The 114166-nt window shown below is 60.1% G+C and carries 103 protein-coding genes and 1 pseudogene (2 of these 104 only partly in view); 62 read left to right on the top strand and 42 right to left on the bottom strand.

What is annotated here, in order from left to right; translation table 11 throughout:
- From AB4N91_RS21725 to AB4N91_RS21700, 6 genes are all read left to right on the top strand, one after another.
- A protein-coding gene (locus AB4N91_RS21725) for a polysaccharide deacetylase family protein (protein ID WP_042932353.1) crosses the window boundary here: on the top strand, positions 1–607 show its 3' portion. 518 nt of this gene lie to the left of the window's left edge; the window shows 607 of its 1125 coding nt (coding positions 519–1125); its start codon lies beyond the left edge, outside the window; the stop codon is at positions 605–607.
- 347 nt (positions 608–954) lie between these two features.
- On the top strand, positions 955–2349 hold the full coding sequence (locus AB4N91_RS21720) for a PhoH family protein (protein ID WP_145306896.1): 1395 nt from the start codon (positions 955–957) through the stop codon (positions 2347–2349).
- Positions 2350–2587: 238 nt separating this feature from the next.
- The gene (moaC, locus tag AB4N91_RS21715) at positions 2588–3061 is read left to right on the top strand and encodes a cyclic pyranopterin monophosphate synthase MoaC (protein ID WP_010463102.1); all 474 of its coding nucleotides are present in this window, start codon (positions 2588–2590) and stop codon (positions 3059–3061) included.
- On the top strand, positions 3058–3300 hold the full coding sequence (gene moaD, locus AB4N91_RS21710; protein ID WP_010463101.1) for a molybdopterin converting factor subunit 1: 243 nt from the start codon (positions 3058–3060) through the stop codon (positions 3298–3300). Before moaC ends, moaD begins: the two co-directional genes overlap by 4 nt.
- A 1-nt stretch (position 3301) precedes the next feature.
- Positions 3302–3754: a molybdopterin synthase catalytic subunit MoaE gene (gene moaE, locus AB4N91_RS21705; RefSeq protein WP_010463100.1), complete on the top strand. Its 453-nt coding sequence runs from the start codon at positions 3302–3304 to the stop codon at positions 3752–3754.
- A gap of 307 nt (positions 3755–4061) precedes the next feature.
- Positions 4062–4838: an ABC transporter substrate-binding protein gene (locus AB4N91_RS21700; protein ID WP_010463099.1), complete on the top strand. Its 777-nt coding sequence runs from the start codon at positions 4062–4064 to the stop codon at positions 4836–4838.
- Between the two features lie 75 nt (positions 4839–4913).
- On the opposite strand, the gene AB4N91_RS21695 is transcribed toward AB4N91_RS21700, so the two are convergent.
- From AB4N91_RS21695 to AB4N91_RS21675, 5 genes are all read right to left on the bottom strand, one after another.
- Positions 4914–5540 carry a helix-turn-helix transcriptional regulator gene (locus tag AB4N91_RS21695; RefSeq protein WP_010463098.1) on the bottom strand — a complete coding sequence of 209 codons (627 nt, stop codon included), beginning with the start codon at positions 5538–5540 and terminating at the stop codon, positions 4914–4916.
- 90 nt (positions 5541–5630) lie between these two features.
- Positions 5631–6758: an NAD(P)/FAD-dependent oxidoreductase gene (locus AB4N91_RS21690; protein WP_460111769.1), complete on the bottom strand. Its 1128-nt coding sequence runs from the start codon at positions 6756–6758 to the stop codon at positions 5631–5633.
- A gap of 148 nt (positions 6759–6906) precedes the next feature.
- On the bottom strand, positions 6907–7854 hold the full coding sequence (locus AB4N91_RS21685; RefSeq protein ID WP_010463096.1) for an ornithine cyclodeaminase family protein: 948 nt from the start codon (positions 7852–7854) through the stop codon (positions 6907–6909).
- A gap of 127 nt (positions 7855–7981) precedes the next feature.
- Positions 7982–9469 carry an ATP-dependent RNA helicase RhlB gene (gene rhlB, locus AB4N91_RS21680; RefSeq protein ID WP_042932351.1) on the bottom strand — a complete coding sequence of 496 codons (1488 nt, stop codon included), beginning with the start codon at positions 9467–9469 and terminating at the stop codon, positions 7982–7984.
- 85 nt (positions 9470–9554) lie between these two features.
- Complete coding sequence (locus tag AB4N91_RS21675) at positions 9555–10211, bottom strand: alpha/beta hydrolase (protein ID WP_010463094.1); 657 nt, start codon at positions 10209–10211, stop codon at positions 9555–9557.
- Positions 10212–10679: 468 nt separating this feature from the next.
- Between AB4N91_RS21675 and AB4N91_RS21670 the strand changes: the two genes are divergently transcribed.
- The 6 genes from AB4N91_RS21670 to AB4N91_RS21645 all read left to right on the top strand — a co-directional run bounded on the left by AB4N91_RS21670 (position 10680) and on the right by AB4N91_RS21645 (position 17111).
- A complete protein-coding gene (locus AB4N91_RS21670; protein ID WP_010463093.1) occupies positions 10680–11711 on the top strand; it encodes an amino acid ABC transporter substrate-binding protein in 1032 nt (343 codons plus the stop codon).
- Between the two features lie 65 nt (positions 11712–11776).
- On the top strand, positions 11777–12958 hold the full coding sequence (locus AB4N91_RS21665) for an amino acid ABC transporter permease (protein ID WP_460111768.1): 1182 nt from the start codon (positions 11777–11779) through the stop codon (positions 12956–12958).
- A gap of 10 nt (positions 12959–12968) precedes the next feature.
- Complete coding sequence (locus tag AB4N91_RS21660; protein ID WP_083374957.1) at positions 12969–14066, top strand: amino acid ABC transporter permease; 1098 nt, start codon at positions 12969–12971, stop codon at positions 14064–14066.
- A 10-nt stretch (positions 14067–14076) separates the two neighbouring features.
- Positions 14077–14841, top strand: a complete 765-nt coding sequence (locus AB4N91_RS21655; protein WP_010463090.1) for an amino acid ABC transporter ATP-binding protein — start codon at positions 14077–14079, stop codon at positions 14839–14841.
- Between the two features lie 313 nt (positions 14842–15154).
- Positions 15155–15814: a FadR/GntR family transcriptional regulator gene (locus AB4N91_RS21650; protein WP_010463089.1), complete on the top strand. Its 660-nt coding sequence runs from the start codon at positions 15155–15157 to the stop codon at positions 15812–15814.
- On the top strand, positions 15804–17111 hold the full coding sequence (locus AB4N91_RS21645; protein ID WP_154911846.1) for a CynX/NimT family MFS transporter: 1308 nt from the start codon (positions 15804–15806) through the stop codon (positions 17109–17111). The genes AB4N91_RS21650 and AB4N91_RS21645 overlap by 11 nt, the downstream gene beginning before the upstream one ends.
- Position 17112: 1 nt before the next feature.
- Here AB4N91_RS21645 and AB4N91_RS21640 read toward each other — a convergent pair whose 3' ends face one another.
- From AB4N91_RS21640 to AB4N91_RS21610, 7 genes and pseudogenes are all read right to left on the bottom strand, one after another.
- Positions 17113–17763, bottom strand: coding sequence for a DUF1120 domain-containing protein (locus AB4N91_RS21640; protein WP_010463087.1), 651 nt, complete (start codon positions 17761–17763; stop codon positions 17113–17115).
- A gap of 74 nt (positions 17764–17837) precedes the next feature.
- Complete coding sequence (locus tag AB4N91_RS21635; protein ID WP_102593960.1) at positions 17838–18458, bottom strand: DUF1120 domain-containing protein; 621 nt, start codon at positions 18456–18458, stop codon at positions 17838–17840.
- A gap of 81 nt (positions 18459–18539) precedes the next feature.
- Complete coding sequence (locus tag AB4N91_RS21630) at positions 18540–19682, bottom strand: DUF1120 domain-containing protein (protein ID WP_077748271.1); 1143 nt, start codon at positions 19680–19682, stop codon at positions 18540–18542.
- A 10-nt stretch (positions 19683–19692) separates the two neighbouring features.
- Positions 19693–22158, bottom strand: coding sequence for a fimbria/pilus outer membrane usher protein (locus AB4N91_RS21625; RefSeq protein ID WP_460111767.1), 2466 nt, complete (start codon positions 22156–22158; stop codon positions 19693–19695).
- 117 nt (positions 22159–22275) lie between these two features.
- A pseudogene (locus AB4N91_RS21620) lies at positions 22276–22991 on the bottom strand (fimbria/pilus chaperone family protein).
- Positions 22992–23037: 46 nt separating this feature from the next.
- A complete protein-coding gene (locus AB4N91_RS21615) occupies positions 23038–23661 on the bottom strand; it encodes a DUF1120 domain-containing protein (protein WP_010463082.1) in 624 nt (207 codons plus the stop codon).
- A 66-nt stretch (positions 23662–23727) separates the two neighbouring features.
- Positions 23728–24357, bottom strand: a complete 630-nt coding sequence (locus AB4N91_RS21610) for a DUF1120 domain-containing protein (RefSeq protein WP_010463081.1) — start codon at positions 24355–24357, stop codon at positions 23728–23730.
- Between the two features lie 354 nt (positions 24358–24711).
- Here AB4N91_RS21610 and AB4N91_RS21605 point away from each other — a divergent pair, with 354 nt between their 5' ends.
- From AB4N91_RS21605 to AB4N91_RS21590, 4 genes are all read left to right on the top strand, one after another.
- Positions 24712–25344, top strand: a complete 633-nt coding sequence (locus tag AB4N91_RS21605; RefSeq protein ID WP_077748275.1) for a response regulator — start codon at positions 24712–24714, stop codon at positions 25342–25344.
- A gap of 102 nt (positions 25345–25446) precedes the next feature.
- Entirely contained in the window at positions 25447–25917 is a 471-nt protein-coding gene (locus AB4N91_RS21600) for a nuclear transport factor 2 family protein (protein ID WP_010463079.1), read from the top strand.
- A gap of 40 nt (positions 25918–25957) precedes the next feature.
- Positions 25958–26269, top strand: coding sequence for a GIY-YIG nuclease family protein (locus tag AB4N91_RS21595; protein WP_154911841.1), 312 nt, complete (start codon positions 25958–25960; stop codon positions 26267–26269).
- A gap of 88 nt (positions 26270–26357) precedes the next feature.
- A complete protein-coding gene (locus tag AB4N91_RS21590; protein WP_460111766.1) occupies positions 26358–27293 on the top strand; it encodes a glutathione S-transferase family protein in 936 nt (311 codons plus the stop codon).
- Positions 27294–27332: 39 nt separating this feature from the next.
- Here AB4N91_RS21590 and AB4N91_RS21585 read toward each other — a convergent pair whose 3' ends face one another.
- Positions 27333–27683 carry a glutaredoxin family protein gene (locus tag AB4N91_RS21585; RefSeq protein ID WP_010463076.1) on the bottom strand — a complete coding sequence of 117 codons (351 nt, stop codon included), beginning with the start codon at positions 27681–27683 and terminating at the stop codon, positions 27333–27335.
- A complete protein-coding gene (gene yejK, locus AB4N91_RS21580; RefSeq protein ID WP_010463075.1) occupies positions 27683–28687 on the bottom strand; it encodes a nucleoid-associated protein YejK in 1005 nt (334 codons plus the stop codon). The genes AB4N91_RS21585 and yejK overlap by 1 nt, the downstream gene beginning before the upstream one ends.
- A 394-nt stretch (positions 28688–29081) precedes the next feature.
- Between yejK and AB4N91_RS21575 the strand changes: the two genes are divergently transcribed.
- Entirely contained in the window at positions 29082–29363 is a 282-nt protein-coding gene (locus tag AB4N91_RS21575; RefSeq protein WP_007905514.1) for an HU family DNA-binding protein, read from the top strand.
- A 207-nt stretch (positions 29364–29570) separates the two neighbouring features.
- On the opposite strand, the gene rlmF is transcribed toward AB4N91_RS21575, so the two are convergent.
- The 5 genes from rlmF to AB4N91_RS21550 form a co-directional block, all read right to left on the bottom strand.
- Positions 29571–30593 carry a 23S rRNA (adenine(1618)-N(6))-methyltransferase RlmF gene (gene rlmF, locus AB4N91_RS21570; protein ID WP_010463074.1) on the bottom strand — a complete coding sequence of 341 codons (1023 nt, stop codon included), beginning with the start codon at positions 30591–30593 and terminating at the stop codon, positions 29571–29573.
- A 247-nt stretch (positions 30594–30840) separates the two neighbouring features.
- The gene (locus AB4N91_RS21565) at positions 30841–33687 is read right to left on the bottom strand and encodes a valine--tRNA ligase (protein WP_102593950.1); all 2847 of its coding nucleotides are present in this window, start codon (positions 33685–33687) and stop codon (positions 30841–30843) included.
- Positions 33688–33952: 265 nt separating this feature from the next.
- The gene (locus AB4N91_RS21560) at positions 33953–34339 is read right to left on the bottom strand and encodes a hypothetical protein (protein WP_010463070.1); all 387 of its coding nucleotides are present in this window, start codon (positions 34337–34339) and stop codon (positions 33953–33955) included.
- A gap of 8 nt (positions 34340–34347) precedes the next feature.
- Complete coding sequence (locus AB4N91_RS21555; protein WP_102593949.1) at positions 34348–34776, bottom strand: DNA polymerase III subunit chi; 429 nt, start codon at positions 34774–34776, stop codon at positions 34348–34350.
- A 60-nt stretch (positions 34777–34836) separates the two neighbouring features.
- Positions 34837–36327 (bottom strand): leucyl aminopeptidase, encoded by a 1491-nt coding sequence (locus AB4N91_RS21550; protein ID WP_460111765.1) that lies wholly within the window; start codon positions 36325–36327, stop codon positions 34837–34839.
- 307 nt (positions 36328–36634) lie between these two features.
- Here AB4N91_RS21550 and lptF point away from each other — a divergent pair, with 307 nt between their 5' ends.
- The 8 genes from lptF to pdxJ all read left to right on the top strand — a co-directional run bounded on the left by lptF (position 36635) and on the right by pdxJ (position 45051).
- Positions 36635–37753 carry an LPS export ABC transporter permease LptF gene (gene lptF / locus AB4N91_RS21545; protein ID WP_010463065.1) on the top strand — a complete coding sequence of 373 codons (1119 nt, stop codon included), beginning with the start codon at positions 36635–36637 and terminating at the stop codon, positions 37751–37753.
- On the top strand, positions 37746–38807 hold the full coding sequence (lptG, locus tag AB4N91_RS21540; RefSeq protein ID WP_077748280.1) for an LPS export ABC transporter permease LptG: 1062 nt from the start codon (positions 37746–37748) through the stop codon (positions 38805–38807). Before lptF ends, lptG begins: the two co-directional genes overlap by 8 nt.
- Before the next feature lie 171 nt (positions 38808–38978).
- Complete coding sequence (lepA, locus tag AB4N91_RS21535) at positions 38979–40778, top strand: translation elongation factor 4 (protein WP_042932348.1); 1800 nt, start codon at positions 38979–38981, stop codon at positions 40776–40778.
- A 5-nt stretch (positions 40779–40783) separates the two neighbouring features.
- The gene (lepB, locus tag AB4N91_RS21530; protein ID WP_010463058.1) at positions 40784–41638 is read left to right on the top strand and encodes a signal peptidase I; all 855 of its coding nucleotides are present in this window, start codon (positions 40784–40786) and stop codon (positions 41636–41638) included.
- 184 nt (positions 41639–41822) lie between these two features.
- Positions 41823–42512, top strand: a complete 690-nt coding sequence (gene rnc, locus AB4N91_RS21525; RefSeq protein ID WP_010463056.1) for a ribonuclease III — start codon at positions 41823–41825, stop codon at positions 42510–42512.
- On the top strand, positions 42505–43407 hold the full coding sequence (gene era / locus AB4N91_RS21520; protein ID WP_010463054.1) for a GTPase Era: 903 nt from the start codon (positions 42505–42507) through the stop codon (positions 43405–43407). The genes rnc and era overlap by 8 nt, the downstream gene beginning before the upstream one ends.
- A 166-nt stretch (positions 43408–43573) precedes the next feature.
- The gene (recO, locus tag AB4N91_RS21515; RefSeq protein ID WP_010463052.1) at positions 43574–44257 is read left to right on the top strand and encodes a DNA repair protein RecO; all 684 of its coding nucleotides are present in this window, start codon (positions 43574–43576) and stop codon (positions 44255–44257) included.
- A 47-nt stretch (positions 44258–44304) separates the two neighbouring features.
- Positions 44305–45051: a pyridoxine 5'-phosphate synthase gene (gene pdxJ, locus AB4N91_RS21510; protein WP_010463049.1), complete on the top strand. Its 747-nt coding sequence runs from the start codon at positions 44305–44307 to the stop codon at positions 45049–45051.
- A 129-nt stretch (positions 45052–45180) separates the two neighbouring features.
- Here pdxJ and mltF read toward each other — a convergent pair whose 3' ends face one another.
- The gene (gene mltF / locus AB4N91_RS21505; protein WP_010463047.1) at positions 45181–46641 is read right to left on the bottom strand and encodes a membrane-bound lytic murein transglycosylase MltF; all 1461 of its coding nucleotides are present in this window, start codon (positions 46639–46641) and stop codon (positions 45181–45183) included.
- Between the two features lie 274 nt (positions 46642–46915).
- Here mltF and purL point away from each other — a divergent pair, with 274 nt between their 5' ends.
- The 3 genes from purL (at position 46916) to AB4N91_RS21490 (ending at position 51714) form a co-directional block, all read left to right on the top strand.
- Complete coding sequence (purL, locus tag AB4N91_RS21500; protein WP_077748283.1) at positions 46916–50812, top strand: phosphoribosylformylglycinamidine synthase; 3897 nt, start codon at positions 46916–46918, stop codon at positions 50810–50812.
- A 5-nt stretch (positions 50813–50817) separates the two neighbouring features.
- A complete protein-coding gene (locus AB4N91_RS21495; RefSeq protein ID WP_102595436.1) occupies positions 50818–51129 on the top strand; it encodes a YqfO family protein in 312 nt (103 codons plus the stop codon).
- Between the two features lie 300 nt (positions 51130–51429).
- Complete coding sequence (locus AB4N91_RS21490) at positions 51430–51714, top strand: hypothetical protein (protein ID WP_200667772.1); 285 nt, start codon at positions 51430–51432, stop codon at positions 51712–51714.
- A 133-nt stretch (positions 51715–51847) separates the two neighbouring features.
- On the opposite strand, the gene nagE is transcribed toward AB4N91_RS21490, so the two are convergent.
- The 7 genes from nagE to AB4N91_RS21455 all read right to left on the bottom strand — a co-directional run bounded on the left by nagE (position 51848) and on the right by AB4N91_RS21455 (position 60600).
- Positions 51848–53563 (bottom strand): N-acetylglucosamine-specific PTS transporter subunit IIBC, encoded by a 1716-nt coding sequence (gene nagE / locus AB4N91_RS21485; protein ID WP_460111764.1) that lies wholly within the window; start codon positions 53561–53563, stop codon positions 51848–51850.
- Between the two features lie 46 nt (positions 53564–53609).
- On the bottom strand, positions 53610–56126 hold the full coding sequence (gene ptsP, locus AB4N91_RS21480; RefSeq protein WP_460111763.1) for a phosphoenolpyruvate--protein phosphotransferase: 2517 nt from the start codon (positions 56124–56126) through the stop codon (positions 53610–53612).
- Positions 56127–56161: 35 nt separating this feature from the next.
- Positions 56162–57172 carry an SIS domain-containing protein gene (locus AB4N91_RS21475; protein ID WP_010463037.1) on the bottom strand — a complete coding sequence of 337 codons (1011 nt, stop codon included), beginning with the start codon at positions 57170–57172 and terminating at the stop codon, positions 56162–56164.
- Positions 57165–58271: an N-acetylglucosamine-6-phosphate deacetylase gene (gene nagA / locus AB4N91_RS21470; RefSeq protein WP_460111762.1), complete on the bottom strand. Its 1107-nt coding sequence runs from the start codon at positions 58269–58271 to the stop codon at positions 57165–57167. The genes AB4N91_RS21475 and nagA overlap by 8 nt, the downstream gene beginning before the upstream one ends.
- A gap of 31 nt (positions 58272–58302) precedes the next feature.
- A complete protein-coding gene (locus tag AB4N91_RS21465; RefSeq protein ID WP_010463034.1) occupies positions 58303–59034 on the bottom strand; it encodes a GntR family transcriptional regulator in 732 nt (243 codons plus the stop codon).
- Between the two features lie 446 nt (positions 59035–59480).
- Positions 59481–59984 carry a L,D-transpeptidase family protein gene (locus tag AB4N91_RS21460; protein WP_083374948.1) on the bottom strand — a complete coding sequence of 168 codons (504 nt, stop codon included), beginning with the start codon at positions 59982–59984 and terminating at the stop codon, positions 59481–59483.
- A gap of 64 nt (positions 59985–60048) precedes the next feature.
- Positions 60049–60600, bottom strand: coding sequence for an NUDIX hydrolase (locus AB4N91_RS21455; protein ID WP_010463029.1), 552 nt, complete (start codon positions 60598–60600; stop codon positions 60049–60051).
- 218 nt (positions 60601–60818) lie between these two features.
- On the opposite strand from AB4N91_RS21455, the gene AB4N91_RS21450 reads away from it, so the two are divergent.
- From AB4N91_RS21450 to purT, 5 genes are all read left to right on the top strand, one after another.
- Entirely contained in the window at positions 60819–61418 is a 600-nt protein-coding gene (locus AB4N91_RS21450) for a CoA pyrophosphatase (RefSeq protein WP_010463027.1), read from the top strand.
- A 54-nt stretch (positions 61419–61472) separates the two neighbouring features.
- Complete coding sequence (locus AB4N91_RS21445) at positions 61473–61997, top strand: gamma carbonic anhydrase family protein (protein WP_007944857.1); 525 nt, start codon at positions 61473–61475, stop codon at positions 61995–61997.
- A complete protein-coding gene (locus AB4N91_RS21440) occupies positions 61994–62209 on the top strand; it encodes a DUF1289 domain-containing protein (protein WP_010463023.1) in 216 nt (71 codons plus the stop codon). Before AB4N91_RS21445 ends, AB4N91_RS21440 begins: the two co-directional genes overlap by 4 nt.
- A gap of 226 nt (positions 62210–62435) precedes the next feature.
- Entirely contained in the window at positions 62436–62903 is a 468-nt protein-coding gene (locus AB4N91_RS21435; RefSeq protein WP_010463021.1) for a preQ0 transporter, read from the top strand.
- 99 nt (positions 62904–63002) lie between these two features.
- The gene (gene purT, locus AB4N91_RS21430) at positions 63003–64184 is read left to right on the top strand and encodes a formate-dependent phosphoribosylglycinamide formyltransferase (protein WP_154911834.1); all 1182 of its coding nucleotides are present in this window, start codon (positions 63003–63005) and stop codon (positions 64182–64184) included.
- A gap of 104 nt (positions 64185–64288) precedes the next feature.
- Here purT and AB4N91_RS21425 read toward each other — a convergent pair whose 3' ends face one another.
- The 3 genes from AB4N91_RS21425 to AB4N91_RS21415 all read right to left on the bottom strand — a co-directional run bounded on the left by AB4N91_RS21425 (position 64289) and on the right by AB4N91_RS21415 (position 67968).
- Positions 64289–65602, bottom strand: a complete 1314-nt coding sequence (locus AB4N91_RS21425; protein ID WP_010463018.1) for an MFS transporter — start codon at positions 65600–65602, stop codon at positions 64289–64291.
- Positions 65603–65910: 308 nt separating this feature from the next.
- Positions 65911–67143 carry a transporter associated domain-containing protein gene (locus AB4N91_RS21420; RefSeq protein ID WP_460111761.1) on the bottom strand — a complete coding sequence of 411 codons (1233 nt, stop codon included), beginning with the start codon at positions 67141–67143 and terminating at the stop codon, positions 65911–65913.
- Positions 67144–67155: 12 nt separating this feature from the next.
- A complete protein-coding gene (locus AB4N91_RS21415; RefSeq protein WP_042932342.1) occupies positions 67156–67968 on the bottom strand; it encodes a cytochrome C assembly family protein in 813 nt (270 codons plus the stop codon).
- A 210-nt stretch (positions 67969–68178) separates the two neighbouring features.
- On the opposite strand from AB4N91_RS21415, the gene ffh reads away from it, so the two are divergent.
- The 11 genes from ffh to AB4N91_RS21360 all read left to right on the top strand — a co-directional run bounded on the left by ffh (position 68179) and on the right by AB4N91_RS21360 (position 78675).
- The gene (gene ffh / locus AB4N91_RS21410) at positions 68179–69555 is read left to right on the top strand and encodes a signal recognition particle protein (protein WP_145306854.1); all 1377 of its coding nucleotides are present in this window, start codon (positions 68179–68181) and stop codon (positions 69553–69555) included.
- 249 nt (positions 69556–69804) lie between these two features.
- Positions 69805–70056 carry a 30S ribosomal protein S16 gene (rpsP, locus tag AB4N91_RS21405; protein WP_010463010.1) on the top strand — a complete coding sequence of 84 codons (252 nt, stop codon included), beginning with the start codon at positions 69805–69807 and terminating at the stop codon, positions 70054–70056.
- A gap of 5 nt (positions 70057–70061) precedes the next feature.
- A complete protein-coding gene (gene rimM / locus AB4N91_RS21400; protein ID WP_010463008.1) occupies positions 70062–70598 on the top strand; it encodes a ribosome maturation factor RimM in 537 nt (178 codons plus the stop codon).
- Positions 70580–71353 (top strand): tRNA (guanosine(37)-N1)-methyltransferase TrmD, encoded by a 774-nt coding sequence (gene trmD, locus AB4N91_RS21395; RefSeq protein ID WP_154503229.1) that lies wholly within the window; start codon positions 70580–70582, stop codon positions 71351–71353. The genes rimM and trmD overlap by 19 nt, the downstream gene beginning before the upstream one ends.
- A 45-nt stretch (positions 71354–71398) precedes the next feature.
- Positions 71399–71749: a 50S ribosomal protein L19 gene (rplS, locus tag AB4N91_RS21390; protein WP_003175895.1), complete on the top strand. Its 351-nt coding sequence runs from the start codon at positions 71399–71401 to the stop codon at positions 71747–71749.
- A 99-nt stretch (positions 71750–71848) separates the two neighbouring features.
- Entirely contained in the window at positions 71849–72745 is an 897-nt protein-coding gene (gene xerD / locus AB4N91_RS21385) for a site-specific tyrosine recombinase XerD (RefSeq protein WP_154911832.1), read from the top strand.
- Between the two features lie 314 nt (positions 72746–73059).
- Positions 73060–73791 (top strand): bifunctional protein-disulfide isomerase/oxidoreductase DsbC, encoded by a 732-nt coding sequence (gene dsbC / locus AB4N91_RS21380; protein ID WP_010462985.1) that lies wholly within the window; start codon positions 73060–73062, stop codon positions 73789–73791.
- 133 nt (positions 73792–73924) lie between these two features.
- Positions 73925–75229 carry a homoserine dehydrogenase gene (locus AB4N91_RS21375; RefSeq protein ID WP_010462982.1) on the top strand — a complete coding sequence of 435 codons (1305 nt, stop codon included), beginning with the start codon at positions 73925–73927 and terminating at the stop codon, positions 75227–75229.
- A gap of 109 nt (positions 75230–75338) precedes the next feature.
- Complete coding sequence (gene thrC, locus AB4N91_RS21370; protein ID WP_010462981.1) at positions 75339–76748, top strand: threonine synthase; 1410 nt, start codon at positions 75339–75341, stop codon at positions 76746–76748.
- 121 nt (positions 76749–76869) lie between these two features.
- Positions 76870–78225 (top strand): transporter substrate-binding domain-containing protein, encoded by a 1356-nt coding sequence (locus tag AB4N91_RS21365; protein WP_154911831.1) that lies wholly within the window; start codon positions 76870–76872, stop codon positions 78223–78225.
- A 162-nt stretch (positions 78226–78387) separates the two neighbouring features.
- Positions 78388–78675, top strand: a complete 288-nt coding sequence (locus AB4N91_RS21360; protein WP_010462977.1) for a DUF3509 domain-containing protein — start codon at positions 78388–78390, stop codon at positions 78673–78675.
- Between the two features lie 169 nt (positions 78676–78844).
- On the opposite strand, the gene AB4N91_RS21355 is transcribed toward AB4N91_RS21360, so the two are convergent.
- Positions 78845–79804 carry a TIGR02285 family protein gene (locus tag AB4N91_RS21355; RefSeq protein WP_049870738.1) on the bottom strand — a complete coding sequence of 320 codons (960 nt, stop codon included), beginning with the start codon at positions 79802–79804 and terminating at the stop codon, positions 78845–78847.
- Positions 79752–80951 carry a CaiB/BaiF CoA transferase family protein gene (locus AB4N91_RS21350; protein WP_154911830.1) on the bottom strand — a complete coding sequence of 400 codons (1200 nt, stop codon included), beginning with the start codon at positions 80949–80951 and terminating at the stop codon, positions 79752–79754. Before AB4N91_RS21350 ends, AB4N91_RS21355 begins: the two co-directional genes overlap by 53 nt.
- A 147-nt stretch (positions 80952–81098) precedes the next feature.
- Between AB4N91_RS21350 and AB4N91_RS21345 the strand changes: the two genes are divergently transcribed.
- The 3 genes from AB4N91_RS21345 (at position 81099) to AB4N91_RS21335 (ending at position 84791) form a co-directional block, all read left to right on the top strand.
- Complete coding sequence (locus AB4N91_RS21345; RefSeq protein WP_010462971.1) at positions 81099–81641, top strand: YaeQ family protein; 543 nt, start codon at positions 81099–81101, stop codon at positions 81639–81641.
- 66 nt (positions 81642–81707) lie between these two features.
- On the top strand, positions 81708–83417 hold the full coding sequence (gene recJ / locus AB4N91_RS21340) for a single-stranded-DNA-specific exonuclease RecJ (RefSeq protein WP_077748292.1): 1710 nt from the start codon (positions 81708–81710) through the stop codon (positions 83415–83417).
- A 267-nt stretch (positions 83418–83684) separates the two neighbouring features.
- The gene (locus tag AB4N91_RS21335; RefSeq protein ID WP_083374943.1) at positions 83685–84791 is read left to right on the top strand and encodes an NADH:flavin oxidoreductase/NADH oxidase; all 1107 of its coding nucleotides are present in this window, start codon (positions 83685–83687) and stop codon (positions 84789–84791) included.
- A 181-nt stretch (positions 84792–84972) separates the two neighbouring features.
- Here the strand turns inward: AB4N91_RS21335 and AB4N91_RS21330 are convergent, their stop codons facing one another.
- The gene (locus AB4N91_RS21330; RefSeq protein WP_077748293.1) at positions 84973–86598 is read right to left on the bottom strand and encodes a glucan biosynthesis protein D; all 1626 of its coding nucleotides are present in this window, start codon (positions 86596–86598) and stop codon (positions 84973–84975) included.
- 391 nt (positions 86599–86989) lie between these two features.
- On the opposite strand from AB4N91_RS21330, the gene AB4N91_RS21325 reads away from it, so the two are divergent.
- Entirely contained in the window at positions 86990–87175 is a 186-nt protein-coding gene (locus AB4N91_RS21325; protein ID WP_010462962.1) for a hypothetical protein, read from the top strand.
- Between the two features lie 58 nt (positions 87176–87233).
- Here AB4N91_RS21325 and AB4N91_RS21320 read toward each other — a convergent pair whose 3' ends face one another.
- On the bottom strand, positions 87234–87743 hold the full coding sequence (locus tag AB4N91_RS21320; RefSeq protein ID WP_154911829.1) for a BRO-N domain-containing protein: 510 nt from the start codon (positions 87741–87743) through the stop codon (positions 87234–87236).
- 441 nt (positions 87744–88184) lie between these two features.
- Between AB4N91_RS21320 and AB4N91_RS21315 the strand changes: the two genes are divergently transcribed.
- Complete coding sequence (locus AB4N91_RS21315) at positions 88185–89435, top strand: AAA family ATPase (protein ID WP_460111760.1); 1251 nt, start codon at positions 88185–88187, stop codon at positions 89433–89435.
- 2 nt (positions 89436–89437) lie between these two features.
- Entirely contained in the window at positions 89438–90064 is a 627-nt protein-coding gene (locus tag AB4N91_RS21310) for an RloB family protein (protein ID WP_154911828.1), read from the top strand.
- A 50-nt stretch (positions 90065–90114) separates the two neighbouring features.
- On the opposite strand, the gene AB4N91_RS21305 is transcribed toward AB4N91_RS21310, so the two are convergent.
- The 8 genes from AB4N91_RS21305 to AB4N91_RS21270 form a co-directional block, all read right to left on the bottom strand.
- Positions 90115–91599 carry an APC family permease gene (locus tag AB4N91_RS21305; protein ID WP_460111759.1) on the bottom strand — a complete coding sequence of 495 codons (1485 nt, stop codon included), beginning with the start codon at positions 91597–91599 and terminating at the stop codon, positions 90115–90117.
- 228 nt (positions 91600–91827) lie between these two features.
- Positions 91828–93252 (bottom strand): gamma-aminobutyraldehyde dehydrogenase, encoded by a 1425-nt coding sequence (locus AB4N91_RS21300; RefSeq protein WP_154911827.1) that lies wholly within the window; start codon positions 93250–93252, stop codon positions 91828–91830.
- Positions 93253–93421: 169 nt separating this feature from the next.
- Positions 93422–94246, bottom strand: a complete 825-nt coding sequence (locus AB4N91_RS21295; RefSeq protein WP_042932340.1) for an ABC transporter permease — start codon at positions 94244–94246, stop codon at positions 93422–93424.
- Positions 94236–95183, bottom strand: coding sequence for an ABC transporter permease (locus tag AB4N91_RS21290; protein ID WP_077748299.1), 948 nt, complete (start codon positions 95181–95183; stop codon positions 94236–94238). Before AB4N91_RS21290 ends, AB4N91_RS21295 begins: the two co-directional genes overlap by 11 nt.
- Position 95184: 1 nt before the next feature.
- Positions 95185–96222, bottom strand: coding sequence for an ABC transporter ATP-binding protein (locus AB4N91_RS21285; protein ID WP_010462946.1), 1038 nt, complete (start codon positions 96220–96222; stop codon positions 95185–95187).
- A 235-nt stretch (positions 96223–96457) separates the two neighbouring features.
- Entirely contained in the window at positions 96458–97609 is a 1152-nt protein-coding gene (gene ydcS / locus AB4N91_RS21280; RefSeq protein ID WP_083374936.1) for a putative ABC transporter substrate-binding protein YdcS, read from the bottom strand.
- An 82-nt stretch (positions 97610–97691) separates the two neighbouring features.
- Positions 97692–99179, bottom strand: coding sequence for a gamma-aminobutyraldehyde dehydrogenase (locus AB4N91_RS21275; RefSeq protein ID WP_077748302.1), 1488 nt, complete (start codon positions 99177–99179; stop codon positions 97692–97694).
- A gap of 99 nt (positions 99180–99278) precedes the next feature.
- The gene (locus tag AB4N91_RS21270) at positions 99279–100193 is read right to left on the bottom strand and encodes a LysR family transcriptional regulator (protein ID WP_010462940.1); all 915 of its coding nucleotides are present in this window, start codon (positions 100191–100193) and stop codon (positions 99279–99281) included.
- Between the two features lie 176 nt (positions 100194–100369).
- On the opposite strand from AB4N91_RS21270, the gene AB4N91_RS21265 reads away from it, so the two are divergent.
- The 12 genes from AB4N91_RS21265 to AB4N91_RS21210 all read left to right on the top strand — a co-directional run.
- Positions 100370–101092, top strand: a complete 723-nt coding sequence (locus tag AB4N91_RS21265) for a tellurite resistance TerB family protein (protein WP_010462938.1) — start codon at positions 100370–100372, stop codon at positions 101090–101092.
- A gap of 263 nt (positions 101093–101355) precedes the next feature.
- On the top strand, positions 101356–102978 hold the full coding sequence (locus AB4N91_RS21260) for a methyl-accepting chemotaxis protein (RefSeq protein ID WP_010462936.1): 1623 nt from the start codon (positions 101356–101358) through the stop codon (positions 102976–102978).
- Entirely contained in the window at positions 102978–103514 is a 537-nt protein-coding gene (locus AB4N91_RS21255) for a chemotaxis protein CheW (protein WP_102593531.1), read from the top strand. Before AB4N91_RS21260 ends, AB4N91_RS21255 begins: the two co-directional genes overlap by 1 nt.
- Positions 103511–104770 carry a CheR family methyltransferase gene (locus AB4N91_RS21250; protein WP_154911826.1) on the top strand — a complete coding sequence of 420 codons (1260 nt, stop codon included), beginning with the start codon at positions 103511–103513 and terminating at the stop codon, positions 104768–104770. Before AB4N91_RS21255 ends, AB4N91_RS21250 begins: the two co-directional genes overlap by 4 nt.
- Positions 104767–105450, top strand: coding sequence for a chemotaxis protein CheW (locus AB4N91_RS21245; RefSeq protein ID WP_154911825.1), 684 nt, complete (start codon positions 104767–104769; stop codon positions 105448–105450). The genes AB4N91_RS21250 and AB4N91_RS21245 overlap by 4 nt, the downstream gene beginning before the upstream one ends.
- Positions 105447–107747: a hybrid sensor histidine kinase/response regulator gene (locus AB4N91_RS21240; protein WP_154911824.1), complete on the top strand. Its 2301-nt coding sequence runs from the start codon at positions 105447–105449 to the stop codon at positions 107745–107747. Before AB4N91_RS21245 ends, AB4N91_RS21240 begins: the two co-directional genes overlap by 4 nt.
- Complete coding sequence (cheB, locus tag AB4N91_RS21235; RefSeq protein ID WP_077748306.1) at positions 107744–108754, top strand: chemotaxis response regulator protein-glutamate methylesterase; 1011 nt, start codon at positions 107744–107746, stop codon at positions 108752–108754. The genes AB4N91_RS21240 and cheB overlap by 4 nt, the downstream gene beginning before the upstream one ends.
- Before the next feature lie 48 nt (positions 108755–108802).
- Entirely contained in the window at positions 108803–109804 is a 1002-nt protein-coding gene (locus tag AB4N91_RS21230) for a diguanylate cyclase domain-containing protein (RefSeq protein ID WP_010462924.1), read from the top strand.
- A gap of 271 nt (positions 109805–110075) precedes the next feature.
- Positions 110076–111171, top strand: a protein-coding gene (prfB, locus tag AB4N91_RS21225) for a peptide chain release factor 2 (protein ID WP_102593528.1) whose coding sequence is annotated in 2 segments (ribosomal slippage) — positions 110076–110147 and positions 110149–111171 — 1095 coding nt in all. Because the reading frame shifts where the segments join, the coding sequence is not laid out codon by codon here.
- A gap of 101 nt (positions 111172–111272) precedes the next feature.
- The gene (gene lysS / locus AB4N91_RS21220) at positions 111273–112775 is read left to right on the top strand and encodes a lysine--tRNA ligase (RefSeq protein ID WP_010462916.1); all 1503 of its coding nucleotides are present in this window, start codon (positions 111273–111275) and stop codon (positions 112773–112775) included.
- Between the two features lie 102 nt (positions 112776–112877).
- Positions 112878–113594, top strand: a complete 717-nt coding sequence (locus AB4N91_RS21215; protein WP_010462913.1) for a TetR/AcrR family transcriptional regulator — start codon at positions 112878–112880, stop codon at positions 113592–113594.
- A 157-nt stretch (positions 113595–113751) separates the two neighbouring features.
- Positions 113752–114166: the 5' portion of a hypothetical protein gene (locus AB4N91_RS21210; protein ID WP_010462911.1), read on the top strand. Its footprint extends 146 nt past the window's final position; only the first 415 of its 561 coding nucleotides appear in the window; its start codon is at positions 113752–113754; the stop codon falls past the right edge of the window.

Here is a 114166-nt window from a genome sequence, read left to right as displayed (position 1 = left end):
GCGCAACGGCGAAGAGATGCATGACCGGCTGTTTTTGCTGACGTTCGACAGCGCCGCCAATATCACGCCGGACAACACCGGCTGGGTCACCGAGTACCTGCGCAAGTCGAACATGAGTGGCACCTTCTTCGTCCTGGGCAAAGACATTCAGGCGCGTCTGGCCGAGCGCTCGGTGGCCAGTCTGCAAGCGACCTATTCAACGCAGTGCATTGGCGTGCAAGGCTGGGAGTTTCGCTCCCACAGCCACTGGCAGGACTGGCAGGACTCGGTGCGCCGCAGCGTCGAGCTGGTCAAAAGCAAACTGCCGGAGAATTACGTGCCGCTGTTCCGTCCGCCCGATGGCCAGCGTCGTTCTGACGCCGAAGGCTTCTTCAAGGCTCAGGGTTTGCAGGTGGCACTGTGGGACATCGATGCCCAGGATGGCGCCGGCAAGCTCAAGGGCAACCCGAGCGCCCAGCGCGTGTTGACGCTGATGCTGCTATGGCGACATGGGGTGATCAACTTCAATGTGAAGCAGGATGCGGTGAAAACGGCGATGCCCTGGCTCATCACGCAAACGGCGCAAAGCGGGATCGGTTGGGAGGACTGTCAGGACGCGTTTCGCTGAAACCGTAAAAAGCCCGGAATCATTGGGGAGGAGGGCGCGGCGGGGTGATTTTCGAGCAGATTTCGATGCAGGCGGACTTCCGACTTTAACGGGGTGATGGCCATCCGCCTAGTGCTATTGGTCACTCTGAAAAATAAACTTCAAAAAAACGTCAAAGTACTTTTTTCTGTCATGGGTTTTGGAGTATTACGAAGACAGACCGCCGAAACCTGCAACACAGGTGGCGTCTTCCAAGACCCTACTTGTTCGCAGTTCACTTGAATCCTCGCAGGTGAATTCGGTGGCCACTTCGAGGCGCAGCACTGTCACGGTATTGCGTCGAATGGCTCCCACAAAGGTGACCGAGTATGGATGATCACGGACGTAGTTCTTCCTCCAACCAGCCAATCCTTTATGTACTCGATACCAACGTATTGATTCACGATCCAAACGCCCTGCTTAATTTCGAAGAACACCACGTTGCCATCCCGATGACCGTGCTTGAGGAGCTGGACAAGCTCAAGAGCGGGCATCACAGCGTGGCCGCAGAATGCCGTCAGGCGATTCGCCTGATCGACAAGACCCTGGGCGATGCCAGCCCCGAAGACGTCGAGCTCGGTGTGCCGATCCAGCGCGGCAAGAGTGGGCCCAAGGGTTTGCTGTCAATTCTGATGAGCAAGCGTGCCGAACCGAACATCATTCTTCCCGAACACCTGAACGACAACATCATCATCAACCAGTTGATCGACCTGCACGCGCGCGAGCCGAAACTGCCCGTGGTGCTGGTCACCAAAGACATCAACATGCGCCTCAAGGCCCGGGCGTGCGGGATCGCGGCCGAGGACTACAGCACCGACCAACTGGTCGATGACGTTTCGTTGCTGCCCAACGGTTATCACAACATGGACGGCTCCTTCTGGGACAGGGTGAGGAATGTCGAAACCCGTCAGGATCACGGTCGCACCTGGCATCAGGTGCAATTGATCGACAACCTGCCGGCCGTCCACATCAACGAGTTCATCATTGACGAACAGGGCTTCGTCGGCTGGATCAAGGAGATAGAGGAAGACCGGCTGCTGATCCTTGACCTGCACCAGGAACCGCTGCTGCACCAGGAAGCGTGGGGCCTTAAACCCCGTGACATCTATCAGAGCCTGGCGCTATACGCCTTGCTTGACCCGGACATCCACCTGGTCAACCTGTCGGGTGCTGCCGGCTCCGGTAAAACCATCCTGGCCCTGGCGGCGGCGATCGAGCAGACCATGGTCAGCAAGCGCTACCGCCGGATCATCGCGACGCGCAGCGTGCAGGGCCTGGACCAGGAAATCGGTTTCCTGCCCGGCACCGAAGCGGAAAAAATGGAGCCTTGGCTGGGCGCCATCACCGACAACCTTGAAGCCTTGCACATGGATGACGAAAACACCCATGGCAGCGTCGATTACATCCTCAGCAAAGTGCCGTTGCAGTTCAAATCCCTCAACTACATTCGAGGCCGCAGCTTCCAGCAGAGTCTGATCCTGATTGATGAATGCCAGAACCTGACACCGCACCAGATGAAAACCATCATCACCCGTGCCGGCGCCGGTTCCAAAGTGGTGTGCCTGGGCAACCTGGCGCAGATCGACACCCCTTACCTGTCCGCGACCAGCTCCGGATTGACATACCTGACCGAACGCTTCAAGGATTTCCCCAACGGTGTACACATCACCCTGCAAGGGGTGCCACGTTCGATTCTGGCCGAATACGCCGAAACGCATTTGTAACTACGTCACCAGAACCGGGCGGCCCCAAAAGCCGCCCGGTTTTTTTATGCCCAACACAAATTCCCTTGCAGGAGCGAGGCTTGCCCGCGAAGACGACCGCACATTCAACATCAATCTATCTGACACGCCGCCTTCGCGGGCAAGCCTCTCTCCTGCAAGGGCCATTCATCCAATAATCAAACGTGCGGAAATTTGACCCACAGGTTTACAATCGACGCTCCTGATCAGGAGTAAACCTGTGCTGACTCATCTCGATTCCCAAGGTCGCGCCACTATGGTCGACGTCACCGAAAAAGCCGTGACGTTCCGTGAGGCAACCGCTCAAGCGCTGGTGCGCATGCTCCCCGAAACCCTGCAGATGATCGTCAGCGGCGGTCACCCCAAGGGTGATGTGTTCGCCGTGGCGCGCATCGCCGGCATTCAGGCTGCGAAGAAGACCAGCGATCTGATTCCCCTGTGCCATCCGCTGATGCTCACCGGCGTCAAGGTCGAGCTGAGTGCCGAAGGCGATGACACCGTGCGCATCGTCGCGCGCTGCAAGTTGTCCGGACAGACCGGCGTCGAGATGGAAGCCCTGACCGCCGCCAGTGTCGCCGCGCTGACGATCTACGACATGTGCAAGGCCGTGGACCGTGGCATGACCATCGAAAGCGTGCGGCTGCTGGAAAAACTCGGTGGCAAGAGCGGCCATTTCCAGGCAGATCAACCATGAACGTCACCGTGAAGTTTTTTGCCCGCTACCGCGAAGCGCTTGGCGTGGACTCAATCAAGGTTGAAGGCGATTTCGCCACGGTCGACGACGTCCGTGCATTGCTGGCTCAGCGTGACGGTGCCGAGGTGCTGAGCGAGCAGAACTTGATGTGCGCCCGCAACGAGGACCTCTGCCAGCTCGACGAACCGGTGACTGACGGTGACGAAGTGGCGTTCTTTCCGACCGTGACCGGGGGCTGACATGGCGATTCGCGTGCAGTCCACGGCCTTCGATCCGGGTGCGGAAGTCAATGCCATGCACGCCGCCAATGTCGGCGTCGGGGCGGTGGTGAGTTTTGTCGGCTATGTGCGCGACTTCAATGACGGGCTCGATGTGTCCGGGATGTTTCTCGAGCACTATCCGGGCATGACCGAAAAAGCCCTCGGCAAAATCGCCCTGGAGGCTGAACAGCGCTGGCCGCTGCTCAAGCTTGAAGTGCTGCACCGGATCGGCGCCCTTGAACCGGGCGAACCGATCGTCTTCGTCGGCGCCGCCAGCGCCCATCGCCAGGCGGCGTTCGACGCCTGCGCCTTTGTCATGGACTACCTGAAAACCCGTGCGCCGTTCTGGAAGAAGGAAAACACCCGAGACGGACCGCGTTGGGTGGAAGGGCGTGACAGCGATCATACGGCGGCGGATCGCTGGAAGCAGTGATTCCTGCGGTGTCTGCCAGTATGCCTTCGCGGGCAAGCCTCGCTCCTACAGGTTTTGTGTCGTGCGCACATTTTGTGAACAACACAAAACCTGTAGGAGCGAGGCTTGCCCGCGAAGAGGCCATCAGCAACACCAAAAATCCCAGTGACCCTCGCCCGACCACCGGCCGGCACATCTCCATTCTCCCCAATTGACGGCTAATACATAAAAGTCCAGTATGGAATTATAAGTACAAAAAAGGTATTTCCCCGTTTCCAGCTCTTTCTTCTGTCTTGCCAAACCAACAACAACCCGCGAGAGAACGAACATGAAGAAATTCCCCCTCATCACCGGTCTGGCGCTGAGCCTGTTCGCGTGCAGCACGCTGTTCGCCGCCGAAAAAACCCTGCGCATCGGCATCGAAGCCGCTTATCCGCCCTTCGCGTCGAAAACCGACAAGGGCGAGATCGTCGGTTTCGACTACGACATCGGCAATGCCCTGTGTGCGCAAATGAAGGTCAAGTGCGTGTGGGTCGAAGGCGAGTTCGACGGTCTGATTCCTTCCCTGAAAGTGAAAAAAATCGACATGGCGCTGTCGTCCATGACCATCAACGAAGACCGCAAGAAGTCGGTGGATTTCTCCCACAAGTACTACTTCACTTCATCGCGTCTGGTGATGAAGGAAGGCGCGTCCGTGGATGACCAATACGCCAGCCTCAAGGGCAAGACTGTCGGTGTACAGCGCGCCACCACCACCGACCGTTACGCCACCGAGGTGTTTGAACCGAAGGGCATCAACGTCAAGCGCTACGGCAACAACGAAGAAATCTACATGGACCTGGCAGCCGGTCGCCTCGACGCCATTTTTGCCGACACCATCCCGTTGAGTGACTTCCTGGCGATGCCGCGTGGCAAGGGCTATGCCTTTGTCGGGCCGGAGTTGAAGGATCCGAAGTACGTGGGCGAGGGTGCCGGGATTGCGGTGCGCAAGGGCAACACCGAGCTGGTGAGCCAGTTGAATACTGCCATTGATGGCATTCGTGCGAGTGGCGAGTATCAGAAGATTTCCGAGAAGTACTTCAAGGCTGACATCTACGGCGATTGATCAACCGCATCGCAGGAACGCCGCCGGGCGGCGTTCCTGCGATGGCGTCAGATCAGGCAACAAACACCTCAGGGCTCAGCCCTTCAATTCCTTCAAATGCTTGTAAACAGTCGCCCGCCCCATGTTCAGCACATTGGCCACATAGTTCGAAGCGCTTTTGCCCTTGAAGGCCCCTTCGGCGTGCAACGCCAGCACCAGTTCACGTTTGTGGTCGCGCGTCAGCAGGTTCAGGCTCAGCTGACGTTCGCGCAGCCAGGCGTGCAGGAAGGTATTGATGCGCTCCTGCCAGTCATCACGAAACAGAGAGTCCGGTTGCGGAATCAGTTTGCTTGGTGACAGGAACAGGTCGAGCGCGGCCTTGGCATTTTCGAACAACGAGATGTTCAGGTTGATGCACAGCACCGCCAGTGGGTGGCCATCGCTGTCGCGCAAGACACTGCTCAGGCTGCGAATCTTCTGGCCATCCCAATTGAGCTTTTCGTAGGGCCCGATGTTCCGTTCGCTGACATCGTCGCTGAGCATGTCCTCCAGTGCCGCGTCATCGCCCACTTCCCGCTTGGACAGATTGTTGGCGATGTAATCGATTTTTTGCGTGCGCAGATCGTGCAGCACCACCTCGGCATGAGGGAAGAACAACGTAGCGATCGCATCGGCGATCGCCCGGTAGTTGTCCATGGCCGGGTCTTTTTCAGGTGCGTTCATACGGTGGAACTCCAGGCAGCGTCAGCGCCCTGCAAAAAGGGCGCTGGAAGTTTGCCGCAATCGGGTCGACACGTCACCTGAGGACGAAAATCAACCCAGGCGGGCAGGGGAGAGCATCTCGGCGTCCAGGCCGAAACGGCTGAGCTGTTCGGGCAAGGCTTCACCGCGTATCAGCGCTGCGCTGGCCTGGCCCATGGCAGGTGATGTCTGGATGCCGTAGCCGCCTTGCGCCGCGACCCAGAACAGCCCTGGCACATGTTGATCGAAGCCGCAGATCAGGTCTCCGTCCGTTACGAAGCTGCGCAGACCGGCCCAGGTGCGGGTCGGACGGCGGATGGTCAGCGTGGTGGCTTCTTCTATCTGGTAGATGCCCATCGCGATGTCCAGCTCTTCGGGCTGCACGTCGTGCGGCTCCACCGGGTCGGCGTTGGCTGGCGAGCCGAGGAACATTCCGGCGTCGGGTTTCATGTAGAACGATTCGTCGAGGCTGACCAGCATCGGCCAATGGTGGATGTCCACGCCCTCGGGGCCGGCGAAGATGAACGCCGCGCGCCGCTTCGGTTGCAGGCCCAACGACTTGGCGCCAGCCAGCTCGCCGATCTTGTCGGCCCACGCGCCTGCCGCGTTGATGATGATCGGTGCGCTGAAAGTCTGGTTGTTGGTTTGAACCTGCCACATGCCTTCTGCATTGCGGGTCAGGCTCAGCACTTCGCTGTCGGTGTGGACTTCGCCTTTATTGCGACGGATACCGCGCAAGTAACCCTGGTGCAGGGCATCGGTGTCGATGTCGCTGGCAGTCGGGTCGTAGATCGCACCATGGACTTTTTCACGGCGCAGGATCGGCAGGCGCGCGCAGGCTTCGTCGGCACTGAGCAGTTGCATTTCCGCCACCGTGGCCTTGGCGCTCAGGTATTGATTGTTCAGCTCGGCCGGGTCGCCGGTGAAGTCCACGGTCATCTCGCCACGCGGGGTCAGCAGCGGGTGTTCGCAGAAACCGACTGGCGGGGCGTCGAAGAATTCGCGGCTGGCCTGGGTCAGCGCGCGAACCTGCGGTGTGCCATACGCGGCGGTGTAGAGCGCAGCGGAGCGTCCGGTGGAGTGATAAGCCGGATGGGATTCGCGTTCGAGTACAATCACCCGAGCATGCTGCGACAGCCAGAAACCGGTGGAAGCGCCGGCAATCCCGCCGCCGATGATGATGAAATCTGCCTGGCTCATGAACGTCTCCTGTCGAGCGCAAATGCCGAAATTGTGGAAGTCCCCTGTGGGAGCGAGCTTGCTCGCGATAGCGTTGGGTCAGTCGATACCAATGTTGACTGATTAACCGCTATCGCGAGCAGGCTCGCTCCCACAGGGGATTGTGGTGTCAGGGTTGTAGGCGGTAGATGGCATTGGCCAGTGCGATGTCTTCCAGGCCCAGGCCGATCGAACGAAAGAACACATGACGGTCGTAGTCGGGACGCGGGACCTTTTCGCTGAGCAAATCAGGCAGGTCGCCGACAATCAAGCACTTGTCCCAGCCATGTTGTTCCCCCGCAATCAGCATTTCGCCCGCCGAGCCCGGGGTAGTCAGACGATAGTCGCAGAACACCTGCATGTCATTGAGGCTCTGCGGCGGGACTTCATGGGCGCGCGGGGCGTTGGTGCTGATGGAGGTGATCAGCGCCGGTTTGCTCAGCTTCGAGGGATCGATCACCGGGCCGGCGGACGAGGTGCACAGCATGATCACGTCGGCATCTTCAATCGCCGCTTCGCGACTGTCGGCGATGGTCAGGCGTGGATCGAGGCGTTTTAGCTGTGCCAGCGTTTCAGGGTTTTTATCGCTCAGGCTCGGGGAATAGAGGCTGATGCTTTGCCAGTCACGCAGATCTTTAACGTAATGCAGGTGTGCCTGAGCCACCTTGCCGCTGCCGATAATCGCCAGGCGCTGCGCCTTCAGCGGAGCGAGGGCATCGACGGCGACGGCGGTGGTCGCGGCCGTGCGTGCGGTGGTCAGTTCGCCGGCATCGCACAGCAGTAACGGTTGGCCGGTCTGCATCGACATCAACAATGTCCAGGCCGTCACCAGCGGACCTTGTTCGCGCACGATGTACGGCGAAGTCTTGACCCCGTAGACGCCGTCTTCAGCCAGCACGCCCAGATAGTTGATGAAGTCGCCGGCACCCTGAGGGAACTCCACCAGCTGTTGCGCCGGTTGCACCGCTAGCCCGGCCGCCAGGTCGCGAAACAGCTTGCGCAGGATCTGCGGCACGTCGACCTGCGCCAGCAGTTCGCGGGCCTGGGGTTGGGTGATCACATAAGGCGTACTGGACATGGTCGGCTCCGGGTGCTGAAAGTAAACTAATTTGTCCATTATGGACTTTTAGTTGTGTCGAGCAACATCGGGACGAAAAAAAAGCGCAGTCCGTTTCCGGCTGCGCCTCTTTCAGTAAGGGGCCGAGTTACGGACGCTTGCGCTCAACCGCCCGCAGTAGATGCGTCGGCGGTGTTTCACAGCTGATTTTCCGACCCAGCAATGCCTCGATGGACGGTAGCTGGTAGGAGTCATCTTCACCGGCGAAGCTGATGGACACACCCTCTGCGCCAGCACGACCGGTACGGCCGATGCGGTGCACGTAGTCGTCCGGGACTTCCGGCAGGGTGAAGTTGATCACGTGGCTGATGCCGTCGATGTGGATGCCGCGACCGGCCACATCAGTGGCGACCAGTACGCGGATCTTGCCTTCGCGGAAACCTTCCAGGGTCTTGATGCGCTTGTGCTGCGGCACGTCGCCGGACAGTTGCGCGGCGTTGACGCCGTCACGGACCAGGCGCTCTTCAATGCGCCGCACTTCATCCTTGCGGTTGGCAAACACCATCACCCGCTCCCAGCCGTTGTCGTTGACCAGGTTGTAGAGCAGTTTGTATTTGTCGGCACCGGCGACGGCGTAGATGTGTTGCTCGACGTTTTCGCTGGCCACGTTCTGCGATTCGATCTCGACGATCGACGGGTCGGTGGTCCATTGCTTGGCGAGATTCATCACGTCTTCGGTGAAGGTTGCGGAGAACAGCAGCGTCTGACGTTCGTTCTTCGGCGGCGTCTGGCGAATGATCTGGCGCACTTGCGGGATGAAACCCATGTCGAGCATGCGGTCGGCTTCGTCCAGCACCATGACTTCGACCATGTCCAGATGCACGTCACCGCGCTGGTTGAAGTCGAGCAGGCGGCCCGGGGTGGCCACGAGGATGTCGCAGTGACGGGCTTCGAGGTGCTTGAGCTGCTTGTCGAAGTCCATGCCGCCGACAAACGTCATGACGTTGAGGCCGGTGTACTTGGTCAGGTCGGCGGCGTCCTTGGCGATCTGCACCACCAGCTCGCGGGTCGGCGCGATGATCAGCGCCCGCGGTTCACCCATGTAGCGTTCCTTGGGTGGCGGGGTTTCCAGCAGTTGCGTGATGATCGAAATCAGGAACGCGGCGGTTTTGCCGGTGCCGGTCTGGGCGCGACCGATGGCGTCTTTGCCCGCGAGGGTGAAGCCCAGCACTTGCGCCTGGATCGGCGTGCAGTACGGGAAGCCCAGGTCCTGGATGGCGTGCATCAATTCCGGGGCGAGTTTGAAATCGTGGAAACGGGTTTTGCCTTCCTGGGGTTCAACGGCGAAGTCTTCGAGTTTCCAGGGAATGACCGGCGCTTTCGGTTTCGGTTCGCGACGCGGTTTTGCCGGTTTCGGCGATTCGCTGCGCGGTGGCTCGGCGGCGACAATCTCGACAGGTGGGGCGGCCGGTGTGGTCACAGGCTCGTGTTTCGGTGCCGCTACGGTTGCGGTCCGGCCAGGCTGATTACCGTCGGTGCGGTGGCTGGGGATATGAGACGGAGCGCTGGGAACTGGCGCGAGCTGCTCAGTCTCGCTTTTACCGAACATTTTCTTGAGTGCTTTGAGCACGGTCATCTCATCAATTGGTTAAGGAATATACGCCGGCCAGTGTAATGCAAGAATCGGGCGCGGCGTAGTGGGATGGATCAATGGGTAGCTTTTAGCGTAAACGCTCGGCCAGCCAGACGCCGATGTCGCGAATTTCTTCGGGTAACACTTCGTGGCCCATTGGGTATTCCTGCCATGTCACGGTGACACCATGCTGCTTTAAAAACTCGTAGGCGGTGCGGCCCATCGAGTTTTGAACGACGTCATCGTACTGGCCATGCAACGACAGCACGGGAATGCGTTGCTGGCTGGCCGAAAGCTCCATTTCATCGCTGAAGGTCGGTGCGTAAGTCGAGAGGGCAAGTACGCCACCCAGCGGCCCCTGCCACTTCAGGAAAGCGGTGTGCAAGACCACGGCGCCACCCTGGGAAAAACCTGCCAGAAAGATACGCGAGGCGTCTATTCCGCTGGCGCGCTGCTCTTCAATCAAATCAAAGACTCTCTGCGCCGACGTTTCCAGCTGCTCACGACTGATCGCGCGCGCCGGGCTCATGGCCAATATGTCGTACCAGCTCGGCATCTCGTAACCGCCGTTGATGGTCACGGCGCGGGTCGGTGCCTGGGGCAGAACGAAGCGGGTGGTCAGCAGGGTTTCCTGCAAGGCTTCGGCAACCGGCAGAAAGTCGTAGCGGTCGGCGCCCAGGCCGTGCAGCCATATAACGCAGGCGTCTGCGGGCTTTACGGGTTGAAGAATCAAGGGCTCGGTCATGGCTGCTCCAATTTTGTGCGTGCGCTCTCATTAAGTGCGTGATGTGAGTGCGCGTCGGGTTGATCCGTTAAGAAGATGTCGCAAGGTTACAAGTTTTGCTATTGACCTGTCCCTTAACCGCATCGGCAAGCGGTCTGGTACGGGCTTTGCTATGTGAAAGCGGTGCAACCCATCTCGCGCCTTGCGGTAACACTATCAGTGTACTGCTGGCAGCGGGATAGCAAAGAATCCGGTGATGGATGTTCGCCAGTGGCCGCTACGGGCTTCGCGAACGTGAAAGGGCTACAGCCCGTTCGGCCGATTGGTGAGAAGTGAGTTGTCCATGATGTGGATTTTCTCTTACTAGACTCATAGCTAAGGTCTTTACGTCGGTTGACCCCAAAAAAAGCCAACACGGGTCGACTACGCCTCATAAGGGTGCGACTGGACTCACGCTCCGACACAACAAGAGCAAAACTGGAGGTTTGAATGAAGATGTTGAAATCCACCCTGGCCATCGTGACTGCAGCTGCAGTGCTCGGTGTCAGCGGGTTCGCTCAGGCGGGTGCAACCCTGGATGCAGTGCAGAAGAAAGGTTTCGTACAGTGCGGTGTCAGTGACGGTCTGCCGGGTTTCTCGGTTCCGGACTCCACTGGCAAGATCATCGGTATCGATGCTGACTTCTGCCGCGCTGTGGCCGCTGCCGTTTTCGGCGATGCGACCAAGGTCAAGTTCAGCCAGTTGAACGCCAAAGAGCGCTTCACCGCGCTGCAGTCCGGCGAAATTGACATTCTGTCGCGCAACACCACCATGACCAGCTCCCGTGACGCGGGCATGGGCCTGAAGTTCCCAGGCTTCATCACCTACTACGACGGCATTGGCTTCCTGGTAAATAGCAAGCTGGGCGTCAAGAGTGCCAAAGAGCTCGACGGTGCGACCATCTGCATCCAGGCCGGTACCACCACTGAGCTGAACGTTTCCGACTACTTCCGCGGCAACGGTCTGAAATACACCCCGATCACCTTCGACACCTCCGATGAAAGCGCCAAGTCGCTGGAATCCGGTCGTTGCGACGTACTGACCTCGGACAAGTCCCAACTGTTCGCTCAGCGCAGCAAGCTGGCTTCGCCGAAGGACTACGTGGTTCTGCCGGAAACCATTTCCAAGGAACCGCTGGGCCCGGTCGTGCGTAACGGCGACGACGAGTGGCTGGCCATTGTTCGCTGGGTAGGCTACGCCATGCTCAACGCTGAAGAGGCTGGTGTCACTTCGAAGAACGTCGAAGCCGAAGCCAAGTCCACCAAGAATCCGGACGTCGCACGTATGCTGGGTACCGACGGCGAGTACGGCAAAGACTTGAAAGTGAAGAAGGACTGGGTCGTCCAGATCGTCAAGCAAGTGGGCAACTATGGCGAAGTGTTCGAGAAAAACCTCGGCAAAGGCACTCCGCTGGAAATCGACCGCGGGCTGAACGCCTTGTGGAACGCTGGCGGCATTCAATACGCACCACCAGTGCGCTGATGGTTCTATCACCCGGTGGGCCAACCACCGGGTGATGTTCTGTTCCATTACATCCGGGGCACTTCATGCAAAATTCAATCGGCGCACCAAAGCAGAGGCTCAGCCTCAGCGATCCCAAAGTGCGTGCGTGGCTATTTCAGATCATCACCATTGTGGCGGTGGTCTCCATGGGCTGGTATCTGTTCGATAACACCCAGACCAACTTGCAACACCGGGGCATTACTTCCGGCTTCAGCTTTCTGGAGCGCAGTGCCGGTTTCGGCATCGCTCAAACCCTGATCGACTACACCGAATCGGACAGCTATGCCCGAGTGTTTGTCATCGGCCTGCTCAATACCCTGCTGGTGACCTTCATCGGGGTCATCCTGGCGACGCTCCTCGGTTTCATCGTCGGCGTTTCACGCCTGTCGAAGAACTGGATCATTGCCAAGCTGGCGACTGTTTATGTGGAAGTCTTCCGCAACATTCCGCCGCTGCTGCAAATCCTGTTCTGGTACTTCGCGGTGTTCCTGACCATGCCAGGGCCACGTAACAGCCATAACTTCGGCGACACCTTCTTCGTCAGCAGCCGCGGCCTGAACATGCCGGCCGCGTTGACGGCGGATGGTTTCTGGCCGTTTGTGGTCAGCATCGTCGTGGCCATTGTCGCCATCGTGCTGATGAGCCGCTGGGCGACCAAACGCTTCGAAGCGACCGGCGTACCGTTCCATAAATTCTGGGTCGGCCTGGCGCTGTTCCTGGTGGTCCCGGCGCTGTGCGCATTGATCTTCGGCGCGCCAGTGCACTGGGAAATGCCGAAGCTGCAAGGTTTCAACTTCGTTGGTGGCTGGGTGCTGATCCCGGAACTGCTGGCGCTGACCCTGGCCCTGACCGTGTACACCGCGGCGTTCATCGCCGAGATCGTGCGTTCGGGTATCAAGTCGGTCAGCCACGGCCAGACCGAAGCGGCGCACTCGTTGGGCCTGCGCAACGGTCCGACCCTGCGCAAGGTGATCATCCCGCAAGCCATGCGTGTGATCATTCCACCGCTGACCAGCCAATACCTGAACCTGGCGAAGAACTCCTCGCTGGCGGCCGGTATCGGTTATCCGGAAATGGTGTCCTTGTTTGCCGGTACGGTGCTGAACCAGACCGGGCAGGCGATCGAGGTGATTGCCATCACCATGAGCGTGTACCTGGCGATCAGTATCAGCATTTCCCTGCTGATGAACTGGTACAACAAGCGCATTGCGCTGATCGAGCGGTAAGGAAAAGCGCATGAGTACTCATACTTTCAAACCCGACATGCCACCACCGAGCAAAGTCTTCGGGCCGATGGCGTGGATGCGCGCGAACATGTTCTCCAGCTGGCTGAACACCGCGCTGACACTGTTCGCGTTCTACCTGATTTACCTGGTGGTGCCGCCGATCCTGCATTGGGCGATCCTGGACGCCAACTGGGTCGGCACGTCCCAGGCCGACTGCACCAAGGAAGGCGCCTGCTGGGTGTTCATCCAGCAGCGCTTCGGCCAGTTCATGTACGGCTATTACCCGCCGGTACTGCGTTGGCGCGTAGACCTGACCGTGTGGCTGGCAGTCATCGGCGTGGCACCGTTGTTCATCTCGCGCTTCCCGCGTAAAGCGGTTTACGGCCTGAGCTTCCTGGTGCTGTACCCGATCATTGCCTGGTGCCTGTTGCATGGCGGCGTTTTCGGCTTGACCCAGGTGGCGACCAGCCAATGGGGCGGCCTGATGCTGACCCTGGTGATCGCCACCGTCGGTATTGCCGGTGCGTTGCCGCTGGGGATCGTGCTGGCGCTGGGCCGTCGTTCGAACATGCCGGCGATTCGAGTGGTCTGCGTGACCTTCATCGAATTCTGGCGCGGCGTGCCGTTGATTACGGTGCTGTTCATGTCCTCGGTGATGCTGCCGTTGTTCCTGCCTGAAGGCATGAACTTCGACAAACTGCTGCGGGCGCTGATCGGCGTGATCCTGTTCCAGTCGGCCTATGTTGCCGAAGTGGTGCGTGGCGGTCTGCAAGCGATTCCCAAAGGTCAGTACGAAGCAGCCGCAGCGATGGGCCTCGGTTACTGGCGCAGCATGGGGCTGGTGATTCTGCCGCAAGCCCTGAAGTTGGTGATTCCTGGCATCGTCAACACCTTCATTGCGCTGTTCAAGGACACCAGCCTGGTGATCATCATCGGCCTGTTCGACCTGCTCAACAGCGTCAAACAAGCTGCCGCCGACCCGAAATGGTTGGGCATGGCCACCGAAGGCTATGTGTTCGCGGCCCTGGTGTTCTGGATTTTCTGTTTCGGTATGTCGCGCTATTCCATGCATCTGGAACGCAAGCTCGACACTGGCCACAAGCGTTAGGAGTTCTGTAATGAGCGAAGCAATCAAAAAGCCTGTGAGCCCTGAAGGCATTATTCAGATGCAGGGCGTGAACAAGTGGTACGGCCAGTTCCACGTGCTGAAAGATATCAACCTGAACGTCAAGCAGGGCGAGCGAATCGTCCTGTGCGGCCCGTCGGGTTCCGGCAAGTCGACCACCATCCGCTGCCTCAACCGTCTGGAAGAACACCAGCAGGGGCGCATCGTGGTCGATGGCGTGGAATTGACCAACGACCTCAAGCAGATCGAAACGGTCCGTCGTGAAGTCGGCATGGTGTTCCAGCACTTCAACCTGTTCCCGCACCTGACCATCCTGCAGAACTGCACGCTGGCACCGATGTGGGTGCGCAAGATGCCCAAGCGCCAGGCCGAAGAAATCGCCATGCATTACCTGGAGCGCGTCCGCATTCCGGAACAGGCGCATAAATTCCCGGGACAACTGTCCGGTGGTCAGCAGCAGCGTGTGGCGATTGCCCGTGCTTTGTGCATGAAACCGAAAATCATGCTGTTCGACGAACCGACTTCGGCACTCGACCCGGAAATGGTGAAAGAGGTGCTCGACACCATGATCGGCCTCGCCGAAGACGGCATGACCATGCTCTGCGTGACCCACGAAATGGGCTTCGCCCGCACCGTGGCCAATCGTGTGATCTTCATGGACAAGGGTGAAATCGTCGAGCAGGCTGCGCCGAACGACTTCTTCGACAACCCGCAGAACGATCGGACGAAGATGTTCCTGAGCCAGATTCTGCATTGATCGGCACTTGGCAGTGAAATAAACCCGGACAGTGTTCCGGGTTTATTTTTGTCTGCGGTTTGCAGTCAGGATGCGAGCGCGGAGGGGGGATGATCGATCGAGGTCCACCAATAGACGTTGCAAGTCTGCACCCTCTTGAAGTATTTGCACGTCGCCCAGTAATTCTGGATGCCGATCAAGCAAAGGGTAATTCTTACTAATCGAAAATCCCGCTTCCTCTCCTGCCCTTTGAACTTAGGCGGTTGCCGTCCTACGCGTAGCTGACTAACATGTCAGAAAATTCATCCTATGATTGGATGAAAGGGCGAATCCTATGTCAGACATTTCTCCACTCGTTAAGCGGTCCCTGGTCGACCAGGCTCTGGATCAACTGCGCCAACGCATCAACGCTGGCGCCTGGCAGGTCGGCCAGCGTTTACCCACAGAGCCAGAGCTGTCCGCCGAGTTGGGCATCAGCCGCAACACCGTGCGCGAAGCCATGCGTGTATTGGCGTTTTCCGGTTTGATCGAAATCCGTCAGGGCGACGGTAGCTATTTGCGGGCGGTGATCGATCCACTGGACACCATGAAAGCCTTGTCGCGCTGCTCCCATGAACAGGCCCGCGAGACCCGGCACATCCTTGAAGTCGAAGCCATCGGTCTCGCTGCTCTGCGCCGAACGGATGAGGATCTGGTGGCCTTGCGCGAAGCATTGGGTGTCAGCGGCAGCCACTATCACGGCGATCTCGACAGCTACATCGCCTGCGATCTGGTGTTCCACCGCCGTCTGGTGGACGCCGCGCACAACCCGACCCTCAGCGAGCTGTATCGCTATTTCTCCAGCATCGTCGGCGCGCATTTGCGCCAGACCCTGAACATCACCCCGCGACGCCAAGAGGTGTTCGACCTGCATATCGAACTGCTTGATGCCGTCGAGCAACGCGACCCGGAACGGGCCAAAGCCCTGTCTAGGCAGTTGATCAATGAACCTTGAAACCGAGAACTCCATGTCGAGCCGCAACAGCAACATCACTCAACCCAAGCGCACGGCAGAACTCGAAGAGCTGCTGATCGACGCCGAGGCCGATGACGAAGAGGTCCAGCAGCGTCATCCCGTCCTGCGTCGCCCATGGCTGTTGCTGCTGGGGCTGATCCTGGTGGCGCTGAACCTGCGTCCGGCGTTGTCGAGCATGGCGCCGATGCTCAGCGAAGTGTCGAAGACCCTCGGCCTGTCGGCGGCCCAGGCCGGGTTGCTGACGACGTTGCCGGTGCTCTGTCTCGGCTTGTTTGCTCCGCTAGCGCCCTTGCTGGCGCGACGTTTTGGCGCCGAGCGCGTGGTGTTGGGCATTCTGTTGATGCTGGCCGGCGGAATCATTCTGCGCAGTTCATTCGGTGAGATCGGCCTGTTCGCCGGCAGTGTGCTGGGCGGCGCGAGCATCGGTGTGATTGGCGTTTTGTTACCGGGCATCGTCAAGCGCGACTTCCCGAAACAGGCCGGCACCATGACCGGCGTGTACACCATGGCCCTGTGTCTGGGCGCGGCGATGGCGGCGGGGGCGACCGTGCCGCTGAGCGAGCATTTCGATAACAGCTGGGCCTTGGGCCTCGGCTTCTGGGTAGTGCCTGCGCTGGTCGCGGCGGTTTTCTGGTTGCCGCAAGTGGGGCAGAAACACGGCGCACATAACGTCGCGTATCGGGTTCGCGGCCTATTGCGTGATCCGCTGGCCTGGCAAGTCACGTTGTACATGGGCCTGCAATCATCCCTGGCGTACATCGTCTTTGGCTGGTTGCCCTCGATCCTGATCGGTCGCGGCCTGACCCCGACCCAGGCCGGTCTGGTGCTCTCGGGTTCGGTGATCGTCCAGTTGGCCAGTTCTCTGGCGGCGCCCTGGCTGGCGACGCGCGGCAAGGATCAGCGGCTGGCGATTGTGGTGGTCATGCTGCTGACCCTCGGCGGCCTGTTCGGCTGTCTCTATGCACCGATCGAAGGCCTGTGGGGCTGGGCGATCCTGCTCGGCCTGGGGCAGGGCGGTGCATTCAGTCTCGCATTGACCCTGATCGTGCTGCGCTCGCGTGATGCCCATGTGGCGGCCAACCTGTCGAGCATGGCCCAGGGCTTCGGTTACACCCTGGCGTCGATGGGGCCGTTCGCGGTCGGGATCGTGCACGACTGGTCGGGCGGCTGGACCGCGTTGGGCTGGATCTTTGGCGTGATCGGCCTCGGCGCCATCGTTGCCGGCCTCGGCGCCGGGCGTTCGTTGCACGTTCAGGTGGTCAGCGAAAAGGTCTGAACTACAGGTAAACAACGTCCAGGGTCGCCGAGCCGTCGAGTTGCACTTCGGCACTCAGGTCCAGTTCGGAGGTGGGCGCGATGACCGTTTCGACCGTCACCCGGCTGGTCAGGTTGCGGATGGCTATCGGGCCGGCGCTGCTGCCTGCGCTGTCGGTAAAGCCGAGATAGCTTCGGGAGCCCATCGGGATGGGCTGGCTGTTCGACGGGCTCCAGGCTTTGCCCCCCGTGGTCGAGTCGGTTCGATAGACCTGCGTCAGGTCGTCCACCACCGTGCTGGCAGGATCGAAGTTCAGCGAATACAAGCCGATTTTATTGTGGCTGTGGTCGTGGTTCAGGCCGTAGTAAATCTCGCTGTTGACGATGGCCGAGCCGTCGCGGTTGTCGCGCATCAGCAGAGCAAAACGCGTGAGCGCATTGCACTGAATGTTGAGGTCGAGTGTCTGGTCGCGCAGTCGAGTGCGTTTGTCGACGTTCAGGTCTTGCCGGGAGATTTTTCCGTAATCGACGAGGCCGCTGTTGGACAGCATCGGGGTGCAGGCAAGTGGGGTGATGAGGCCTGTGACCCTCAGGTCTGTCGATGAGGTGGCCAAGGTGAGCGGCGACGTCAGGACGAAGATCGCCATCGTCAGCGCGTGTGGAGTCTTTTTCATGGGACAGGTTTCGCTGTGTGTGGTGAGCGGAATCAGTCCTTGCCCGAAGCAGGACCTCGGGCAAGATGCACGGCTTACAGGTACTTCATTTCAAATGTGGCTGAACCGTCGATAGTGACATCGTCGGTTAAGGTGAGGCTATCGGCGCGGGCAATGAAGGTGTAGATCATCAGTTCCATCGTGAGGTCTTTCACGGAGATTGGCGTGAGAGTGCCGACAGCGCTTACCGATGTGAGGTTATCCTTCAGGATCTGATAGATGCGCGTCCAACTCGCACCGTTATCAGTTGATCTGATCGAGTGCACAGGTTGTCCGTCCGCAAGCGCGCTTTGGATCGATGGCGTGAAATAACCTATTTTTTCGTTATTGCTGGTCAGGCCCAATCCGAAATACAGGTTGGACGATGATGTTCCGGCTTTGTTATCAATACCGTTAAGTGCAAATGGCGTTGACGCGTCACACGCGACCGTCAGCTGTATCGGATGACTGCCTACTATCGTGTCACTTGTCAGGTTGAGGTCTTTGGCCTGCACCTGGCCGACGTCGACCGTTCCTCCATCGGACAACGAAGGAGTGCACGCTCTCGGCGTGATGAGACCTGTGACAGTCAGGTCAATGCTCGAAGCCGCCACTGCATAAGGCGCAACGCCGATCAGTGCTGTTGTGGAGAGTGCTGCCAAGTACTTTTTGATCATTATTTGCTCACTTCTAGGGTTGTGTCCTGACTGCCCGGGCCGCTCAAGTGCACCCCGAATCCAGCAGGATCGGGCTGGGTGTTACAGGTAAATAATCTCGATCGTCCCCGCGCCATCGAGCTCGATGGCGCGGCTCAGGTCCAGGCTGTGGGTGGGGGCGATAACGGCGTCGACGGTCACTGTGGTGCTGAGGTTCTGGATCAGCACCGGGCCGGCACTGCTGCCGTCGTTGTCGGTGAACGCCAGGTAACGGCTTTTGCCGATAGCGATCGGGTTGGCGCTGCCGGTGTTCCAGGCTGTGCCGGCGATGCTGGAGTGGGTTTGATAAAGGCGGGCGAAGCCGTCGGCATTGGCGTCGGCCGGGTCGACGTGCAGTGAAAAACGGCCAATCCTGTTGCCGCTGCCGTCCTTGCCCAGGCCGTAGTCGATCTCGCTGTCGAGCATCGCCGAGCCTGAGCGGTTGTCGTGCATGATCAAGGCGAAGGACGTCGGCGCGTCGCAGCCGACCCTCAGCGTCAAGGACTTGGGCGGCAGGCGTGTGTCCTGGTCTGCGTGCAGGTCTTTTTTCGACAGGGTGCCGAAGTCGACCACGCCGCCGTTGGACAGCACCGGCTCGCAGGCCGCCGGAGCGAAGCGGGCGCGCAAGGTCGCCTCGCGGGTGCGTCCGGCGGCGACGGCGTCGAACACCCCGAAGGCTTCCCAGGTCACCGCGTCACGCACCTGCATGCCTTGCTCTTGAACCCAGGCCGTCAGCTGAAGCTGGGCCGAGAAACTGCGCCCTTGCACCGCCACGCCGGCCTGCACCGGGACGATCCCGTGCTCCGGTCGCCAGATCAGGCTCGACGCCATTTCTGCCGGCGGCTGACCGACCCCGGCAATCAACCCGATCTCGACCGATTGGCCATCGAGCACGGCATCGCGAATACGCATCTGATAGCTGCCGCGTTCGGCAAAGTGAAAGCGTTCGGCGGTCGCGGCCATCGCCCGGTAGAACAGGCTCATGTCGATGGGCTGCGCACAGCTCAAGGTCAGGCTGAGCTGGCGTTCACCGAGGTTGCGCTCCGGTGCGGCATCAGGCCGTATCGCCCGGTTCATCAGCCCGTAATCGAGCACCGGCTGGCTCAGGTTGAACTGGCAGTCGTCCATGGACGCCGAGGCCACTGGCGTGAATCCACTCAGTGCCAGGAGCGCGAGGGTCAATAGCAGAAAGTGCAACAGGTTCATGAAGTCATCCTCAGAGGGCTCGGCACTTGGCGGGGGCGGTTTCGTAGTACGCGTCGGCGTCGGCGTCGGTGGGCAGCTCAAAGCGCAGTTCGCAGCGCTCCAGCTCCGGCGCGCTGATCCACAACGCACGGCGGTCGAGCGCGTTGGGCAAGAACACCAGGCCGCCGTCCTGCACCAGGGTCACGAACTCGCCATCCTCGGTGTTCACGGAGGCACCGCGCGGCAGGGGCGCGCCGTTGGCGGTGGTGGCCTTGAGTAAGGCCCGGCGGGTCATCGTGATGCCGAATTCAACGTTGTCGACGGCGCCGCGACCGGCCGAAATCACCGCCAGCCCGTTGTGAATGTCGGCGTTGCGCGGCAGGGTTTTGGTGTCGACTTCCACCGGGCTTTTGCCATAAGCCGTCACTTGCGGGATCACCGCCTGACCTTGCCAGTCGGTCCAGACCGGACCGCTGGGCGTCGACACTTTGATGGAACCCATGTCACCGACCGACAGCAACGCAAAGGTGTCGCTCACCGGGTACGGCGACAGCGTCACGCCACCGCCATGCAGCACGGCGCCACCGCGAGCGCTGGCTTGATAGCTGGAGCGCTCGGCATCGGCGCGGGTGTAATTGAGATCGAGCTGGGTGTAGCGCGGTAGCAGCGACACGCCGGCCGTGGATTGCACCTGTTTGTCGCGCGTGTCGTGTTCGACGCCAACCCGGTAACCCAGCTGATCGTTGACCCGTTCACTCAAGCCCACGCCGCTGCGGTATTCGCCGGCGGAACGGCGTACCCAGCTGCGTGCCCGGCGGTTCTCACCCAGCGGAATGCTGAGGTTCAGGTAGATGCTGTCATCGTTGCCGTTCGAACCGCTGAGCTGCCATTCGGCGGTCGCCGAGACGGATACGCCCGCGATGCTGGTGCCCCAGGATGCGAGGGCGCGGCTGCTGCTTTGGCCGTCGAACGAACTGGACCGGCTGAAGCCGCTGCTGAAGGCGCCGAGCCATGGATGCGACCATGACAGGGCCGCGCTTTGCTGATCGCGGTAACGTGACTGGCTGTTGTCGGACGTGTTGGCGAACACCGCCTCCTCCAGTTCCCGGTAGCCCAGGGTTCGGTAAGAACTGCCGGCACTGAGCGCCCACTGCTCGTTCAACCGATGCGAGACGTTCAGGTCGGCTTGAAGCCCCTGGCTGGCGTGTCTGCCGCTGGCGTCCGCGCCGGTCAGCGTGGCTTGCACCTGAGTGAACGGCGAGGGCAACAGGCCGACGCTGGCACCCGCCGCGCGATAGTCGGCGGCGCCGGTGAGGCCGGCGCTGAGCAATAGTTGCGGGGCGAGCGCACCGCTCCAGCCGCCGCTGATGACCCAGGGATCGCCTCCCTGAGCGTCACCGACACTGCGCACCTGACCGGCGCCCAGCGAATAACCGGGCGCTGGCAAACTGACCCCCAACATCGCGGCCGGCACGGTAAAACGGCGCTCGCTGCCATCGGTCTCCTTGATCGTGACTTCCACGTCGGAACGCGTGTTGAGCCGCCGCACGTTGGTGAGCACGAACGGGCCGGCGGGTACCACCGTGGAATGGATCAGCGAACCGTTTTGCCGGACCTCGACCTGGGCCTGACTGTTGGCGATCCCTTCAATGACCGCGCTTTGCCCTTCGACCTGCAGGGCTTGTTCATTCAGCACTTGCACGCCGGTGATCTGCGCACCGGCGAGCACCGGGTTGTAGAGGTTGATCTGACCCGCCTGCAACACCGCTTCCTGGCTGGCGAAAGTCCGCTGGGCGTAGGCCGCAATATGAGTCGTTGTGGACACGTCGTCCTGCCAGGTCTGCACCTGGCGGCTGCGCACGATCCAGTCACCGGCATTGAAGCCGAGTTCGGTGTTGGCCGAGGCGTAGCGGCTGGTGCTGTCGCCGGAACGGCTGTGCAAACCGGTGACGTCGTAGTTGATCAAGCCGGCGACACCACCGGTTTGATAGCCGGAAAAATCCCGGGCAGTGGGGCGTATCGCATCGGTGGGCACGATCAGCGACAGGGCCAGGCCAGCGGGGTTCGGTTCGATGACGGTCTGCGGCGCGCGGCCTAGAAAGTCATGGCATGGGCCATCGTCCAGCGTAAGCGCGGGCACCGTTAGGTTCGCCGCATCGAGCAGCGTGCGATCGAAGCACAACGCCCCTTCGCGATCGAACGTGACGTCGACCCGGCCATGACGCTGGCCGTTGACGGTGAGCGTGACAGGGTGGCGGCCGGCCGTGAACTGCGGCGCCTGCATCAGCAGCGTCGCCAGCGCCGGATCGATGCCGCGCTGCCGTAACGTGTCTTTGTCGAACGACGCTGGCATCGACACCTCACCGTAGGCATCGAGCATCATCAGCGCGTTGCTCAGCAGCACCGCCAATATGGTTCGCTGCCATGGATGAGGGCGAGCGCCGTCGCGAATAACGGGCACGGCTTCGCCATCACGGTAATTCGATACTGTGTTCATCAGGATCACTTGGGTTATTGCGGCGTGCGGTTACAGGCACGCCTGTGGCAACGGCCAAGGGGCCGTCGCCTTGAAACATGGGCGCTCATCGTTCCTTGATGACGCCGTCAGGGTGGTTCAGGACTGGATGGGCGCCTCGTAATGCGGCACGGCAAAGCCGTAGACCGTCGCCGGTTGAAAACGCACCTGCGTGGCGGCGCCTTCGGGCACCTTGATGCTGATGTGCTCACCGGGCAGCACGTAGGTTTTCGGCAGCATCGCGTTGCCCGCGGCCGGTAACAATTGCACTTCCTGGCCCAGACGCACCACGTAAGGCGTGTCGTTGCGCACGGTCAGTTGACCGTCTTTCAGCGACCATTGCAGGTCGGTCCACGGCGTGCGATTGGGCGCCAGGCCTTTGGGGTGCAGGATCACCGGCAAGTTCTGGCGCACCGTCACGCCGACTCGGGCCTGACCTGCCTCGGCAGGCGCTTTGCCTTGGGGGATGCCTTCGAAGATCACCCGCTTCAAGCGCTGAGTGAGCAGCGGTTTGTCCGTTTGCAGAATGAACCGCACCAATTGGGTTTTGCCCGCTTCGACGCGCGCCAGGGGGGCGTCACGAACACCAGCGATTCGCTGTCTTCGGCAATGTCTTCGAGGGTGACGTGCATCAACGCCAGGTTGGCATCGGTGTTGGTCACCGACACGGACGCTTCGCCGTCAGCCTCGTTGACGATGACCACCGAAGTGTTCGGCACCATGCCGTCGGCCTGGGCGTGTGCGGTCAGCAGCAGGGCGAATGCGCCGATGCCCGAATGGAACAGATGACGGGTGACACTGGAAAACATCGTCATGACGTGTCTCGTTGAATGGTTTTAAAAAGGAGCCTGGATTACCGGCCTATCGATAATTCAGCTGCACGGTGACATGCCCGTCGATGGGGATTTCGTCGGTCAGCGTCAGGTCGTTCGCGCGAACGATGGTGGTAAACGCCGTGAGCCGCGCGCGCAAATTCTTGATGGCGATCGGTGTACCCAGGTCGTTCAACGCCGCGAACGCGGTCCGGCCGGCGTGTCCCAGGTAGGAAGACACTCGCCAGGAGGCACCGTCGTTCAAGGACATGATGGTTTTCACCGCCGCCCCATCGGCCACCGTATCGAACAGACCGAACGCAACACTGCCCAGGTTTTGGTCGTCATTGACGACGCCCAGCCCGTGACTGTTAGGGTGAAAGACGGAAGAGCCTTCGCGGTTGTCGATCGTCGTCAGGGTAAACCGCGTGGCGGCATCACAATTCACCTCCAGATACAGCGTGCCGTTTTCCAGGGCCGTGGGCTGGTCAGGTCTCAGATCTTTCACCGTCACTTTGCCGTGGTCGACGATGCCGCCGCCGGACAGGCTGGGCGTGCAGGCGCCGGGTGTAATCAGGCCGGTAACGCTCAGCTCGGTGCTGCTGGCGGCCAGGGCTGCGGGGGCACAGATGAGCAACAGGGGCGCCAATCGAGCGAGGGAGCATCTTTCCATGATGGTTCGTCCTTTGAGTGAGCGGGCATTGCCGTGGGCCGGGCGTTGCTCGTTGATGACGGAGGGTTACAGGTACTTGATCTGTAGGGTTGCGGAGCCGTCGAGCGTCACTTCGTCGGTCAGGGTCAGGCCGTTGGTGGGGGCGATGCCGGTACGCACATACAGATCAAGGCTCAATTCCTTCATCGCGATGGGAGCAATGACGGTCCCCTGAGCACCGACACTCCAGATGTTGTTGACCCCCCAGAATGCTGTCGACCCTTCCTTAAGCCAGGTCTTGCCGCCATCAGTGGAGAGAATGGCTTGAGCTTGGGTGGCGTCCGCCATCACATTGCGCGGAGCAACGCGAAAGTGGCCCAGCTTTTCGTGGGTATTGATCAGCCCCAGACCAAAGTAATTGCCCGACGTGCCTGTGCCTGCACGGTTATCAATCGGGCTGATCGCAAACGGCGTAGCCGCATCGCAGTTCACTGTCATTTGCATGATTATTTCAGGCAAGTAAGTGTGCTTGTCGGGATTGAGGTCTTGTACGGAAAACTTGCCGTGATCGGCAATACCGCCGCCGGCCAGTGCTGGTGTGCATGCATTTGGCGTGATCAGACCCTTCACGGTCAGGTCCGTGCTGGAGGCAGCAATAACGGACGATGCGCCAGTCAGCAGCAAAGTAGCCGTCAGGAGGGTTATGTATTTGTTCATGCGTCGACGCTTCCTTGATGAAAGATGATTGAGGAGTTGCCCGGAGCGGGCAGGGCGCAATCTATCGGTCGAGGTCGCCGGACGAAATGCAACTAATACGAAAAAGGCGGGGCGAGTGTATGAAAGGTCAGGGCGGGCTACAGGTCGTCATCGTTCGACCTGTTGTCTGTAGTCTTTTGGTGTGAGCTGCGTAGCTTTAAAACGTAGGGCGGTTCCTTTTGTTTTATCAGAGAAAGGACAGGGGCCCGGATCCGTTGAGGACGGTGGTTGAGCGGTCGAGATTGGTCGTTGTGGTCGGAATAGGACGGCGTTACTTTTCGCGTATTCCAGTCACCACACAGGATAAATCCGACAATGCGCGTAATTATTGCTGACGACCATCCTGTCGTCCGCATCGGGTTACGGATGCTCATCGATCTAAGCCGGACGTGTGTGATCGTGGGTGAGGCCGATGGCCCGGACAGCCTGTTGAGCCTGCTCTCGACCACGCCATGCGATCTGTTGATCACGGACTTCTCCATGCCGGGCAACCAACAGGCCGACGGACTGAAGATGCTGAGCACGGTTCGACGTCACTACGCTTCGACGCCGATCATTCTGGTCACCATGTTTGCCAACGTTGCGACGCTCAGGGTGGCATTCGCGCAAGGCGTGATGGCGATCGTGGCCAAGGATGCCTCGGCGACGGAGCTCCCTCTGGCAATCAAATCAGTGGGTGAAGGGCGGCGTTTCATCAGCGAGTCCTTGCGTACCGCGCTGGCTCAGGCAGACGTCGAGGCTCATTCGCATTCCCCTTCGCTGTCGGCCAAAGAACATGAAGTGGTGAGAATGCTCGCCAGCGGCATGACCGTCAGTGAGATCGCGAGCTATTTCAAACGCAGTGTGTCGACCATCAGTAAACAAAAAAGCATGGCCATGCAGCGGCTGGGCATTTCCACGGATGTGGATCTCTTCGCTTATGCCCGGGACAACGGCATGGTGCACTAGGCGACAGCGCACCCCAGGGTATTCCCGCCACGAATGCCGATAGTGTTCCGCGCATTTGTTGACTATCGTGCAGGCAATCCTTCAAACGTCCGGAGCCTGCCCATGAGTGATGCCAACCGCGCATTGATCACCCAGTTCTACCAAGCCTTCCAGCGGCTGGATGCCGAGGCCATGAGCGCCTGCTATACCGATGATGTGCTGTTCAGCGATCCGGCATTCGGCGAATTGCGCGGACGCGATGCCGGGGACATGTGGCGCATGCTGACGACTCGGGCGAAGGATTTTTCCCTGACGTTCGACAACGTTCGCGCCGAGGACCGCACGGGCGGCGCGCATTGGGTCGCGACCTATCTGTTCAGCCAGACCGGCAACACGGTGGTCAATGATATTCAGGCGCAGTTCGTGTTTCGTGACGGCAAGATCTGCGAGCACCATGACAGCTTCGATATGTGGGCCTGGTCGCGCCAGGCGCTGGGTTTCAAAGGCCTGCTGCTGGGCTGGACTCCGGCGGTAAGAAATGCCGTTCGCGCTCAGGCGTTGAAGGGGCTGAAGGCATTCCAGGCCAGTCGCTGATAAGATCGCGGCTTGTTTCCTTTCAAGCCTTGATCGTGACGTGACTACCCTCAGCGAAATCCCCGCCGATGCCGACACACCGGTGAGTAAACCCTGGTTCGTCTACCTCGTTCGCGCGGCCAATGGTTCGCTGTACTGCGGGATCAGCGACGATCCTGTGCGCCGCTTCGCTACCCACCAAAGTGGCAAGGGCGCACGCTTCTTCCTCTCCAGCCCTGCCGTTGCCTTGGTCTACACAGAAGTCTGCCGCGACAAAAGCGAAGCCTTGCGACAGGAACGCTTGATCAAAAAACTCAGGAAAAGCGCCAAGGAATGTCTGGTCGCAAGCGCCGTCGCGGGCTTATCAACCTGACTGATAAGTGCCCATCAGGCAGACCTGTAGGCTGCTCCCGAATTGCGCGCTAAGCTGCGGATTCCTAATCCGTGCGGCGGAGCCGAGCATGTCCGAGTTGATTCTTCATCATTACCCGACGTCCCCTTTCGCCGAAAAGGCCCGCTTGCTGCTGGGTTTCAAGGGGTTGTCCTGGCGCTCGGTAAAGATCGCGCCGGTCATGCCAAAACCCGATCTGACCGCCCTGACCGGTGGCTACCGCAAGACGCCAGTGCTGCAGGTTGGCGCAGATATTTACTGCGACACATCGCTGATCGCCCGTCGACTGGAGCAGGAGAAAGCCTTGCCGGCCTTCTTCCCGGAAGGCCAGGAAATGATCGCCGCGACGTTCGCCGCCTGGGCCGATTCGGTGGTATTCCAGCATGCCGTGAGCCTGGTGTTTCAACCGGAATCGATCGCGGTGCGTTTCGGCAATCTGCCGCCGGAAGCGATCAAGGCGTTTCTCGCTGATCGCGCCGGACTCTTCAGTGGTGGCAGCGCGACAAAGTTGTCCGCCGAGCAAGCCCGGCATCAATGGCCGACAATCATGGCGCGCCTGGAGCAGCAGCTTGAGCGCGAGCAGGGCGACTTTCTGTTCGGCGAGCCATCGATTGCCGACTTCGCGCTGGCCCATCCGATGTGGTTCCTCAAGGCCACGCCCGTGACCTCGCCGTTGGTTGATGCATATCCGGCGGTGTCGGCGTGGTTGGGTCGCGTGATGGGGTTCGGGCATGGCGCGTTCAGCGAGATGACCTCCGAGGCCGCGCTGGAGGTTGCGCGTAATGCCACACCCGCCGCGCTACCGGACGAGCAGTTCGATGAGCCGAACGGGTTTGAGCCTGGCCAGCAGGTGGTCATCGCGGCAACGGATTACGGCGTTGATCCGGTGGCGGGTGAGTTGTTGTTTGTGGGCAGAGAGGAATTGATTCTGCGTCGTGAAGACGAGCGGGCCGGAGTGGTGCATGTGCACTTTCCGCGGTTCGGGTTCCGCCTCGAAAAACACTGATACACCGACCTGTGGCGAGGGGTTGAGTGAGCCAATGGGTTACTTCAGGGCGGCGAGGATTTCATCCGGGTCATACCCGCGAATCAACGTCCCGTTCACATCGATCAGCGGAATCCCGCGTCCACCCAGCGCCTCATATGCCTTGCGTGCCTCGGCATCCTTTTCGATATCGAATTCCTTGTACGGAATGCCTTTCTGATCGAGAAAGCGTCGGGTCAGCTTGCAGTAGCCACACCATTCGGTCGCGTAGAGCACGACGTTGGCCTTGGCCTGGGTCTGCTCGGACACCACTTGGCTGGGACTGAACACCCGCTCGATCTTGCCCCAGTTCTGGTAAACCACGACCACCAGCAGGATCAGCAGGAATTTCTTCAGCACGCCGTTCAGCATCAGTTGCGTCGCTTCAGCTGATCGGTCAGCTGCGTGGGCAGGCCCTTGATAATCAGTGTGCCGGCCTCTTCGTCGTATTCGATCTTCGAGCCCAGCAGGTGCGCTTCGAAGCTGATGGACAGGCCCTCGGCGCGGCCGGTGAAGCGGCGGAACTGGTTCAACGTGCGTTTATCCGCCGGGATCTCCGGAGACAAGCCGTAATCCTTGTTGCGGATGTGATCGTAGAAGGCTTTCGGGCGCTCTTCGTCGATCAGCTCGGAGAGTTCTTCCAGGCCCATCGGTTCGCCGAGCTTGGCCTGGCTGCTGGCGTAATCGACCAGGGTCTTGGTTTTCTCGCGGGCGGATTCTTCCGGCAAATCTTCGCTTTCAACGAAATCACTGAAGGCCTTGAGCAAGGTACGGGTTTCGCCGGGGCCGTCGACGCCTTCCTGGCAACCGATAAAGTCGCGGAAATACTCCGACACCTTTTTTCCGTTCTTGCCTTTGATGAATGAAATGTACTGCTTGGACTGCTTGTTGTTCTGCCACTCGGACACGTTGATCCGCGCGGCCAGGTGCAACTGGCCCAGATCCAGGTGACGGGACGGGGTCACGTCCAGCTGATCGGTCACTGCAACGCCTTCGCTGTGGTGCAACAGGGCGATCGCCAGGTAATCGGTCATGCCCTGCTGGTAATGCGCGAACAGCACGTGGCCGCCCACGGAGAGGTTCGACTCTTCCATCAGCTTTTGCAGGTGTTCCACCGCCACCCGGCTGAACGCCGTGAAATCCTTGCCGCCCTCGAGGTACTCCTTCAGCCAGCCGCTGAACGGATGCGCCCCGGACTCGGCATGGAAGAATCCCCAGGCCTTGCCTTGTTTGGCGTTGTAGCTCTCGTTGAGGTCGGCAAGCATGTTCTCGATGGCGCTCGATTCGGCCAGTTCCGAGTCGCGGGCGTGGAGAACTGCGGGTGTGCCGTCGGGTTTTTTGTCGATCAGGTGGACGATGCAATGACGGATCGGCATGGGCTTCTCGGCTGATTGAAGAGAGGAGGGCGTGCTCCCCCAAAAAGTGCCAAGTGTACCGCAACCACTGGTTTTGGCGCGGTTCGTAGGGTAATTCGCAGCCGTGCGACGACCCTTATGCAGTTTTTTCCCGTTTTAGAGCAATAAAGCTGACCAAATGGGTAGCTAGAGGCGGATATTTCCCCGTCTCTGTGCTAGTTTTGCCCCGTCTTACGCGAAGTCACTGCGTTAAGCGTGCATTCAGCATTTGTCAGGTCGAACCAAACCCTGATTTCGGTATCTATAACCCCGATCCAGTGGTTATTGGCCGAGGGTGCCAGATCCAGAAGATCGGGCTCGATGGCTGACACTGCACTCTGCAATCCATATGAATTTGATAGGGAAGGAACACTACATGGCTCTTACTAAAGACCAACTGATCGCCGACATCGCTGAAGCTATCGACGCGCCAAAAACCACCGCGCGTAACGCTCTGGACCAACTGGGCCAAATCGTTGCCGATCAGCTGGAAAACGGCGGCGAAATCACTCTGCCAGGTATCGGCAAACTGAAAGTGACTGAGCGTCCAGCCCGTACCGGCCGTAACCCTTCGACTGGCGCTGCCATCGAAATCGCTGCCAAGAAAGTTATCAAGCTGGTTGTGGCCAAAGGCCTGACCGACGCTGTTAACAAGTAAGACGCAGTAAAAAAAGCCGTGCTCCGGAGCAATCCGGGCACGGCTTTTTTGTGTCTGTGATTCAGTGACTGACCTGAAAACACCGCTAACCCCATGTAGGAGTGAGCCTGCTCGCGATGGCGCTGCATCAGTCGACATCATCGTTAACTGACACGCCGCTATCGCGAGCAGGCTCACTCCTACAGTTGATCTGCGGTGGTCAGTGACTCAGCTCTTGCGAGCCCAACGTTCGCGCCAGACCTGCTGCTCGGACTTGGTCTGGAAGGTCCAGGCGACGAAGCGGCTTTGCTTCTGCCCCTGGGACATTTCCACGACCTGGCTTTCCAGAACACCGGCCTTTTTCAGCGCCGTCTGGATCGAAGGCAGGTTAGAAGCCTTCGACACCAAGGTGCTGAACCACAAGACCTTGTGCTGGAAGTGCGCACTCTCGGCGATCAGTTGCGTCACAAACCGTGCTTCGCCACCCTCACACCACAATTCTGCCGATTGACCGCCAAAGTTCAGCACCGGCAGTTTGCGTTTAGGATCGGCGCGGCCCAAAGCGCGCCATTTACGCTCGCTGCCTTTGGTCGCTTCGTCCATCGAAGCATGGAACGGCGGGTTGCACATGGTCAGGTCAAAGCGTTCGCCGGGTTCCAGTAAGCCCAGCAGAATGTGCTTGGGATTGCTTTGCTGACGCAACTGGATGGCTTTGTTCAGTCCGTTGGATTGCACGATGGCTTTGGCCGCAGCCACCGCAGTCGGGTCGATTTCCGAACCGAGGAAGTGCCAGCGGTAGTCGCTGTAGCCGATCAACGGATAGACGCAGTTGGCGCCCATGCCGATATCGAGCACTTTGACCGGTGCGCCACGAGGGATTTCGCCGTCGTTGACGCTGGCCAGCAGGTCGGCCAGGAAGTGCACGTAATCGGCACGGCCCGGAACCGGTGGGCAGAGGTAATCGGCCGGGATATCCCAATGGGCGATACCGTAGAACGACTTGAGCAGCGCCCGGTTGAACACCCGCACCGCATCCGGGCTGGCGAAGTCGATGCTTTCCTTGCCATAGGGGTTGATGATCACGAACTTCGCCAGTTCCGGCGTGGTTTTGATCAGCGCCGGGAAGTCGTAGCGACCCTGATGGCGGTTGCGCGGGTGCAGGCTGGCCTTTTCGCGCGGCTCAACGGCTTTGGCCGGTGTCGCGGTGTCGGGCTTCTTGCGCGCAGGTCTTGGAGTGCGGGGGGCGTTCATGGGCGTGGTCGATTCGGGTATGGCTAAAAGTGGCGGGTATTGTCCCACAGTCGATAGCCGCGTGGGGATCCTGTAGGAGCGAGGCTTGCCCGCGAAAGCGATCTGTCTGCCACCTCAATGCCAGACATGACGGCCCCTTCGCGGGCAAGCCTCGCTCCTACAGGAAGCGGTTTGCGGTGTATGGGGGGAATGTGGCGGGCATAAAAAAGGGAGGCCCTTGGCCTCCCTTTTTCATCGCGATTGACCGTTACAGGCTGGCAATCCGCGCATGCTGCTCGGCCAACTTGCCCAAAGCCTGTTCAGCCTCAGCCAGTTTGGCGCGTTCTTTCTCGATGACTTCGGCCGGAGCCTTGTCGACGAAACCGGCATTGGACAGCTTGCCGCCCACCCGCTGAACTTCGCCCTGCAGACGCAGGATTTCCTTGTCCAGGCGTGCCAGTTCGGCGTCCTTGTCGATCAGGCCGGCCATCGGCACCAGCACTTCCATCTCGCCCACCAGTGCGGTGGCGGACAGCGGTGCTTCTTCGCCGGCAGCCAACACCGTGATCGATTCGAGGCGAGCCAGCTTCTTCAGCAGGGCTTCGTTCTCGGTGAGACGACGCTGGTCTTCGGCGCTAACGTTCTTCAGGAACAGGTTCAGCGGCTTGCCCGGGCCGATGTTCATCTCGGCGCGAATGTTGCGCGTGCCGAGCATCAGCGTCTTCAGCCACTCGATGTCATCTTCGGCACTTTGATCGATGCGCGCTTCATTGGCCACGGGCCAAGGTTGCAGCATGATCGTCTTGCCTTCGATACCGGCCAGCGGCGCGACGCGCTGCCAGATTTCTTCGGTGATGAACGGCATGAACGGGTGCGCCAGGCGCAGGGCAACTTCCAGCACCCGAACCAGGGTGCGGCGGGTGCCGCGCTGACGTTCGACCGGGGCGTTTTCGTCCCACAGCACAGGCTTGGACAGTTCCAGGTACCAGTCGCAATACTGGTTCCAGATGAACTCGTACAAGGCTTGTGCGGCCAGGTCGAAGCGGAACTGGTCGAGCTGACGGGTTACTTCGGCTTCGGTGCGTTGCAGCTGCGAGATAATCCAGCGGTCCGCCAGCGACAGTTCGTAAGCCTCGCCGTTCTGGCCGCAGTCTTCGCCCTTGTCCAGAACATAACGCGCGGCGTTCCAGATCTTGTTGCAGAAGTTGCGATAGCCTTCTACGCGGCCCATGTCGAACTTGATGTCGCGACCGGTGGACGCCAGCGAGCAGAAGGTGAAGCGCAGGGCGTCGGTGCCGTAGCTGGCGATGCCGTCGGCGAACTCTTCGCGGGTCTGCTTCTCGATCTTCTTCGCCAGTTTCGGCTGCATCATGCCGGAGGTGCGTTTCTGCACCAGCTCTTCGAGCTCGATACCGTCGATGATGTCCAGCGGGTCCAGGACGTTGCCCTTGGACTTGGACATCTTCTGGCCCTGGCCATCGCGGACCAGACCGTGAACATAAACGGTCTTGAACGGAACCTGCGGCGTACCGTCTTCGTTCTTCACCAGGTGCATGGTGAGCATGATCATCCGGGCGACCCAGAAGAAAATGATGTCGAAGCCAGTCACCAGCACATCGGTGGAGTGGAATTTCTTCAGGAACTCGGTCTGCTCAGGCCAACCGAGGGTGGAGAATGTCCACAGGCCCGAACTGAACCAGGTGTCGAGAACGTCGTTGTCCTGTTGCAGCGCAACGTCCGGGCCGAGGTTGTTCTTGGCACGCACTTCGGCTTCGTCGCGACCGACATAGACCTTGCCCGACTCGTCGTACCAGGCCGGAATCCGGTGGCCCCACCACAGCTGACGGCTGATGCACCAATCCTGGATGTCGCGCATCCACGAGAAGTACATGTTTTCGTATTGTTTCGGCACGAACTGAATGCGGCCGTCTTCAACCGCAGCGATGGCCGGCTCGGCCAATGGCTTGGTAGAGACGTACCACTGGTCGGTCAGCCACGGCTCGATGATGGTGCCGGAGCGGTCGCCTTTCGGCACTTTCAGGGCATGATCGTCGACGCTGACCAGCAAGCCAGCGGCATCGAAGGCGGCCACAATCTGCTTGCGCGCTTCGAAACGGTCCAGACCGGCGTATTCGGCCGGAAGCGTGCCGTCGATGCTTTCGTTGAGCGTGCCGTCGAGGTTGAACACCTGACAGGCCGGCAGTACGGCGGCGTTCTTGTCGAAGATGTTCAGCAGCGGCAGGTTGTGGCGCTTGCCGACTTCGTAGTCGTTGAAATCGTGGGCCGGGGTGATTTTCACGCAACCGGTGCCGAATTCAGGATCGCAGTAATCGTCGGCGATGATCGGGATGCGGCGGCCGACCAGCGGCAACTCGACAAATTTACCGATCAGGGCCTGGTAGCGCTCGTCGTTCGGGTTAACCGCGACGGCGGCGTCGCCGAGCATGGTTTCCGGGCGAGTGGTCGCGACGATCAGGTAGTCCTTGCCTTCGGCCGTCTTGGCGCCATCGGCCAGCGGGTATTTCAGGTTCCACAGGAAACCTTTCTCGTCGTGGTTTTCCACTTCGAGGTCGGAAATCGCCGTGTGCAACTTGGTGTCCCAGTTGACCAGGCGCTTGCCGCGATAGATCAGGCCGTCTTCGTGCAAACGCACGAACGCTTCTTTAACGGCTTCCGAGAGACCGTCGTCCATGGTGAAGCGCTCGCGGCTCCAGTCGACGGACGAGCCGAGGCGGCGGATCTGACGGCTGATGTTGCCGCCGGACTGATCCTTCCACTCCCAGACTTTCTCGAGGAATTTTTCCCGGCCCAGATCGTGACGATTCTGGCCCTGGGCTTCGAGTTGGCGTTCCACCAGCATCTGCGTGGCGATACCGGCGTGGTCGGTGCCCGGCTGCCACAGGGTGTTGCGACCCTGCATGCGGCGGAAACGGATCAGGGCGTCCATGATCGCGTTGTTGAAGCCGTGACCCATGTGCAGGCTGCCGGTGACGTTCGGCGGCGGGATCATGATGGTGTAGGACTCGCCCGCGCCTTGCGGGGCGAAGTAATTCTCTGACTCCCAAGTGTTGTACCAGGAAGTTTCAATGGCGTGCGGCTGGTAGGTCTTATCCATGCGCGGCGGGACCCTATTGGCATTTATTCAGGAAAAGCCGGCAAGTATAGCGGGGCATGGGGCAGAGGGCGAGCAGGGGCAGACCGGGCGCAGATCAAATGTGGAATGATCCTGTGGCGAGGGAGCTTGCTCCCGCTGGGGCGCGAAGCGGCCCCGATAACCGCAAGTCAGGTGTGTCAGGTACACCGTGTGTTCAGGTTTTGCGGTTGCTTTGCAACCTAGCGGGAGCAAGCTCCCTCGCCACAGACGCCCGCTCGACTCAGTGTTATTCGTACTGGCTGAGCAACCGTTCCATCCGCGCATCCAGCCGGCGCTTGATCTCGGTTTCGATATGCGGTGCGAAGTCGTCGATCACGTCTTGCATGATCAACAGCGCTGCCGCACGCAGTTCACTGTCCAGGTGCAGCAAGGCGTCGGGGCCTTTGCTGGCCGCGGGTGCCGGTTGCGCGGCAGGGGCGGGCGGTGTCGGTTCGACGGTCTGCGGCGCAGCGCTGACGGAGTCGAACAGCATGGGAATCTGTTCCTGGTCACCTTCGATGACCGTGTCGGTCAGCAGCGGCGGTTGCAGGTTGTCATCGCCGAGCAGTTGGCGGATCGACTCAAGGTCATCCAGCAGGTGCGCGGACTTTTGTTGCGGTTTTGGAGTGTCCATCGGAATGCTCAGAGTCGCTGTAAACGGTGATCTTGCAGAGGATAGCCCTGTTCGCGATAGAAACGGAAACTCTCCCGCGCGGCCGCTCGAATCGTCGGATCCTCCACCACCACTTCCGCTACACGGGCGAACTTGCTGGCAAAGGCCGGGACTTTCAGGGCAAGGTTGACCAGCAGATCCTGATGCGGACCGCAGTCATCGCCAAGACCCAGGACAATCAAGCTATCCGGCTCACTTTCGGCAGGACCGTGAGGCACGAAGCTTTCGCCCTTGAAGGCCCACAAACGCGCGTCGAGATCCTCGCGTTGGGCGGCATCGCTGCAATGCAGGTAAATGCGGTGGCCCATGCGCCAGGCTTTTTCGGTGAGCTTGCAGGCGAAATCCAGCCGTGCCGACGGATCGGCGCTGGGCAGGACATAGAAGTCGACTTTGGTCATTGCGGTTCCTGAGCCCGGGGCTGCGTTACTCGAAAGCAACGCAGCCCGAGGTCATCGGTTTCAGGCTTTGGCGCGGTCCAGCAGGTATTGGGTCAGCAACGGAACCGGACGGCCAGTGGCGCCCTTGTCCTTGCCGCCGCTGGTCCATGCGGTGCCGGCGATGTCCAGGTGCGCCCAGTTCAGGTTCTTGGTGAAGCGCGACAGGAAGCAGGCGGCGGTGATGGTGCCGGCTTTCGGGCCGCCAATGTTGGCGATGTCGGCGAACGGGCTGTCCAGCTGCTCTTGGTACTCATCGAACAGCGGCAGTTGCCAGGCGCGGTCATCGGCGGCTTTGCCGGCGCTCAGCAGTTGAGCGATCAGCTCGTCGTTGTTGCCCAGCAGGCCGGAGGTGTGCGCGCCCAGTGCAACGACGCAAGCGCCGGTCAGGGTCGCGATGTCGATCACGGCTTGCGGCTTGAAGCGCTCGGAGTAGGTCAGGGCATCGCACAGCACCAGACGGCCTTCGGCGTCGGTGTTGAGGATTTCCACGGTCTGGCCGCTCATGGTGGTGACGATGTCGCCCGGGCGCGAAGCATTGCCGCTCGGCATGTTCTCGGCGCACGCCAGGATGCACACCAGGTTGATCGGCAGTTTCAGCTCGAGCACGGCACGCAGGGTGCCGAACACGCTGGCTGCGCCGCCCATGTCGTACTTCATTTCATCCATGCCCAGGCCAGGCTTGAGGCTGATGCCGCCGGTATCAAAGGTGATGCCTTTGCCGACCAGTGCGTAAGGTTTCTCGGATTTCTTGCCGCCGTTGTATTGCATGACGATCAGGCGCGGTGGCTGGGCGCTGCCCTGGCCCACGGCGTAGAACGAGCCCATGCCCAGGTCCTTGATCTTCTTCTCATCGAGGACTTCGACTTTCAGGGTCTTGAATTCCTTGCCCAGGTTCTTGGCTTGTTCGCCAAGGAAAGTCGGGTGGCAGATGTTCGGCGGCAGGTTGCCCAGGTTGCGGGTGAACGCCATGCCATTGGCAATCGCAGTGGCGTGGGCCACAGCGCGCTCGACTTCGGCCTGTGCCGCCTTGATGGTCACCAGGGTGATTTTCTTCAGGGAGCGAGGTTCGGCTTTCTGGCTCTTGAACTGGTCGAAGGTGTATTCGCCATCCACCAGGGTTTCGGCCAGCAGGCGGGTCTTGCCGTAGCTGTCGCGGCCCTTGACCACGATTTCGTCCAGCGCCAGAACAGCGTCGGTGCCGCCCAGGCCTTTAAGGGTATTGAGGACGCCGGCGATGATTTTACGGAACGGGCGGTCGCCCAGCTCTTCGTCCTTGCCCACGCCGACCAGCAGAACGCGTTCGGCCTTGAGGTTCGGCAGGCTGTGCAGCAGCAGGCTCTGGCCGACTTTGCCGGCCAGGTCGCCGCGCTTGAGTACAGCGCTGAGGGCGCCGCCGCTCAGTTCGTCGAGTTGTCTGGCAGCGGCGCCGAGCTTGCGGCCTTCGCCGACGGCGACCACCAGAGTGGCGGTCTTCAACGTTTCTGGGCTAACGCTCTTTACAACCAGTTCCATGTCCGGGTCCCTGAATGAATGGTCAACGTGCGCGGGCAAAACGGCGGCGCACAGACGCTTGCTTATAGATAGAAAGACGCAGGTCACGGCCCGCGACAAAGGCCGCAGTTTGAACCTCGCTCCCTGCGCCTGACAACCCTCGGTTGTACGATCTTCAACGCATTACCCGCCTGCTTGAGCATGCGCAGTGACAGGCGCACCCAATCACAGGATAATGCGCCAACTTTTTCGGCGGCTCTGCCCTGCGGGCTGTCTGATACGTTTGCTTGTTTGGCCGCCTTAGCCTGACAACCCTGGAGTGTCTGGTTTGATTGTCTTCCGTTATCTGTCCCGCGAAGTCCTGTTGACCTTGAGCGCCGTCAGCGCCGTGCTGCTGGTCATCATCATGAGTGGGCGCTTCATCAAATACCTTGCCCAGGCGGCCTCGGGCCTGCTGGATCCGGGCTCCCTGTTCCTGATCATGGGCTTTCGTCTGCCAGGTTTCCTGCAACTGATCCTGCCGTTGGGCCTGTTTCTCGGGATCCTGCTGGCCTACGGTCGCCTGTACCTTGAAAGCGAAATGACCGTGTTGTCGGCCACCGGCATGAGCCAGCAACGTCTGTTTGCCATGACGCTGTTTCCGGCCACGCTGGTTGCGCTGGTCGTGGCCTGGCTGAGTCTGAGCCTGGCGCCACAAGGTGCCAATCAGTTCCAGTTGCTGCTGAACAAGCAGGATGCGCTGACCGAGTTCGATACCCTTGAGCCGGGTCGCTTCCAGGCGCTACGTGACGGGACTCGGGTGACCTACACCGAAACGCTGTCGGATGATCGCATCAACCTCGGTGGCGTGTTCATTTCGCAAAAGAACATCTCGTCCGATAAGAAGGATCGCGGGATCTCCGTGCTGGTGGCCGAGAAGGGTCGTCAGGAAATCCGCCCTGACGGCAATCGCTACCTGATTCTCGACAACGGCTATCGCTACGACGGTAACCCGGGGCAGGCCGACTACCGGGCGATCAAGTACGAGGAATACGGCGTATTGCTGCCCAAGCCGGACGTCAGCGACGAAGTCACCGACCGCGATGCAATGACCACCCGTTCCTTGATCGGCAGCGATGACATTCGTTCGCGCACTGAGCTGCAATGGCGTCTGTCCCTGCCGTTGCTGGTGTTCATCGTGACCTTGATGGCGGTGCCGCTGTCGCGGGTCAATCCACGTCAAGGCCGTTTCCTCAAGCTGCTGCCGGCGATTCTTCTTTATATGGCTTACCTGAGCATCCTGATTGCCGCGCGCGGCGCCCTCGAAAAAGGCAAGATCCCGCCGGCGCTGGGGTTGTGGTGGGTTCACGGCATCTTCCTGGCCATTGGCCTGGGCTTGCTCTACTGGGAGCCGTTGCGCTTGAAGATGGCGAGTCGCCGCAGTGCGCTGGAGGTGGCTCGTGGTTAAGCTCGATCGCTACATTGGTAGCAGCGTATTCGTAGCCATCCTGGCGGTGCTGGGGATTATCCTTGGCCTGGCGACCCTGTTTGCCTTCATCGATGAGATGAGTGAGGTCAGCGACACCTACACCTTGGTGGACGTCTTGAGCTACGTCTTGCTGACCGCGCCCCGTCGTTTGTACGACATGTTGCCGATGGCGGCACTGATCGGTTGCCTGATCGGCCTTGGTAGCCTGGCCAGCCACAGCGAACTGACGATCATGCGCGCCGCCGGTGTGTCGGTCGGCCGGATCGTCTGGGCCGTCATGAAGCCGATGCTGGTGCTGATGGTGGCGGGGGTGCTGATCGGCGAGTACGTCGCGCCGGCCACCGAAGTCACCGCTCAGGCCAACCGTTCCCTGGCTCAGGGTGGCGGCGATGCACAGAGCGCCAAGCATGGCTTGTGGCATCGCCAGGGTGACGAGTTCATTCACGTCAACTCTGTGCAGCCGAACGGTCTGCTGTACGGCGTCACCCGTTATCGTTTCGACAATGAGCGTCATATGCTGTCGTCCAGCTTCGCCAAGCGGGCGAAGTTCGATCAGGATCACTGGCAGTTGAGCGACGTCACCACCACGCTGTTCCATGAAAAGAGCACCGAAGTGGTCACTGCACCGGAAGAGCGTTGGGATGTTGCCTTGAGTCCGCAACTGCTGAGCACGGTGGTGATGTCGCCTGACACGCTGTCGATCAGCGGTCTGTGGGGTTACATCCACTACCTGGCTGATCAGGGCCTGAGCAACGGCCGTTACTGGCTGGCATTTTGGGTCAAGGTGTTGCAGCCGCTGGTGACCGCCGCGCTGGTACTGATGGCGATTTCCTTTATCTTCGGGCCATTGCGCTCGGTGACCCTTGGTCAGCGGGTCTTCACTGGCGTGCTGGTCGGCTTCACCTTCCGCATCGTCCAGGATTTGCTGGGGCCTTCGAGCCTGGTGTTCGGTTTTTCGCCGCTGTTTGCGGTGTTGGTTCCGGCCGGTGTCTGTGCCCTGGCCGGTGTCTGGCTGTTGCGCCGAGCCGGCTGATCAGGGCGTTTCCCCGACCTCGCTGGTGATAAAAAACGCCCCTGTCGCAAGACCGGGGCGTTTTTGTAGGTGCCGTCTGACCTGCGAACGTGACGCTTGCGCCGTGGATCAGGTACAATTCCCGGCTATTTTTCGGCGGGCTATGCCTGCAGCCTTTTTGAGTGTTGATCCGTGAGTGATTTGAGTCATATCCGCAATTTCTCCATCATCGCCCACATTGACCATGGCAAGTCGACGCTGGCCGATCGCTTCATCCAGATGTGCGGCGGCCTTGCCGAGCGCGAAATGGAAGCCCAGGTGCTGGACTCCATGGACCTGGAACGTGAACGCGGGATCACCATCAAGGCCCACAGCGTCACCCTGTATTACACCGCTCGCGATGGCATCAAGTACCAGCTGAACTTCATTGACACCCCGGGCCACGTTGACTTCACCTACGAAGTCAGCCGGTCGCTGGCGGCCTGTGAAGGTGCGTTGCTGGTGGTCGATGCCGGTCAGGGCGTTGAAGCGCAGTCTGTAGCCAACTGCTACACGGCGATCGAGCAGGGCCTGGAAGTCATGCCGGTCCTGAACAAGATCGACCTGCCGCAGGCCGATCCGGACCGCGTCAAAGAAGAAATCGAAAAAATCATCGGCATCGATGCCACCGATGCGGTCGAGTGCAGTGCCAAGACCGGCCTGGGCGTCGACGAAGTGCTCGAACGCCTGGTTCACACCATTCCTGCGCCGACCGGCAACTACGAAGATCCGCTGCAAGCGTTGATCATCGACTCCTGGTTCGACAACTACCTGGGCGTTGTTTCCCTGGTCCGCGTGCGTCACGGTCGTGTGAAGAAGGGCGACAAGATCCTGGTCAAGTCCACCGGCAAGATCCACCTGGTGGACAGCGTCGGTGTCTTCAACCCGAAACACACCGCCACCGTTGACCTGAAAGCCGGCGAAGTGGGCTTCATCATTGCCGGCATCAAGGACATTCACGGTGCACCGGTCGGTGACACCCTGACCCTGAGCTCCACGCCGGACGTTGACGTGCTGCCAGGCTTCAAACGTATCCAGCCGCAGGTCTATGCCGGCCTGTTCCCGGTCAGCTCCGACGACTTCGAAGATTTCCGTGAAGCCCTGCAAAAGCTCACGCTCAACGATTCGTCCCTGCAGTACACCCCGGAAAGCTCCGACGCCCTGGGCTTTGGCTTCCGTTGCGGGTTCCTCGGCATGCTGCACATGGAAATCATCCAGGAGCGCCTGGAGCGCGAGTACGACCTGGACCTGATCACCACGGCGCCGACCGTAATTTTCGAGCTGTTGCTGAAAACCGGTGAAACGATTTACGTCGATAACCCGTCGAAGCTTCCAGACCTGTCCTCGATCGAAGACATGCGTGAACCAATCGTGCGGGCCAATATTCTTGTGCCGCAAGAGCACCTGGGCAACGTCATTACCCTGTGCATCGAGAAGCGTGGCGTGCAGCACGACATGCTGTTCCTCGGTACGCAGGTCCAGGTGACCTACGATTTGCCGATGAACGAAGTGGTCCTGGACTTCTTCGACCGTCTGAAGTCCACCAGTCGCGGCTATGCTTCGCTGGATTATCATTTCGATCGTTACCAGTCGGCTAATCTGGTGAAACTGGATGTGCTGATCAACGGTGACAAGGTCGACGCCCTGGCGCTGATCGTGCACAAGGATAACGCGCACTACAAAGGTCGCCAGTTGACCGAGAAAATGAAAGAACTGATTCCGCGCCAGATGTTCGACGTCGCGATCCAGGCCGCCATTGGCGGGCAGATCATTGCGCGGACCTCCGTCAAGGCACTCAGAAAGAACGTATTGGCCAAATGCTACGGCGGTGACGTTAGCCGTAAGAAAAAACTGCTTGAAAAGCAAAAGGCCGGTAAGAAACGCATGAAGCAAGTCGGCAACGTGGAAATTCCACAAGAAGCCTTCCTTGCGGTGCTCAGGTTGGATAGTTAGGTCCTATGTCACTAAATTTCCCGCTGTTGCTGGTCATCGCCGTGTTCGTCTGCGGCCTGTTGGCGTTGCTCGATCTGCTGTTCCTGGCGCCTCGGCGCCGGGCTGCCATCAACTCCTATCAGGGGAGTGTCAGCCAGGCTGACATGGTGGTCGTCGAGAAACTGAACAAAGAGCCGCTGCTGGTCGAATACGGCAAGTCGTTCTTCCCGGTGTTGTTCATCGTGCTGGTGCTGCGTTCGTTCCTGGTGGAGCCGTTCCAGATTCCTTCCGGCTCGATGAAACCGACCCTGGACGTCGGCGACTTCATTCTGGTGAACAAGTTTTCTTACGGGATCCGCTTGCCGGTGATCGACAAGAAAGTCATCGAAGTCGGTGATCCGCAGCGCGGCGATGTGATGGTGTTCCGCTACCCGAGCGATCCGAACGTCAACTACATCAAGCGTGTGGTGGGCCTGCCGGGCGACCAGATTCGCTACACCGCCGACAAGCGTCTGTTCGTCAACGGTGAATCGATTGCCGAACAACTGGTCGGCTCCGAGCCGGGCACGTTGGGCAGTGCCGAGCTCTACAAGGAAAAACTCGGTGTCGCCGAGCACCTGATTCGCAAGGAGATGAGCCGCTATCGCGCATCGCCGGACCGTTCATGGACCGTGCCGGCCGGGCATTACTTCATGATGGGCGACAACCGCGACAACTCCAACGACAGTCGCTACTGGGACGATCCGAGCATTCCCAAGGATCTGCTGGGCATGGTTCCCGACAAGAATATCGTCGGAAAGGCCTTCGCAGTCTGGATGAGCTGGCCGGAACCCAAACTCAGTCACCTGCCGAATTTCTCGCGGGTTGGCCTGATCAAGTAATCACACACGGCGCTGTTGAACACAGCGCCGAATGCATTTCTGGAGTCGGCACAATCGGCGCCAGAGGCATGAAAACAACGATATTCAGGATGTAATTTTTGAACACAGCGTTAATTGTCCCAAGCCTGCGTCGTATCACGGCCATGGCGGTGGAATCCAGCCACGAACTCAGCGTGGGTAAACCGTGAGCGTCTCCTTAAGCCGTCTAGAGCGTCAGCTCGGCTACACCTTCAAGGATCAGGAGCTGATGGTCCTGGCCCTGACTCACCGCAGTTTTGCCGGGCGCAACAACGAACGCCTGGAATTCCTCGGTGATGCCATCCTCAACTTCGTCGCTGGCGAGGCGCTGTTCGATCGCTTCCCGCTGGCCCGTGAAGGCCAGTTGTCGCGTTTGCGCGCACGTCTGGTGAAAGGTGAGACGCTGGCCGTACTGGCCCGCGGTTTCGATCTGGGCGAATACCTGCGCCTGGGCTCCGGTGAGTTGAAAAGCGGCGGGTTCCGTCGCGAGTCGATTCTGGCCGATGCCCTCGAAGCGTTGATCGGTGCGATCTACCTGGACGCTGGCATGGACATGGCGCGCGAACGCGTGCTGGCCTGGCTGGCCGGTGAGTTCGAAGGCCTGACGCTGGTCGACACCAACAAAGATCCAAAAACCCGCCTGCAGGAATTCCTGCAATCGCGTGGGTGCGAGCTGCCGCGTTACGAAGTGGTGGATATCCAGGGTGAGCCGCATTGCCGGACGTTCTTCGTCGAATGTGAAATCACCTTACTGAATGAAAAAAGCCGAGGTCAGGGTGTGAGTCGTCGTATTGCCGAACAGGTAGCGGCCGCCGCAGCACTGATTGCCCTGGGTGTGGAGAATGGCAATGACTGATTCAACTGCAACTCGCTGTGGCTATGTTGCCATCGTCGGCCGTCCCAACGTGGGCAAGTCCACGCTGCTGAACCACATCCTGGGTCAGAAACTGGCGATCACCTCGCGCAAGCCGCAAACCACCCGCCATAACATGCTGGGCATCAAGACCGAAGGCGCCATCCAGGCTGTCTACGTCGACACCCCGGGCATGCACAAGGGCGGCGAAAAGGCCCTGAACCGCTACATGAACAAGACCGCCTCGGCGGCGTTGAAAGACGTCGACGTGGTGATCTTCGTGGTGGATCGCACCAAGTGGACCGACGAAGACCAGATGGTCCTCGAGCGCGTCCAGTACGTGACCGGCCCGCTGATCGTGGCGCTGAACAAGACCGATCGCATCGAAGACAAAGCCGAACTGATGCCGCACCTGAGCTGGTTGCAGGAGCAGCTGCCGAACGCGCAGATCATGCCGATCTCGGCCCAGCACGGGCACAACCTTGAAGCGCTGGAGCGGGTGATTGCCGGTTACCTGCCGGAAAACGATCACTTCTTCCCGGAAGACCAGATCACCGACCGCAGCAGCCGTTTCCTCGCCGCAGAACTGGTGCGCGAGAAAATCATGCGCCAGATGGGCGCCGAGCTGCCGTACCAGATCACCGTCGAAATCGAAGAGTTCAAGCAGCAGGGCAAAACCCTGCACATCCATGCCTTGATCCTTGTCGAGCGTGACGGCCAGAAGAAAATCATCATTGGCGACAAGGGCGAGCGCATCAAACGCATCGGCACCGAGGCGCGCAAGGATATGGAATTGCTGTTCGACTCCAAGATCATGCTTAACCTGTGGGTGAAAGTGAAAGGCGGCTGGTCCGACGACGAGCGCGCATTGCGTTCGCTGGGCTACGGCGACCTGTAACACCGGATCCAGATACACCGAAGAACCCCTGTGGGAGCGAGCCTGCTCGCGATGAGGACCTGAAATTCAACATCACTGTTGACTGACAGACCGCAATCGCGAGCAGGCTCGCTCCCACATTGGTTTCTGGTTGTTTATAAGATCGCGTTTCATCATTGAGAACTCCATGTCCCAGCCCATTGGCCAACCCGCCTACGTCCTCCACTCCCGCGCCTACCGCGAAAGCAGTGCGTTGGTGGACTTCCTCACGCCGCAAGGTCGGCTTCGGGCGGTGTTGCGCAGCGCGCGGGGCAAGGCCGGGACATTGGCGCGGCCCTTCGTGCCGCTGGAAGTGGAGTTCCGCGGGCGGGGTGAGCTGAAGAACGTTGGGCGAATGGAAGCCGCCGGTGTTTCAACCTGGCTCAACGGCGAGGCGCTGTTCAGCGGCCTCTACCTCAACGAACTGCTGATCCGCTTGCTGCCCGCCGAAGACCCGCACCCAGGCGTGTTTGATCACTACGCTGCGACGTTGCTGGCGCTGGCCGAAGGCCGACCGCTGGAGCCGTTGCTGCGATCCTTCGAGTGGCGCCTGCTCGACGATCTCGGTTACGGTTTTGCCCTGACCACCGACATCCACGGCGAGCCCATTGCTCCGGACGGTCTGTATCGTTTGCAAGTGGATGCTGGCCTGGAGCAGGTCTATCTGCTGCAACCCGGTCTGTTCAACGGCACCGAGCTGTTGGCCATGGCTGAGGCTGACTGGACCGCACCCGGTGCGCTGTCCGCCGCCAAGCGTCTGATGCGTCAGGCATTGGCTGTTCACTTGGGCGGTCGTCCGCTGGTCAGTCGCGAGCTGTTTCGCAAGCCGTAGTCTCCCCGTATGCTGTGCGCCGAATCTTTAAATTCAGGAGCGCTTCCGTGACCACCAGCAATCGCATTCTTCTTGGCGTGAACATCGACCACGTTGCCACTCTGCGTCAGGCCCGGGGCACTCGTTACCCGGATCCGGTCAAGGCAGCGCTGGACGCGGAAGAGGCGGGGGCTGACGGCATCACCGTGCACCTGCGCGAAGACCGTCGACACATCCAGGAACGCGACGTGCTGTTGCTAAAGGATGTACTGCAAACCCGCATGAATTTCGAAATGGGCGTCACCGAAGAAATGATGGTGTTCGCTGAGCGCATCCGCCCGGCGCACATTTGCCTGGTCCCGGAAACCCGTCAGGAACTGACCACCGAAGGTGGCTTGGACGTGGCAGGGCAAGAGGCGCGGATCAAGGCGGCGGTGGATCGCCTGTCGAAGATTGGCTGTGAGGTGTCGCTGTTCATCGATGCAGACGAGCGGCAGATCGAAGCGTCCCGTCGTGTGGGTGCGCCGGCTATCGAGTTGCACACCGGTCGTTATGCCGACGCCGAGACACCGACCGACGTGGCGCAAGAGCTGAAGCGTGTGGCGGATGGCGTAGCGTTTGGCCTGGCTCAGGGGCTGATCGTCAATGCCGGCCACGGCCTGCATTATCACAACGTTGAAGCGGTGGCCGCGATCAAGGGCATCAACGAACTGAACATCGGCCATGCGCTGGTGGCGCATGCGTTGTTTGTCGGGTTCAAGTCGGCGGTGTCCGAGATGAAAGCAATGATCTTGGCTGCGGCCTTGAAGGGCTGAGACCGAGGTGCTGCCTTCGCGGGCAAGCCTCGCTCCTACAGGTCCGTGTTGTGCCGCAACTTTGCATACGACACCGGCCCTGTAGGAGCGAGGCTTGCCCGCGAAGGCGTCCTCAAAAGCAACCCAGATTTAAAGCTGCGGGGTTTCCTGATTCGGCTTGGTCTTGTCGACCCCTGGCACATGCAGGTTGCCTTCAGCCACCTGATTGCCTTCAAGCTGTGGCTGCGTGACCCACGTCAGGATGTCGTAGTAACGACGGATGTTCGCCACGAAGTGCACCGGCTCGCCGCCCCGGGCGTAGCCATAACGCGTCTTGCTGTACCACTTCTTCTCTGACAGGCGCGGCAGGATCTTCTTCACGTCCAGCCACTTGTCCGGGTTCAGGCCTTCTTTCGCCGCCAGTTTGCGCGCGTCATCCAGATGGCCGCTGCCGACGTTATAGGCCGCCAGTGCAAACCAGGTGCGATCCGGCTCCTGGATCGATTCGTCCAGCTGATCCTTCATGTAGGCCAGGTATTTGGCGCCGCCCATGATGCTTTGCTTGGGGTCGAGGCGATTGGATACGCCCATGGCCTGCGCGGTGTTCTGGGTCAGCATCATCAGCCCGCGAACGCCGGTCTTGGACGTGACCGCGGCTTGCCATAACGACTCCTGATAACCGACGGCCGCCAACAGGCGCCAGTCGACTTTCTCTTTCTTGGCGTAGGCCTTGAAGTGTTGCTCGTACTTGGGCAGGCGTTGCTGCAAGTGTTGTGCGAAGGTGGTGGCGCCCACGTAACCCAGTACGTCGACGTGCCCGTAATAGCGGTCCTTCAGGCGTTGCAAGGTGCCGTTTTTCTTCACCTTGTCGAGGTAGGCATTGATCTCGTTGAGCAAGCTGTTGTCGTCGCCAGCGGCCACCGCCCAGCTCTGGTTACTGGAGTCACCGAGGTCGAAGGCTACTCGCACGTTGGGGAAGTAGACCTGGTTCATCGCGACTTCGTTTGAATCGACCAGGGTCAGGTCGATCTGATCTTCATCGACCATCCGCAGCAAGTCGACGACTTCAACGGCGTCGGACTCTTCGTATTCAATGCCGGGGTATTTCTTTTTCAGCTCCGCCAATTGCTCGGCGTGGGTGCTGCCCTTGAGCACCATGATCTTCTTGCCGACCAGATCGCCAGCATCGGTCGGCCGCGATTGGCCGTTGCGGTAGATGACCTGTGGGGTGACTTCGAGATAGGAGTGGGAAAACCGCACCTGCTGTTTGCGTTTCTCGCTGCTGACCAGACCGGCAGCAGCCAGCACCGGGCCGTTAGGTTTGCCCACCTGATTGAACAGGTCGTCGAGGTTGTCGGCGGTCTCTATCTTGAGTTCCACCCCCAGATCGTCGGCGAAGCGCTTCACCAGCTCGTATTCGAAGCCGGTTTCACCGTTGCGATCCTGAAAGTAGGTGGCGGGGCTGTTTCGGGTAACCACCCGCAGCACACCATCCTCCTTTACGCGCTCCAGCGTGTTGGGTTTATCAACACAGCCACTGAGCATCAGGAAGAGTCCGGTTGCGATCAGCCATTTGGCGAACCGCGGACGCAAAGCCGTTGGGGAAAACATCTGCGCAGTATACGCAAAGGACCACGAGCGCCATATCTCGACAGCGAAGGGCTTGTCTGCTAGACAGCGTAAAACCCGCTTGGAGCCCGCAGGAATGGGCCCGAACGGTAATTTGTGACATAAAAAATAACCCTCGGCGAACCGCTGTTTAAGATCCAAATGCCCGGCCCGACGTTCGGGTGCACCCGCGCGCACCGTTTCGGGTGATGTCGCGGGCGGTTTAGGCTAGAATGCACGGCCTCAAAGCACACCCCTTCCCGAGGCTGTCCCGAAGATGTTGATCCTGCGCGGCGCTCCTGCCCTTTCTGCCTTTCGCCACAGCAAACTCCTTGAGCAACTGAGCCAGAAGGTCCCGGCTGTCAGCGGCTTGTATGCTGAATTCGCTCACTTCGCCGAAGTCACCGGCGTCCTGACCGGCGACGAACAGCAGGTGCTCGCGCGCCTTCTGAAGTACGGCCCAAGTGTTCCGGTACAAGAGCCGACCGGTCGTCTGTTCCTGGTGTTGCCACGTTTCGGCACCATCTCGCCGTGGTCCAGCAAGGCCAGCGACATCGCTCGCAACTGCGGCCTGAGCAAGATCCAGCGTCTGGAACGCGGCATCGCGTTTTACGTGGCCGGTCAGTTCAGTGACGCCGACGCGCAACTGATTGCGGACGGTCTGCACGACCGCATGACTCAAATCGTGTTGGGCAACCTCGAACAAGCCGCCGGCCTGTTCAGCCACGCCGAGCCGAAACCGCTGACCGCGATTGACGTGCTGGGTGGCGGCCGCGCCGCGCTGGAAAAAGCCAACACCGAGCTGGGCCTGGCCCTCGCCGAAGACGAGATCGACTACCTGGTCAACGCCTTCGTCGGCTTGAAGCGCAATCCTCACGACATCGAACTGATGATGTTCGCCCAGGCGAACTCCGAGCACTGCCGTCACAAGATCTTCAACGCCAGTTGGGACATCGACGGTCAGAGCCAGGAAAAAAGCCTGTTCGGCATGATCAAGAATACCTACGTGATGCACAGCGAAGGCGTTCTGTCGGCTTATAAGGACAACGCTTCGGTGATCGTCGGTAACGTCGCCGGCCGTTTCTTCCCGGACCCTGAAACCCGCCAGTACGGTGCGGTGCAGGAACCGGTGCACATCTTGATGAAAGTCGAAACCCACAACCACCCGACCGCGATTGCCCCGTTCCCGGGCGCGTCCACCGGCAGTGGCGGCGAGATTCGCGACGAAGGTGCTACCGGTCGTGGCGCCAAGCCAAAGGCCGGCCTGACCGGTTTCACCGTCTCCAACTTGCAGATCCCGGGCTTCGAACAGCCGTGGGAAGTGCCGTATGGCAAGCCTGAGCGCATCGTTACTGCGCTGGACATCATGATCGAAGGCCCACTGGGTGGCGCCGCGTTCAACAACGAATTCGGCCGTCCAGCCCTGACCGGTTACTTCCGTACCTTCGAACAGTCGATCACCACCCCGCGTGGCGACGAAGTTCGCGGTTACCACAAGCCGATCATGCTGGCCGGCGGTATGGGTAACATCCGTGCCGAACACGTACAGAAAGGCGAGATCACCGTTGGCTCCAAGCTGATCGTCCTCGGCGGCCCGGCAATGCTCATCGGCCTGGGCGGCGGCGCCGCTTCCTCCATGGCCACCGGCACCAGCTCGGCAGACCTGGACTTCGCTTCCGTACAGCGCGAAAACCCTGAGATGGAACGTCGCTGCCAGGAAGTCATCGACCGTTGCTGGCAACTGGGCGACAAAAACCCGATCAGCTTTATCCACGACGTCGGCGCGGGTGGTCTGTCCAACGCCTTCCCGGAACTGGTCAACGATGGCGACCGTGGTGGCCGCTTCGAACTGCGCAACATTCCAAACGACGAGCCGGGCATGGCCCCGCACGAAATCTGGAGTAACGAATCCCAGGAACGCTACGTTCTGGCGGTCGGCCCGGCCGACTTCGAACGCTTCCAGGCGATCTGCGAACGTGAGCGTTGCCCGTTCGCCGTGGTTGGCGAAGCCACTGCTGAGCCGCAACTGACAGTCACCGACAGTCACTTCGGCAACAGCCCGGTGGACATGCCGCTGGAAGTGCTGCTGGGCAAAGCCCCGCGCATGCACCGTTCGGCCGTTCGTGAAAACGAACTGGGCGACGATTTCGATCCGTCGACCCTCGACATTGCCGACTGCGTCGAGCGCGTGCTGCATCACCCGGCCGTGGCGAGCAAAAGCTTCCTGATCACCATCGGCGACCGCACCATCACCGGCCTAGTGGCCCGTGACCAAATGGTTGGCCCGTGGCAGGTTCCGGTGGCTGACGTTGCCGTCACCGCCACCAGCTTCGACGTCTACACCGGTGAAGCCATGGCCATGGGCGAGCGTACTCCGCTGGCACTGCTGGACGCTCCGGCGTCGGGCCGCATGGCCATCGGCGAAACCCTGACCAACATTGCCGCTTCGCGCATCAACAAGATCTCCGACATCAAACTGTCGGCGAACTGGATGTCCGCTGCCGGTCACCCGGGTGAAGACGCGCGTCTGTACGACACCGTGAAAGCGGTCGGCATGGAGTTGTGCCCGGACCTGGGCATTACCATTCCGGTGGGCAAGGACTCCATGTCCATGGCCACGCGCTGGAACGACGAAGGCGTTGACAAGACCGTGACCTCGCCGATGTCCCTGATCGTGACCGGTTTCGCGCCAGTGGCTGACATCCGTCAGACCCTGACCCCGGAACTGCGCATGGACAAGGGCACCACCGACCTGATCCTGATCGACCTGGGCCGTGGCCAGAACCGCATGGGCGCCTCGATCCTGGCCCAGGTTCACGGCAAGCTCGGTTCGCAAGCGCCGGACGTCGATGATGCCGAAGACCTGAAAGCTTTCTTCGCCGTGATCCAAGGCCTCAATGCCGACGGTCACCTGCTGGCCTACCACGACCGTTCCGACGGTGGTCTGCTGACCAGCACCGTGGAAATGGCGTTCGCCGGTCACTGTGGCCTGAGCCTGAACCTCGACGGTCTGGCTGAAACCTCCGCCGACATCGCCGCGATCCTGTTCAACGAAGAACTGGGCGCCGTGATCCAGGTTCGCCAGGACGCCACGCCGGACATCCTCGCGCAGTTCAGCGCTGCCGGTCTGGGCGAGTGCGTGTCGGTGATCGGTCAGCCGATGAACAACGGCCAGATCAACATCACCTTCAACGGCGAAACCGTGTTCGAAGGTCAGCGTCGTTTGCTGCAACGTCAGTGGGCTGAAACCAGCTACCAGATCCAGCGTCTGCGTGATAACGCCGACTGCGCCGAGCAAGAGTTCGACGTGCTGCTGGAAGAAGACAACCCGGGCCTGAGCGTCAAGCTGAGCTACGACGTCAACCAGGACGTCGCCGCGCCTTACATCAAGAAAGGCATCCGCCCACAGGTTGCCGTGCTGCGTGAGCAGGGCGTCAACGGTCAGGTGGAAATGGCGGCCGCGTTCGACCGCGCCGGTTTCAACGCGATCGACGTGCACATGAGCGACATTCTGGCCGGCCGTGTCGACCTGAACGAGTTCAAGGGTCTGGTGGCTTGCGGCGGTTTCTCCTACGGCGACGTATTGGGTGCCGGTGAAGGCTGGGCCAAGTCCGCGCTGTTCAACAGCCGTGCTCGCGATGCGTTCCAGGGCTTCTTCGAACGCAACGACAGCTTCACCCTCGGCGTGTGCAACGGTTGCCAGATGATGTCCAACCTGCACGAGCTGATCCCGGGCAGCGAGTTCTGGCCGCACTTCGTGCGCAACCGCTCCGAGCAGTTCGAAGCGCGTGTGGCGATGGTTCAGGTCCAGGAGTCGAACTCGATCTTCCTGCAAGGCATGGCCGGTTCGCGCATGCCGATCGCCATCGCTCACGGTGAAGGTCATGCCGAGTTCGCCAGCGAAGAAGCGTTGCTGGAAGCCGATCTGTCGGGTTGCGTGGCGATGCGTTTCGTCGACAACCACGGCAAGGTCACCGAAAACTACCCGGCCAACCCGAACGGCTCGCCGCGCGGGATCACCGGTTTGACCAGCCGCGACGGTCGCGTAACGATCATGATGCCACACCCGGAACGCGTGTTCCGCGCTGTGCAGAACTCGTGGCGTTCGGAAGACTGGAACGAAGACGCTCCTTGGATGCGTATGTTCCGTAATGCGCGTGTCTGGGTGAACTAAGGGCTGTGTACAAGCTCAGTTTTTTTGTTCCGGCCAGCCATGTCGAGTTGGTCAAGAGTGCTGTATTCGCTGCCGGTGGTGGGCGGATCGGGGCTTATGATCATTGCGCGTGGCAGGTGCTTGGATTAGGCCAGTTTCGGCCTTTGGACGGCAGTCAGCCGTTTATCGGGGAAGCGGGGCAGGTCGAGCAGGTTGAGGAATGGAAGGTTGAGCTGGTGGTGGCGGATGAGTTGATCGTGGCCGTGGTGGCTGCGCTGAAACTCAGCCACCCCTATGAGACACCGGCTTATGAAGTGTGGCGGTTGGAGGATTTTTGATCTTCCTTTTGCTGTAAAAAACCCGTTGGTTTTCCAACGGGTTTTTTTTCATTCGCTAGATGCCGGCGCTTAAATTGCTCCTGCTGGCGAATCGAGTCTTTGAGCTCTCGAGCAATAGTAGCGGCGCAAAATGAAAAGGCCGGGCGACACCTTTGGCAGTCCGCTGGTTTTTGGTGTCCAGTGGGAGCTTTATACCTCCGGTCAGATAATCGTACATACCTGTTAGTTCTGACAGTTGTCGAAAATGGCGCACCACGATTTGATGGGCTTCCATAAATCAATTCTTAAAGGACTATTGCCATGGCTGTCGAAAATTCAATTTTAATACGTGATTCCAAAGGGAAAGAGATTGTTGAAGGAGCCCAAATCAAAGAGGGGGACGTTAAGTTTAGTGGTCAAACAAAGCCCTTTAGTCAAGTAAGCGTGTTCGATAATGGCCAACGAAGGTTTTCTTCAGAAGCCGGGCCGGATAATAGTTTTGGCACAGCCTTAATTCCTTTTAAAGCAGGAGCTCATACAGTCACTACCAAATTCGACCACTTAAATGAGGAGCAGAAGCTCTCTTTCACCGTGGTCTCTGATTGAAAAGGCTAGAAGCTGTCTGCTGCCTGAACAAAACACCGCAGACCTGACAGGTCAGCGGTGTTTTATTTTCCACTTTTTTAAACTATGACCAGGCAGCTCGGGATCGGTAGCGATGACGAGTGAACCTGTGGCATTAAACCTTGGCACTCACCTCACTACGATTAACCAACACCTCCAGCGCTCCACTTAAACTCGGCGCCTTGTCGCCAATCAGCAGGTGCCAGATGCCGCCTTCCAGCTGACTGACTCCCTGACAACCCAGCGCCTTCAAATCACTCTCTGACAACGCTTTGCCATCCGCCAGGTGCAGTCGAATCCGGGTCATGGCCACGCAATCCATCTGCAGCACGTTGTCCCCACCGCCCAAGGCATCCAGCCATTGCTGCGCTTCTGCATTTGCCACCGCCGCAGGTTTCGGTGCATCGATCACCGCGGGAGGAGAGGACACCAGCGCACGACCCAGCGCCGGCATCGCCAGACGAATTTCATCGGCAATGCTGTCCGCCATCGGCCCAACCACCACTTGCAGGCTACCGCCCTTGCCAGGACGCACGACCGCCATCGCCCCCAGTGCTTTCAACTCGGCATCGTTGGCCTTGTTGCGATCCACCATGTCCAGCCGCAACCGCGTCGTACACGCGCCCACGGTAATCAGATTCTGCGCCCCACCCAGTGCCTTGATGTATGCCCCGGCTCGTTCATTCTCGGTGACCACAATCTTGTCACCCGTCGGCACCTCTTCACGCCCTGGCGTCTTGAGGTTGAAGCGGCGAATGCAGAAATCAAACACCCCGTAATACACCACCGCATACGCCAAGCCTACCGGCACCACTAACCAGCCGTTGGTGGATTTCCCCCATCCGAGCACCATGTCGATGAAGCCGCCCGAGAAGGTGAAACCCAGGTGGATGTTCAGCGCATTGGTGATCGCCATCGACAACCCCGTCAGCAGCGCATGGAGCAAAAACAGAAACGGTGCGAGGAACATGAACGCAAATTCGATGGGTTCGGTGACGCCGGTCAGGAAGGAAGTCAGCGCCATCGACAGGAAGATCCCGCCCATGACTTTGCGGCGTTCCGGCAGGGCGTTGCGGTACATCGCCAGGCAGGCGGCGGGCAGGCCGAAGATCATCACCGGGAACATGCCGGTCATGAATTGGCCGCCCTTCGGATCACCGGCGAAGTAGCGCGACAGGTCGCCTGTGACCATGGCGCCCGTGGTCGGGTCGGTGAAGTTGCCGAAGACGAACCACGCCATGTTGTTGAGGATGTGGTGCAGGCCAGTGACGATCAGCAACCGGTTGAACACGCCGAAGACGAAGGCACCGATGCTGCCGCTCTCCATCATCAGTGCGCCGAAACCGTTGATGCCGTGCTGGATCGGCGGCCAGATCAAACCGAAAATCACGCCCAGACCGACGGCGGCGAAGCCGGTGACAATCGGCACGAAGCGCCGTCCGCCGAAGAACGCCAGGTACTCCGGCAGCTTGATGTCCTTGAAGCGGTTGTACAGCGCGCCGGCCATCAAGCCGCTGACGATCCCGGCGAGCATGCCCATGTTGATGCTCGCATCGAGGACCTTGAGCGTGGAGATCATCACCAGGTAACCAATCACCCCGGCGAGACCTGCGGTGCCGTTGTTGTCCTTGGCGAAACCGACCGCGATGCCGATGGCGAAGATCATCGCCAGGTTGGCGAAGATCACCTGGCCGGCGTCATGGATGATGGCGATGTTCAGCAGGTCGGTGTCGCCCAGACGCAGCAACAGGCCGGCAATCGGCAGGATCGCGATCGGCAGCATCAACGCGCGGCCGAGACGTTGCAGGCCCTCGATGAAATATTGGTACATGGCGGTTCTCCCTGTGCTCTTTTTGTTTGAGAGGTGTTGTAGTTGTTCAGCTCAGAGGCCATTGCTGGTGACAGGCGTGACGCACCGCCCCGGCGCTGCTCAGCTTGAGCAGGTCGTGGCTGACGCTTCGGCATTGCGCGGCGTCGAGGTGGCGCACGCGATCCTTGATTTCACCGATCTGCACCGGGCTGACCGACAGCTCGCTGACGCCCAGGCCGATCAGGACCGGCGTGGCCAGCGGATCGGACGCGAGTGCGCCGCAGACGCCGACCCAACGGTTATGCACCGCCGCGCCGGCGCAGGTCTGGGCGATCAGCCGCAGCAGGGCCGGGTGCATGGCGTCGACGCGCGAGGCGAGGCCGGCGTGGTCGCGGTCCATCGCCAGGGTGTACTGCGACAAATCGTTGGTGCCGATGGACAGGAAGTCCGCATGCTCTGCAAGCTGCTCGGCCAGCAGCGCAGCGGCCGGGACTTCGATCATCACCCCCAGCTCCGGGCGTTCATTTACCCCGAGTTCCAGGCACAACGCATCGAGGCGCTGGCGGATGTGCAGCAACTCATCGACCTCGGTCACCATCGGCAACAGGATCCGGCAGCGCAACAGCGGGCTGACGTGCAACAGTGCGCGCAGTTGCTGATCGAGCAATTCCGGCCGCACCTGAGCCAGACGAATGCCGCGCAAGCCGAGCACCGGATTGGCTTCGACCGGCAATGGCAGGTAGTCGAGTTGCTTGTCGCCGCCAACGTCGATGGTGCGGATGATCACCGACTTGTCACCCATGGCGTCGAGCACGGCTTGATAGGCGAGGCGTTGCTCCTGTTCGTCCGGCGCGGTGTTGCGGTCGACAAACAGAAACTCGGTGCGCAGCAGACCGACGCCATCGGCGCCGTTGGCCAGCGCATCGGCCGCTTCTGCGCTGGACGCGACATTGGCGGCGATTTCGATGTGCACGCCATCGCGTGTCAGTGCCGGGGTGTGCGCCTGAGATTGTTGAAGCGCACGGCGTTGCTGATGATCGCGTTGCGCCTGATGCACGTCGGCCAGGCGTTCGGCCGTCGGCGCCCATTCGAGCCGACCACCGTCGGCATCCAGCACCACCGCCTGGCCTTGCGCCTGATCCAGCAGCGCCGAACCCAGCGCCACCAGGCACGGCAAACCTTTACCCCGCGCCAGAATCGCGACGTGGGACGTCGCGCCACCCTCGGCCATGCACAACCCGGCGACCCCTTGCTCGCTCAGTTGCAGCAAGTCCGACGGCGTCAGCTCATGGGCGGCGACGATGGCGCCGACCGGCACGTCGTAGTGCCAGGCTTCGCCGAGCAAGGCGCGCAGCACCCGTTGCTTGAGATCGCGCAGATCGTTGGCGCGTTCGGCCAGCAACGCGCTGCCGAGTTGTTGAAGGACGTCGCACTGCACGTCGATCGATTGGCTCCAGGCGTGCGTCGCGGCCATGCCTTGAGCGATGCAGGCGTTGGCCGCGTCCAGCAGCGCCGGGTCTTCGAGCAAGGCGAGGTGCGCGGTGAAAATCGCTTCTTCGTCAGTGTTTTTGTGTTTCCTGGCCTGGGCCAGGGTGTGCTCGATTTCGCCGCGCACGACGGTCAATGCGGTATCGAGGGCGTGCAGCTGTGACTCGGGAGCGTGGTGGCCGGCATCCACCGGCAGGCTGATGGTATTCAAGCGAAACAAGGGGCCAGCGACCAGGCCGGGCGCGGCGCAAACGCCGTGCAGCACACCCGCTTCGGCAGTCCGAGTGCGTCGGGTGATCGGCGCAGGCGCAGCGGCATGGCTGTCTTCGGCCAACGCCGTGGACAAGGCGATCAGCAACGCTTGCAATGCCGCCTCGGCGTCCGGGCCCTGGCAGCTGACCTGAACCTCATCCTGCTCGCCGACGGCCAGGCTCATGAGCCCGATCAAGCTGTCACAGGTCGCCGATTTGCCAGCGAAATGCAGCTGCGATTTGCTCTTGAACCCTTGTGCGGTCTGACGAATCAGCGCAGCAGGGCGAGCATGCAGACCGCCACGATGAGCGATGCGCACGTGGCCGAAATGCGCTTCAGCCGAAAGGTCCGCCTCTGCCTGGGCGCCCGGCGCCGCCCGGCGAATGATGTGCAGCAGCGGGTCGCCGACTTTGACCGATTTCAGCGTGATGGGCCGCGCCTGAAACTCCTGGCTGTTGGTCAGGATCATCAGGCTGACCAGGCTTTTGCACTGCTGCGCGACCTTGTCCAGGTCATAGCGCAGCAACGGTTGGCCATTGCTGACGCGGGCGCCTTCCTTGACCAGCATAGAGAAGCCTTCGCCCTGCAACTCGACGGTGTCGAGGCCTAGGTGCAGGAGCAATTCGGCACCGTTGTCGGCACGCAAGGTGACGGCGTGACCGCTACGGGCTACGTGCACCACGACGCCGGCGCAGGGGGCGTGAAGGGTGTCGTTCAGTGGATCGATCGCGATACCGTCGCCCATCGCGCCGCTGGCGAACACCGGGTCCGGGACTTTGGCGAGCGTGAGCACCGGACCGCTGAGCGGGGCGCTGAGGGTCAGCTCTTTATTGTTGTTATGCATGGCTCGGTCTCATCAGGATATCGTTCGGGGCGGACTTAGTGCGTGCGCGTCACTTTGCTCAAATGCCGCGGCTGGTCCGGGTCCATGCCACGGGCCACGGCCAAACCGGCGGCCATGACGTAGAAACTCTGGATCGCCAGAATCGGGTCCAGGGCCGGGTGTTCGGCGCGGGTCAGCGTGAGGTCACGTTCGGCAATGTCATCTGGTGCCGCCAGCAGAACGCGAGCGCCGCGCTGGCGCATGTCGGCAGCAAGGCTCAGCAAACCGGCCTGCTCGGCACCCCGTGGAGCGAAGATCAGCAAGGGATAGTTCTCGTCGATCAATGCCATCGGGCCGTGACGCACTTCGGCGCTGCTGAAGGCTTCGGCCTGGATCGCCGAGGTTTCCTTGAACTTGAGGGCTGCTTCCTGAGCGATGGCAAAACCGGCACCGCGGCCGATTACCATCAAGCGTTGGCAATCGCGCAGGGCGTCGATGGCCAGGCTCCAATCCTGTTGCGCCGCCTCGCGCAGACCTTCCGGCAAGGCGTTGCCGGCTTCGAGCAATTCCACGTCTTCTTTCCAGTGGGCGATCAGACGGGCGCTGGCGCTGAGGGTGGCGATGAAACTCTTGGTGGCGGCAACGCTGCTTTCTGTTCCCGCGCACAGCGGCAGGCTGAATTCGCACGCGGCTTCCAGCGGCGAGCTTTCGGCGTTGACCAGGGCAATGCTCAGGGCCCCGCGTTTGCGTAACAGGCGCAGGCTGTTCACCAGATCCGGACTTTGCCCCGACTGCGAGAACGCGAACGCCACTTGGCCGCTGACCTTCAATGGTGCTTGCAGCATGGTCACCACCGACATCGGCAGCGACGCCACCGGGTAGCCCAGTTGCTGCATGGTCAGGTAGGCGAAGTAACTGGCGGCATGGTCTGAACTGCCGCGAGCGACGGTCATCACGACTTGCGGCGGCTGACGGCGCAGGCGCCCGGCGATCTCGATCATCTGCGGGTCGAGTTGCTGCAGTTGGGCTTGCACGGCCTCGAACGAGGACAGCGCCTCTTCAAGCATTTTTGAAGTCAATGTCTTCTCCTTCGACCATGACGGCGGTGAGTGTGAGTGAGCGATCCAGCCGCACGCAGTCGGCCCAGCTGCCGGGTTGCAGGCGGCCGCGTTCTTCGAGGCCGAGGTAATCGGCGGGGAATTGCGAAAGACGTTGCGACGCCTCGGCGATCGGCAGACCGATTTTCACCAGGTTGCGCAGGGCCTGATCCATGGTCAGTGTGCTGCCGGCCAGGGTGCCGTCGGGCAAGCGCACGCCGCCCAGGCATTTGGTGACCGTGTGGCTGCCGAGCTTGTATTCGCCGTCCGGCATGCCGGCGGCGGCGGTGGAATCGGTGACGCAATACAGGCACGGGATCGCGCGCAGGGCCACGCGCATGGCGCCGGGGTGCACGTGCAGCAAATCCGGGATCAGCTCCGCGTATTTGGCGTGGGCCAGCGCCGCGCCGACGATGCCCGGTTCGCGGTGATGCAAAGGGCTCATGGCGTTGTAGAGGTGAGTGAAACTGCTGGCGCCGGCCGCCAGCGCGGCGACGCCTTCCTCATAACTGCCGAGGGTGTGGCCGATCTGCATGCGGATACCGCGCGCACTGAGGGTGCGGATCAAGGCATCGTGGCCGGCGATTTCCGGGGCGATGGTGATCACGCGGATCGGTGCCAGCGTGAGGTAGTCCTCGACTTCGGCCATCAGCGCGGTGTGGGCAAAGTTCGGCTGGGCGCCGAGTTTGCCAGGGTTGATGTACGGGCCTTCCAGGTGCACGCCGAGCACCCGGGCACAGCCTTTCGGCCGCTGCTCGCAGAACTCGCCGACGGCTTTGAGCACGCTGGAAATCTCCTCCGGCGGCGCTGTCATAGTGGTCGCCAGCAGCGACGTGGTGCCGAAACGCACGTGGGTCTTGCTGATGGTTTCGAAGGCGGTTGCGCCTTCCATGATGTCCTTGCCGCCGCCGCCATGGACGTGCAGGTCGATGAAGCCGGGCAGCAGATAGGGCAAGTCGTTGTCAGCCGGATCGCACGGCACGCCTTCGATGGACACGACCTTGCCGTGTTCGTGAATCAGCCGGCCGCGAACCCAGCCGTGGGCGGTGAGGATGTTGTCTTCGGACATGATCGGTTCTCGGTTTTAGCGGCGAAGCGGGTTAGCGACGAAGCTCTGCAACAAAGTCGTAGTAGTCGTTGCGGCAGTAGGTGTCGGTGACTTCGATTGGCGTGTTGTCTTCCAGGTAGCCGACCCGGGTCATCAGCAGCATGGCGGTGCCGGGGGCGATGCCGACGAGGGCGGCGAATTCGTCCGAGGCGTTGATCGCCTGGATGTGCTGCAAGGCGCGGACGATCGGTTTGCCGATGCCGTCGAGGTATTCGTAGAGCGAATCGCCCACCGCTTGCGGCTTGGGAATGATCGAGGCGGGCAGGGTGCTCATCTCGATCGCCATCACCGTGTCGTCGGCTTTGCGCAGACGTTTGAGCCGCGCGACCTTGTCGTTGGGCGAGAGGCCGAGGCGGATCAGTTCTTCGTGGGTCGGCGGGGTGATCTCGCGTTCCAGCCATTGCGAGCCGGGAACGAAGCCCTTGAGGCGCAGCATCTCGCTGAAACCCGAGAGGCGCGACAGCGGTTGTTCCAGGCGCGGCGTGATGAACGTGCCGGAGCCTTGGTTGCGGCGGATCAGACCCTGTTCGAACAAGACTTCCAGTGCCTTGCGGGCAGTGACGCGGGAGATGCCCAGCAGCTCGCTGAGGTTGCGCTCCGAAGGCATGGCCTGCTCGGCTTTCCACTGCCCGGCATGGATCGCCGCTTCCAGATTGCGCGCCAGTTGCAGGTAGAGGGGCGTGGGCTGGGTGTCGTCAGGGCGTAGGGCCTGGAGGTCATTCATGTCAGGGATGTCCGATGCGGATGTTGGAGTGTTGTGTTCCGCGAATGGCCGAAAATTAATACCACTTGAATACCATGTCAATGCCAGTACTTTGCCGTTGGCGTGGGAAAGGCGGCCCTGTTGAGTGCGGGAAATGGGGTTTGGTATCAAGTGGTATTAGAGGTGGGGGTTTTGAGCGCAAAGATCGCAGCCTGGGGTAACGCTTGCCGGGGAGATTGGTATCTTCCCGGCAGTCATTACTGCAGGCTGCGATCTTTTGAATTTATTTTTCGAGGAGCGACCGAAGGTAGCGCTAAGAAGAAGGACTCGGTGCTTTTGTGGCGAGGGAGCTTGCTCCCGTTGGGCTGCGAAGCAGTCCTGAAATCAGCGAATGCGGTGTCAGGTCATTTTTTGGGGCCGCTTCGCAGCCCAGCGGGAGCAAGCTCCCTCGCCACAGGTAAAGGGGGTTACGGCCGAATCTCGATCATCGTGCCATCCGGCACCAGGCCCCAGACCTCACGCATGTCCATGTTGCGCATGGCAATGCAGCCGTCGGTCCAGTCCAGGGTGTGGAACAGGTCTTCCGGGTTTTCTTCGGTATCTGGTGTGCCATGGATCATGATCATGCTACCCGGATCGACGCCTTCACGCCGGGCGCGGGCAGCGTCGCTGATGTTGGGGTAGGAGATGTGCATCGACAGATTGAATTTATCGCTGACCTTGCGCCAGTCCAGCCAGTAAAAACCTTCAGGCGTGCGTCTATCGCCTTCCATCAGTTTTTGGCCTTTCGGATTTCTGCCCAGGGAAATGCGATAGGTCTTGAGCGGCTTGCCGTCATTGATCAATTGCAATTGGTGGGCGGATTTGAGCACCAAAACTTTTTCGATGACTTTGCCGTTCAGGGTTTCCGCAACGGAAGCCTGTGACAGAGTGACGAACGACAAGCAAACCACGGCAAGCAACCAGCGCATTGAAACGATATCCCTGAAAGGTGTCGCGACTATTTAGTTATAGGTGATTCTGGAGCCAGGAGCTTTAGGTGATGGCAGGCTGAGCAAGCGGCGGGATCGACTCGGACCGCACGGGGTAGACCTCGGTCCGCCGGTCAGCGAAGAAGCATTCTAAGGTACGACCCACCGTGCGGAAAGCCAACTCGGACCACGGGATGTCGGCTTCGTCGAAAAGCTGCACTTCCAGGCTTTCGGGGCCGGCAGAAAAATCCGGGTCCACCAGCTCCGCGCGAAAGAACACATGCACCTGACTGATGTGCGGCACGTCGATCAACGTATAGATGCTCAGGTTGCGCACCCGCGCACAGGCTTCCTCGGCGGTCTCGCGAATGGCCGCCTGCTCGATGGTTTCACCGTTTTCCATGAAACCGGCGGGCAGGGTCCAGTAACCGAGCCGAGGCTCGATGGCGCGTCGGCACAGCAACACTTTCGAGCCCCAGGTCGCCACGCAGCCGGCGACGATATTGGGGTTCTGATAGTGAATCGCTTGACAGCTGTCACAGACAAAACGCAGGCGCGAGTCGCCTTCGGGAATGCGTTGGGTGACCGGGTTACCGCACTGACTGCAAAATTTCATGCTGGGGTTCCTGAATGCTGCGCCTATCTTGGCGTGCGGCGGTGTCTGTCGGCAAGTTGTCGTTTAGCGACATGCAGTGGTTATGGGGTTGGGCGGCCGGTTCGATTGGTGCATGATGCATAGGGTCTGTTGACGTTTGCTGACGAACTGCGTTGGCGCGCAACGCGGTTCGTCAGCAAACGTCAACAGACCCTACGGCCAACAGATCGAGAAGACTCATGCTGGACGAGCTACTGCATCGAGTAAGCAACCACACCCCACGCACAATGGAAACCGACAAACGTTTCCCCGAAGCCGCGGTATTGGTACCCATCACCCGTAGTGACGAACCGGAGCTGGTTCTGACCCTGCGCGCCAGCGGGCTCTCGACCCATGGCGGTGAAGTCGCCTTCCCGGGTGGGCGGCGCGACCCCGAAGACCCGGATCTTATTTTCACCGCGCTACGGGAGGCTGAAGAAGAAATCGGCTTGCCACCGGGGCTGGTCGAGGTGATCGGCCCGCTGAGCCCGTTGATCTCCCTGCATGGCATCAAGGTCACGCCGTATGTCGGAGTGATTCCGGGTTTTGTCGAGTACCTGGCCAACGATGCCGAGATCGCCGCCGTGTTCAGTGTGCCTCTGGAGTTTTTCCGTGAGGACCCAAGGGAACACACCCACCGCATCGATTACCAGGGGCGCAGTTGGTACGTGCCGAGTTATCGTTACGGCGAGTATAAAATCTGGGGCCTGACGGCAATCATGATTGTCGAGTTGATCAACCTGCTCTATGACGCCGACATCAGCCTGCACCACCCGCCCAAAAGCTTTATCAATACTTGAAGCCATCGTTCGTATGGCGTGAACCGCGGCTGCCTGAGCCTTGAGGACAACAAGATGAAATATCGCCTGGGCGATGCCCGCGTCGAAACCCATCCGCAGAGCTGGGTTGCACCCAATGCCGTGCTGGTGGGCAAGGTCAAACTGGAAGAGGGCGCCAACGTCTGGTTCAACGCCGTGTTGCGTGGCGACAACGAATTGATCCTGATTGGCAAGAACAGCAACGTCCAGGACGGCACGGTGATGCACACGGACATGGGCTACCCGCTGACCATCGGCACCGGCGTGACCATTGGCCACAACGCGATGCTTCACGGCTGCACCGTGGGCGATTACAGCCTGATCGGTATTAATGCAGTGATTCTCAACGGCGCGAAAATCGGCAAGAACTGCATCATCGGCGCCAACTCGCTGATCGGCGAGGGCAAAGAGATTCCCGACGGTTCGCTGGTCATGGGCTCGCCCGGCAAAGTAGTGCGTGAACTGACCGAGCAGCAAAAGAAAATGCTGGAGGCCAGCGCCGCGCACTATGTGCACAATTCGCAGCGTTACGCCCGTGATCTGGTCGAGCAGGAAGAATGAACGCCACCGAACGACCGGTCCTCTCGCCATGCGTGAACATCTGCGCGTTGGACGAAGATGATATTTGCACCGGGTGTCAGCGCACGGTCGAAGAAATCACGCGCTGGAGTCGCATGGACAACGAAGAACGCCGCAGGGTTTTGGGGCTGTGCCATGAGCGGGCCAAGTCGAGCGGGTTGATCTGGATGTTGCCTTCCAGATCCGATTCCTGAGCCTTGTGAGCTTTTGTGGCTGATGAGGTTTTTTTGGCGAGGGCGCTTGCTCCCGCCGGGCTGCGAAGCAGCCACATAGCTGACAAACACATTCAACCTGACACACCGCGCCCCCTGACTTCAGGGCCGCTGCGCGACCCAGCGGGAGCAAGCGCCCTCGCCACAGGTTATTTGTAAAGCCGAGATGGTAATCTGTGCGCCAAATTGACAGGTATCCCGCCACCTCATGTTCTTCCTGATCGCCTATATCAGCAGCGTCGTGCTGATCAACTACGCCTTCTCCACCGCCCCGCACCTGGACATCATCTGGTCGGCCTGGGGCGGGTTGGTGTTTGTCCTGCGCGACATGGTGCAAACCCGCTTCGGCCACGGCGCGATCGCGGCGATGCTCGCAGCGTTGGTCCTGTCCTATGTCACCTCCGATCCGTCCATCGCGCTGGCCAGCGCCACGGCCTTCGCGGTGTCCGAATGCATCGACTGGCTGGTGTTCAGCATCACCAAGCGTCCGTTGCACGATCGCCTGTGGATAAGTTCGGCCCTGAGCATTCCCCTCGACACCTTCATCTTCTTCGGCATGATCGATGCTTTCACCCCGGCCGTAATCCTTACCGCCATGGGCTCGAAGTTCGCCGGCGTGACGGTCGTGTGGCTGATCATGGCCTGGCGCTTGCGCAAACAGGCTGTTGCCAGCTGAAGCCAAACCTTGCGGTTCATGTAAAATGCCGCGCTTTCTCCCCATGGGAAGCGCGCCAGGCGCCGCGACCCTCGATGATCCGCTTCTTGAGGACCTGAGATGACCCGTATCGGAACTCCATTGTCGCCAACCGCGACCCGCGTATTGCTGTGTGGCTGTGGTGAGTTGGGCAAGGAAGTGGTAATCGAGCTGCAACGCCTGGGCGTTGAAGTGATTGCCGTCGACCGTTACGCCAACGCGCCGGCCATGCAAGTTGCGCATCGCAGCCACGTTATCAACATGCTCGACGGCGCCGCCCTGCGTGCCGTGATCGAAGCCGAAAAGCCGCACTTCATCGTGCCGGAAATCGAAGCCATCGCCACCGCGACCCTCGTGGAGCTGGAAGCCGAAGGCTTCACCGTGATCCCGACCGCTCGCGCCGCGCAGCTGACCATGAACCGTGAGGGCATCCGTCGCCTGGCTGCCGAAGAGCTGGACCTGCCGACCTCGCCGTACCATTTCGCCGACACTTTCGAGGACTACAGCAAGGCCGTCCAGGATCTGGGCTTCCCGTGCGTGGTCAAGCCAGTGATGAGTTCGTCGGGCAAAGGCCAGAGCCTGCTGCGCAGCGCCGATGACGTGAAATCCGCTTGGGATTACGCTCAGGAAGGTGGCCGCGCCGGTAAAGGTCGCGTGATCATCGAAGGCTTTATCGACTTCGACTACGAAATCACTCTGTTGACCGTGCGTCACGTCGGCGGCACGACCTTCTGCGCACCCGTCGGTCACCGGCAGGAGAAGGGCGACTATCAGGAATCCTGGCAGCCACAAGCCATGAGCCCGATTGCCCTGGCCGAATCCGAGCGCGTTGCCAAAGCCGTCACCGAAGCACTGGGCGGTCGTGGCCTGTTTGGTGTCGAGCTGTTCATCAAAGGTGATCAGGTGTGGTTCAGCGAAGTGTCGCCGCGCCCGCATGACACCGGTCTGGTCACCCTGATTTCCCAGGACCTGTCGCAGTTCGCGCTGCACGCACGGGCGATCCTGGGCCTGCCGATTCCGTTGATTCGCCAGTTCGGGCCATCGGCGTCGGCGGTGATTCTGGTGGAAGGGCAGTCGACCCAAACTGCGTTCGCCAACCTCGGTGCTGCGTTGAGCGAACCGGATACGGCGCTGCGCCTGTTTGGCAAACCAGAGGTCAATGGCCAGCGCCGGATGGGCGTGGCGTTGGCGCGGGATGAGTCGATCGAAGCGGCTCGTGCCAAGGCAACCCGTGCTTCTCAGGCAGTCGTGGTAGAGCTGTAAACCGAGGCGCGGCAGGCTAGCTCCCACAGGGATATTGGTTGGTCACAGATTTTGTGTACACCCAATTTCCATGGGGGAGCCAGCCTGCTGGCGATGCTTCTGCTTCAGGTCACCCGATTCAAATCGTTATGTCGCGTCTCCTTCAGGCATAGCACCGCAATCAAACTCAGCACCGCCGCCCCAGACACATACCCTCCGACATAACTCAGACCGCCCATCGCCACCAGTTTCTGCGCGAAAAACGGCGCCGCCGAGGCCCCGACGATTCCGCCCAGGTTGTAGGCTGCGGACGCGCCGGTATACCGCACATGCGTTGGAAACAGCTCCGGCAGCAACGCGCCCATCGGTGCAAACGTCACGCCCATCAGAAACAGCTCGATGCACAGGAACAGCGCCACGCCCCAGGTCGAGCCTTGGGTCAGCAGCGGTTCCATCAAGAATCCCGACAGGATCGCCAAGACGCCGCCAATGATCAGCACCGGTTTGCGCCCGTAGCGGTCGCTGGCCCAGGCGGACAACGGCGTGGCGGCGGCCATGAACAGGACGGCGAAGCACAGCAGCCCAAGGAAGGTTTCGCGGCTGTAGCCGAGTGTCGACACGCCGTAACTCAATGAAAACACCGTCGAGATGTAGAACAGCGCGTAGCACACGACCATCGACCCTGCCCCCAGCAACATCGGTACCCAGTACTGGCTGAACAGCTCGACCAGCGGGATCTTCACTCGCTCCTGACGTGCCATGGCGTTGGCAAACACCGGGGTTTCGTGGAGTTTGAGGCGCACATACAGGCCCACCATCACCAGTGCGGCGCTGAGCAGGAACGGAATCCGCCAGCCCCAAGAGCGGAACTGCTCGTCATTCAGGGTCATGGCGAGCGTCAGGAACAGACCGTTAGCCGCCAGAAAGCCAATCGAGGGGCCGAGCTGCGGGAACATGCCGAACCAGGCGCGCTTGCCTTTGGGCGCATTCTCCGTCGCCAGCAGGGCCGCACCGCCCCATTCGCCGCCCAGCCCAAGGCCTTGGCCGAACCGCAGCACGCAGAGCAGGATCGGCGCCCAGGCTCCGATGCTGTCATAGCCCGGCAATACGCCGATCAACGTGGTGCACACACCCATCAATAGCAGCGAAGCGACCAATGTCGATTTGCGCCCGATGCGGTCACCGAAGTGCCCAAACAGCGCCGATCCCAAGGGGCGGGCGAGGAATGCGATGCCGAAGGTGAGGAACGCCGACAGCATCTGGGCGGTGCCGGAGGTCTGCGGAAAGAACACCGGACCGATCACCAGCGCCGCAGCGGTGGCATAGACGTAGAAGTCGTAAAACTCGATGGCGGTGCCGATAAAACTCGCCGTGGCCACGCGGGTGGCGGAGTTCGTCGGTTGGGTAGGCGCGTCGCTATAAGTCGTGCTGGTCGTCATGCGGTTATCCCTGACAGTCATGTGCCCCAGTGGAGCGAATTATTATGGTCGAACACCCAGGGATGTGGGAGTGAGGCGCGGCCGCTGTTCAAGGTAGGAACAGTCGTCGGTGTGGTGCGGAAAGTGCCGATGGTCTGGCCGGAACCTGCTGCGTGCGGGGTAAGCACGTGGTTCGGCCGGGGCTTGGGTAAGCGGATTCGATTATAGGAAGGTGGCTAACGATCTAACAAGGGGCTTGGGATTGGCGAGGTCTTTGTGGCGAGGGGGCGTTCCGACAAGCCTCTCGCCACGGTGTTATGTGTCCGACATCAAATCACTGTCGGAACGGAGCTGGTATGCCAGATCAAAACCTGAGTAACCCGATTGTCTTCCGTCTCCAGAATTTCCAGCCGATAACGCCCGATCTTCAGGCATACCGCACTTTCTGGAATGGTCTCCAGTGCCTCGGTCACCAAGCCGTTCAGGGTTTTCGGGCCGTCGCTGGGCAGGTGCCAGCCCAGGCTCTTGTTCAATTCGCGAATCGACGCCGCACCTTCGATCATCAGTCGGCCATCGGCCTGCGGGTGGATGTGCGGGTTGTCCAGGCTGTGCTGACTTTCGAATTCGCCGACGATTTCTTCGAGAATGTCTTCCAGGGTCACGATGCCAAGTACTTCGCCGTACTCGTCGACCACCATGCCCAGGCGCCGCTGCTGTTTGTGGAAATTCAAGAGTTGCAGTTGCAACGGCGTGCTTTCCGGCACGAAGTACGGTTCGTGGCTGGCGGCCAGCAACGCTTCCAGGGTCAGGCTCGCATCGGGTAGCAAGTGGCGGATCTGCCGGGTATTGAGCACGGCTTCGACCTGATTGATGTCGCTGTGAAACACCGGCAGGCGGGTGCGCTTGTTGTTGCGCAGTTGCTCGACGATCTCTGCGAGGGAGTCGTCGAGATTGATCCCGTCGACGTCACTTCGCGGCACCAGAATGTCGTTGACCGTGATGTTGTCGAGCGCGTGGATGCCCGTCAGCGGGTGAGGGCGGCAGACGGCTTCGTGATCGTCCTTGCGCTCGCCGGGGCTCTCGTCTTCGCTCTGTTGCACCACCTTGACCTTGCGGGCAAACGGTCGCATCAGCAGCCGGGTGAAGCCATTGAGCAGCCAGGCGGCCGGGTAGATGATTTTCAGCGGCGCACCGAGCAGCGTGTTGCCCAGGGCCAGGACGGCGTCGGGATAGCGCACGGCGAGGGCGCGCGGCAGGTAGTCGGCGAACACCAGCAGTGCGATCCCGGCGCCCAGGCAGGCAATCCACGGGCCGTTTTCCGCCCAGATGAAGATCGCCAGCAAGGTGCTGATGACCACTGCCAGTGCGCGGCACAGGGTATTGCAGAAGATCAGGCTGTTGAGCGGGAAGCTGAGCTTCGCGACCGGTTTGTCGCTGGAACGCGAGGCGGTGCGCTGGGCCAGCAAGTGCTGTTGTGCGGATTCGATGGCGGTAAACAGCCCCGACCATAAAATCAGCAGGGCCAATACCGCGAGCATCGGCCCTTTGGGCAAGTCGTCCATTAATGCCGCCCGTCAGATGTGCAGGATGTATTCACGGACCAGCTTACTGCCGAAGTACGCCAGCATCAGCAGGCAGAAACCGGCGAGGGTCCAGCGAATGGCCTTGTGTCCGCGCCAGCCGAGGCGGTTACGGCCCCATAGCAGCACGCTGAAGACGATCCAGGCCAGGCAAGCCAGCAAGGTTTTGTGCACCAGATGCTGGGCAAACAGGTTGTCGACAAACAGCCAGCCAGAGAGCAGCGATAACGACAGCAGTGTCCAGCCGGCCCAGAGGAAGCCGAACAACAGGCTTTCCATGGTTTGCAGCGGCGGGAAGTTCTTGATCAGGCCCGACGGGTGTTTGTGCTTGAGCTGATGGTCTTGCACCAGCAGCAGCAAGGCTTGAAACATCGCGATGGTGAACATGCCGTAAGCGAGGATCGACAGCAGGATGTGCGCGAGAATGCCCGGCTCTTCGTCGATGACCTGCACCGTGCCGGCAGGGGCGAACTGCGCCAGCAGCACCGTGGCGGCACCGAGCGGGAACAGCAATATAAGCAGGTTTTCCACCGGGATCCGCGAACAGGCCAGCAGGGTCAGGGCGATGACCGCCGCCGCAATCAGGCTGGCGGCGCTGAAAAAGTCCAGTCCCAGGCCGATCGGTGTCAGCAGGTGGGCGAACAGGCTGGCACTGTGAGCCAGCACGGCAAGCACGCCAAGCGTGACCAGCAGGCGTTTGTTCGCCTTGGCACCAGTGGCCAGGCGAGTGCCTTGATAGATAGTCGCAGCGGCGTATAAGCAGGCGGCGGCGAGGGTAGTCAGCATACTGGGTGACAAGGGGAGCATAAATCCTGTTAGGCAAGCCCGAAAGGCGCTGAGTTTGGCATAGAACTCCCGCAGCACGAAAGACCATGCAACCTGACGACGAGGTGTCCGCCAGACGCAGTCTTCGCTATAATCCGCGACCTGCCCACGCCGCAGGCTCGCCGAGCACATGTTTATTCCGGTCTGGGCCGCCATTATCCCGGTCTACACAGGGCCTGAAAGGATCGCGCAATGTTTGAAAACTTAACCGACCGTCTCTCGCAGACGCTGCGCCATGTCACCGGCAAGGCCAAGCTGACCGAGGACAACATCAAAGACACCCTGCGCGAAGTGCGCATGGCGTTGCTCGAAGCCGACGTCGCCTTGCCGGTGGTGAAAGACTTCGTCAATTCGGTCAAGGAGCGCGCCGTCGGCACCGAGGTGTCTCGCAGCCTGACGCCGGGCCAGGCCTTCGTGAAGATCGTCCAGGCCGAACTCGAAAGCCTGATGGGCGCCGCCAACGAAGACTTGAACCTGAGCGCCGTTCCACCGGCCGTGGTCCTGATGGCCGGTTTGCAGGGTGCGGGTAAAACCACCACTGCCGGCAAACTCGCGCGTTTCCTTAAGGAGCGCAAGAAGAAGTCGGTCATGGTCGTGTCCGCGGACGTTTACCGTCCGGCGGCGATCAAGCAGCTGGAAATGCTCGCCGGTGAAGTTGGCGTCACCTTCTTCCCGTCCGACCTGAGCCAGAAGCCGGTCGACATCGCGCGAGCGGCTATAAAAGAAGCAAAGCTCAAGTTTATTGATGTGGTCATCGTCGATACCGCCGGTCGTCTGCACATCGACGAAGAGATGATGGGCGAGATCAAGGCCTTGCACGCCGCGATCAACCCGGTCGAAACCCTGTTCGTGGTCGACGCCATGACCGGCCAGGACGCCGCCAACACGGCCAAGGCCTTCGGCGACGCCTTGCCGCTGACCGGTGTGATCCTGACCAAGGTCGACGGCGACGCCCGTGGCGGTGCCGCACTGTCGGTTCGCGCCATCACCGGCAGGCCGATCAAGTTCATCGGTATGGGCGAGAAGAGCGATGCGCTCGAACCGTTCCACCCTGAGCGTATTGCTTCGCGCATCCTCGGCATGGGCGATGTGCTCAGTCTGATCGAGCAGGCGGAAGCGACCCTCGACAAGGACAAGGCCGACAAACTGGCCAAGAAGCTGAAGAAGGGCAAGGGCTTCGACCTCGAAGACTTCCGCGATCAGTTGCAACAGATGAAGAACATGGGCGGCCTCGGTGGCCTCATGGACAAACTGCCGAACATCGGCGGCGTCAATCTGGCGCAGATGGGCAATGCCCAGGGCGCGGCAGAGAAACAATTCAAGCAGATGGAAGCCATCATCAATTCCATGACCCCGGCCGAGCGCCGCGACCCTGAGCTGATCAGCGGTTCGCGCAAACGCCGGATCGCCATGGGTTCCGGCACCCAGGTGCAGGACATCGGTCGCTTGATCAAGCAGCACAAGCAGATGCAGAAGATGATGAAGAAATTCTCCGCCAAAGGCGGAATGGCCAAAATGATGCGCGGTATGGGCGGAATGTTGCCCGGCGGCGGCATGCCGAAAATGTAAAGAATTCGCGCAAGGGCTTGCTCTTGCGCAGCCCACACGGAAGTGGGATCTCCAGCAAACCCGCACTTGGCGGGAGCTGACTGGCCGTTTTCAACGACGGCTCTATAGCAAATCTTGATGGCGACCGGAAGGCCGCCGGAAAAAGTCATTTGCAAAAGTCCGGATATTCCTTAGAATATGCGGCCTTTCGGGCACCTATGCCCGCTGTGCCTTTAGATTTGCAGCACCGACTACAGGAACGATGTTCACATGCTAACAATCCGTCTTGCCCTTGGCGGCTCCAAAAAGCGCCCGTTTTACCACTTGACCGTAACCGACAGCCGCAACCCGCGCGACGGTTCGCACAAGGAACAGGTTGGTTTCTTCAACCCTGTTGCTCGTGGTCAAGAAGTCCGTCTGTCCGTGAACCAAGAGCGCGTAGCCTACTGGCTGAGCGTTGGTGCACAACCTTCTGAGCGTGTTGCTCAGTTGTTGAAGGATGCATCTAAGGCTGCGGCCTGAGCAATATGAACGCGACGCCTGCCATTGCTGATGATTTGATCGTTATCGGCAAGATTTATTCTGTTCATGGCGTTCGCGGCGAAGTGAAGGTTTATTCCTTTACTGATCCGACTGAAAACCTGTTGCAGTACAAAACCTGGACGCTCAAGCGCGAAGGCAATGTGAAACAGGTCGAGCTGGTCAGCGGACGTGGGAACGACAAGTTCCTGGTCGCAAAGCTCAAGGGTCTTGATGATCGTGAAGAAGCTCGTCTTCTGGCCGGTTATGAGATCTGCGTGCCGCGCAACCTGTTCCCTGAATTGACCGACGGCGAGTACTACTGGTACCAGCTGGAAGGTCTGAAGGTTATTGATCAACTCGGGCAATTGCTCGGGAAAATCGATCATCTTCTGGAAACCGGCGCCAATGATGTAATGGTGGTCAAGCCTTGCGCTGGCAGCCTGGATGATCGCGAACGCCTGTTGCCCTATACGGAGCAATGCGTGTTGGCCGTTGACCTTGCCGCAGGCGAGATGAAGGTGGAATGGGATGCGGACTTCTAAGCGTGGCTAACTTGCGCGTAGAAGTGATCAGTTTGTTTCCCGAGATGTTCTCCGCCATCAGCGAGTACGGCATCACCAGTCGTGCGGTGAAACAGGGGCTGTTGCAGCTCACCTGTTGGAATCCGCGAGACTACACGACGGATCGGCATCACACTGTGGACGATCGCCCATTTGGCGGTGGTCCGGGCATGGTGATGAAGATCAAGCCCCTGGAAGATGCTCTGGTTCAGGCCAAGGCAGCAGCCGGGGAGGCGGCGAAGGTGATTTACCTGTCCCCCCAAGGCCGTCAACTGACTCAGTCGGCGGTACGCGAGTTGGCGAATCTGGATGCATTGATCCTGATTGCCGGCCGCTATGAAGGCATTGACGAGCGTTTTATTGAAGCTCATGTCGATGAAGAGTGGTCGATTGGCGACTATGTACTGTCTGGCGGCGAGCTGCCGGCGATGGTCCTGATCGATGCGGTTACACGACTGCTGCCTGGAGCTTTAGGGCATGCGGACTCCGCCGAGGAAGATTCCTTTACGGATGGTTTGCTGGATTGCCCGCACTACACCCGACCGGAGGTGTATGCGGATCAGCGTGTTCCCGACGTGTTGCTAAGTGGCAATCACGCGCATATCCGGCGTTGGCGTTTACAGCAGTCCCTTGGTAGGACCTTTGAACGACGCGCCGATCTTCTGGAAAGCCGCTCGCTTTCTGGAGAAGAGAAGAAGCTGCTCGAGGAATACATCCGCGAGCGGGACGATAGTTAACAACGTATCGATGGTAGATCCGACGATCTACCTTAGGAGCACAGCATGACTAACAAAATCATCCTTGCACTCGAAGCAGAGCAGATGACCAAAGAGATCCCTACCTTTGCCCCGGGCGACACCATTGTCGTTCAGGTGAAAGTGAAGGAAGGCGACCGTTCGCGTCTGCAAGCGTTCGAAGGTGTTGTTATCGCCAAGCGTAACCGCGGCGTAAACAGTGCTTTCACCGTTCGTAAAATCTCCAACGGTGTTGGCGTAGAGCGTACTTTCCAGACCTACAGCCCGCAAATCGACAGCATGGCCGTTAAACGTCGCGGTGACGTACGTAAAGCCAAGCTGTACTACCTGCGTGACCTGTCCGGTAAAGCAGCTCGCATCAAGGAAAAACTGGCTTAAGTCCAGCTTCCGATGCAGAAAAAAGCAGCCTACGGGCTGCTTTTTTGTTGCCTGCGATTTATCTTTCGTGACCGTACTGTCGGTCTTGCCTGAGCTTATATGCCCGCCATCGATCATCCATTGATAGACCAATTCCTCGACGCGCTGTGGCTGGAAAAAGGTCTTTCCGATAACACTCGCGATGCCTATCGCAGCGACCTGGCCTTGTTCAATGGCTGGTTGCAGGAAAAGGGTCTGGAGCTGATCAGCGCCGGCCGCGAGTTGATCCTCGATCACCTGGCCTGGCGTCTGGAACAAAACTACAAACCCCGTTCGACGGCGCGATTCCTCTCCGGAGTGCGTGGGTTTTATCGTTATCTACTCAGGGAAAAGCTGATCGCGGTCGATCCGACCTTGCGCGTCGATATGCCCCAACTCGGTAGGCCTTTGCCTAAGTCTCTGTCGGAAGCAGACGTGGAAGCGCTGCTGAAGGCGCCGGACTTGAGCGAAGCTATCGGTCAGCGGGACCGCGCCATGCTCGAAGTGCTTTATGCGTGCGGCTTGCGGGTGACGGAGTTGATCAGCCTGACGCTGGAGCAGGTCAATCTGCGTCAAGGCGTGCTGCGGGTCATGGGCAAAGGCAGTAAGGAGCGCCTGGTTCCGATGGGCGAGGAGGCGATTGTCTGGGTCGAGCGATACATGCGCGATGGCCGCCAGGAACTGCTCGGCGGGCGTCCCAGCGATGTCATGTTCCCCAGCCAGCGCGGTGAGCAGATGACCCGCCAGACCTTCTGGCATCGCATCAAGCACCAGGCCAAGGTCGCCGGGATCGGCAAGTCGCTGTCGCCGCATACCTTGCGCCATGCGTTCGCCACGCACCTGCTCAACCACGGCGCCGACCTTCGGGTGGTGCAAATGCTGCTCGGCCACAGCGACCTGTCGACCACCCAGATCTACACCCACGTCGCCCGCGCACGCTTGCAGGACTTGCACGCCAAACACCACCCGCGCGGCTGACGGATGGAACAAATCACCGGTGGCGAGGGCGCTTGCTCCCGCTGGGGCGCGAAGCGACCCCAAAACTATGGACCACGGCTAATCAGGAAAATCGAGGTGCCTGTCTTACGACTGCTGCGCAGTCGAGCGGGAGCAAGCTCCCTCGCCACAACACGTGTTATCAGATGCGCACCATTATGTGTGTTGCGTCAGGCGCATTCGGCCACAGGAGCCTTATGTGGTAGGCTTTGCCGGTTTGCACGATGGGCGGTTATGACCCGGTGTTTCGGCACGGGCGTTCTGATCGTCCCATTTGTCCGCCTTCAGGAGTTCTCATGCGTCTGACCCAGATTTTCGCCGCCGCAGCCATTGCGTTGGTCAGTACCTTTGCCGTCGCCGATGACGCGGCCGACAAAGCCATTCGTAAAAGCCTGGAAAATCTCCAGCTGGAAGTACCGGTAGAAAGCATCTCCGCCAGTCCGTTGCCGGGCCTGTATGAAGTCAAACTGCAAGGCAGCCGCGTGCTCTACGCCAGCGCCGACGGCCAATACGTGGTGCAGGGCTACCTGTTCCAGCTCAAGGACGGCAAGCCGGTCAACCTGACCGAGAAGACCGAACGCCTGGGCGTGTCCAAACTGGTCAACGCCATCCCGGTTGCAGAAACCGTGGTCTACCCGGCGATCGGCGAAACCAAATCGCACATCACCGTGTTCACCGACACCACCTGCCCGTACTGCCACAAACTGCATGCCGAAGTGCCTGAGCTGAACAAGCGCGGCATCGAAGTGCGTTACGTCGCGTTCCCGCGCCAGGGCCTGGGCTCGCCGGGTGACGAACAGTTGCAAGCGGTCTGGTGCTCGAAAGACAAGAAAGCTGCCATGGACAAAATGGTCGACGGCAAGGAAATCAAGGCCGCCAAGTGTGATAACCCGGTTTCCAAGCAGTTCGCCCTCGGTCAGTCGATCGGCGTGAACGGCACACCGGCCATCGTTTTGGCTGACGGTCAGGTCATTCCGGGCTACCAGCCTGCGCCACAAGTCGCCAAACTGGCGCTGGGCGCGAAATAATTCGCATCGTCACGGCCAGCCTTTGACGATCATGGTCCGGCGGCACCATTTGCCGGGCCATTAATAGAGAGCCGCGAGCATGCGGCTGTTTTCACGGCCGGCCTTGAGTCGGCCGTTTTATGGGGAGTTCACAGTGAAACCGGTCAAAGTAGGCATCTGTGGGTTAGGGACCGTCGGTGGCGGTACCTTCAACGTACTTCAGCGCAACGCCGAGGAAATTGCTCGTCGTGCCGGGCGTGGAATCGAAGTGGCACAAATTGCCATGCGCACGCCAAAGCCTCAGTTCCAAACGACCGGTATTGCGATTACCAACGATGTCTTCGAAGTGGCCACGAACCCTGAGATCGACATCGTTATAGAGCTGATGGGCGGCTACACCGTTGCCCGCGAGCTGGTACTCAAGGCCATCGAGAATGGCAAGCATGTGGTCACCGCGAACAAGGCACTGATCGCCGTTCACGGTAATGAGATTTTCGCCAAGGCACGTGAGAAAGGCGTGATCGTGGCGTTCGAAGCGGCTGTGGCCGGTGGCATTCCGGTGATCAAGGCGATCCGTGAAGGCCTGTCCGCCAACCGCATCAACTGGGTCGCCGGGATCATCAACGGCACCGGCAACTTCATCCTCACCGAAATGCGCGAGAAGGGTCGCACCTTCGAAGACGTACTCGCCGAGGCGCAAGCCCTGGGTTACGCCGAAGCCGATCCGACCTTCGACGTTGAAGGCATCGACGCGGCCCACAAGCTGACGATCCTGGCCTCCATCGCCTTCGGCATCCCGCTGCAGTTCGACAAGGCTTACACCGAAGGCATCACCAAGCTGACCACCGCTGACGTGAACTACGCCGAAGCGCTGGGTTATCGCATCAAGCACCTCGGCGTCGCTCGCAGCACCGCGTCCGGTATCGAGTTGCGCGTGCACCCCACGTTGATCCCGGCCGATCGTTTGATCGCCAACGTCAACGGCGTGATGAACGCGGTGATGGTCAACGGTGATGCGGCCGGTTCGACCCTGTTCTACGGCGCGGGCGCCGGCATGGAGCCGACGGCTTCGTCGGTGATCGCCGACCTGGTGGACGTGGTTCGCGCCATGACCTCCGACCCGGAAAACCGTGTGCCGCACCTGGCCTTCCAGCCGGATTCGTTGTCGGCGCACCCGATCCTGCCGATCGAAGCGTGCGAAAGTGCTTACTACCTGCGCATTCAGGCGAAAGACCATCCGGGCGTACTGGCCCAGGTCGCGAGCATCCTGTCGGAGCGTGGCATCAACATCGAATCGATCATGCAGAAAGAAGTCGAAGAGCATGACGGTCTGGTGCCGATGATCCTGCTGACTCACCGTGTGCTGGAACAGCACATGAACGACGCGATCGCCGCGCTGGAAGCCCTGGCAGGCGTGGTCGGTCCGGTCGTCCGGATCCGCGTCGAGCATCTGAACTAAACAAAAGCAGCGGCAAGCTGCGAGCTTCAAGCGAAAAGTCAAAGGCACTCTGGCTTTTACTTGCCGCTTGTAGCTTGAGACTTGAAGCTCAAACCAAAGGTTTGCCCCTATGCGTTATATCAGTACCCGCGGCCAGGCACCGGCCCTGAATTTCGAAGATGTCCTGCTGGCCGGTCTTGCCACCGACGGTGGTCTGTACGTCCCGGAAAACCTGCCACGTTTCACCCAGGAAGAAATCGCTTCCTGGGCTGGCTTGCCGTATCACGAGCTGGCCTTCCGGGTGATGCGCCCGTTCGTTACCGGCAGCATCCCTGATGCCGATTTCAAAAAGATCCTTGAAGAAACCTACGGTGTGTTCTCGCACAGCGCCGTGGCACCGTTGCGTCAGCTGAATGGCAACGAATGGGTGCTCGAGCTGTTCCACGGCCCGACCCTGGCGTTCAAAGACTTCGCCCTGCAACTGCTCGGTCGTCTGCTCGACTACGTGCTGGAAAAACGCGGCGAGCGCGTGGTCATCGTCGGCGCGACCTCCGGTGATACCGGTTCGGCCGCCATCGAAGGCTGCAAGCACTGCGAAAACGTCGACATCTTCATCCTGCACCCGCATAACCGCGTGTCCGAAGTGCAGCGTCGCCAGATGACCACCATCTTCGGCGAGAACATCCATAACATCGCCATCGAAGGCAACTTCGATGACTGCCAGGAAATGGTCAAGGCCAGCTTCGCTGACCAGAGCTTTCTCAAGGGCACGCGTCTGGTGGCGGTGAACTCGATCAACTGGGCGCGGATCATGGCCCAGATCGTTTACTACTTCCACGCAGCCCTGCAGTTGGGCGGCCCGGCGCGCTCGGTATCGTTCTCGGTGCCGACCGGCAACTTCGGCGACATCTTCGCCGGTTACCTGGCACGTAACATGGGCCTGCCGATCAACCAGTTGATCGTCGCCACCAACCGCAATGACATCCTGCACCGCTTCATGAGCGGCAACCAGTACGTCAAGGAAACCCTGCACGCCACGTTGTCGCCGTCGATGGACATCATGGTGTCGTCGAACTTCGAGCGTCTGCTGTTCGATCTGCACGGTCGCAACGGCGCAGCGATTGCCGGTTTGATGGACAGCTTCAAGCAGGGCGGCGGTTTCAGCGTCGAACAGGAGCGCTGGACCGAAGCCCGCAAATTGTTCGATTCCCTGGCCGTGGATGACGCGCAAACCTGCGAAACCATTGCCGAAGTCTACGAGCAAACCGGCGAACTGCTGGATCCGCACACCGCCATCGGCGTGAAGGCCGCGCGCGAATGCCGTCGTAGCCTGGATATTCCAATGGTGATCCTCGGCACGGCCCATCCGGTCAAATTCCCGGATGCAGTGGAGAAAGCCGGCGTAGGAAAAGCGCTTGAACTACCTGCACATCTTTCTGATTTGTTCGAGCGAAATGAGCGTTGCACCGTGTTGCCGAATGATTTGAAAGCCGTGCAGGCCTTTGTCAGTCAGCATGGCAACCGCGGCAAGCCGCTGTAACCACTCAAAGCTGTCACATTTTGAAGCCCGTCTCCTGACGGGCTTTCTCATTTCTGCATGCCACACTTGTCGTGTTTTCGCCCCAGAAAGGATGGGCGAGTTGATTGCGAAGGAAGTGGTAATGCGGTTTTTCAGAGGGTTCAAACCAGCCGTGTGCTGGATGTTTTTGATCGGCGTCCTGGGCTTGGATCAAGCAGGGACGGCCGCGCAATTGGCGACGCCCGAGTCCAGGGGGGCGGGCGTCGGCGCAATCATCGAACTGGATGCTCAGGAACTGAGGTGGGTTGCCGAGCATCCGCAAGTCATCGTCTCGTCGGTGCAATACCCGCTTTATCTGTTCAAGGATGAACACGGTCAGTGGAGCGGTCTGAACAACGACCTGCTCAATCGCATCAGTGCCATGACGGGTTTGCAGTTTGTTCACGAGGAGTCGTTTTCCACCGACCAACTGCTTGGGCGTCTGGAAAGTGCCGAGGCGGACATGAGCACAACGCTGGCGATGAATGACGAGCGTAAGGCGTTCCTGGATTTCAGTCATGCGTTCGGTGGCGCTGGATGGGTGTTTGTCGGACGGGCAGACGCACCGGTCGTGCACTCCCTGGCGCAGTTGGCGAAAAGAGTGCTGGTGTTGCCGGCCCGGCACGCACTCGAAGGCACGATTCGCCGCGACTACCCGGCGATAGAGTTGCGCACGGTCAAGACTTACGCCGAGGCCAGGGCGCTGGTTGAAAGTGGTGAAGCCTTTGCCACCATCGAAAATGAAATCGGGGCGCAGCTCTATCCGTTGGGGCAACTCAAGGTCGGCCGGGCCGTGGAGGGCAAGTGGGAGGCTGATCACCTCGCGGTACGCAAAGGCCAGTCGCCGCTGCTGAGCATTCTCAACAAGGCGCTTGAGGCCTTTCCTGCGGCCGACTTGCGTGCCATTCGCCTGAAATGGCTCAGCGGTATCGCGCCCGTCGAGTCGCCTTCTCGCTGGCGGCAGCTGACTCACTGGTTTTGCTGGGGCATGTTTATCGTCAGCCTGTTCGGTCTGCTTTCCTTGCTCTGGAATCGCAGGCTCGCGGCACTGATCAAGCAGCGCGCAGACGCTGAGAAGGGGCTGGGCGATCAGCTTGCGTTCCAGCATGCGTTGATCGACGCCATGCCCGATCCGATGTTTGTTCGTGATCTGCAAGGGCGTTTGATCATGTGCAACAAAAGTTATGAGGAGAGCCTCTGCACCCGTTTTGACCAGGTTCAAGGGCGACAGCTGGTTGAGCTCGATGTCCTGCCGGCGGAAACCGCAGCGCTGCTGCATGCCGAATTCATGGCGCAGATGGAGACTCGAAAGCCACGCTTCAGTGAACGTCAATTGCTGTTCAACAACGGGGTCAGGGACATCTACCAATGGACGGTGCCGTTCTACAGCGTCGACGGCCAATTGCGAGGGTTGCTGGGGGGATGGACTGATATCGGTCACCGGACAAGGCACCTGTGAACAGTCTGTTTTTTCCCTGTCATCTTTTCCGTGCATGCTCTATCGACCAGGGACGCCGACGCGTCTGCACCTGGAATCCAGAACTTTCTTCTCGGGTCGGTGGTCATTTACTGTGAACACACCCCAGGCACTTTGTTTTCGGACTATTGAGTGGTGATCGAGATGGAAAGTATCAGTCTATTGCTCGGTGAGGCTCTGAGCCCGTATCAGGTCAAGCTGACCCCGTCGGGCGCCCATGGCGAATGCCTGGTGACACTGAAGAATGCGACCGGCGCGATCGTGGTCGAACGGGCGTTCAATCAAGCCCAGTTAACCGATTACCGTCTGCTGACGGATGTCGTCGACGGCTTGCACCGCGACGTGCTGATTGCCGAAGGACGGCTGGAACCCTGCGTCATCGCGGCGCTGCGCAATGCGGCTCAGGATAAGGTCCTGGCCAGTCGAAATTGAATTGTTCTTTTGTGGGAACCTTCCTGCGCTCAGGTCGTCAGACCATGTAACAGCAGGATCAAGCATTGTGCTCCGGTGCTTGTAGCTTGCTGCCACTGGTCTTTATGTAGGCCACGTTTAACCCCGAGTCGTCTCCCCACTTCTCGGGGTTTCTTTTGCCTGCGATTTGTCATTGCCCGGCCTGATTCTCGAAAAAGGCTTTGGCTTCTTTCAGGTAGTCGTTGCGTCTTTCGGGGTCCAGCCACTCAGCGTACAGCTGGTCCAGTCGCTCATGGGGCAGGGTGCGTAACAGTTCATTGATCTCTTGGATGGCCTTGCGGCCCTGGACTGTACCGGAGCAGCCAATGTGCCCCGACAGGTATTTGCCCGTGCCCTTCACCGGGTAAAATTCCAGCTGATCGTCGGCGATGTGCTCTCGATTAGCCTGATAGCGAATTTCCGGCCAGTACCCCAGAACCATTTGCAAACGGCCCAGGCGCTGCATCTGCAACAGGCTGGCAAGGGCATCGTTACCGTAATGGGGAGCCAGTGCGTCCGGTGGCGCCAGTTTCAGCAGCGTGTCGAGGACTTGGCCGTAACTGCGCTCGGCGACGACCCCGATTTTCTTTTGGCCACTGGCCAGCAGAGCCGCAAGATCGACTTCGCCGTCGATCAGAAAAGGATCCAGCTGCGCGCGGTCTTCCCGGCGGACGACAAGTCCATTGCTCACCGCGCGGAAGGCCGGAATGGAGAACGCAATCCATTGTTCGCGCTCTTTGGTCCAGACCAGTGACGGATCGCAGGTAAACGATTCTTCGCGGAGCATTTGCATGGCGCGGGCCCGGTTGACTCGCATCAGGGTGTGCTCGTATTGCGGCATCCCGGCTATCAACAGCGGCAGGATCTGATCGACAATCCCCTGACCTTTTTTCGGGCCTTCAAAGATCATCGTGGGTGGCAAGTCGCGGAGTAACCAGATCAGCGTCGCTTTGGGTTGTGCCCAAACGGGTGTCGCCAGTGCGGCCAATAGCCCCAATACCGCCGCTGTACGCCAGTTGCGGGTGTTGTGAGTGGCTGTTGAAAGCAGGCGTTTCAGCTTAGATGGCCCCGTCTTCGCGCAGCTTGGCAATCTGTTGCGGGTCGTAACCAAGATCGTTGAGTACCTGCGCGTTGTGCTCGCCTAACTGCGGCCCGACCCATGCGCAATCGCCGGGTGTCTCAGAGAGTTTCGGCACAATCCCCGGCATCTTGAAGTCTTTGCCGTCCGGCAGCTTGGCCTGCAGGAACATTTCCCGGGCCAGATACTGCGGGTCACTGAACATGTCTTCGGCGCTGAAGATCCGACTGACAGGCACATCGGCCTGATTCAGCTGCGTGAGCACGGTGTCCAGCGGCTGCGAATTGACCCAGCGATCGATCACCCCGTAAATCTCGTCACGGCGGCTGTCGCGGCCATCATTGCTGGCCAGCGCCGGGTCGTTGGCCAGGTCTTCGCGACCGATGACCAGCATGAAGCGTTTGAAGATTGCATCGCCATTGGCGCCTATCTGCACATGCTTGCCGTCGGCGCTGGTGTGGATCGAGGAGGGCGTGATGCCTGGCATGATGTTGCCGGTGCGCTCGCGAATGAAACCGAACACATCGAACTCCGGCACCATGCTTTCCATCATGGCGAAGATTGCTTCATACAGCGCCACGTCCACCACCTGGCCCTGGCCACCGTTGACCTCGCGGTGACGCAACGCCATCAGTGCGCCAATCACACCCCATAGCGCGGCAATCGAGTCACCGATGGAAATCCCGGTGCGCACCGGTGGCCGGTCTTCGAAACCGGTGATGTAGCGCAGGCCGCCCATGGATTCACCAACAGCGCCAAAACCGGGTTGATCCTTCATCGGCCCGGTCTGGCCGAAGCCCGACAGCCGTACCATCACCAGTTTCGGGTTGAGGACGTGCAAGACGTCCCAGCCCAGGCCGAGTTTTTCCAACACGCCAGGGCGAAAATTCTCGATCAGGATGTCCGCTTCGGCCAGCAGCTTTTTCAGGATTGCCAGGCCGTCAGGGTGTTTCAGGTTCAGGGTCAGGGATTTTTTGTTGCGGGCCTGGACGAACCACCACAGCGAGGTGCCTTCGTAGAGTTTTCGCCATTTGCGCAGCGGATCACCGCCGTCGGGGGATTCGATCTTGATCACTTCGGCGCCGAATTCACCGCAAATACGCGAGGCAAACGGGCCGGCGATCAAGGTGCCCAATTCGATGACTTTCAGACCTGAGAGCGGTTTGGCGGTGAGCGGCATGCTGGATCCTGTAGGACAAAGGCTGAGCGGATATAGCCTTTTAACATAGCCCAACGTCAGAGGACCAAGGTTGATCGCCTTCTATTCGTTGATTGCCTACTGCATCGGTTAGACTTGCCGCCTTTCCTCGTATCAAGAAGCCCGTTCATGGCCCAGCCGTCCACGACCTACAAGTTTGAACTGAACCTCACCGACCTCGACCGCAGCGTCTACGAGAGCGTGAAGCAGACCATCGCCCGTCACCCTTCGGAAACCGAAGAGCGCATGACCGTGCGGCTGCTGGCCTACGCCTTCTGGTACAACGAGCAACTGTCGTTCGGTCGCGGTCTGTCAGACGTGGATGAACCGGCCCTGTGGGAAAAGAGCCTGGACGACCGTGTCCTGCACTGGATCGAAGTCGGCCAGCCGGACGCCGATCGCCTGACCTGGTGCTCGCGCCGTACCGAGCGCACCAGCCTGTTGGCTTACGGCAGTCTGCGCGTCTGGGAAACCAAAGTGATCCCCGCGATCAAGAACCTGAAAAACGTGCACATCGCAGCCGTGCCTCAGGACATCCTGGAAACCTTGGCCAAAGACATGCCCCGCGTTATCAAGTGGGACGTGATGATCAGCGAAGGGACGATTTTCGTCACCGACGACCGGGGTCAGCATGAAGTCCAGTTGCAGTGGCTGAGCGGCGAGCGCGGCTGATTTTTCGCCGTTTGTCCGTTTGATCCGGTTTTATCCTACGTATTCAAGAGAAGCACCTGTCACCCCATGCGCATCGAACCTCGCCTGTTGCCCGACACCCTGCCATTCCTCGGCGATCTGCCGCCGCTGCTGACGCGTCTTTACGCGGCGCGTGGTGTGCAATCCGAGGCGGAACTGGACAAGAGCCTGGCGCGGTTGATTCCGTTCCAGCAGCTCAAGGGCATGGATGCGGCGGTGGATTTGCTGGTCACGGCGTTGGAACAGCGCCAGCGGATTCTGATTGTCGGCGACTTCGACGCCGATGGCGCGACCGCCAGTACCGTGGGCGTGTTGGGTTTGCGGCTGCTGGGCGCGGCACATGTCGATTATCTGGTGCCGAACCGCTTCGAGTATGGCTATGGCCTGACCCCGGAAATCGTTGAGGTGGCGCTGACGCGCACGCCGCAGTTGCTGATTACGGTGGACAACGGCATCTCCAGCGTCGAAGGCGTGGCGGCAGCGAAAAAGGCAGGCCTGAGCGTGCTGGTCACGGACCACCACTTGCCCGGCGACGAACTGCCGTTGGCCGATGCCATCGTCAATCCGAACCAGCCGGGTTGCGAATTTCCGAGCAAGGCACTGGCCGGCGTCGGGGTGATTTTCTATGTATTGATGGCCCTGCGCGCACGCTTGCGTAGCCTCGGCTGGTACGCGAGCACGCCGCAGCCGAACATTGGCGAGCTGCTGGACCTGGTGGCGCTGGGCAGCGTCGCCGACGTGGTGCCGCTGGATGCCAACAATCGGATTCTGGTGCACCAGGGCCTGGAGCGGATTCGCGCCGGCCGCGCCCGTCCGGGCATCAAGGCGATTCTCGAAGTCGCCAAGCGCGAACCGGCACGCATCACCTCGACCGACCTGGGCTTCATTGTCGGCCCGCGCCTGAATGCGGCGGGGCGCCTGGATGACATGAGCCTGGGCATCGAATGCCTGATCACCGACGACGCCGGGTTGGCGCGGGAAATGGCCGTGCAGCTCGACGGCATGAACCAGGACCGCAAATCCATCGAGCAGGGCATGCAGCGTGAAGCGCTGGCTCAGCTCAAGGATTTGCCGGTCGAATCGATGCCGTTCGGCCTGTGCCTGTTTGATCCCGAGTGGCACCAGGGCGTCATCGGCATCCTCGCTTCGCGTATGAAAGAGCGCTATTTCCGTCCGACCATTGCCTTTGCCGATGCTGGCGATGGTTTGCTCAAAGGGTCGGGGCGTTCGGTTCAGGGCTTTCATATTCGTGACGCCTTGAGTGTGGTGGCCGCGCAGCATCCGAACCTGATCAGCAAGTACGGCGGCCACGCCATGGCGGCCGGTCTGACCTTGCCGGAAGCAAATTTTCCGTTGTTCGCCGAGGCCTTTGACGCTGAAGTGCGCCGGCAATTGCGCGAAGAAGACCTGACCGGGCGTCTGCTGTCGGACGGGGTTTTGGCGGTCGAAGAATTCCATCTCGAACTGGCCCGTGCGCTACGCCATGCCGGACCTTGGGGGCAGCACTTTCCTGAACCTTTGTTTCATGGCGTGTTTCAGTTGGTTGAACAGCGCGTCGTCGGCGAGCGACACCTCAAAGTGGTGCTCAGAAGCGAATGTGGCTCGGTGAAGCTCGATGGCATTGCCTTCGGCATCGACCGCGACATTTGGCCGAATCCGACCATCAAGTGGGTGGAATTGGCCTACAAACTCGACCTCAACGAGTTTCGCGGGAACGAGACGGTGCAGCTGATGATTGCCCACATCGAACCGCGTTGAGCCCTTCGCGAGCAGGCTCACTCCTACAGGATTTGCACAAAACCTGTGGGAGCGAGCCTGTTCGCGATAGCGATCTTTCTGACACCGAATCCCTCGGAACCCTCCCTCATCCCCCGATGTCGACTAGGCTCTAAGCACTGCTTGATTATCCTTGTGACGTCTTGTCCAATTTTTGCCCGCGGGGGCGGGTGCTGCGCCTTTTTCCTGTCACTCGTCGACTTTTCAAACAGAACCCTGGAGCCTGCCCACTGATTCGAGAGGTGCCCCATGAGTCTGCTGCTTGAACCCTATACCCTTCGTCAATTGACCCTGCTCAACCGCATTGCCGTATCACCGATGTGCCAGTACTCCAGCGTCGATGGGCTGGCCAATGACTGGCACCTGGTCCACCTCGGCAGCCGCGCCGTCGGCGGGGCCGGTCTGATTTTTACTGAAGCCACGGCGGTCACGGCCGACGGGCGCATCACCGCCGAGGACCTCGGCTTGTGGAATGACGAACAAATCGAACCCCTGCAACGCATCACGCGCTTCATCGCCGCTCAGGGCGCGGTGGCCGGTATTCAACTGGCGCACGCCGGGCGCAAGGCCAGCACCCATCGTCCGTGGATCGGCAAGCATGGCAGCGTCAAACCCGAAGACGGAGGCTGGGTGCCGGTAGGGCCGTCGCCGATTGCTTTCGACCCGCAGCACACCCCTCCGAAGCAGCTGGATGAAAGCGAGATTGCTGAGGTCATTCAGGCCTTTGTCGCCTCAGCCAAACGAGCGCTGACTGCCGGTTTCAAAGTGGTCGAAGTCCATGCCGCTCACGGTTACCTGCTGCATCAGTTTCTTTCGCCACTGAGCAATCAGCGACGCGATCAATATGGTGGCTCGTTCGAGAACCGGATTCGGCTGGTGCTGCAAGTCACCGAAGCGGTACGTGCGGTCTGGCCTGAGGAGTTGCCGGTGTTTGTGCGAGTGTCGGCCACCGATTGGGTGGAAGACGGCTGGAACCCTGATGAAACAGTGGAGTTGGCGCGGCGCCTGAAAGATCTGGGTGTGGACCTGATTGACGTCTCGTCGGGCGGTACGGCGGCCAACGCCGAAATTCCTACAGGGCCGGGTTACCAGACCCGCTTTGCCGAACGGGTGCGCAAGGAGTCAGGCATCGCCACCGGTACGGTCGGAATGATTACCGAACCGGCCCAGGCCGAACACATCTTGCGTACCTGCCAGGCGGACATCATCTTCCTTGCGCGGGAACTGTTGCGCGATCCGTATTGGCCGCTGCATGCCGATGATGATCTGGGCGGTCGCAAGGCGATCTGGCCGGCGCAGTATCAGCGGGCGACCCATCGGGATCAGCCGATTCATGAGTCGGATTTGCGTGACTGAATTCGGCTGTAAAAGCAAAAAGCCCCGATCGCTGTGATCGGGGCTTTTGTGTTTCTGTGCCGAAACATTTGTCGTCTGTCAGGCCGTCTTCGCGGGCAAGCCTCGCTCCTACAGCTGATCGCATGCCCTGGTAGGAGCGAGGCTTGCCCGCGAAGAGGCCGGCCCAGACAACCTCTTGTTATCAGGTGTACTTACGCTTATCCGGCGCTGGCGGGAAATACTGGTACAACCAGGTCTCACTCAACGTCCGGTCATTAGTGCGAATGAACAACCGCAGCTCAACCGGCGCCACGCTGTCATTGGTCGGGTACCAATCGAAGGTGATCCGATAGCCCTTGATATCATCCAGCACCAGCACGTTGAAGTCCTTCACCTCGCCGTTCGAGCAGGTCACCACGGGCTCGATCCCCGCGCCTTCCGGCAAGCGATCCAGGCCGCCGCCGTTGAAGTCCACGGCAAAGCGTCGCGCCCAGACTTCCGGGTAATGCTCGCCCGGTGCCCAGCCTTCGATAAACCCGCCCATGCCCGAACGGGTCGCATTGACCCGCGCCAGCGGCGTGCTCACCGGTGGCAGGGCGCTCCAGTAGAGCTTGTAGCCGTAGTTCAGGGAATCACCGGCCGCGACCGGCTTCTTCGGGGTCCAGAACGCGACGATGTTATCGAGGGTTTCGCCGGTCGTAGGAATTTCCAACAGGTCGATAGAGCCTTCGCCCCACGCGGTCGTAGGTTCTACCCACAGGCTTGGACGCTTGCTGTACCAGTCAACGGTGTCCTGATAGTTGGCGAACTCGTGATCGGTCTGCACCAGGCCGAAACCTTTCGGGTCGGTGTCGGCGAAGGCGTTGAACTGCAGGGTCGCCGGGTTGTTCAGCGGACGGCAGATCCACTCGCCGTTACCGCGCCACATGGCCAAGCGATCCGAGTCGTGGATTTGCGGGTGAATGGTGTCGCACATGCGGCGCTCGTGGGTGCCGCAGCTGAACATGCTGGTCATCGGTGCGATACCCAGTTGTTCGATGGCGGTGCGCGCGTTGATGTGGGCGTCAATCTCCATCACCACGCGTTCGGCCTGGCAATCGATGTCAAATCGATAGGCGCCAGTGGCGCTCGGCGAATCCAGCAGCGCGTAGACCACAAAGCGGGTGCTGTCCTTGCCCGGCGTCTCGAACCAGAACTTGGTGAAGTCCGGGAACTCCTCACGCTTCTTCGCATAGGTATCGACCGCCAGACCGCGGGCCGACAGACCGTACTGGCCGGTGGCGTCTACCGCACGGAAATAACTGGCGCCGAGGAAGGACAACACATCGTGCCTGTCCAGTTCCGGGGCCTTGAACAGCTTGAACCCGGAAAACCCCAGGTCGCCGGTGAGCTGCTTGGTGTCGACCGTGGTTTTTTCATAGTTGAACAGGGAAGGGCGGAAATGCACTTCCCGGGCCTGGCGGGTCTTGGGATCGACGCTGTACATGCGCACCGGCTGCTTGAAGCCCATGCCGACGTGGAAGAACTGCACGTCCAGCTGACCGTTCAAGTCTTTCCACAGCGAGTGGTTGCCGTCGTAGCGGATCGCGTTGAAATTCTGCGGCGTCATGGTCGCCAGCGTCGGCGGCAGCACCTGCTTGGTGTCCTGATAGCGATTGCCGGCGAGTTGCTTGGCCTGAATCTTCAGCGTCTCGAAATCGAACGCCTGGGCTGCGCCATCAGCGGTGCCGCTGGCCGCCCAGGCACGGGAGGCGAGCAGGCCGGTGGCCGACAAACCGGTGTAGGCAGCGATGGCCATGGACGCTTTGAGCAAATTCCTGCGATGCATAAGTACAACCTGTCGTGAACAATCCCGCGCCGTTCCTGGCACGTGCTGGATCAAAAATATCGGTTCGGACATGCCTTCGGCCAAACGCAACGGACTTTAAACAGATAACAAATAGCTTAAACCGTTCGGTTGCAGAGAAAAAATGATTGGTAGCACTTTGATGATGCGGCAATGAAACAAGACATGTCGGTGAATTTTTCCGACAGCACTTTCTGATTTATAGGGCATTTCTGCTTTTTTTGACTAATTACTCTAAAAACCGCTTTTCAGCGCCGGGAATGTTCCTATCCTGTGTTCATGACCGGTTTCTGCCCTTCAGGCCGGCGGCTAATAAAAGGATAGGGCGATGCGGTTTTTGAAGTTTTCTCGGGCTTATAGAAGGACATCGTCCATGACGAAAGTACAAGGCATCACAGAAATGTTGGGAATCTTCCCTTGCCTGGCCACCGGGCGGCGAAGGCATCGCCTCAGTTCGGACGAAATGAAGCTGCTGGAGCGGTATCGCGAGCTGTCGGAAAACGACCGGATTGCGATGCGGTATCTGGTGGATGCGATGCGGAGTGTTTCGCGGTTTTGAGCGCTAAGCCAAGGGGCGGACTGTAAAGTCTGCCCCTTTTTCATTTTTCACCCTGCCTTCAACTGCAAGTGCCCACGATCGTGAACGGTCGCTGTGCCTGCATCAGATCCGGCATGTCGCGCCACTTGATCCAGGCTTGATGCTGCCAGTGCAGCAGCGGCACCGAGATGCCTGCCCACTGCAACGAACTCAGACTTGGAATGTTATCCACAGCCGCTTCCGACTCACGCAGCGTTGGGATGACTTCGTTGCTTAGCCACTGACGCAGGTTTCGGTTTTCCGGGATGAAATGGTGGACTAGCAATGCATACATTCCCGATTCGCTGACCATCAACGATTCGACGGTTTTGCCATCCTTCAGCAACCAGACGTATCGGCGTTGATCGGGATCGAGTTTCAGGGTGAGACGTTGGTCCAGCGGACGGCCCATCAAGCGACCGAGGTCCTGGACGCAGAACCAGGCTTGGTTGTCCTGCATGAACGCGTGAAGGAAGCGGTTGTGGCGGGTGAAGACGGTAGGGATGAAATGAGGATGGGTTTCAGACGGATTTAGCGTGTGCTTGAGCATTTTTCGACTCCATGTTGAAAAGGGAGCCGCCACTAATCCTTCGACAGATTATGGGTGGCGGACCGTGCGGCGTTCGAAGTCGGGACATTCTCGATCAACATGCAAGCCAAGAGGCCCGCGCCACACGGCCCACCATAAAGCAAAACTGAAAGGCAAAAAATTGCCCCAGTTCATATGGGGGCGCGGATGCGCCATGTTGATGATTTACCGGCTTCGACACCGGGTCGCTGATTTGGCAGCGACGAGGTAAAGCCTATCGTTCAGGCGCTCGCGGCGCCAAGTCTACTCTGGCGCCGCGCGTTGTAGGAATTGGAGTCTTCACCGGAAGGCTTGATCTGTAGGAATTTCCTGTTTTTGCCTGAAGTGCGCTGAAGCAGCATCGTCGCCCTGGTTTTTCCTATAGTTTTTTCCGCTTTCAGGAACGAACTGCAGGTTTGCTACATGTTGATCGAATTTTCAGTTTCCAATTACCGCTCCTTCCGTGACAAGCAAACCCTGTCCATGGCAGCAACGCCGCGCCTGAGCAAAAAGCGCAACCTTTTCAAGTCGCCGGTGAATGGAGAAAAACTGCCGGACTTACTGAAGATCGCTGCGATATACGGGCCGAACGCGTCGGGTAAATCGTCGCTGATCCGGGCGATGGGAATTATGGAAAGCTTGCTCGCTGCGCCTCCGACCTCAAATGAGGAATCGCTACCGGTTTCCCCGTTTCGTTTTGACCCGCAGCTTAACGACGAGCCAAGTTGTTTCGAATACAACTTTATTCAAGGCTCACTCCGCTATCGGTTTTTACTGCGAATGACGGCGCAGCGAATCATCGAGGAACACCTCGTCTCTTATCCGAAAGGAAAGGAGACGCTGTTATACCAGCGTTGTTTGGGGGAGGAGGGTGAGCAGTACGTGTTTGGCTCAAGCCTTGAGGGAGGAAAAGAGGTTCACAATGCCTGGCGGCGTTTGACCAGCCCGAAGATGTTGTTCATTGCACAGGCCGTCGCGAACAGCAGCGAAGAGCTGACGCAGTTGCGAGAGCCTTTTAGCTGGTTTCAATCCGGGCTTCTCGTCATCGAGCAGAACAACATGATGGGGTTGTCGGCAGCCTCCATCCGGTTTCTTCAGATGGCATCGGACTACACGTGCAATTTGAGAGACTTTCTACTAGAGGTAGATATTCCAGTCTCGGACATTCAGCTCAATTCTGATGCAGACGCTGCTCCAGCCAGCAGAAAACTCACGCTCAAAGAATTCTTCGCCGCGGCGCGAAAAGACAAAGTGACCCTGACGCACACGAGTCATCTTGGAGATGCGGAGTTTGATTTTTCAGAAGAGTCTGGTGGCACAAAAAACCTGATTGGATTCTGGTTGCCCTGGTTCATGATCAATCACACAGACGGGAGCGGGATACTGGCCGTCGATGAGTTGGACAGCAGCCTTCATCCAGCAATAGTGGCTGATCTGATTGGAAAACATCTGGACAGCGGGCAGAACACCCAGCTGATTTTCACGACTCACGACACGCATCTAATGGATACCCAAACGCTGCGGCGCGATCAATTCTGGATCACCGAGCGTGATGCCAACGGCGCAACCTGTCTTTTTTCCGTTCACGATTTTGATGGGCGCGAGGGAGAAGACGTCGAGAAGCGGTACTTCGAAGGCCGTTACCGTGGTTTGCCGTTGATCAGGCGGAGGTGACCATGGTGCGCACGACACGCTTATTTGATCGAAAGAAATCACGGTTCAAACCGCAACCCAAGGTGCTGATCCTTTGTGAGGACAGTCAGTCAGGTAAGCGATATCTGGAGGATGCGGCCTTTCACTTTCGTGCCAATGCTCAGGTTGAAGTTGCCCATTGCGGCGTGACTCATCCTAGCGGGATTGTCGAAAGGGCAATTGCACGGCAAAGCAACTTCGATAAGGTTTTTTGTGCCTTGGACCGTGACACTCACCTTTGCTTCGACCGTGCGGTCGACTTGGCAAAACCGCATCCCAAGATAAAAGTGATAGCGTCTTTTCCCTGTTTGGAGTTTTGGTTGCTACTGCACTTTGGCTACAACAGAAAGCCATTCGCTGCTGCAGGTGGAAAATCCCCTGGCGAACTTGTTACCAAGAGTCTTAGGGGCCAACCTCTGATGGAGAATTATGAGAAGGGTAAAAATGTCAGTCATTTTGATCTGTTGAAGGGAGAGCCTTTCAATACAGCGAGGGTACTTGCTCCTCGAATTCTTCTCGATGCTGTTAACAGCGGTGAGCTCAATCCAAGTACTGAAATCCATCTGTTGATGGATGAGTTTGAAGTCCTTTCCGCGCCTCAATCGATCTAACTTCGTAACAACTCGCCCCGGTGCCACAACCAGCCCCGGGGCGAAATCAATTACCGACTAACCTTCCACGCATCCCCCGCCGGCGCAGTCCCGTGGTCATACGGCTTGGCCAACCACATGTACAACAACCCCAACCCAATAACGATCGCTGTACTCAACACCATCGCATAGTTGATGTACCACGCCGCATCCGGTGTGCGCGGCCAGGCCATGTTGATGATCGCGCCGACACCGTAAACCAGCGCGCCGATATTCACCGCCCAACCCCAACCGCCGAGGGTGAATTTGCCGCTTGGTTTCCAGCCTTTCAGGCGTGCGTATAGCGCGGCGAGGACGATCATCTGGAACGCCAGATAGATGCCGATCGCCGCGAAACTGACGATGGTGGCCACCGCATCTTGCAGGAAGAAGCCGAGGATGATGATCAGGGCCGGCAGGACGCCGGACACGAATAGCGCAGCCACAGGCACTTGGGTCGCAGGCGAGATCTTCTTCAGCAGCGAGCTGCCAATGACCATTTCATCTCGGGCGTAGGAGTACAGCAGACGACTCGCCGCCGCTTGCAGGCTGATGACGCAGGAGATGAAGGAAATCATCACCACGCCCATGACCACTTTCGAGCCGACCGGGCCGAAGGCGTTGTTGAGGATGGTGGTGACCGGGTCTTTGTCGGTGCCGTTGATTACCGCTTGCATGTCCGGCACGGCGAGGATCAGCGCCAGGCAGGCGAACATCGCCGCGATGCCGCCGATGTAGATGGTCATGCGCATGGCCACCGGAATCTGCTTGCTGGGGTTCGGGGTTTCTTCGGCCACGTCGCCGCAGGCCTCGAAGCCGTAGTACAGGAACATCCCCGCCAGCGAGGCGGTGAGGAAGGCCGGCAGGTACGAGCCGTCAATGCTGATATCGAAGGTGTTGAACAACACGCTGATCGACTGGTGACGCTCGAACATCAGCAGGTAGACGCCAACGATCACTGCGCCGACCAGCTCGCAAAGGAAGCCGAACATGGCGATCCGCGCCAGCATTTTGGTGCCGCTGAGGTTGACCAGGGTGGCGAACAGCGTCAGGAACAGCGCGATGACGATGTTGGTGTTACTGCTCGGTTCAAAGCCCATCATTGCGGCCAGGTACGGACCGGCACCGACGGCAACGGCAGCGATGGTCACGCACAGGGCGATGGAGTAGATCCAGCCGACCATCCAAGCCCAGCGCTTGCCCACCAAACGACGAGCCCACGGGTACACGCCGCCGGAAATCGGGAACTGCGAGACCACTTCACCGAAGATCAGGCACACCAGCAACTGGCCGCAACCGACCAGTAAATAAGCCCAGAACATCGGCGGTCCACCGGCGGCCAGGCACAGGCCGAAGAGGGTATAAACCCCGACGACCGGGGAGAGGTAAGTGAAGCCCAGGGCGAAGTTTTCCCACAGGCTCATGCTGCGGTTGAAGTTCGAGGTGTAACCCAGCTTGCGTAGCTGCTCGGCGTCGCTGTCGGCAACGGCTACAGAGAGTTCGGGTGATGCGCTCATGGTGTGTCAGCTCCGGAAAATCGGCAGATTTCGGATGTCCGAAACCGTGGCGGTGCCTTGGAGGCGCTGCCCGGATCGGTGGTTATTGTTTTGGTTTTCTGGCGTTGAACCCTGGTGGTGCGTGGTGCCGGTTTCTACCTTGAAACCGAGGTGATGCCTTCGCGGGCAAGCCTCGCTCTTACAGGTACTGCGGCGAACCTGTAGGAGCGAGGCGTGCCCGCGAAGCTTTTAATGCTTGAACATCACATGCCGCACTACGGTGTAATCCTCCAGCCCATACATGGACATGTCCTTCCCGTAGCCAGACAGTTTCTGACCGCCATGGGGCATTTCGCTGACCAGCATGAAGTGCGTATTCACCCAGGTGCAGCCGTATTGCAAGCGGGCAGACAAGCGATGCGCGCGACCGACGTCAGAGGTCCAGACCGACGACGCCAGGCCGTAGTCCGAATCGTTGGCCCAGCCCAGCACCTGGGCTTCATCGATGAATTTGGTCACCGACACCACGGGCCCGAACACTTCGCGACGGACGATTTCGTCGTCCTGTTGAGCGTCCGCAAGCACCGTCGGCTCGAAGAAGAAACCATTCCCCTCCACAGACTTGCCACCGGTGACCAGGCGGATATGCGGTTGCGCCACGGCACGTTCGACAAAACCGGCCACTCGGTCACGGTGCTGCGCAGTGATCAGCGGCCCCAGCTCGGTCGACGGGTCATCCTGCAACCCGTACTTGATGCTGCTGACCGCTTCGCCAAGCTTCTCGACGAATTTGTCGTAGATGCCTTCCTGCGCGTAGATGCGGCAAGCTGCGGTGCAATCCTGGCCAGCGTTGTAGAAACCGAAGGTGCGAATGCCTTCCACGGCGGCGTCGATGTCGGCGTCGTCGAAGATGATCACCGGGGCCTTGCCGCCCAGTTCCATGTGCATGCGTTTGACGCTGTCGGCGGTGCTGGAAATGATGTTCGATCCGGTGGCGATCGAGCCGGTCAGCGAGACCATGCGCACTTTCGGGTGCGTGACCAATGGGCTGCCAACGGTAGGACCACGGCCGAAGACGAGATTGAGCACGCCGGCCGGGAAGATTTCCGACGCCAGTTCCGCTAGACGCAGCGCGGTCAGCGGGGTTTGTTCTGACGGCTTGAGCACCACGGTATTACCGGCGGCGAGGGCCGGGGCGATTTTCCAGGCGACCATCATCAGCGGGTAGTTCCACGGCGCGATGGAGGCGATCACGCCAACCGGGTCGCGGCGGATCATCGAGGTGTGGCCGGGCAAGTACTCGCCGCCCGCCGAACCGCTCATGCAACGGCTGGCGCCGGCGAAGAAACGGAACACGTCAGCAATCGCCGGGATCTCATCGTTCAGCGCAGCGTTGTAGGGTTTGCCGCAGTTGTCCGACTCCAGCTTGGCCAGCTCTTCGCCGTGGGCTTCGATGGCGTCGGCGAGTTTGAGCAGCAGCAGCGAGCGTTCCTTCGGTGTGGTTTGCGACCAGCTTTCGAAGGCGCTGTCGGCGGCTTGCACGGCGGCATTGACCTGGGCTTCGCTGGCTTCGTTGATTTCCACCAGCACACGGCCGAGGGCCGGGTTGAACACCGGTTGGGCGGGGCCGTCGCCGTCGATCAGTCGGCCGTTGATCAAGAGTTTGGTTTGCATGGCATTGTCCTCACTAACACTTTTATTTTTCTGTCTGAACCGGCTCTAAATGTAGGAGTGAGCCTGCTCGCGATGACTGACTGTCATTCAACAGTGATGTCGACTGTATGACCGCTATCGCGAGCAGGCTCACTCCTACAGAGATTCGGTTCCTTCAGTGGTTATTCGGTTATTTCCCGCCGCTACCCGCCACGCTCTCACCGCCCCGGGTCAGGTAATAAGCACCGAGAATCGGCAGCATGGTCACCATCATCACCAGCATCGCGACAACGTTGGTCACTGGCACGTCCCGTGGGCGGCTGAGCTGGTTGAGCAGCCACAGCGGCAGGGTGCGTTCATGGCCGGCGGTGAAGGTGGTGACGATGATTTCGTCGAACGACAGCGCAAACGCGAGCATGCCGCCGGCCAACAGCGCCGAGCCAAGGTTCGGCAGGACGATGTAACGGAAGGTCTGCCAACCGTCGGCGCCGAGGTCCATCGACGCTTCAATCAAACTGTGCGAAGTGCGGCGTAAACGGGCGATGACGTTGTTGTAGACGATCACCACGCAGAAGGTCGCGTGGCCGACGATGATGGTGAACATCCCCGGTTCGATCCCCAGTGTCTTGAAGGTCGCCAGCAACGCGATCCCGGTGATGATCCCGGGCAACGCAATCGGCAGGATCAGCATCAACGAGATGCCTTGCTTGCCGAAGAAATCCCGCCGGTACAACGCCGCCGACGCGAGGGTGCCGAGGACCATCGCAATCAGTGTCGCGATGGCGGCGATTTCGGCCGACAACTTGATCGCTTCCAGTACATCGGGCCGAGAAAACGCCACGCTGAACCAATGCAGGGTGAAGCCCTTGGGTGGAAAGCTGAACGCCGCTTCTTCGGTGTTGAAGGCGTAAAGGAAGATGATCAGGATCGGAAAGTGCAGGAACACCAACCCGCCCCAGGCTGCAATTTTTAATCCGATAGAAGCCTGCCCCTGTGATGAAGAGTCAGAGTGCATCGAAGGCCCCCAGTCGTTTGACGATAGTCAGGTAAATGGCGATTAACACAATCGGCACCAATGTGAAGGCCGCGGCCATCGGCATGTTGCCGATTGCGCCCTGCTGCGCGTAAACCATGCTGCCCACAAAGTAACCCGGCGGGCCCACCAGCTGCGGCACGATGAAGTCGCCCAGGGTCAGCGAAAAGGTGAAGATCGAACCAGCTGCGATGCCTGGAATCGACAGCGGCAGAATCACCTGCATGAAGGTCTGGCGTGGCTTGGCACCCAGGTCCGCAGATGCTTGCAACAACGACGGCGGCAGGCGTTCCAGCGAAGCCTGGATTGGCAGGATCATGAACGGCAGCCAGATGTAGACGAACACCATGAAACGGCCCAGGTGCGAGGTCGATAAAGTGCTGCCGCCTACGCCGGGAATGCCCAGCACGAATTGCAACACCGGCTCCAGCCCCAGGTGTTGAACGAACCACTGCGCGACGCCGCCCTTGGCCAGCAGCAAGGTCCAGGCGTACGCCTTGACGATGTAACTGGCCCACATCGGCAGCATCACCGCGATGTAGAAAAACGCCTTGGTTTTGCCAGTGGTGTAACGCGCCATGTAATAGGCGATCGGGAACGCGACGATCGCGCTGGCGAGCGACACGGCGACGGCCATGCTCAGCGTGCGCAGGATGATGTCGAAGTTCGACGGCTGGAACAGCGCTGCGAAGTTCGCCAGGGTCAGGTCGGGGGTGACCGCCATGGTGAAGTCATCGAAGGTGTAGAAGCCTTGCCACAGCAGTACCAGCAGCGAGCCGAGATAAATTGCACCGAACCACAGCAGCGGCGGCACCAGCAGCAGCGACAGGTAAAAATTCGGTCGGCGATACAGCAGGTTGGAAAACCTGCGCAACGGCGAACCGCCGGCCGGGGTTTGAGGGATAGCCACGCTGGTCATCTCACACCCCACCGACAACGTTGTCGTGCAGCGGGACCATTGCCTCGCGCGCCCAGCGTGCGCTGATGCGTTGCCCGGTCTGGTGCTGGGCGCTGACGTCCAGCCACTGCACGTTGGCCTGGCTGATGTTCAGGGTCTGGCCGTTTTCCAGTTTCAGTTCATAGCGCGTGGCGCTGCCCTGGTACTGAATGTCGTGGAGCAAGCCGCTGACTTCAATCTCGTGGCTGGCCAACGGGCCTTCGGCAAAACGCACGTGTTCCGGGCGAATCGAAAACGGCTGTGGATTGCCACTCAATTGCTTGGCCAGATCGCCGCGAATCACGTTGGACGTGCCGACGAATTCCGCGACGAACGTGGTGGCCGGTTTCATGTACAGGTTACGCGGGGTGTCGACCTGCTCGATGCGTCCTTTGTTGAACACTGCCACACGGTCGGACATCGACAGCGCTTCAGTCTGGTCGTGGGTGACGAAGATAAAGGTAATGCCGAGCTGGCGTTGCAGCTTCTTCAACTCGCTCTGCATCTGTTCGCGCAGCTTCAGATCGAGAGCGCCCAACGGCTCGTCGAGCAGCAGCACGCGAGGGCGATTGACCAGGGCGCGGGCCAGGGCCACACGCTGGCGCTGGCCGCCGGACAGTTGCACCGGTTTGCGCTCGCCGTAACCGCCGAGGGCAACCATGTCGAGGGCTTCTTCGGCGCGTTTCTGCCGTTCGGCTTTACCGACGCCTTTGACTTTCAAGCCATAGGCGACGTTGTCGAGCACGTTCATGTGCGGGAACAGCGCGTAATCCTGAAACACCGTGTTGACGTCACGCTCATACGGCGGCAGTCCGGCGGCTTCCTCGCCATGAATTCGGATGGAGCCTGCACTTGGTTGTTCGAAACCGGCGATCAGGCGCAAACAGGTGGTTTTGCCCGAGCCGGAAGGGCCCAGCATGGAGAAGAACTCGCCGTCCTGGATATCGATGGAAACCCGGTCAACGGCCTTCACTTCGCCGAACTGACGGGAAACGTTGGTGAACTGGACTGCAAGCGTCATGGTGCGGTGCTCCAAAAAGGCGAGGGCCGTCACAGCGGCCCTGCCTGGACTTCTGAAAAATCTGAATCAACTTTCTGGTTGGAAAACTTATTGTGGCGAGGGAGCTTGCTCCCGCTGGAGTGCGCAGCACTCCCAAAAGGACTGATGCGGTCTCTCTGATTGACCGCATTAACGGGTTTTGGGGCAGCTTCGCCACCCAGCGGGAGCAAGCTCCCTCGCCACAGGGGCCGGTGGGTTAGCGGCCGCCCATAATCGCGATGTAGTCCTGGGTCCAACGGCTGTAAGGCACAAACTTGCCCCCTTCAGCCTGCGGGGTTTTCCAGAAGGCCAGGTTGGCGAACTGATCGTAACCATTGGCCGCACACCCTTCGGCACCCAGCAACTCGCTGGCCTTGCAACCTTCAGGCACTGCTGGCAACGCGCCAAACCAGGCTGATACGTCGCCTTGCACTTTGGGTTGCAGCGACCAGTCCATCCACTTGTAAGCACAGTTTGGGTGCTTGGCTTCGACGTGCATCATGGTGGTATCCACCCAACCCGTAGCCCCTTCTTTCGGGATAACAGAGGCAACCGGCTGCTTGTCCGCCACCAGGCCATTGACCATGTAGCCCCAGGTGCTTGATGCCACGACGCCTTCGTTCTTGACGTCACTCATCTGCACGGTCGCGTCATGCCAGTAGCGGTGGATCAAGGGCTGTTGCTTGCGAAGCAGGTCCAGCGCCGCTTTGTATTGCACTTCGTTGAGTTCGTACGGGTTCTTGATGCCCAATTCCGGCTTGGTCGATTTGAGGTAGAGCGCGGCATCGGCGATATAGATCGGGCCGTCGTAGGCCTGAACGCGACCCTTGTTGGACTTGCCGTCCGGCAGGGTTTGTTCTTCAAACACTACGCTCCAGCTGTCCGGTGCGGTCTTGAAGACATTGGTGTTGTACATCAGCACGTTAGGGCCCCACTGATAAGGGGTGCCGTAGGTTTGTTTATTGACCACGTACCAAGGGCCGTCCTTGAGGCGAGGGTCGATGTTCTTCCAGTTCGCAATCAACGCGGTGTTGATCGGCTGCACACGCTTGCCGACGATCAACCGCAACGAGGCATCGCCCGACGCCGTCACCAGGTCATAACCGCCCTTGGCCATCAGGCTGACCATTTCATCGGAAGTCGCCGCAGTCTTCACATTGACCTTGCAGCCGGTTTCCTTCTCGAAACCGGTCACCCAGTCGTAGGCCTTGTCGCTTTCGCCACGTTCGATGTAGCCGGGCCACGCCACGATATCCAGCTGGCCTTCGCCGGCACCGACGGCTTTCAGCGGTTCGGCGGCCTGCAGACTGGCGCTGGCCAGCAGCGCCGTGGTGATTGCACTGAGCAGTGCGGTCTTGTGCACGAACATGGGGATTCCCTCTTCTTTAATTATGGTCGGGGCAGTTGTGAACGTGGTGAAGCATGCCGTTAGCGGCTTGTTATTAGCGTAGTCAGAGATGCTGTCCGTGGCGCGCCATGATGTGCCGCACCACGCTGTAGTCCTGAAGCGAATCGCTGGATAAGTCTTTGCCATACCCGGACCGCTTGAGGCCGCCGTGGGGCATTTCGCTGACCAGCATGAAATGGCTGTTGATCCAGGTGCAGCCGTACTGCAACCGCGCCGCGACCTGCATGGCCTTGTCGAGGTTCTGCGTCCAGACCGAGGAGGCGAGGCCGTATTCCGAATCGTTGGCCCAGTCCACGGCTTGTTCGAGCTGATCGAAACGGGTCACGGTGACCACCGGCCCGAATACTTCGCGCTGGACGATCTCGTCGCTCTGCTTGCAACCGGCCAGCAGCGTCGGCTGGTAATAGAAGCCGGCACCGGAATGCACCGCCGCGCCGGTCACCCGCTCGATGTGCGGCTGGCCGAGGGCGCGCTCGACGAAACTGGCCACGCGGTCGCGCTGGCGGGTGCTGATCAGCGGGCCGATTTCGTTGTCGGCGTCGCGTTTACCGGCAAAGCGCAGGCTGCTGACCGCCGCGCCGAGTTCCGCCACCAGGCGGTCGTGAATCCCGGCCTGTGCATAAATCCGGCAAGCCGCGGTGCAATCCTGCCCCGCGTTGTAATAACCGTAAGTGCGCACGCCTTCGACCACGGCTTGAATGTCGGCATCGTTGCAGACGATCACCGGCGCTTTGCCGCCGAGCTCAAGGTGCGTGCGCTTGAGGGTTTTTGCTGCAGCCTGGAGGATTTTCTGCCCGGTGACGATATCGCCGGTCAGCGACACCATGCGCACTTTGGGATGGCTGACCAAGTGGCTGCCGACGCCTTCACCGCCGCCGCAGACGATGTTGATCACGCCGCGTGGAAGGATCTCGGCCAACGCTGGCGCCAGGGCCAGAATCGACAGCGGCGTGTGTTCGGACGGTTTGAACACCAGCGTATTGCCAGCGGCGAGGGCCGGGGCGATTTTCCACGCGGCCATCATGATCGGGTAGTTCCACGGCGCAATCGAGGCGACCACGCCAATCGGATCGCGCCGGACCATGCTGGTGTAGCCCGGAAGGTATTCGCCGCTGAGCTGGCCGGTCTGGCAACGCACGGCGCCGGCGAAGAAGCGGAACACATCGACCGTCGCGCTCAAGTCGTCCTGACGGGCCAGGTGCAACGGTTTGCCGCAGTTCAGGGATTCGAGTCGGGCGAGGAGGTCGGCTTGTTTTTCGATGGCGTTGGCGATGTCCAGCAACAGGTTCGAGCGTTGCTGCGGTGTGGTCCGCGACCAGCCGGCAAAGGCGCGGTGGGCGGCAAGGATGGCGGCTTCGACTTGCTCGGTGCTGGCTTCGGCGATGTGAGTCAGCACTTCCCCGGTGGCGGGGTTGAGGATCGGCTCGACAAAACCCTGACCCGCGACCAATTCGCCATCGATCAACAACGCGGTGAACAACGGGGTCTGCGCGCCAGCCATTTTTCGGGTTCTCTTTTCTTGTGTGGCCATGGTGCTCCCAGTGACTGGGCCCGGCCGTCTTATTGATGGAGCAAGACTAGTGCGCGGGCCCGAGGTCGACAAATTCTAAATACTGAAGGTGGCGTTCGATTAAATAGATGGCTTGCGCCCGCCGTGGGGTTGTTCGCGGGCCACGGTCAAAAACGGGTCCACCAACGCCGGACGCGCCGTGCCACGGCGCCATGCCAGGCCGACGTCGAGGGTCTGGCTCAGGTCGGCAATTGGGCGGGCTTCGATGATGTCGCCCTCCAGTGACCAGGGGCGGTAGGTCATGTCGGGCTGGATCGATACACCCAGACCTGCGGCCACCAGGCTCCGAACGGCTTCCGTCGACGCGGTTTTCAGGGTGATGCGCGGTTGCAGCCCGGCACCGCTCCACATGCGGTGGGCGTTGCGGTCCATTTCGTCGACGTTGAGCTGAATCAGTGGTTCGCGGGCCACATCGGCAAGGTTGATGCTGTCGTGTTCCAGTAACGGATGCTGGGCCGGCAACCACAACCGATGGGGCGAGTGGGTCAGCACTTCGGTCTGCAAGGCATGGCGGTCTTCGAGGTTGGACAGGATCAGCACGCCGACATCGATCTCACCGCTGACCAGCAAATGTTCGATGTACGGGCGCTCATCCTCCATCACCCGAATCTCGACATTGGGGTAGGCGCGCTGGAAACGGGTGAGCAAATCCGCAAGGTAATAACCGGCCACCAGGCTGGTCACGCCAATGATCAGCTGCCCGGCGACCTGATCGGTGCTTTGTTGCAGGCTGCGTTTGGCGTTGTCCACCGTGGCCAGAATCAGGTGCGCCTGGCGCAGGAATTGGTGGCCCTGATGGGTCAGGCTCATGCCCTTGGCGTGTCGGTTGAACAGGCCGACGCCAATCTCCTCTTCCAGTTGCTGGATCGCCAGGGTCAAGGTCGATTGGGAAATGAACGCGGTTTGCGCGGCGGCGGAGATCGATCCGGTCTCGGCCACGGCGATGAAGTGACGGATCTGACGCAAGGTCATCATGGGGAGTTACCCGGTGGGCGGTTTTTATAGATTCGCTTGAGTGTATATCGCTTTAATCGATGGCCCGTTTTTTTCAGGCAACATCCAGAAGCACTCTCGTCCCCGGTCGCCGGGCACTTTCGTTCTAGGCTGGTGGCCTTATGTGTCCGGTTAACCCCTTTCGTGGAGGCGGCAAAATGAATACGCGTGGATTGCTCGATCAACTACTCAAGTCCGGTCAGGACCTGATGAAGAACAAGGCCGGCGCAAATCAAAACAAGTCATCCAGCGGTGGATTGGGCGGATTGCTCGGTGGCAGCGGTGGTTCGGGCGGCCTCGGCGGTTTGCTCTCAGGCGCGGGCGGTGGTGCCTTGGCGGCTGGTGCCATGGGCCTGTTGCTCGGCAGCAAAAAGGCCCGCAATGTCGGCGGCAAAGTCGCCATCTACGGTGGTCTCGCGGCGCTCGGCGTGATTGCCTACAAGGCTTACGGCAACTGGCAGGCCCAGCAGGGCACCGCGCCGAAGACCGAGCCGCAAACACTCGACCGCCTGCCACCTGCGCAGGTTGAGTTGCACAGCCAGGCGATTCTCAAGGCATTGGTGGCTGCGGCCAAAGCCGATGGCCACGTTGATGATCGCGAGCGTGCATTGATCGAAGGCGAATTCACCAAGCTCGACAACGATCAGGAATTGCAGCAGTGGCTGCATGCCGAACTCAGCAAGCCGCTCGACCCGACAGAAGTCGCCCGCGCGGCCAGCACGCCGGAAATGGCGGCTGAGATGTACATCGCCAGCGTGATGCTGGTGGATGAGGAGAGCTTCATGGAGAAGTCCTACCTGGATGAACTGGCACGGCAGTTGAAGCTGGAGCCGGGATTGAAGGCGGAGCTGGAAAAGCAGGTGCGGCAGGCTTCCCTTTAATTGCGCAGTCAGGTCAGTTAAACCGTGTCATCGTTTTTCGCGAGCAGGCTCGCTCCCATAAGGGACCGCGTTCGATTGATCAACCCGGTCAATGGAGCGAGCCTGCTTGCGAAGGCGTTTGCTTCTCTCATCCCGTGATCCATTCACCGCACGCGCCTGCCAATTCGCTTTCATCGCGACGAAATAGAAGCATGACACCCGTCTTATAAATGAAACACCCTCAGCTATACTCCCCGGCATTTGAATCGCCCGAGGATTGACCCGTGAAGAACTGGACGTTGCGCCAACGCATTTTGGCGAGCTTTGCGGTGATTATCGCCATCATGTTGTTGATGGTGGTTGTCTCCTATTCGCGGCTCTTGAAGATTGAGGTCAGCGAAGCCAGTGTGCGTGAGGACGCGTTGCCCGGGTTGTATTACAGCTCGATGGTTCGCAGTGCCTGGGTCGACACGTACCTTCGAACCCAGGAGATGCTCGGTTTGAAAGAGGGGCAGGGTTTCAGCGCAGAAGAAGCCGACAGCTTCAAAAGCTTCGAAGCTCATCTGCAGGAGCAAATGAAGAACTACCAGGCCACCGTCACCACGGATGAAGACAAGGTCGAATACGCCGTTTTTGAAAAACTCCATGCCGATTACAACAAGGTCCTGGCCGCTGTGCTCGACTTGCACAAGCGCAATCAGGGAGCCGACGCGATCAAACTGTTCAACGAGCAACTGACCCCGGCCTGGACCGCAGGTCGCATGAAGCTCAATGACATCATCCGCGAAAACAAAGCGGTCGCCGACCAGGACATCGCGGCCATTGATGACGCCGTGATCACCGCGAAAGTCATCATGGGCATTTCCCTGTTGGTCGCGGTATTGGCCGCCGGCCTCTGCGGTTTGCTGTTAATGCGCGCGATCATGGCGCCGATGAACCGGATTGTGCAGATCCTCGAAATCATGCGCACTGGTGATCTCAGCGGCCGTCTGAACCTGGAACGCAAAGACGAATTCGGGGCCGTGGAAACCGGCTTCAACGACATGATGACCGAACTCACCTCGCTCGTGTCCCAGGCCCAACGCTCCTCCGTCCAGGTCACCACGTCGGTGACCGAAATCGCCGCCACCTCCAAGCAACAACAAGCCACCGCCACCGAAACCGCCGCCACCACCACCGAAATCGGCGCGACGTCCCGTGAAATCGCGGCCACCTCCCGTGATCTGGTGCGCACCATGACCGAAGTCTCCACCGCCGCCGACCAGGCCTCGGTCGCGGCCGGGTCCGGGCAGCAAGGCCTGGCGCGCATGGAGGAGACCATGCACTCGGTGATGGGCGCGGCCGATCTGGTCAACGCCAAACTGGCGATCCTCAACGAGAAGGCCGGCAACATTAACCAGGTGGTGGTAACCATCGTCAAAGTCGCCGATCAGACTAATCTGCTGTCTCTGAATGCCGCGATCGAAGCCGAAAAGGCGGGTGAATACGGGCGCGGGTTTGCCGTGGTCGCCACCGAAGTGCGGCGTCTGGCGGACCAGACCGCCGTGGCCACGTATGACATCGAGCAAATGGTCCGTGAAATCCAGTCGGCGGTGTCGGCCGGAGTCATGGGCATGGACAAGTTCTCCGAAGAAGTGCGGCGCGGCATGTCTGAAGTGCAACAGGTCGGCGAGCAGTTGTCGCAGATCATCCACCAGGTTCAGGCGCTGGCGCCGCGGGTGTTGATGGTCAACGAAGGCATGCAGGCGCAGGCCACCGGCGCCGAACAGATCAACCACGCGCTGGTGCAGTTGGGTGATGCCAGCAGCCAGACCGTCGAGTCCCTGCGCCAGGCCAGTTTCGCCATTGACGAGCTGAGCCAGGTGGCCGTCGGGCTGCGGGGCGGCGTCTCGCGATTCAAAGTCTGATGAGCGAACTCGCGGCCAAACACAGCACGGTGATGCCGGCCAGACAGGCGTTGTTTTTGCTGTTTCGGATCGGCAACGAGCGTTATGCCTTGCAGGCGCGCGAGGTGGCCGAGGTGCTGCCGCGTCTGCCATTGAAGCCGATTGCCAAGGCACCTGACTGGGTCGCCGGGGTGTTTGCCTATCGCGGCGCGGTGGTGCCGGTGATCGACCTCAGCGCGTTGACCTTTGGCGAACCGGCGCAATCGCGCACCAGCACACGGCTCGTGCTGGTGCACTATTGGCCGGACGAGCAGACGCCTTCACAGTTGCTTGGACTGATTCTTGAGCAGGCCACCGACACCTTGCGTTGCAATCCGGCGGACTTTAAGCCCTATGGCCTGGACAATCGCCAGGCGCCGTACCTGGGGCCGGTCCGTGAAGATGCCCAAGGCTTGCTGCAATGGGTGCGGGTGGCCGATCTGCTCGATGAACAGGTGCGCGCGCTGCTGTTTCCTTCGCCACCGCTGGCCACGGCGCTGCTTGAGGACGGGCCATGAGCAGCGATCAGCGGTTCTTCGATTTCCTCAAGGAACGCATCGGCCTCGACGTGACGTCGGTGGGGCCGGCAATCATCGAGCGCGCGGTGCGCCAGCGCAGCACCGCCTCCAGGATGCTGACGGCCGACGAGTATTGGCACACATTGCAAGGTTCGCAGGACGAACAGCAGGCGTTGATCGAAGCGGTGATCGTTCCCGAGACCTGGTTCTTCCGCTACCCGGAATCCTTCGCAACCCTGGCGAAACTGGCCATCCAGCGTTTGGCCGACATCAATTACATGCGCGCGCTGCGGATTCTCAGTCTGCCGTGCTCCACGGGCGAGGAGCCGTACTCCATCGCCATGGCCTTGCTCGATGCCGGACTTAAGCCGCATCAGTTCAAGGTCGAAGGCATGGACGTCAGCCCGCTGTCGGTGGAAAAAGCCAAGCGTGCGCTGTACGGCAAGAATTCGTTTCGTGGCCAGGACATCGAATTTCGCGAGCGGCATTTCAGCGCCGAAGAAGACGGCTACCGCCTCAACGAGCGAGTGCTTGAACAGGTGCGTTTGCAAGTCGGCAATCTGCTGGATCCGGCGCTGCTGGCCAGCGAGCCACCCTATGATTTTGTGTTCTGCCGCAACCTGCTGATCTATTTCGATCTGCCTACCCAGCAACAAGTCTTCGAAGTGCTCAAGCGCCTGACCCATGTCGACGGCGTGCTGTTTATCGGCCCGGCCGAAGGCAGTTTGCTCGGTCGATTCGGCATGCGCTCGATTGGCATCCCGCAGTCGTTTGCCTTCAGTCGTCAGAGCGCGCCCGAGCCTCTGCCAGTCTTTGTTCCGACACCGCTGCCAGTGCGTCAGCCGGTGCGTAGCGTGACTCCGCCGCCCGTGCGCCATCGTCCGTTCGCAACTCACACGCCGCCGGTCGTCACGCCAAAAGCTTCGGACGCTGCCGCCTTGCTGGCCAACATCGCTGCCCTCGCCAACGAAGGCAAAAGTGCCGAAGCTCGCGCCGCCTGTGAAGGTTATTTGCGCAGCCACGAGCCTGTGGCCCAGGTGTTTTATTGGCTGGGACTGCTCAGCGATGTCGCTGGTCGAGCGCTCGAAGCCCAAGGGTTTTATCGCAAGGCCCTGTACCTCGAACCGCAACATCCCGACGCGTTGATGCACCTGGCAGCCTTGCTGCAATCCCAGGGCGACACGGCGGGTGCGAAAAGATTGCAGGACCGCGCCGCCCGCAGCGAACGCGCCGCCGACAGTGAGCGTAAACGATGAACGCCTCCGACACTTTGAACCTCACCCATGAAGATGCCCAGGCCATCGATGATTGCTGGAACCGCATCGGAATCCACGGCGACAAGTCCTGCCCGCTGCTGATCGAACACATTCACTGCCGCAACTGCGCGGTGTATTCCGCCGCGGCCACGCGCTTGCTCGACCGCTACGCCTTGCAACAGGACGATCGCGAGCAGGTCTCGGTGGCGGTGGAAATCGACGTGAAAACCCGCTCGCTGCTGATGTTTCGACTTGGCGAAGAATGGCTGGGCCTGGCCACTCGCAGCCTGGTCGAAGTGGCACCGCTGCAAGCGATTCATTCGTTACCGCACCAGCGCTCTCGGGCCTTGCTCGGCGTGGCGAATGTGCGCGGTGCGTTGGTGGCGTGCCTGTCGCTGGTGGAACTGCTCGGTCTCGATGGCACTGCCAGCGTGACGTCAGGCGCGCGCGTGATGCCGAGGATGCTGATCATCGCCGCCCACGGCGGGCCAGTGGTGGTGCCGGTGGACGAAGTGGACGGGATTCACGCCATCGACGAACGCATTCTCGAGGCCGCCTCGCAGTCCGGCACCCAAGCCAGCGCCAGATACACCCGGGGCGTGTTGCAATTCAAGGGTCGCAGCCTGCGTTGGCTGGATGAAGAACAGCTATTGTCCGCCGTGACCCGGAGCCTCACATGACCCCCGAGCAAATGCGCGACGCCTCGTTGCTGGAGCTGTTCAGCCTCGAAGCCGAAGCCCAGACCCAGGTGCTGAGCGCAGGTCTTCTGGCGCTGGAACGCGATCCGACCCAGGCCGATCACCTCGAATCGTGCATGCGCGCGGCTCACTCGCTCAAAGGCGCGGCGCGGATTGTCGGGGTTGATGCCGGCGTCAGCGTCGCCCATGTGATGGAAGATTGCCTGGTCAGCGCGCAGGAAGGGCGCCTGTACCTGCGGCCCGAGCACATTGACGCCTTGCTGCAAGGCACTGATTTGCTGATGCGCATTGCGACGCCGAGTAACAATCCCGAATCGGCGGATATCGAGGCCTATGTGGCACTGATGGCGCGGTTGCTGGATCCAAATGCGCTGGCCGCGCCGATCAGCACGCCGATCGCCCCGTTCATGACCGAGTCCGAGTCCGAGCCGGAGCCTGAAGCACTCGCGCCCAAAGTCGAGGAACTGATTCCGGTCGCCGAACCGCCACCCGTCGAACCGCCGAGAAAGCTCCGGCGCACCACTGAAAATGGCGAACGCGTGTTGCGCGTCACGGCCGAACGCCTGAACAGCCTGCTCGATCTGTCGAGCAAGTCCCTGGTGGAAACCCAGCGACTCAAGCCGCACCTGGCCACGATGCAACGCCTCAAGCGCATGCAGAACAATGGCCTGCGGGCGCTGGAAAACCTCAACGTCCACCTCAAGGAACATGCCTTGAGCCTCGAAGCTCAGGAGGCCCTGGGCGATGCCCGGCGGCTGCTGGCCGAAGCGCAGCAATTGCTGGTGGAAAAAAACGCCGAACTGGACGAGTTTGCCTGGCAGGCCAGTCAGCGGGCGCAGGTCTTGTACGACACTGCGCTGGCCTGTCGCATGCGGCCGTTTGCCGACGTGTTGAGCGGGCAAGTGCGCATGGTCCGCGACCTCGGTCGCAGCCTCGGTAAACAGGTGCGACTGGAGATCGAGGGCGAGAAAACCCAGGTCGATCGCGACGTCCTGGAAAAGCTCGAAGCGCCGCTGACGCATTTGCTGCGCAACGCTGTCGATCACGGCATCGAATCCCCCGAGCAGCGTTTGCTCGCCGGCAAGCCTGAAGAAGGGCTGATTCGTCTGCGCGCCTCTCATCAAGCCGGTCTGCTGGTGCTGGAATTGAGCGATGACGGTCACGGCGTCGATCTGGAAAAGGTCCGTCGCAGCATCATCGCGCGGCAATTATCCCCGGCTGAAACTGCCGCGCAGCTCAGTGAAGAAGAGTTGCTGACGTTCCTGTTCCTGCCGGGTTTCAGCCTGCGCGACCGGGTCACCGAAGTGTCCGGTCGCGGTGTCGGCCTGGACGCGGTTCAGCACATGGTCCGTCAGTTACGCGGCGCGGTGGTGCTGGAGCAGACCGCAGGCGAGGGCAGCCGCTTTCATCTTGAAGTGCCGCTGACGCTGTCGGTGGTGCGCAGTCTGGTGGTGGAAGTCGGTGACGAGGCGTATGCGTTCCCGCTGGCGCACATCGAGCGCATGTGCGACCTGGAGCCGGCGGACATTGTTCAGGTCGAAGGGCGCCAGCACTTCTGGTACGAAGGCCGGCATGTCGGGCTGGTCGCTGCCAGTCAGCTGTTGCAGCGTCCGACGGGTGCGAGCAGTCAGCAAACCCTGAAAGTTGTGGTGATCCGCGAGCGCGAGGCGATTTACGGGGTGGCGGTCGAGCGGTTTATCGGCGAGCGGACATTGGTCGTATTGCCGCTGGACGAACGTCTGGGCAAGGTGCAGGACATTTCCGCTGGGGCCTTGCTCGACGACGGGTCGGTCGTGCTGATCGTCGACGTCGAAGACATGCTGCGCTCGGTGGACAAGCTGCTCAACACCGGGCGTCTGGAGCGGATTGCCCGTCAGGGCAGCCAGGCCGTCGAAGCGGCCCGCAAACGGATTCTGGTGGTCGACGATTCGTTGACCGTTCGCGAGTTGCAGCGCAAGTTGCTGCTCAATCGCGGCTACGACGTGGCCGTTGCGATCGACGGTATGGATGGCTGGAACGCCCTGCGTTCGGAGGATTTCGATCTGCTGATCACCGACATTGATATGCCGCGCATGGACGGCATCGAACTGGTGTCTTTACTGCGCCAGGATAATCGCCTGCAATCGCTGCCGGTTATGGTGGTGTCCTATAAAGACCGCGAAGAAGACAGTCGTCGTGGACTGGACGCCGGAGCCGACTATTATCTAGCCAAAGCCAGTTTTCATGACGACGCCCTGCTTGATGCAGTGGTTGAGCTCATCGGAGGAGCGCGGGCATGAAAATAGCGATCGTCAACGACATGCCCATGGCGGTTGAGGCCCTGCGCCGCGCCCTGGCATTCGAACCGGCGCATGAAGTGGTCTGGGTCGCCGGCAATGGCGCGGAGGCGGTGCAGCGTTGCGCCGAAAATACCCCGGACCTGATCCTGATGGACCTGATCATGCCGGTGATGGACGGCGTCGAGGCCACCCGGCGGATCATGGCCGACACTCCCTGCGCCATCGTCATTGTCACGGTTGACCGTCAGCAGAACGTGCACCGGGTGTTCGAGGCCATGGGTCACGGTGCGCTGGACGTGGTCGACACCCCGGCCCTCGGTGTCGGCAATGCCCAGGAGGCAGCGGCGCCGTTGTTGCGCAAGATCATGAACATCGGCTGGCTGATTGGTGACAAGGGCAATCGTGAGCGATCGGCCCCCAGCCCGCTGCGTAGCTCGGCCTCGCGCCAGCGCTTGATTGCGATCGGCTCGTCGGCAGGCGGACCAGCGGCGCTGGAAGTCTTGCTGAAAGGGCTGCCACGGGATTTTTCGGCCGCGATCGTGCTGGTGCAACATGTTGACCAGGTGTTCGCCGCCGGCATGGCCGAATGGCTCAGCAGCGCCAGCGGCCTGAAGGTGCGCCTGGCTCAGGAAGGCGAGCCTCCTTTGGCCGGCACAGTGTTGCTGGCGGGCACCAACCACCATATTCGCTTGCTGAAAAACGGCACGCTGGCCTATACCGCCGAACCGGTCAACGAGATCTATCGGCCCTCGATCGACGTGTTTTTCGAGAGCGTGGCCAGTTACTGGAATGGCGATGCCGTGGGCGTATTGCTCACCGGCATGGGACGCGACGGCGCGCAGGGGCTTAAACTCATGCGCCAACAGGGCTACCTGACCATCGCGCAGGACCAACAAAGCAGTGCGGTTTACGGAATGCCGAAAGCGGCAGCGGCCATCGACGCCGCCGTGGAAGTTCGCCCACTGGACAAGATAGCGCCACGATTGCTGGAGATTTTCCCAAAATGAAGACTTTTCGCAGCAATCCTGGCCCAAGCAGTATTCAGGTGACCGCACATGACTGACCTACAGCTCGACGACTTCAAGACCGACGAAAACGCCGCCATGGTGTTGCTGGTGGACGATCAGGCGATGATCGGCGAGGCGGTGCGTCGCGGGTTGTCGAATGAAGACAATATCGACTTCCACTTCTGCGCCGATCCACACCAGGCCATTGCGCAGGCGATCCGCATCAAGCCAACGGTGATCCTGCAGGATCTGGTGATGCCCGGGCTGGACGGCCTGAGCCTGGTACGTGAGTACCGTAATCATCCAGCGACCAAGAACATTCCAATCATTGTCCTGTCGACCAAGGAAGACCCGCTGATCAAGAGCGCGGCGTTCGCGGCCGGGGCCAATGATTACCTGGTCAAGCTGCCGGACAACATCGAGCTGGTGGCGCGAATTCGCTACCACTCGCGGTCCTACATGACGCTGTTGCAGCGCGATGCGGCCTACCGCGCGTTGCGGGTCAGCCAGCAGCAGTTGCTCGACACCAACCTGGTGTTGCAGCGGTTGATGAACTCCGACGGCTTGACCGGGCTCTCGAACCGTCGGCACTTCGACGAATACCTGGAGCTGGAATGGCGCCGCTCCCTGCGTGATCAGAGCCAGCTGTCGCTGCTGATGATCGATGTCGACTACTTCAAGTCCTACAACGACAGCTTTGGCCACCTCGAAGGCGATGAAGCCCTGCGTAAAGTCGCGACCGCGATTCGCGACGCGAGCGCCCGGCCCTCGGACCTGCCAGCCCGTTACGGCGGGGAAGAGTTCGCCTTGGTGTTGCCCAATACCACGCCGGGCGGGGCGCGGCTGGTGGCGGAAAAACTCCGCCTCACGGTGGAAGCGCTGAAGATTCCGCACATTGTCCCCAGCGAAGGCTCTGGCCTGACCATCAGCATCGGCCTGTCGACCATGATCCCGCAGCCGGGCAGCGATTGCCGGCAACTGATCTCGGCGGCGGACAAGGGGCTTTACCTGGCGAAGAACAATGGGCGCAATCAGGTGGGCATCGAGTAGCGGACGACCGAGATTGCGAATATTGATCGCTTGGATGGCAAATACCCCCTGTGGGTAGGGCGCTTGCCCCGCTGGGCCACGAAGCGGCCCCTCTTCTGCGCAAAAAGAAGGGGACTGCTGCGCAGTACAACGAGAGCAAGCTGCCTCGCCACAGATTACTCGGCGTCCGCTTTAATCATTCGCCCCTAAAGCCGCCAGGCGGGCTGCCGTGACAGCTTGATTACGTTATACTCGCCGGCTTTCAAAAGTTCGCCAACGAGTGCTGCCCGCCATGGAAATCAACCCGATCCTTAACAGTATCAAGGACCTGTCCGAGCGCTCCGAAACTATTCGGGGGTATCTTTGACTACGATCAAAAGCATGAGCGTCTGACTGAAGTCAATCGCGAGCTTGAAGATCCGGCTGTCTGGAACAACCCGTCGTACGCTCAGGAACTGGGCCGCGAGCGGTCGCTGCTGGCTCAGATCGTCGAAACCCTCGACGAAATGCACAGCGGTCTGGCCGATGCCAAAGATTTGCTGCTGATGTCCGCCGAAGAAGAAGACCAGGCCGCCGTCGATGACGTCGCTGCCGAAGTCGAGCGCCTGCGCGAGTCGCTGGAAAAACTCGAATTCCGTCGCATGTTCAGCGGTGAGATGGACGCCAACAACGCCTACCTGGACATCCAGGCCGGCTCCGGCGGCACCGAGGCCCAGGACTGGGCCAACATCCTGCTGCGCATGTACCTGCGCTGGGCTGACAAACGCGGTTTCGACGCGACCATCATGGAACTGTCGGCCGGTGAAGTCGCCGGGATCAAGGGCGCCACGGTCCACATCAAGGGCGAATACGCCTTTGGCTGGCTGCGCACCGAGATCGGCGTGCACCGTCTGGTGCGCAAGAGCCCGTTCGACTCCGGCAACCGCCGCCACACCTCGTTCTCGGCCGTGTTCGTGTCGCCGGAAATCGATGACAACATCGAAATCGACATCAACCCGTCGGACCTGCGCATCGACACCTACCGCTCCTCCGGTGCCGGTGGTCAGCACGTAAACACCACCGACTCGGCCGTACGTATCACCCACGTACCGACCAACACCGTGGTCAGCTGCCAGAACGAACGCTCCCAGCACGCCAACAAAGACACCGCGATGAAAATGTTGCGGGCGCGCTTGTACGAGCAGGAAGTGCAGAAACGCAACGCCGCCTCCCAGGCCCTGGAAGACACCAAGTCGGACATCGGCTGGGGTCACCAGATTCGCTCTTACGTGCTCGATGCGTCGCGAATCAAGGATTTGCGCACTAACATCGAACGCAGTGACTGCGACAAGGTGCTCGACGGCGATATCGACGAATACCTGGTGGCCAGCTTGAAACAAGGGCTTTAACGCACGCCCTGCGGGGGTCAATACGACCCTGTAGGAGCGAGGCTTGCCCGCGAACCCCGGCGAATGCCGGGGGCAACGAACCTGATGGAATATTTAAAGACATGAGCGACCTACAACTCGACCCGCAAGCCCTGCAACAGGAAGAAAACTCCCTGATCGCCCTGCGCAAGGAAAAGCTTGCTGCCGAGCGCGCCAAGGGCAATGCCTTCCCCAACGACTTCCGCCGCGACAACTACTGCGAAGACTTGCAGAAACAGTACGCGGACAAGACCAAGGAAGAGCTGGCAGAGGCTGCAATCCCGGTCAAGGTTGCCGGTCGCATCATGCTCAACCGTGGCTCGTTCATGGTGATCCAGGACATGACCGGGCGCATCCAGGTCTACGTCAACCGTAAGACCCTGTCCGAAGACACCCTGGCCGCGGTGAAGACCTGGGACATGGGCGACATCATCGCAGCCGTTGGTACCCTGGCCCGTTCCGGCAAGGGCGACCTGTACGTTGAAATGACCGAAGTGCGCCTGCTGACCAAGTCGCTGCGCCCGCTGCCGGACAAGCACCACGGCCTGACCGACACCGAGCAGCGCTACCGTCAGCGTTACGTTGACCTGATCGTCAACGAAGAGGTACGCCAGACCTTCCGCGTTCGTTCCCAAGTGATCGCGCACATCCGCAGCTTCCTGATGAAGCGTGACTTCCTCGAAGTCGAAACGCCGATGCTGCAAACCATCCCGGGTGGCGCAGCAGCCAAGCCGTTCGAGACGCACCACAACGCGCTGGACCTGGAAATGTTCCTGCGTATCGCGCCTGAGCTGTACCTCAAGCGCCTGGTGGTTGGCGGTTTCGAGAAAGTGTTCGAGATCAACCGCAACTTCCGTAACGAAGGCGTTTCGACGCGTCACAACCCTGAATTCACCATGTTGGAGTTCTACCAGGCGTACGCCGACTACGAAGACAACATGGACCTGACCGAAGAACTGTTCCGCGAACTCGCGCAGCTGGTCCTGGGCAGCACCGACGTGCCGTATGGCGACAAAGTGTTCCACTTCGGCGAACCGTTCGTGCGTCTGTCGGTGTTCGACTCGATCCTCAAGTACAACCCCGAGCTGACCGCTGACGACCTGACGGACATCGAGAAGGCTCGCGCCATCGCCAAGAAGGCCGGCGCCAAGGTGCTGGGCTTCGAAGGTCTGGGCAAGTTGCAGGTGATGATTTTCGAAGAACTGGTCGAGCACAAGCTGGAGCAGCCGCACTTCATCACTCAGTACCCGTTCGAAGTGTCGCCGCTGGCCCGTCGTAACGACGACAACCCAAGCGTCACCGACCGTTTTGAACTGTTCATCGGCGGCCGTGAAATCGCCAACGCCTACTCCGAGTTGAACGACGCGGAAGACCAGGCCGAGCGCTTCATGGCGCAGGTGGCCGACAAGGACGCGGGCGACGACGAAGCCATGCACTACGACGCCGACTTTGTTCGCGCGCTGGAGTACGGCATGCCGCCAACGGCCGGTGAAGGGATCGGTATCGATCGTCTGGTGATGTTGTTGACCAACTCACCGTCGATCCGCGACGTGATCCTGTTCCCGCACATGCGGCCACAAGCGTAAGTGTTTCAATAAAAAAGCCGCCTATAACAGGCGGCTTTTTATTGCCTGTCTGGTACAAACGTATCAAATGGTTACTTTTGAAGTAAGAGAGGAATACCTGTCGTGAACCGTGCAATTGCTCAAGAAGGTGCAGCGGGCGTCGCCACTGCGGTCGCTGAAAGCGTTCAGTACCAGGGCCGCAAGGCCAGCCGACAGGGCAGCGAGCAGCGTCGACAGGACATTCTCGATGCGGCGATGCGCATTGTCGTGCGCGATGGCGTGCGGGCCGTGCGTCACCGAGCGGTAGCGGCCGAGGCCGGTGTGCCGCTGTCGGCCACCACTTATTACTTCAAGGATATCGATGACTTGCTCACCGATACCTTCGCCCAGTACGTGGAACGCAGCGCCGCGTTCATGGCCAAGTTGTGGATCAATAACGAGGGCCTGCTGCGCGAGATGGTGGTCAGCGGCGACGGCAGCCCCGAGTCGCGCTCGCAGCTGGCGGACGACATTGCGCGATTGATGTCGGACTACGTTCACCGGCAACTGATCAACCGTCGCGAGCACTTGATGGCCGAACAGGCGTTCCGCCAGGAAGCGCTGCTGAACCCGCGCCTTGCTGAGCTGGTACGTTCACATCAGCAGATTCTGCTCCAGGGCACATGCCAGCTTTTCCAGGTATTGGGTTCGCGCGAACCACAACAGGATGCCAAAGTGTTGACGGCGATTATCGGACGGATGGAATATCAGGGCCTGCTCAACGACGCCGAGCCTGTCGCCGAAGCCGAAATGCTCGGTATCCTGACCCGCTACATGCATTTGGTATTGGCGTCGGTGTAATTCCTGCGGGGCACTCGACCCTGTAGGAGCGAGGCTTGCCCGCGAAGGCGGTATAACATTCAACCTATGTGTTGACTGACACAACGCCTTCGCGGGCAAAACTCGCTCCTGCAAGGTCGGTGACCATTCGGGGCTGTGTGTTCATAGGGAGTGTTGAATGAAAGCCTGGCGTGTCGTTGTGATCGCCTTGTCGTTCCTGCTGCTCAGTGGCTGTCTGGTGACCTTCAGGGACCCACTGCCCGCCAGCGACCCCGCGCCCAAAGGTCTGCTCGGCAAATGGACCAGCACCAACGCCTGGGGCGAGCCGATGAACCTGGAGCTGACCCGTCTGGGCGACAGTCGTTACCAGGCGGTCAGCTACCTCAAGGCCAAACCCAAAGAGCGCGAGGCCTACCCCTTTACGGTGTCGCGCCACGGCAGCCGCTGGTACCTGTCGGCGAAGGTGCCGGCACAGTTCGGCGGGCATTTCATCATCGCCGGGTTTGAACTGACCGATAAGCACGAATTGGTGGTCTACAACCTCGATCTCGAACAGATCAATCAAGCCCTCGGACAAAAAGTCCTGAGCGGTG

The sequence above is a fragment of the Pseudomonas sp. H3_D04 genome (assembly GCF_054669175.1).
The sequence above is the reverse complement of the archived record's forward strand: the minus strand, read 5'-3'. Positions and strand labels throughout refer to the sequence as shown.

Excerpts from the sequence above, each read along its gene's own strand:
- dsbC (WP_010462985.1), top strand. The coding sequence starts at position 73,060 with ATGCGTCTGACCCAGATTTTCGCCGCCGCAGCCATTGCGTTGGTCAGT.
- AB4N91_RS21290 (WP_077748299.1), bottom strand. The coding sequence starts at position 95,183 with ATGACCAGCGTGGCTATCCCTCAAACCCCGGCCGGCGGTTCGCCGTTG.
- AB4N91_RS21695 (WP_010463098.1), bottom strand. The coding sequence starts at position 5,540 with ATGAACGCACCTGAAAAAGACCCGGCCATGGACAACTACCGGGCGATC.
- mltF (WP_010463047.1), bottom strand. The coding sequence starts at position 46,641 with ATGTTTTCCCCAACGGCTTTGCGTCCGCGGTTCGCCAAATGGCTGATC.
- AB4N91_RS21270 (WP_010462940.1), bottom strand. The coding sequence starts at position 100,193 with ATGATGACCTTGCGTCAGATCCGTCACTTCATCGCCGTGGCCGAGACC.
- ffh (WP_145306854.1), top strand. The coding sequence starts at position 68,179 with ATGTTTGAAAACTTAACCGACCGTCTCTCGCAGACGCTGCGCCATGTC.
- trmD (WP_154503229.1), top strand. The coding sequence starts at position 70,580 with ATGGGATGCGGACTTCTAAGCGTGGCTAACTTGCGCGTAGAAGTGATC.
- AB4N91_RS21255 (WP_102593531.1), top strand. The coding sequence starts at position 102,978 with ATGAGCGAACTCGCGGCCAAACACAGCACGGTGATGCCGGCCAGACAG.
- rpsP (WP_010463010.1), top strand. The coding sequence starts at position 69,805 with ATGCTAACAATCCGTCTTGCCCTTGGCGGCTCCAAAAAGCGCCCGTTT.
- AB4N91_RS21555 (WP_102593949.1), bottom strand. The coding sequence starts at position 34,776 with ATGACCAAAGTCGACTTCTATGTCCTGCCCAGCGCCGATCCGTCGGCA.
- AB4N91_RS21585 (WP_010463076.1), bottom strand. The coding sequence starts at position 27,683 with ATGCTGAACGGCGTGCTGAAGAAATTCCTGCTGATCCTGCTGGTGGTC.
- lepB (WP_010463058.1), top strand. The coding sequence starts at position 40,784 with ATGTCACTAAATTTCCCGCTGTTGCTGGTCATCGCCGTGTTCGTCTGC.
- AB4N91_RS21335 (WP_083374943.1), top strand. The coding sequence starts at position 83,685 with ATGAGTCTGCTGCTTGAACCCTATACCCTTCGTCAATTGACCCTGCTC.
- AB4N91_RS21610 (WP_010463081.1), bottom strand. The coding sequence starts at position 24,357 with ATGAACAAATACATAACCCTCCTGACGGCTACTTTGCTGCTGACTGGC.
- AB4N91_RS21345 (WP_010462971.1), top strand. The coding sequence starts at position 81,099 with ATGGCCCAGCCGTCCACGACCTACAAGTTTGAACTGAACCTCACCGAC.
- thrC (WP_010462981.1), top strand. The coding sequence starts at position 75,339 with ATGCGTTATATCAGTACCCGCGGCCAGGCACCGGCCCTGAATTTCGAA.
- AB4N91_RS21275 (WP_077748302.1), bottom strand. The coding sequence starts at position 99,179 with ATGGCCACACAAGAAAAGAGAACCCGAAAAATGGCTGGCGCGCAGACC.
- AB4N91_RS21465 (WP_010463034.1), bottom strand. The coding sequence starts at position 59,034 with ATGAATGACCTCCAGGCCCTACGCCCTGACGACACCCAGCCCACGCCC.
- AB4N91_RS21300 (WP_154911827.1), bottom strand. The coding sequence starts at position 93,252 with ATGCAAACCAAACTCTTGATCAACGGCCGACTGATCGACGGCGACGGC.
- recO (WP_010463052.1), top strand. The coding sequence starts at position 43,574 with ATGTCCCAGCCCATTGGCCAACCCGCCTACGTCCTCCACTCCCGCGCC.
- moaE (WP_010463100.1), top strand. The coding sequence starts at position 3,302 with ATGGCGATTCGCGTGCAGTCCACGGCCTTCGATCCGGGTGCGGAAGTC.
- AB4N91_RS21455 (WP_010463029.1), bottom strand. The coding sequence starts at position 60,600 with ATGAAATTTTGCAGTCAGTGCGGTAACCCGGTCACCCAACGCATTCCC.
- AB4N91_RS21440 (WP_010463023.1), top strand. The coding sequence starts at position 61,994 with ATGAACGCCACCGAACGACCGGTCCTCTCGCCATGCGTGAACATCTGC.
- AB4N91_RS21685 (WP_010463096.1), bottom strand. The coding sequence starts at position 7,854 with ATGTCCAGTACGCCTTATGTGATCACCCAACCCCAGGCCCGCGAACTG.
- rplS (WP_003175895.1), top strand. The coding sequence starts at position 71,399 with ATGACTAACAAAATCATCCTTGCACTCGAAGCAGAGCAGATGACCAAA.
- AB4N91_RS21360 (WP_010462977.1), top strand. The coding sequence starts at position 78,388 with ATGGAAAGTATCAGTCTATTGCTCGGTGAGGCTCTGAGCCCGTATCAG.
- rimM (WP_010463008.1), top strand. The coding sequence starts at position 70,062 with ATGAACGCGACGCCTGCCATTGCTGATGATTTGATCGTTATCGGCAAG.
- AB4N91_RS21640 (WP_010463087.1), bottom strand. The coding sequence starts at position 17,763 with ATGAAAAAGACTCCACACGCGCTGACGATGGCGATCTTCGTCCTGACG.
- AB4N91_RS21445 (WP_007944857.1), top strand. The coding sequence starts at position 61,473 with ATGAAATATCGCCTGGGCGATGCCCGCGTCGAAACCCATCCGCAGAGC.
- AB4N91_RS21550 (WP_460111765.1), bottom strand. The coding sequence starts at position 36,327 with ATGGAACTGGTTGTAAAGAGCGTTAGCCCAGAAACGTTGAAGACCGCC.
- AB4N91_RS21415 (WP_042932342.1), bottom strand. The coding sequence starts at position 67,968 with ATGCTCCCCTTGTCACCCAGTATGCTGACTACCCTCGCCGCCGCCTGC.
- moaD (WP_010463101.1), top strand. The coding sequence starts at position 3,058 with ATGAACGTCACCGTGAAGTTTTTTGCCCGCTACCGCGAAGCGCTTGGC.
- AB4N91_RS21435 (WP_010463021.1), top strand. The coding sequence starts at position 62,436 with ATGTTCTTCCTGATCGCCTATATCAGCAGCGTCGTGCTGATCAACTAC.
- rhlB (WP_042932351.1), bottom strand. The coding sequence starts at position 9,469 with ATGACCGTGCTCAAAGCACTCAAGAAAATGTTCGGTAAAAGCGAGACT.
- AB4N91_RS21325 (WP_010462962.1), top strand. The coding sequence starts at position 86,990 with ATGACGAAAGTACAAGGCATCACAGAAATGTTGGGAATCTTCCCTTGC.
- AB4N91_RS21625 (WP_460111767.1), bottom strand. The coding sequence starts at position 22,158 with ATGAACACAGTATCGAATTACCGTGATGGCGAAGCCGTGCCCGTTATT.
- AB4N91_RS21635 (WP_102593960.1), bottom strand. The coding sequence starts at position 18,458 with ATGATCAAAAAGTACTTGGCAGCACTCTCCACAACAGCACTGATCGGC.
- AB4N91_RS21720 (WP_145306896.1), top strand. The coding sequence starts at position 955 with ATGGATGATCACGGACGTAGTTCTTCCTCCAACCAGCCAATCCTTTAT.
- AB4N91_RS21675 (WP_010463094.1), bottom strand. The coding sequence starts at position 10,211 with ATGACCGAGCCCTTGATTCTTCAACCCGTAAAGCCCGCAGACGCCTGC.
- AB4N91_RS21365 (WP_154911831.1), top strand. The coding sequence starts at position 76,870 with ATGCGGTTTTTCAGAGGGTTCAAACCAGCCGTGTGCTGGATGTTTTTG.
- AB4N91_RS21630 (WP_077748271.1), bottom strand. The coding sequence starts at position 19,682 with ATGAACCTGTTGCACTTTCTGCTATTGACCCTCGCGCTCCTGGCACTG.
- AB4N91_RS21560 (WP_010463070.1), bottom strand. The coding sequence starts at position 34,339 with ATGGACACTCCAAAACCGCAACAAAAGTCCGCGCACCTGCTGGATGAC.
- AB4N91_RS21660 (WP_083374957.1), top strand. The coding sequence starts at position 12,969 with ATGAGTACTCATACTTTCAAACCCGACATGCCACCACCGAGCAAAGTC.
- AB4N91_RS21700 (WP_010463099.1), top strand. The coding sequence starts at position 4,062 with ATGAAGAAATTCCCCCTCATCACCGGTCTGGCGCTGAGCCTGTTCGCG.
- nagE (WP_460111764.1), bottom strand. The coding sequence starts at position 53,563 with ATGTACCAATATTTCATCGAGGGCCTGCAACGTCTCGGCCGCGCGTTG.
- purT (WP_154911834.1), top strand. The coding sequence starts at position 63,003 with ATGACCCGTATCGGAACTCCATTGTCGCCAACCGCGACCCGCGTATTG.
- AB4N91_RS21645 (WP_154911846.1), top strand. The coding sequence starts at position 15,804 with ATGAACCTTGAAACCGAGAACTCCATGTCGAGCCGCAACAGCAACATC.
- AB4N91_RS21600 (WP_010463079.1), top strand. The coding sequence starts at position 25,447 with ATGAGTGATGCCAACCGCGCATTGATCACCCAGTTCTACCAAGCCTTC.
- AB4N91_RS21605 (WP_077748275.1), top strand. The coding sequence starts at position 24,712 with ATGCGCGTAATTATTGCTGACGACCATCCTGTCGTCCGCATCGGGTTA.
- AB4N91_RS21295 (WP_042932340.1), bottom strand. The coding sequence starts at position 94,246 with ATGCACTCTGACTCTTCATCACAGGGGCAGGCTTCTATCGGATTAAAA.
- ptsP (WP_460111763.1), bottom strand. The coding sequence starts at position 56,126 with ATGCATAACAACAATAAAGAGCTGACCCTCAGCGCCCCGCTCAGCGGT.
- AB4N91_RS21425 (WP_010463018.1), bottom strand. The coding sequence starts at position 65,602 with ATGACGACCAGCACGACTTATAGCGACGCGCCTACCCAACCGACGAAC.
- xerD (WP_154911832.1), top strand. The coding sequence starts at position 71,849 with ATGCCCGCCATCGATCATCCATTGATAGACCAATTCCTCGACGCGCTG.
- cheB (WP_077748306.1), top strand. The coding sequence starts at position 107,744 with ATGAAAATAGCGATCGTCAACGACATGCCCATGGCGGTTGAGGCCCTG.
- AB4N91_RS21665 (WP_460111768.1), top strand. The coding sequence starts at position 11,777 with ATGCAAAATTCAATCGGCGCACCAAAGCAGAGGCTCAGCCTCAGCGAT.
- lysS (WP_010462916.1), top strand. The coding sequence starts at position 111,273 with ATGAGCGACCTACAACTCGACCCGCAAGCCCTGCAACAGGAAGAAAAC.
- AB4N91_RS21475 (WP_010463037.1), bottom strand. The coding sequence starts at position 57,172 with ATGCTTGAAGAGGCGCTGTCCTCGTTCGAGGCCGTGCAAGCCCAACTG.
- AB4N91_RS21330 (WP_077748293.1), bottom strand. The coding sequence starts at position 86,598 with ATGCATCGCAGGAATTTGCTCAAAGCGTCCATGGCCATCGCTGCCTAC.
- AB4N91_RS21490 (WP_200667772.1), top strand. The coding sequence starts at position 51,430 with ATGGCTGTCGAAAATTCAATTTTAATACGTGATTCCAAAGGGAAAGAG.
- AB4N91_RS21240 (WP_154911824.1), top strand. The coding sequence starts at position 105,447 with ATGACCCCCGAGCAAATGCGCGACGCCTCGTTGCTGGAGCTGTTCAGC.
- AB4N91_RS21315 (WP_460111760.1), top strand. The coding sequence starts at position 88,185 with ATGTTGATCGAATTTTCAGTTTCCAATTACCGCTCCTTCCGTGACAAG.
- rlmF (WP_010463074.1), bottom strand. The coding sequence starts at position 30,593 with ATGAACGCCCCCCGCACTCCAAGACCTGCGCGCAAGAAGCCCGACACC.
- AB4N91_RS21350 (WP_154911830.1), bottom strand. The coding sequence starts at position 80,951 with ATGCCGCTCACCGCCAAACCGCTCTCAGGTCTGAAAGTCATCGAATTG.
- AB4N91_RS21250 (WP_154911826.1), top strand. The coding sequence starts at position 103,511 with ATGAGCAGCGATCAGCGGTTCTTCGATTTCCTCAAGGAACGCATCGGC.
- AB4N91_RS21285 (WP_010462946.1), bottom strand. The coding sequence starts at position 96,222 with ATGACGCTTGCAGTCCAGTTCACCAACGTTTCCCGTCAGTTCGGCGAA.
- purL (WP_077748283.1), top strand. The coding sequence starts at position 46,916 with ATGTTGATCCTGCGCGGCGCTCCTGCCCTTTCTGCCTTTCGCCACAGC.
- AB4N91_RS21655 (WP_010463090.1), top strand. The coding sequence starts at position 14,077 with ATGAGCGAAGCAATCAAAAAGCCTGTGAGCCCTGAAGGCATTATTCAG.
- AB4N91_RS21690 (WP_460111769.1), bottom strand. The coding sequence starts at position 6,758 with ATGAGCCAGGCAGATTTCATCATCATCGGCGGCGGGATTGCCGGCGCT.
- AB4N91_RS21245 (WP_154911825.1), top strand. The coding sequence starts at position 104,767 with ATGAACGCCTCCGACACTTTGAACCTCACCCATGAAGATGCCCAGGCC.
- AB4N91_RS21650 (WP_010463089.1), top strand. The coding sequence starts at position 15,155 with ATGTCAGACATTTCTCCACTCGTTAAGCGGTCCCTGGTCGACCAGGCT.
- AB4N91_RS21265 (WP_010462938.1), top strand. The coding sequence starts at position 100,370 with ATGAATACGCGTGGATTGCTCGATCAACTACTCAAGTCCGGTCAGGAC.
- era (WP_010463054.1), top strand. The coding sequence starts at position 42,505 with ATGACTGATTCAACTGCAACTCGCTGTGGCTATGTTGCCATCGTCGGC.
- AB4N91_RS21450 (WP_010463027.1), top strand. The coding sequence starts at position 60,819 with ATGCTGGACGAGCTACTGCATCGAGTAAGCAACCACACCCCACGCACA.
- AB4N91_RS21460 (WP_083374948.1), bottom strand. The coding sequence starts at position 59,984 with ATGCGCTGGTTGCTTGCCGTGGTTTGCTTGTCGTTCGTCACTCTGTCA.
- AB4N91_RS21230 (WP_010462924.1), top strand. The coding sequence starts at position 108,803 with ATGACTGACCTACAGCTCGACGACTTCAAGACCGACGAAAACGCCGCC.
- AB4N91_RS21590 (WP_460111766.1), top strand. The coding sequence starts at position 26,358 with ATGTCCGAGTTGATTCTTCATCATTACCCGACGTCCCCTTTCGCCGAA.
- AB4N91_RS21615 (WP_010463082.1), bottom strand. The coding sequence starts at position 23,661 with ATGGAAAGATGCTCCCTCGCTCGATTGGCGCCCCTGTTGCTCATCTGT.
- AB4N91_RS21305 (WP_460111759.1), bottom strand. The coding sequence starts at position 91,599 with ATGAGCGCATCACCCGAACTCTCTGTAGCCGTTGCCGACAGCGACGCC.
- AB4N91_RS21420 (WP_460111761.1), bottom strand. The coding sequence starts at position 67,143 with ATGGACGACTTGCCCAAAGGGCCGATGCTCGCGGTATTGGCCCTGCTG.
- yejK (WP_010463075.1), bottom strand. The coding sequence starts at position 28,687 with ATGCCGATCCGTCATTGCATCGTCCACCTGATCGACAAAAAACCCGAC.
- AB4N91_RS21575 (WP_007905514.1), top strand. The coding sequence starts at position 29,082 with ATGGCTCTTACTAAAGACCAACTGATCGCCGACATCGCTGAAGCTATC.
- AB4N91_RS21310 (WP_154911828.1), top strand. The coding sequence starts at position 89,438 with ATGGTGCGCACGACACGCTTATTTGATCGAAAGAAATCACGGTTCAAA.
- AB4N91_RS21320 (WP_154911829.1), bottom strand. The coding sequence starts at position 87,743 with ATGCTCAAGCACACGCTAAATCCGTCTGAAACCCATCCTCATTTCATC.
- recJ (WP_077748292.1), top strand. The coding sequence starts at position 81,708 with ATGCGCATCGAACCTCGCCTGTTGCCCGACACCCTGCCATTCCTCGGC.
- AB4N91_RS21565 (WP_102593950.1), bottom strand. The coding sequence starts at position 33,687 with ATGGATAAGACCTACCAGCCGCACGCCATTGAAACTTCCTGGTACAAC.
- AB4N91_RS21670 (WP_010463093.1), top strand. The coding sequence starts at position 10,680 with ATGAAGATGTTGAAATCCACCCTGGCCATCGTGACTGCAGCTGCAGTG.
- ydcS (WP_083374936.1), bottom strand. The coding sequence starts at position 97,609 with ATGTTCGTGCACAAGACCGCACTGCTCAGTGCAATCACCACGGCGCTG.
- nagA (WP_460111762.1), bottom strand. The coding sequence starts at position 58,271 with ATGTCCGAAGACAACATCCTCACCGCCCACGGCTGGGTTCGCGGCCGG.